Annotated in this window: 100 protein-coding genes, 1 tRNA gene and 1 pseudogene (1 of these 102 running past the window's edge); 38 read left to right on the top strand and 64 right to left on the bottom strand. The window is 48.0% G+C overall.

Annotation, left to right across the window (positions count from 1 at the left end; translation table 11 throughout):
• The 9 genes from JWG88_RS16540 to serA form a co-directional block, all read right to left on the bottom strand.
• Positions 1-763: the 5' portion of an RluA family pseudouridine synthase gene (locus tag JWG88_RS16540; protein WP_205234909.1), read on the bottom strand. It extends 206 nt beyond the left edge of the window; only the first 763 of its 969 coding nucleotides appear in the window; its start codon is at positions 761-763; the stop codon falls past the left edge of the window.
• Between the two features lie 56 nt (positions 764-819).
• Positions 820-1,299 carry a CarD family transcriptional regulator gene (locus tag JWG88_RS16535; RefSeq protein ID WP_337833136.1) on the bottom strand — a complete coding sequence of 160 codons (480 nt, stop codon included), beginning with the start codon at positions 1,297-1,299 and terminating at the stop codon, positions 820-822.
• Positions 1,300-1,714: 415 nt separating this feature from the next.
• The gene (gene pth, locus JWG88_RS16530) at positions 1,715-2,308 is read right to left on the bottom strand and encodes an aminoacyl-tRNA hydrolase (protein WP_205234908.1); all 594 of its coding nucleotides are present in this window, start codon (positions 2,306-2,308) and stop codon (positions 1,715-1,717) included.
• A 222-nt stretch (positions 2,309-2,530) separates the two neighbouring features.
• Positions 2,531-3,175 carry a 50S ribosomal protein L25 gene (locus JWG88_RS16525; protein ID WP_205234907.1) on the bottom strand — a complete coding sequence of 215 codons (645 nt, stop codon included), beginning with the start codon at positions 3,173-3,175 and terminating at the stop codon, positions 2,531-2,533.
• An 85-nt stretch (positions 3,176-3,260) separates the two neighbouring features.
• The gene (locus JWG88_RS16520) at positions 3,261-4,199 is read right to left on the bottom strand and encodes a ribose-phosphate pyrophosphokinase (protein ID WP_205234906.1); all 939 of its coding nucleotides are present in this window, start codon (positions 4,197-4,199) and stop codon (positions 3,261-3,263) included.
• Between the two features lie 36 nt (positions 4,200-4,235).
• Positions 4,236-4,311: transfer RNA gene (locus tag JWG88_RS16515), tRNA-Gln, on the bottom strand.
• Positions 4,312-4,315: 4 nt separating this feature from the next.
• Positions 4,316-5,203, bottom strand: coding sequence for a 4-(cytidine 5'-diphospho)-2-C-methyl-D-erythritol kinase (ispE, locus tag JWG88_RS16510; protein ID WP_205234905.1), 888 nt, complete (start codon positions 5,201-5,203; stop codon positions 4,316-4,318).
• 61 nt (positions 5,204-5,264) lie between these two features.
• Entirely contained in the window at positions 5,265-5,588 is a 324-nt protein-coding gene (locus tag JWG88_RS16505) for a DUF1844 domain-containing protein (protein ID WP_240194533.1), read from the bottom strand.
• Positions 5,589-5,755: 167 nt separating this feature from the next.
• Entirely contained in the window at positions 5,756-7,354 is a 1,599-nt protein-coding gene (serA, locus tag JWG88_RS16500; RefSeq protein WP_205234904.1) for a phosphoglycerate dehydrogenase, read from the bottom strand.
• A 52-nt stretch (positions 7,355-7,406) separates the two neighbouring features.
• Here serA and JWG88_RS16495 point away from each other — a divergent pair, with 52 nt between their 5' ends.
• The 3 genes from JWG88_RS16495 to JWG88_RS16485 all read left to right on the top strand — a co-directional run bounded on the left by JWG88_RS16495 (position 7,407) and on the right by JWG88_RS16485 (position 11,086).
• On the top strand, positions 7,407-7,571 hold the full coding sequence (locus JWG88_RS16495; RefSeq protein ID WP_205234903.1) for a hypothetical protein: 165 nt from the start codon (positions 7,407-7,409) through the stop codon (positions 7,569-7,571).
• 292 nt (positions 7,572-7,863) lie between these two features.
• Positions 7,864-9,342 carry a glutamate--tRNA ligase gene (gene gltX, locus JWG88_RS16490; RefSeq protein ID WP_205234902.1) on the top strand — a complete coding sequence of 493 codons (1,479 nt, stop codon included), beginning with the start codon at positions 7,864-7,866 and terminating at the stop codon, positions 9,340-9,342.
• A 58-nt stretch (positions 9,343-9,400) separates the two neighbouring features.
• Positions 9,401-11,086, top strand: a complete 1,686-nt coding sequence (locus JWG88_RS16485) for a glutamine--tRNA ligase/YqeY domain fusion protein (protein ID WP_205234901.1) — start codon at positions 9,401-9,403, stop codon at positions 11,084-11,086.
• Between the two features lie 500 nt (positions 11,087-11,586).
• Here the strand turns inward: JWG88_RS16485 and JWG88_RS21675 are convergent, their stop codons facing one another.
• Positions 11,587-11,892, bottom strand: coding sequence for a hypothetical protein (locus tag JWG88_RS21675; protein ID WP_240194532.1), 306 nt, complete (start codon positions 11,890-11,892; stop codon positions 11,587-11,589).
• On the opposite strand from JWG88_RS21675, the gene JWG88_RS22210 reads away from it, so the two are divergent.
• The 4 genes from JWG88_RS22210 to feoB all read left to right on the top strand — a co-directional run bounded on the left by JWG88_RS22210 (position 11,828) and on the right by feoB (position 14,761).
• A complete protein-coding gene (locus JWG88_RS22210) occupies positions 11,828-11,983 on the top strand; it encodes a FeoA domain-containing protein (RefSeq protein ID WP_353740692.1) in 156 nt (51 codons plus the stop codon). The two genes, JWG88_RS21675 and JWG88_RS22210, sit on opposite strands and share 65 nt — an antisense overlap.
• 79 nt (positions 11,984-12,062) lie before the next feature.
• Entirely contained in the window at positions 12,063-12,224 is a 162-nt protein-coding gene (locus JWG88_RS22205) for a FeoB-associated Cys-rich membrane protein (protein WP_205234899.1), read from the top strand.
• A 17-nt stretch (positions 12,225-12,241) separates the two neighbouring features.
• Positions 12,242-12,478, top strand: a complete 237-nt coding sequence (locus tag JWG88_RS16470) for a FeoA family protein (RefSeq protein WP_205234898.1) — start codon at positions 12,242-12,244, stop codon at positions 12,476-12,478.
• A 105-nt stretch (positions 12,479-12,583) separates the two neighbouring features.
• The gene (gene feoB, locus JWG88_RS16465; protein ID WP_240194530.1) at positions 12,584-14,761 is read left to right on the top strand and encodes a ferrous iron transport protein B; all 2,178 of its coding nucleotides are present in this window, start codon (positions 12,584-12,586) and stop codon (positions 14,759-14,761) included.
• Between the two features lie 504 nt (positions 14,762-15,265).
• Here feoB and JWG88_RS16460 read toward each other — a convergent pair.
• From JWG88_RS16460 to argJ, 7 genes are all read right to left on the bottom strand, one after another.
• On the bottom strand, positions 15,266-16,771 hold the full coding sequence (locus JWG88_RS16460; protein ID WP_205234897.1) for a gamma-glutamyltransferase family protein: 1,506 nt from the start codon (positions 16,769-16,771) through the stop codon (positions 15,266-15,268).
• On the bottom strand, positions 16,768-17,973 hold the full coding sequence (locus JWG88_RS16455) for a M20 metallopeptidase family protein (RefSeq protein WP_205234896.1): 1,206 nt from the start codon (positions 17,971-17,973) through the stop codon (positions 16,768-16,770). Before JWG88_RS16455 ends, JWG88_RS16460 begins: the two co-directional genes overlap by 4 nt.
• Before the next feature lie 21 nt (positions 17,974-17,994).
• Positions 17,995-18,381, bottom strand: a complete 387-nt coding sequence (locus JWG88_RS16450) for a DUF4177 domain-containing protein (RefSeq protein WP_205234895.1) — start codon at positions 18,379-18,381, stop codon at positions 17,995-17,997.
• A 266-nt stretch (positions 18,382-18,647) separates the two neighbouring features.
• Positions 18,648-20,354: an MORN repeat-containing protein gene (locus JWG88_RS16445; protein ID WP_205234894.1), complete on the bottom strand. Its 1,707-nt coding sequence runs from the start codon at positions 20,352-20,354 to the stop codon at positions 18,648-18,650.
• A gap of 275 nt (positions 20,355-20,629) precedes the next feature.
• A complete protein-coding gene (locus tag JWG88_RS16440) occupies positions 20,630-21,892 on the bottom strand; it encodes a valine--pyruvate transaminase (protein WP_205234893.1) in 1,263 nt (420 codons plus the stop codon).
• A gap of 131 nt (positions 21,893-22,023) precedes the next feature.
• The gene (locus tag JWG88_RS16435) at positions 22,024-22,989 is read right to left on the bottom strand and encodes a hypothetical protein (protein WP_205234892.1); all 966 of its coding nucleotides are present in this window, start codon (positions 22,987-22,989) and stop codon (positions 22,024-22,026) included.
• Between the two features lie 994 nt (positions 22,990-23,983).
• Positions 23,984-25,168, bottom strand: coding sequence for a bifunctional glutamate N-acetyltransferase/amino-acid acetyltransferase ArgJ (gene argJ / locus JWG88_RS16430; protein WP_205234891.1), 1,185 nt, complete (start codon positions 25,166-25,168; stop codon positions 23,984-23,986).
• Positions 25,169-25,662: 494 nt separating this feature from the next.
• On the opposite strand from argJ, the gene cls reads away from it, so the two are divergent.
• Entirely contained in the window at positions 25,663-27,165 is a 1,503-nt protein-coding gene (cls, locus tag JWG88_RS16425) for a cardiolipin synthase (RefSeq protein WP_205234890.1), read from the top strand.
• Positions 27,166-27,655: 490 nt separating this feature from the next.
• On the opposite strand, the gene secA is transcribed toward cls, so the two are convergent.
• The 7 genes from secA to JWG88_RS16390 all read right to left on the bottom strand — a co-directional run bounded on the left by secA (position 27,656) and on the right by JWG88_RS16390 (position 35,524).
• Positions 27,656-30,208 carry a preprotein translocase subunit SecA gene (gene secA, locus JWG88_RS16420; RefSeq protein WP_205234889.1) on the bottom strand — a complete coding sequence of 851 codons (2,553 nt, stop codon included), beginning with the start codon at positions 30,206-30,208 and terminating at the stop codon, positions 27,656-27,658.
• A 430-nt stretch (positions 30,209-30,638) separates the two neighbouring features.
• Positions 30,639-31,097 carry an N-acetyltransferase gene (locus JWG88_RS16415; protein WP_205234888.1) on the bottom strand — a complete coding sequence of 153 codons (459 nt, stop codon included), beginning with the start codon at positions 31,095-31,097 and terminating at the stop codon, positions 30,639-30,641.
• Between the two features lie 105 nt (positions 31,098-31,202).
• A complete protein-coding gene (locus JWG88_RS16410) occupies positions 31,203-31,427 on the bottom strand; it encodes a hypothetical protein (protein ID WP_205234887.1) in 225 nt (74 codons plus the stop codon).
• Between the two features lie 10 nt (positions 31,428-31,437).
• Positions 31,438-33,096 carry an arginine--tRNA ligase gene (argS, locus tag JWG88_RS16405; protein WP_205234886.1) on the bottom strand — a complete coding sequence of 553 codons (1,659 nt, stop codon included), beginning with the start codon at positions 33,094-33,096 and terminating at the stop codon, positions 31,438-31,440.
• A 311-nt stretch (positions 33,097-33,407) separates the two neighbouring features.
• Complete coding sequence (gene alr / locus JWG88_RS16400; RefSeq protein ID WP_205234885.1) at positions 33,408-34,511, bottom strand: alanine racemase; 1,104 nt, start codon at positions 34,509-34,511, stop codon at positions 33,408-33,410.
• A gap of 50 nt (positions 34,512-34,561) precedes the next feature.
• Entirely contained in the window at positions 34,562-34,987 is a 426-nt protein-coding gene (locus tag JWG88_RS16395) for a hypothetical protein (protein WP_205234884.1), read from the bottom strand.
• 351 nt (positions 34,988-35,338) lie between these two features.
• Positions 35,339-35,524: a ferredoxin family protein gene (locus JWG88_RS16390; protein WP_205234883.1), complete on the bottom strand. Its 186-nt coding sequence runs from the start codon at positions 35,522-35,524 to the stop codon at positions 35,339-35,341.
• A gap of 469 nt (positions 35,525-35,993) precedes the next feature.
• Between JWG88_RS16390 and JWG88_RS16385 the strand changes: the two genes are divergently transcribed.
• Complete coding sequence (locus JWG88_RS16385) at positions 35,994-36,341, top strand: hypothetical protein (RefSeq protein ID WP_205234882.1); 348 nt, start codon at positions 35,994-35,996, stop codon at positions 36,339-36,341.
• Between the two features lie 57 nt (positions 36,342-36,398).
• On the opposite strand, the gene JWG88_RS16380 is transcribed toward JWG88_RS16385, so the two are convergent.
• From JWG88_RS16380 to JWG88_RS16350, 8 genes and pseudogenes are all read right to left on the bottom strand, one after another.
• Positions 36,399-37,778, bottom strand: coding sequence for a cobyrinic acid a,c-diamide synthase CobB (locus tag JWG88_RS16380; RefSeq protein WP_205234881.1), 1,380 nt, complete (start codon positions 37,776-37,778; stop codon positions 36,399-36,401).
• Between the two features lie 319 nt (positions 37,779-38,097).
• Complete coding sequence (locus JWG88_RS16375) at positions 38,098-38,763, bottom strand: lysophospholipid acyltransferase family protein (protein WP_205234880.1); 666 nt, start codon at positions 38,761-38,763, stop codon at positions 38,098-38,100.
• Positions 38,760-40,775 (bottom strand): excinuclease ABC subunit UvrB, encoded by a 2,016-nt coding sequence (uvrB, locus tag JWG88_RS16370; RefSeq protein ID WP_205234879.1) that lies wholly within the window; start codon positions 40,773-40,775, stop codon positions 38,760-38,762. Before uvrB ends, JWG88_RS16375 begins: the two co-directional genes overlap by 4 nt.
• A gap of 266 nt (positions 40,776-41,041) precedes the next feature.
• The gene (locus JWG88_RS16365; protein WP_205234878.1) at positions 41,042-43,186 is read right to left on the bottom strand and encodes a PAS domain S-box protein; all 2,145 of its coding nucleotides are present in this window, start codon (positions 43,184-43,186) and stop codon (positions 41,042-41,044) included.
• A gap of 138 nt (positions 43,187-43,324) precedes the next feature.
• On the bottom strand, positions 43,325-44,098 hold the full coding sequence (locus JWG88_RS16360; protein WP_205234877.1) for a substrate-binding periplasmic protein: 774 nt from the start codon (positions 44,096-44,098) through the stop codon (positions 43,325-43,327).
• A 32-nt stretch (positions 44,099-44,130) separates the two neighbouring features.
• Positions 44,131-44,574 carry an RNase H family protein gene (locus tag JWG88_RS22200; RefSeq protein WP_353740691.1) on the bottom strand — a complete coding sequence of 148 codons (444 nt, stop codon included), beginning with the start codon at positions 44,572-44,574 and terminating at the stop codon, positions 44,131-44,133.
• 54 nt (positions 44,575-44,628) lie between these two features.
• A pseudogene (rnhA, locus tag JWG88_RS22195) lies at positions 44,629-45,054 on the bottom strand (ribonuclease HI); the annotation flags it as partial.
• A 28-nt stretch (positions 45,055-45,082) separates the two neighbouring features.
• Entirely contained in the window at positions 45,083-45,286 is a 204-nt protein-coding gene (locus tag JWG88_RS16350; RefSeq protein ID WP_240194526.1) for a ferredoxin, read from the bottom strand.
• A 202-nt stretch (positions 45,287-45,488) separates the two neighbouring features.
• Between JWG88_RS16350 and JWG88_RS16345 the strand changes: the two genes are divergently transcribed.
• The 6 genes from JWG88_RS16345 to JWG88_RS16320 all read left to right on the top strand — a co-directional run bounded on the left by JWG88_RS16345 (position 45,489) and on the right by JWG88_RS16320 (position 51,967).
• Positions 45,489-46,679, top strand: coding sequence for an FprA family A-type flavoprotein (locus JWG88_RS16345; RefSeq protein ID WP_205234875.1), 1,191 nt, complete (start codon positions 45,489-45,491; stop codon positions 46,677-46,679).
• 74 nt (positions 46,680-46,753) lie between these two features.
• The gene (locus tag JWG88_RS16340) at positions 46,754-47,230 is read left to right on the top strand and encodes a hypothetical protein (protein ID WP_205234874.1); all 477 of its coding nucleotides are present in this window, start codon (positions 46,754-46,756) and stop codon (positions 47,228-47,230) included.
• Positions 47,231-47,309: 79 nt separating this feature from the next.
• Entirely contained in the window at positions 47,310-48,092 is a 783-nt protein-coding gene (locus JWG88_RS16335; RefSeq protein ID WP_205234873.1) for a class I SAM-dependent methyltransferase, read from the top strand.
• A gap of 191 nt (positions 48,093-48,283) precedes the next feature.
• Positions 48,284-49,921, top strand: a complete 1,638-nt coding sequence (gene hcp / locus JWG88_RS16330; RefSeq protein ID WP_205234872.1) for a hydroxylamine reductase — start codon at positions 48,284-48,286, stop codon at positions 49,919-49,921.
• Positions 49,922-50,258: 337 nt separating this feature from the next.
• Positions 50,259-50,891: a nitrite/sulfite reductase domain-containing protein gene (locus JWG88_RS16325; RefSeq protein ID WP_205234871.1), complete on the top strand. Its 633-nt coding sequence runs from the start codon at positions 50,259-50,261 to the stop codon at positions 50,889-50,891.
• Positions 50,892-51,205: 314 nt separating this feature from the next.
• A complete protein-coding gene (locus tag JWG88_RS16320; protein WP_205234870.1) occupies positions 51,206-51,967 on the top strand; it encodes an ATP-binding protein in 762 nt (253 codons plus the stop codon).
• A gap of 104 nt (positions 51,968-52,071) precedes the next feature.
• Here JWG88_RS16320 and JWG88_RS16315 read toward each other — a convergent pair whose 3' ends face one another.
• From JWG88_RS16315 to JWG88_RS16305, 3 genes are all read right to left on the bottom strand, one after another.
• Positions 52,072-54,153: a S8 family peptidase gene (locus JWG88_RS16315; RefSeq protein ID WP_205234869.1), complete on the bottom strand. Its 2,082-nt coding sequence runs from the start codon at positions 54,151-54,153 to the stop codon at positions 52,072-52,074.
• Between the two features lie 363 nt (positions 54,154-54,516).
• Complete coding sequence (locus JWG88_RS16310; RefSeq protein ID WP_205234868.1) at positions 54,517-55,173, bottom strand: YkgJ family cysteine cluster protein; 657 nt, start codon at positions 55,171-55,173, stop codon at positions 54,517-54,519.
• Positions 55,174-55,216: 43 nt separating this feature from the next.
• Positions 55,217-55,690, bottom strand: a complete 474-nt coding sequence (locus JWG88_RS16305) for a CreA family protein (protein WP_205235069.1) — start codon at positions 55,688-55,690, stop codon at positions 55,217-55,219.
• An 862-nt stretch (positions 55,691-56,552) separates the two neighbouring features.
• Here JWG88_RS16305 and JWG88_RS16300 point away from each other — a divergent pair.
• The 6 genes from JWG88_RS16300 (at position 56,553) to JWG88_RS16275 (ending at position 60,133) form a co-directional block, all read left to right on the top strand.
• Entirely contained in the window at positions 56,553-56,804 is a 252-nt protein-coding gene (locus tag JWG88_RS16300) for a YbbN family protein (protein ID WP_205234867.1), read from the top strand.
• Positions 56,805-56,820: 16 nt separating this feature from the next.
• Positions 56,821-57,663, top strand: coding sequence for a calcium:cation antiporter family protein (locus JWG88_RS16295; RefSeq protein ID WP_205234866.1), 843 nt, complete (start codon positions 56,821-56,823; stop codon positions 57,661-57,663).
• A 118-nt stretch (positions 57,664-57,781) separates the two neighbouring features.
• Positions 57,782-57,970, top strand: a complete 189-nt coding sequence (locus tag JWG88_RS16290; protein WP_205234865.1) for a hypothetical protein — start codon at positions 57,782-57,784, stop codon at positions 57,968-57,970.
• Positions 57,971-58,255: 285 nt separating this feature from the next.
• Positions 58,256-58,990 (top strand): hypothetical protein, encoded by a 735-nt coding sequence (locus tag JWG88_RS16285; RefSeq protein WP_205234864.1) that lies wholly within the window; start codon positions 58,256-58,258, stop codon positions 58,988-58,990.
• Between the two features lie 2 nt (positions 58,991-58,992).
• Positions 58,993-59,604: a methyl-accepting chemotaxis protein gene (locus JWG88_RS16280; protein ID WP_205234863.1), complete on the top strand. Its 612-nt coding sequence runs from the start codon at positions 58,993-58,995 to the stop codon at positions 59,602-59,604.
• Complete coding sequence (locus JWG88_RS16275) at positions 59,594-60,133, top strand: gluzincin family metallopeptidase (RefSeq protein ID WP_205234862.1); 540 nt, start codon at positions 59,594-59,596, stop codon at positions 60,131-60,133. Before JWG88_RS16280 ends, JWG88_RS16275 begins: the two co-directional genes overlap by 11 nt.
• A gap of 395 nt (positions 60,134-60,528) precedes the next feature.
• On the opposite strand, the gene JWG88_RS16270 is transcribed toward JWG88_RS16275, so the two are convergent.
• The 5 genes from JWG88_RS16270 to JWG88_RS16250 all read right to left on the bottom strand — a co-directional run bounded on the left by JWG88_RS16270 (position 60,529) and on the right by JWG88_RS16250 (position 68,463).
• A complete protein-coding gene (locus tag JWG88_RS16270; RefSeq protein WP_205234861.1) occupies positions 60,529-62,880 on the bottom strand; it encodes an O-antigen ligase family protein in 2,352 nt (783 codons plus the stop codon).
• A gap of 170 nt (positions 62,881-63,050) precedes the next feature.
• Positions 63,051-65,270, bottom strand: a complete 2,220-nt coding sequence (locus tag JWG88_RS16265; protein WP_205234860.1) for a GumC family protein — start codon at positions 65,268-65,270, stop codon at positions 63,051-63,053.
• Between the two features lie 133 nt (positions 65,271-65,403).
• Positions 65,404-66,195, bottom strand: coding sequence for a polysaccharide biosynthesis/export family protein (locus JWG88_RS16260; RefSeq protein WP_205234859.1), 792 nt, complete (start codon positions 66,193-66,195; stop codon positions 65,404-65,406).
• Positions 66,196-66,295: 100 nt separating this feature from the next.
• The gene (locus JWG88_RS16255; protein ID WP_205234858.1) at positions 66,296-67,684 is read right to left on the bottom strand and encodes an outer membrane beta-barrel protein; all 1,389 of its coding nucleotides are present in this window, start codon (positions 67,682-67,684) and stop codon (positions 66,296-66,298) included.
• Between the two features lie 350 nt (positions 67,685-68,034).
• On the bottom strand, positions 68,035-68,463 hold the full coding sequence (locus JWG88_RS16250; RefSeq protein WP_205234857.1) for a hypothetical protein: 429 nt from the start codon (positions 68,461-68,463) through the stop codon (positions 68,035-68,037).
• 497 nt (positions 68,464-68,960) lie between these two features.
• Here JWG88_RS16250 and JWG88_RS16245 point away from each other — a divergent pair, with 497 nt between their 5' ends.
• Positions 68,961-69,614 carry a YdcF family protein gene (locus tag JWG88_RS16245; protein WP_205234856.1) on the top strand — a complete coding sequence of 218 codons (654 nt, stop codon included), beginning with the start codon at positions 68,961-68,963 and terminating at the stop codon, positions 69,612-69,614.
• A gap of 48 nt (positions 69,615-69,662) precedes the next feature.
• On the opposite strand, the gene JWG88_RS16240 is transcribed toward JWG88_RS16245, so the two are convergent.
• Both JWG88_RS16240 and JWG88_RS16235 read right to left on the bottom strand, forming a co-directional pair.
• Positions 69,663-71,153, bottom strand: a complete 1,491-nt coding sequence (locus tag JWG88_RS16240; RefSeq protein ID WP_205234855.1) for a PilZ domain-containing protein — start codon at positions 71,151-71,153, stop codon at positions 69,663-69,665.
• Positions 71,154-71,254: 101 nt separating this feature from the next.
• Positions 71,255-71,548: a hypothetical protein gene (locus tag JWG88_RS16235; protein WP_205234854.1), complete on the bottom strand. Its 294-nt coding sequence runs from the start codon at positions 71,546-71,548 to the stop codon at positions 71,255-71,257.
• A 184-nt stretch (positions 71,549-71,732) separates the two neighbouring features.
• Between JWG88_RS16235 and JWG88_RS16230 the strand changes: the two genes are divergently transcribed.
• From JWG88_RS16230 to JWG88_RS22185, 5 genes are all read left to right on the top strand, one after another.
• Positions 71,733-74,993 carry a winged helix-turn-helix domain-containing protein gene (locus tag JWG88_RS16230; RefSeq protein WP_205234853.1) on the top strand — a complete coding sequence of 1,087 codons (3,261 nt, stop codon included), beginning with the start codon at positions 71,733-71,735 and terminating at the stop codon, positions 74,991-74,993.
• A gap of 175 nt (positions 74,994-75,168) precedes the next feature.
• Positions 75,169-75,705: an REP-associated tyrosine transposase gene (locus JWG88_RS16225; protein WP_205234852.1), complete on the top strand. Its 537-nt coding sequence runs from the start codon at positions 75,169-75,171 to the stop codon at positions 75,703-75,705.
• Positions 75,706-76,786: 1,081 nt separating this feature from the next.
• Positions 76,787-77,023 (top strand): nucleotidyltransferase family protein, encoded by a 237-nt coding sequence (locus tag JWG88_RS22190; RefSeq protein WP_205235068.1) that lies wholly within the window; start codon positions 76,787-76,789, stop codon positions 77,021-77,023.
• A complete protein-coding gene (locus JWG88_RS16215; RefSeq protein WP_205234851.1) occupies positions 77,013-77,156 on the top strand; it encodes a HEPN domain-containing protein in 144 nt (47 codons plus the stop codon). Before JWG88_RS22190 ends, JWG88_RS16215 begins: the two co-directional genes overlap by 11 nt.
• Complete coding sequence (locus tag JWG88_RS22185) at positions 77,153-77,404, top strand: HEPN domain-containing protein (protein ID WP_205234850.1); 252 nt, start codon at positions 77,153-77,155, stop codon at positions 77,402-77,404. The genes JWG88_RS16215 and JWG88_RS22185 overlap by 4 nt, the downstream gene beginning before the upstream one ends.
• Before the next feature lie 5 nt (positions 77,405-77,409).
• Here the strand turns inward: JWG88_RS22185 and JWG88_RS16205 are convergent, their stop codons facing one another.
• Entirely contained in the window at positions 77,410-78,279 is an 870-nt protein-coding gene (locus tag JWG88_RS16205; RefSeq protein ID WP_205234849.1) for a glycerophosphodiester phosphodiesterase, read from the bottom strand.
• Between the two features lie 631 nt (positions 78,280-78,910).
• Here JWG88_RS16205 and JWG88_RS16200 point away from each other — a divergent pair.
• Both JWG88_RS16200 and JWG88_RS16195 read left to right on the top strand, forming a co-directional pair.
• Positions 78,911-79,195 (top strand): nucleotidyltransferase family protein, encoded by a 285-nt coding sequence (locus tag JWG88_RS16200; protein ID WP_205234848.1) that lies wholly within the window; start codon positions 78,911-78,913, stop codon positions 79,193-79,195.
• Between the two features lie 415 nt (positions 79,196-79,610).
• Entirely contained in the window at positions 79,611-80,780 is a 1,170-nt protein-coding gene (locus tag JWG88_RS16195; RefSeq protein ID WP_205234847.1) for a nucleotidyltransferase domain-containing protein, read from the top strand.
• Between the two features lie 169 nt (positions 80,781-80,949).
• Here the strand turns inward: JWG88_RS16195 and JWG88_RS16190 are convergent, their stop codons facing one another.
• The 10 genes from JWG88_RS16190 to JWG88_RS16145 all read right to left on the bottom strand — a co-directional run bounded on the left by JWG88_RS16190 (position 80,950) and on the right by JWG88_RS16145 (position 92,167).
• Positions 80,950-82,110: a glycosyltransferase family 4 protein gene (locus tag JWG88_RS16190; protein ID WP_205234846.1), complete on the bottom strand. Its 1,161-nt coding sequence runs from the start codon at positions 82,108-82,110 to the stop codon at positions 80,950-80,952.
• Positions 82,107-82,619, bottom strand: a complete 513-nt coding sequence (locus JWG88_RS16185; RefSeq protein WP_205234845.1) for a YdcF family protein — start codon at positions 82,617-82,619, stop codon at positions 82,107-82,109. The genes JWG88_RS16190 and JWG88_RS16185 overlap by 4 nt, the downstream gene beginning before the upstream one ends.
• A 131-nt stretch (positions 82,620-82,750) precedes the next feature.
• Complete coding sequence (locus tag JWG88_RS16180; RefSeq protein ID WP_205234844.1) at positions 82,751-83,776, bottom strand: EpsG family protein; 1,026 nt, start codon at positions 83,774-83,776, stop codon at positions 82,751-82,753.
• 20 nt (positions 83,777-83,796) lie between these two features.
• Positions 83,797-84,768: a glycosyltransferase gene (locus JWG88_RS16175; protein ID WP_205234843.1), complete on the bottom strand. Its 972-nt coding sequence runs from the start codon at positions 84,766-84,768 to the stop codon at positions 83,797-83,799.
• 376 nt (positions 84,769-85,144) lie between these two features.
• Positions 85,145-86,371, bottom strand: coding sequence for a glycosyltransferase (locus JWG88_RS16170; RefSeq protein ID WP_205234842.1), 1,227 nt, complete (start codon positions 86,369-86,371; stop codon positions 85,145-85,147).
• Between the two features lie 113 nt (positions 86,372-86,484).
• Entirely contained in the window at positions 86,485-87,369 is an 885-nt protein-coding gene (locus JWG88_RS16165) for a class I SAM-dependent methyltransferase (protein ID WP_205234841.1), read from the bottom strand.
• Positions 87,366-88,475, bottom strand: coding sequence for a glycosyltransferase (locus JWG88_RS16160; RefSeq protein ID WP_306793118.1), 1,110 nt, complete (start codon positions 88,473-88,475; stop codon positions 87,366-87,368). The genes JWG88_RS16165 and JWG88_RS16160 overlap by 4 nt, the downstream gene beginning before the upstream one ends.
• Entirely contained in the window at positions 88,475-89,041 is a 567-nt protein-coding gene (locus tag JWG88_RS16155; protein WP_205234839.1) for an acyltransferase, read from the bottom strand. Before JWG88_RS16155 ends, JWG88_RS16160 begins: the two co-directional genes overlap by 1 nt.
• Positions 89,042-89,367: 326 nt before the next feature.
• Entirely contained in the window at positions 89,368-90,717 is a 1,350-nt protein-coding gene (locus JWG88_RS16150) for an oligosaccharide flippase family protein (protein WP_205234838.1), read from the bottom strand.
• Between the two features lie 163 nt (positions 90,718-90,880).
• Positions 90,881-92,167 (bottom strand): nucleotide sugar dehydrogenase, encoded by a 1,287-nt coding sequence (locus JWG88_RS16145; protein WP_205234837.1) that lies wholly within the window; start codon positions 92,165-92,167, stop codon positions 90,881-90,883.
• Positions 92,168-92,741: 574 nt separating this feature from the next.
• Between JWG88_RS16145 and JWG88_RS16140 the strand changes: the two genes are divergently transcribed.
• The 5 genes from JWG88_RS16140 to JWG88_RS16120 are packed head-to-tail and all read left to right on the top strand — an operon-like array spanning position 92,742 to position 95,672.
• The gene (locus JWG88_RS16140; protein ID WP_205234836.1) at positions 92,742-93,038 is read left to right on the top strand and encodes a PqqD family protein; all 297 of its coding nucleotides are present in this window, start codon (positions 92,742-92,744) and stop codon (positions 93,036-93,038) included.
• 8 nt (positions 93,039-93,046) lie between these two features.
• Positions 93,047-94,177 carry a radical SAM protein gene (locus JWG88_RS16135; RefSeq protein ID WP_205234835.1) on the top strand — a complete coding sequence of 377 codons (1,131 nt, stop codon included), beginning with the start codon at positions 93,047-93,049 and terminating at the stop codon, positions 94,175-94,177.
• The gene (locus JWG88_RS16130) at positions 94,174-94,359 is read left to right on the top strand and encodes a hypothetical protein (RefSeq protein WP_205234834.1); all 186 of its coding nucleotides are present in this window, start codon (positions 94,174-94,176) and stop codon (positions 94,357-94,359) included. Before JWG88_RS16135 ends, JWG88_RS16130 begins: the two co-directional genes overlap by 4 nt.
• Positions 94,360-95,202, top strand: a complete 843-nt coding sequence (locus tag JWG88_RS16125; protein ID WP_205234833.1) for a hypothetical protein — start codon at positions 94,360-94,362, stop codon at positions 95,200-95,202.
• A complete protein-coding gene (locus JWG88_RS16120; RefSeq protein WP_337833138.1) occupies positions 95,154-95,672 on the top strand; it encodes a signal peptidase I in 519 nt (172 codons plus the stop codon). The genes JWG88_RS16125 and JWG88_RS16120 overlap by 49 nt, the downstream gene beginning before the upstream one ends.
• A 577-nt stretch (positions 95,673-96,249) precedes the next feature.
• Here the strand turns inward: JWG88_RS16120 and JWG88_RS16115 are convergent.
• The gene (locus JWG88_RS16115; RefSeq protein ID WP_205234831.1) at positions 96,250-98,076 is read right to left on the bottom strand and encodes an ABC transporter ATP-binding protein; all 1,827 of its coding nucleotides are present in this window, start codon (positions 98,074-98,076) and stop codon (positions 96,250-96,252) included.
• Between the two features lie 426 nt (positions 98,077-98,502).
• On the opposite strand from JWG88_RS16115, the gene JWG88_RS16110 reads away from it, so the two are divergent.
• Together JWG88_RS16110 and JWG88_RS16105 are read left to right on the top strand one after the other, a co-directional pair.
• Positions 98,503-98,976, top strand: a complete 474-nt coding sequence (locus JWG88_RS16110) for a hypothetical protein (protein ID WP_205234830.1) — start codon at positions 98,503-98,505, stop codon at positions 98,974-98,976.
• A gap of 245 nt (positions 98,977-99,221) precedes the next feature.
• On the top strand, positions 99,222-101,135 hold the full coding sequence (locus JWG88_RS16105; RefSeq protein WP_205234829.1) for a PPC domain-containing protein: 1,914 nt from the start codon (positions 99,222-99,224) through the stop codon (positions 101,133-101,135).
• A 602-nt stretch (positions 101,136-101,737) separates the two neighbouring features.
• On the opposite strand, the gene JWG88_RS16100 is transcribed toward JWG88_RS16105, so the two are convergent.
• From JWG88_RS16100 to JWG88_RS16075, 6 genes are all read right to left on the bottom strand, one after another.
• Positions 101,738-102,172 carry a DUF6917 domain-containing protein gene (locus tag JWG88_RS16100; RefSeq protein ID WP_205234828.1) on the bottom strand — a complete coding sequence of 145 codons (435 nt, stop codon included), beginning with the start codon at positions 102,170-102,172 and terminating at the stop codon, positions 101,738-101,740.
• Between the two features lie 91 nt (positions 102,173-102,263).
• Positions 102,264-103,976, bottom strand: coding sequence for a thiamine pyrophosphate-binding protein (locus tag JWG88_RS16095; RefSeq protein ID WP_205234827.1), 1,713 nt, complete (start codon positions 103,974-103,976; stop codon positions 102,264-102,266).
• A gap of 159 nt (positions 103,977-104,135) precedes the next feature.
• Positions 104,136-105,116: a tripartite tricarboxylate transporter substrate binding protein gene (locus tag JWG88_RS16090; protein ID WP_205234826.1), complete on the bottom strand. Its 981-nt coding sequence runs from the start codon at positions 105,114-105,116 to the stop codon at positions 104,136-104,138.
• 64 nt (positions 105,117-105,180) lie between these two features.
• Complete coding sequence (locus JWG88_RS16085; RefSeq protein WP_205234825.1) at positions 105,181-106,677, bottom strand: tripartite tricarboxylate transporter permease; 1,497 nt, start codon at positions 106,675-106,677, stop codon at positions 105,181-105,183.
• Between the two features lie 17 nt (positions 106,678-106,694).
• On the bottom strand, positions 106,695-107,138 hold the full coding sequence (locus JWG88_RS16080; protein WP_205234824.1) for a tripartite tricarboxylate transporter TctB family protein: 444 nt from the start codon (positions 107,136-107,138) through the stop codon (positions 106,695-106,697).
• Between the two features lie 2 nt (positions 107,139-107,140).
• The gene (locus JWG88_RS16075) at positions 107,141-107,827 is read right to left on the bottom strand and encodes a GntR family transcriptional regulator (protein ID WP_205234823.1); all 687 of its coding nucleotides are present in this window, start codon (positions 107,825-107,827) and stop codon (positions 107,141-107,143) included.
• Positions 107,828-108,186: 359 nt separating this feature from the next.
• On the opposite strand from JWG88_RS16075, the gene JWG88_RS16070 reads away from it, so the two are divergent.
• The gene (locus JWG88_RS16070; protein WP_205234822.1) at positions 108,187-108,594 is read left to right on the top strand and encodes a TA system antitoxin ParD family protein; all 408 of its coding nucleotides are present in this window, start codon (positions 108,187-108,189) and stop codon (positions 108,592-108,594) included.
• The gene (locus tag JWG88_RS16065; RefSeq protein ID WP_205234821.1) at positions 108,594-109,172 is read left to right on the top strand and encodes an ATPase; all 579 of its coding nucleotides are present in this window, start codon (positions 108,594-108,596) and stop codon (positions 109,170-109,172) included. Before JWG88_RS16070 ends, JWG88_RS16065 begins: the two co-directional genes overlap by 1 nt.
• A 117-nt stretch (positions 109,173-109,289) precedes the next feature.
• Here the strand turns inward: JWG88_RS16065 and JWG88_RS16060 are convergent, their stop codons facing one another.
• From JWG88_RS16060 to gmd, 4 genes are all read right to left on the bottom strand, one after another.
• On the bottom strand, positions 109,290-110,321 hold the full coding sequence (locus JWG88_RS16060) for an NAD-dependent epimerase/dehydratase family protein (protein WP_205234820.1): 1,032 nt from the start codon (positions 110,319-110,321) through the stop codon (positions 109,290-109,292).
• A gap of 70 nt (positions 110,322-110,391) precedes the next feature.
• Positions 110,392-111,906, bottom strand: coding sequence for a S8 family peptidase (locus JWG88_RS16055; protein WP_205234819.1), 1,515 nt, complete (start codon positions 111,904-111,906; stop codon positions 110,392-110,394).
• A 202-nt stretch (positions 111,907-112,108) separates the two neighbouring features.
• On the bottom strand, positions 112,109-113,164 hold the full coding sequence (locus JWG88_RS16050; RefSeq protein ID WP_205234818.1) for a GDP-L-fucose synthase family protein: 1,056 nt from the start codon (positions 113,162-113,164) through the stop codon (positions 112,109-112,111).
• Positions 113,165-113,174: 10 nt separating this feature from the next.
• The gene (gmd, locus tag JWG88_RS16045; RefSeq protein WP_205234817.1) at positions 113,175-114,293 is read right to left on the bottom strand and encodes a GDP-mannose 4,6-dehydratase; all 1,119 of its coding nucleotides are present in this window, start codon (positions 114,291-114,293) and stop codon (positions 113,175-113,177) included.
• Between the last annotated feature and the right edge of the window lie 1,050 nt (positions 114,294-115,343).

Genomic DNA, 115,343 nt, shown 5'->3' with positions numbered 1-115,343 from the left:
GTACACGAATCTGATGAGTGCGGCCTGTCTCGATAACCAGTTCCAGAAGGGAGTATCTGCCCCCGAAATTCTGCTTCAACCACCAGTTGGTTGCCGCAAATTTGCCGTTGCGTTCCCGAATGGCCATTTTCTTCCGGTTAACCACATGTCTACCGATTGGTGCAACAATTCGGCCTTTTTCATCGCGGGGTACTCCTACGACTATGGCCTGATATTTTTTAGTGATCAGACGTGATTTGAAAATATCGACAAGCTTCCGGTGTACTTCATTGTTCTTGGCTGCCACCATTACACCGGATGTATCTTTATCCAGCCGGTGGACGATGCCGGGCCGCACAGGATCTCCAACCTCGGCAAGAGCCCTGCAGTGATACAGCAATCCATTGACCAAAGTATTGTCCGGATTACCGTTGGCGGGATGCACAACCAGCTGCGGCGGCTTTGAGATAAGAAGAATATGCTCATCCTCGAAAAGAATATCAAATTCTATTTTTTGAGGTATTACCGAGAATTCTTCCGATTCTTTAATGCAGCCGCTGACTATGTCTCCGGACTGTAACTTGCGGCTGGCTTTGGCAGGTTTGTCGTTGAGCTGGATATCTCCTTTCTTGACAGCCTCTGTCACTTGTGTTCGGGAAAGAGCCGGGAGTTGAAGAACGAGAAAATGGTCAAGCCGCAGCCCGGCATTATCGGGGCTTAGAGTATAGTGTACTGCAAATCCGGTGCCGGGCCGATCGGGAGAGTGGGCTGTTTCTTTTTCCATCAAACATGCATTACATTACTGTGGGAAAATATTGCCGCTAAACAGCACAGGAAGAATTATGCGAAAATTGTTTCGATTTCATTACTGATATTAAGCTCATCGACCTTCTTGGCCAATGATAGCTCTTTAACAAGCAGCCCCTTGGCTGTATCTAGCATTTTTCTCTCACCATACGACAAATCTTTGTCAACACTGAGAAGGAAGAGATCACGGAGTACAGCGGCAACCTCGTGTATCGAGCCGGTTTTGATCTTTTCCATATAATCGCGATACCGACGATTCCAGGTCTGCGAACCGATTTCAATACCACGATCCTTTAATATATCGAGAACCGTATCAACTTCATTTTTTGAGACAATAGCTCGCAGGCCGACATTTTCACTGCTCACCGTCGGGATCATAATCGTCATATTGTTATCGAGGATCTGCAACACGTAAAACTTATGATCAACGCCTCCGACATTCTGAGTTTCAATAGCCTTAATTACGCCAACACCATGGGCTGGATAAACAGCCATATCACCTTTAGCAAACACTACAATCTCCTCATCTTCATAACCTGCGAACCATACCACAAAAGGTATTCAAACATAGTATACCTCTCGATGACCGGAAGAGTCATAAGTGAACCTTCCTGGGCAGGCGCCAACTATTACAGGCCTGGGTTCTTCGGTTAATAAATTAGTTTTTACTTTTTTGGACAACATAGAGAGTATAACATATTCGTTCGAAAAAAGCCCTTGATTTTAGAAAAAATCAGAGGGATTATTCGTCTAAGTATCAGAATCGGGGAAAATTTTGTTGCCCGGAATCCTTGAGAGACAGCCCGATTTTCCTCTGTTCGAAACCGCGCATATTTTGAATTTCACTCAAGTTTCAGACAGAATGTGCAAGTCTCGGATAGTCACTCGCGGCTGCCGTTTTGAGGTGGAAAGTGTATCAGGAAGGATACTACTTGAAGCTGTTGAGGAAATTCATGGCCTGGTTGGCATCCCCTTCTATAAATTTTTGCAGACCGACAACAACTTCACTCATTCTTTCTGCTATAAGCTGGGACTCTTCTTGGTGAAATGAGGTGAGAACATATCTTTCGACCGGCATCTGAGGAGGTGTCGACCCACTTCCGGGACGACCGATGCCGATTTTGAGGCGATAAAAATCAGGGCTGCCGATACTGTCGACTATGGAACGGATGCCATTATGACCTCCGGCTCCTCCTCCACGCACGAGTTTCAGGCGGCCGGTTTTCATATCGAGATCGTCATGGATAACGATCATTGAAGAAAGAGGAATTTTGAAAAAATCGACAAATCGAACTACGGCTTTTCCACTGAGATTCATATAGGTCTGGGGTTTAACCAGATGCAAAGTGACACCCCATAATGAAACTTTCGCCGCAAGGGCATTCCATTTCCCACTGAAAACAGCAGAGCCATCCTTCCCGGCTACTGCATCAATGACATCAAAACCGATATTGTGACGAGTTCCGGAGTATTGTGCACCAGGATTTCCAAGACCGACAAGAAGAAAGCTATCAGGTGGCATTTCAGCGGTTCACTCCAAAAACGTGTATAAAACTAAAACGAATGATCAATCAATTCTAAAGGTACCACACCTCCAAGACTCCTATCCTGCTCTACCGGCTCGGGAGAGGGAAAGTGCCCATATCACAAAAAGATAATCCGGTGGGAATGTGCTCCCACCGGATCTTACTTACTCTCTTGGATCTATGATATCCGAGGCTATGCAAGACAGCCGTAGAACGGATTACTCTTCAGTGCTTTCTTCCGCAGCAGCTACAGCCTCACCCTCACCCTCACCCTCTTCAGCCTCTTCCTCGCCCTCCGCTGTGCCTTTCTGGAGAGAGACGACGCTGACACAAACGGATTCAGGATCAGTCACAAGAGTGCAGTTTTCGGGAATGTCTATGGTATCAACTTTGATGGAATCGCCTATATTCAGATCCGCGATATTCACTACAAATTCATCGGGTACATCCAGGGGAGCCGCTTCAATCGCCAAGGTGTCATTGATAACATTGAGGATACCACCGAGATCTGTACCTTTGGCAACTCCGGTGTATCTGATGGCAACCTCGAACACCCGTGGCTTACTCACATCGATTTCGATGAAATCGGCGTGTAGCAGAGTATCTTTAATAGGATCCGTCTGAATATCCTGAACAAGAACATGCTTGGTGGAACCATCGTCCAGATTCAGGGAAATAATAGCATTTTTCCGGTAAATACTGAGCAGCTTGTTGAAAAACGGCCGTGTCTCAAGCTTGAGAAGAAGAGCCTCGGCACCGGCCCCATAAACAACAGCAGGGGTCATCCCCTTCATGCGCATCTGCCGCATTGCTCCTTTTCCTGTTTCCTTGCGGACGGAGGCGGTCATTTCTACCTTTAACATTATCTTTCTCCTTCGCTCAATGGTTTGCCCGGTCTAGCGAGCAACATGGCGTTTTACTTGGTTGTGTAATCGATATATCGCCCAGCTACACGAAAAGTGAACTGACTGAATCTTCATTATGTATTCTATTAATAGCATCCGCGAGCAGATTTGATACCGGAAGCACTTTGATTTTCTTACACTCTCGCGCTTCATCTCGCAATGGTATGGAGTTGGTGACTACGAGAGTTTTTATCACCGAATTGGTGATTCTTTCAACAGCCGGGCCGGACAATACCGGATGAGAACAGCAGGCATGAACTTCCTTGGCGCCTTCGGCCAGAAGAGTTTCCGCTCCACTGCACAAAGTACCGGCGGTATCTACCATATCATCGAGCAGAATGGCCGTTTTCCCTTTGACATTGCCGATAACGTGCATCGCCTCACATTCATTTGGTCTCTCACGCCTTTTGTCAATGATGGCGAGCCCGCAGTTAAGTCTCTTGGCAAAGGCTCTTGTCCTTTCAACACCACCAGCATCCGGGGAAACCATTACCGGGTCCTTGAATTCTTTGGAAATATGCCCGAGCAAGATCGGTGCGGCGTAGAGATGATCAACAGGAATATTGAAAAACCCCTGTATTTGTCCGGCATGCAAGTCCATGCAGAGTACTCTGCGCACGCCTACAGCCATGAGCATTTCAGCAACGACTTTGGCTGAAATAGGCACCCTTGGGGCAACTTTTCTGTCTTGTCTCGCATAGCCGTAATAAGGCATTACCGCAGTAATGCGGCGCGCGGAGGCTCGTCGCAGAGCGTCAACCATAATAACCAGCTCCATCAGGTTATCATTCACCGGGGTACAGGTCGGCTGCACTACAAAGACATCAGCTCCGCGTACATTTTCCTTCACTTCGACAAAGATCTCACCGTCGCTGAATTTCTTCACGTCCGCCTGGGATAGTGGAAGATCCAGATGCGCGGCAATCTCGACAGCCATTTTCTGATTGGCGTTTCCAGAGAATATCTTGATAATATTAGGCATGTTTCTCAATCAGTTGTCGGAAATTTGGTAAAGCAATGGCTGGGGTGGTAGGACTCGAACCTACGAATGCCGGGATCAAAACCCGGTGCCTTGGCCACTTGGCTACACCCCAACTCTTATCCCGCTCTATAAACTTTATCTCCGAATTTTTGTCGCAGTCGATGCACGATATCTCCAATCGTCTTCTCCGGGAGTTTCGACTTTTCCGGAAATATCCCGAAAACCGTCGGCCCGCTGCCGGACATCAACACGTGGTAAGCACCCGCTCTTTTCAGCTCTTCCTTGATGTCGGCGATGACCGGATATAAGGTGACGGCAACCGCTTCCAGATCGTTCTCAAGTGCTGAGACATGCAGGTTTTCCTGGCTCAGCTTTTGAGAACCCGTCAATGTAGAATTTTTAACTGCCCTTGTCAATGCATATTTTTCAAAAATCGTCGCTGTTGAAACACTGAACCCGGGGTTCACCAGTATATAGGTGCAGTCCTCAGGCGCAGGTACAGGCAGCATTTTTTCTCCGACACCAGTGGCCAGGACACTTTGGGCCTCTATCACAAAAAAAGGGACATCCGCACCGAGAGAGGCCGCCAGAGCAATCATGGCGGTGTCGTCAAATTCGTTTCCAAAAAAGGTGTTCAGGCCACGCAGCAAAGTACCGGCATCACTGCTGCCGCCGCCCAGTCCCGCGGCAACGGGTATGTGTTTTTCCAGATGAATAGTCGCTCCCCTGCCCCGGGCATTGCGACTGGTTTTAAAAAAAAGATCCGCAGCACGCCAGGCCAGGTTGGTTTCGTCGTCCGGAATTTCAGGATGAGAACAGGTGACCACCACCCCCGGGGAACCGTTTATGGATACATCCATCGTGTCATACAGTCCAACCTTCTGCATCCACGTTTCCAGTTCATGGTATCCGTCGCTTCTTCTGGAGATGACCCGGAGGATCAGATTAATTTTGGCAGGCGCCTGAAGATGCAGTTCGAGGTTGTCCTGAATATTGCTGTTCACTGGTTGTCCTGATCAGAAAGAAGCCACCATGTTTCTGCGCTGTCGATATCTTCGGGATGCTTTAATTTTTTGCCAGTTGCACAAAGCGTATCTTCAGGTCGTAAAGGATATCCTTGAGCATCTCCTCCTCGTCCCTGGCCAAATTCCCTTTGGTTTTCTGCTGTATCAAGGTAAGGGTATCGATACCGTGCCGAGCCAAATCAAGATCAACGGTCTTTTTCCCGGTAGCCGGGTCCTCAAGCAATCCCAAATGAAACAGCACTGAGGTATTGAGCGACATCACAAAAGCCGAAAAGGTCACCTCGGGCATCACGCATCTACCTTCTTTATCCGGAACTTTCCCTTCTTGACATGCACAATCTTCTTTTTTCTGGTCTACCATCATACCATACCTCTTTTCTCTATAGGGCTGGTATGGCAAACACTGCCTTCCAGCCCTGTTCGAATGTCATTTCATATACTTACCCGCAATGATATTGACATTCACTTGAGTACCTCTGTCAACAGCCGGTCACAGTGAAAAATAAGTGCTCCATACTTATTGTCAAGAAATCATGAAGTATATTCGGCCAGCTCCAATACCACCGCATCGGTTATATTATCAAGACTGCAGACTTTTGCGAGAAGTTCTTTGGATACAAGCGAATCAGTGGCGAGTACAATAATGTTCTGTCGACTGGTCTCCTCCCTTCCCACCGTCATCCTCGAGATATTGACGCCTCCCATGCCGAGAGCAGTCCCCAATGCTCCGATTACTCCGGGCACATCGTTATTGTAGACCAGCAGCATGGGACCGGCAGGCAGAGCTTCAAGGCGAAAAGTATTGAGACGCACCAATCGTGGCTCATTCTTCCCAAAAACAGTACCCACTAAAACATTTTCACCATCACTGGTGCGCACTCTGGAAGTCATCACATTGATAAAATCATCGGAATGCTCCGATTTGGCCTCGACCACTTTAATGCCCCTGTCCTTGGCGATAATCGGAGCATTGACATAATTGACCGCATCCTTGAGGATAGGAGTGAATAAACCCTTGAGAAAAGCAATGGTTATGGGGCTGGTGTTAAGTTCGGCCAGCTCGCCGCTGTACTCCACGGTGATTTCTTCGATGCCGCCTTTTGTCATCTGCATATGAAAACTGCCAAGCATCTCTCCAAGAGCTATATAAGGCCCTACCTGGGTGAGCACATCGTCACTGACGGAGGGGACATTGACCGCATTGGTAACCACACCTTTAAGGAGATAGTCGGCGATCTGCTGGGCGATCAAAACGGCTACATTTTCCTGTGCTTCACTGGTCGAGGCACCGAGGTGCGGCGTACATATAAAATTATCAAGCTCCAGCAACGGACAGTTATCCCTGGTAGTCGGCTCGACGGCGAAAACATCGAGAGCGGCCCCGCCGATTTCACCGTCACGCAAAGCATGGTAGAGCGCCTCTTCGTCACAGACTCCGCCACGGGCACAGTCTATAAACATGGCGTCATTCTTCATGTTTTTGAAAAATTCAGTAGATATCAGCGCCTTGGTTTCTTTGGTCATAGGTACATGGACGGTGATATAATCGGAACGTTTGGCCAATTCTTCAAGACCGACCAGTTCAACTCCAATTTTTTCAGCCGTTTCTTTGGGCATATGCGGGTCATAGGCTATAGTCTTCATTTTCAGTCCCTGTGCCCTGGAAGCGGCAATGCCGCCGATGCGGCCGATTCCGACAATGCCCAATGTCTTCCCGGTAACTTCGCGCCCCATAAACCTTTTCTTCTCCCACTTCCCCTCTTTCATCGAAGCAGTGGCCTGAGGAATATTGCGCGAAAGAGCCATCATCATGGATATGGCATGCTCCGCGGTGGTAATGGCGTTACCATTGGGTGCATTCATAATGACTATCCCCTTCTGGCTTGCCGCGGGAATATCGACATTGTCCAGTCCGATACCGGCTCTTCCCACTACCTTGAGATTCGTGGCCGACTCGAGAATGTCAAGAGTCACTTTCGTCGCACTCCTGATCACCAGGCCGTCATATTGACCAATGATCTTTTTCAATTCTTCAGGGGCCAGGCCGGTGTTGACATCAACTTCCAAACCGGCCTCTCTCAGAATTTCTGCGCCAACGGGGGATAAATTGTCACTTATCAGTACTTTCATCTCTGCTCCTTAAAATTTCGTAATCGTATTCCCCCGGCAGGTTGTACATCGGGTGAACCGACAGATTCCGGATCACGGCAGCCACATTATTTTCGGCAGCAACGTTGATAAGATAGAGTATATTATTGAAGAAACCGAATATAACGTCATTGCCCCTCAAGGACAACAAAAATTCCAAATCTCCTGCAATACCGGACTTTCTCCTCGTAAAATGTAATATTTCTAAATGATCGGCGGATTCGCAGAGACAGGCAAAATCAGGTATACTTGAACGAAAAGGCGGAAGATGGAGCCTTTAAGGATAAGCGTTGAAATTAACGAAAGAAGAAGATATATAAAAGGTTTTCTTCCTTAATTACAAATAGCAAAAAAAAAATCTATTACTGACTCTGCACTGCAAATTACACCACCGTCATTTGAAAACATCTCTTTTTATCTTCCATGATAGTGTTACAATAGCAGATCCAACTGCAATATTAACGACTTCGTTCAGCATATAAGGAGCAACAATGAGTGAAACCAGACTGCGTTTTCCACCAAGCCCAACCGGGTATCTCCATATCGGTGGTGCAAGGACAGCACTTTACAACTGGTTGTATGCAAAAAAAACCGGCGGCAAATTGATTCTCAGAATAGAAGACACCGACGTGGAACGCTCCACCAGTGACTCTATTGAAGGTATACTTGAAGGTCTTACCTGGCTTGGAATCGACTGGGATGAAGGGCCCTATTTTCAGAGCGAATTCAGCGAGGACCACGAGAGAGCCGCAGCCGAACTCATCGCCAAAGACAGGGCCTACAAATGCTACTGCACCAAAGAGGACCTCGAGGCCAGAAGAGAAGCTGCCCTTGCCGCCAAGGGAAGCCTGGCCTATGACGGCACCTGCCGTCGCCTGAGCAAGGCCGAAATTGCCGAAAAAGAGGCAGCCTCAACCCCTTATATCATACGTTTCAAGGTACCCGAGCGGCAAGGCATACTCAGCTATGACGATAAGGTTCTCGGGAAAATAGACTGCAACTACACCGAAATCGATGATTTCGTCATTGTTCGTTCCAACGGCAAACCCCTCTATCTTCTCTGCAATGTGGTGGATGATATCCGCGACAGGATTACCCATGTCATCAGAGGGCAGGATCATATGACCAACACCATCAGGCAGGTGCTGTTATATGAAGCCCTCGAGGCCCCACTGCCGGTTTTTGCCCATATACCCTTGACTATGGACACCAAAAGGGCCAAAATTTCTAAAAGAAGCCATGGTGAAATTGTTGCCGTGCAGTTTTACAAGGAACACGGCTTCCTCCCCTGGGCCTTCAATAATTACCTTGTCCTTCTTGGCTGGTCTCCCGGAGACGACCAGGAAATCTTCTCACGGGAAGAACTGATCGAACGATTTTCCCTGGAGAGGATCAATAAATCGCATTCGATTTTCAACTATCGCAAAAACGACCCTAAATTCTTTACAGATCCCAAGGCAATATCCATAAATGAACATTATCTGCGGTCCATGGACATTGAAGAGCTGGGAGAATATGTCAGAGAAGAGTTGAAAAAAGAAGGTCTCTGGAAAGAGGACTATGCTGCGGAAGAAAAAGAGTGGTTTCTGAGTACGCTTGATCTTATCCGTTCCAGGTTTCACACACTCAAGGATTTTGCCCAGACCGGCCGGGCATATTTTGCCGAGGACTACACCATTTGCGATAAAGCACGCAAAAAGAACCTGGCCAAATATCCGGAACTGCAGCAGTGGCTTCCCGAGCTTGCTGAGCGTTATGCCGCCCTTGAGCCCTTCACTCTCGAGGAAACCGAGCGGGTCGCCCGGGAAATGGCCGCAGAACTTGAGATAAAGCCAGGCATCATCATAAACGGTATGCGCACCGTCCTTACCGGTCAGCTTGCCGGTCCGTCGATGTTTGACATAGTCATGGCGATCGGCAGAGACAGGGTAGTGCAGAGACTGCGCAATGCGGTAAACTTATTTGATTAACCTCGAAGACTTCGATGACTTTTAACCAGATTTATCCCCTATCGAATACGGAATTATTATGGAACATAACGATATAACAAAAGGAAAACCACTGGATTTCATCCGTCAGATTGTGGCCGATGACCTGCAGAGTGGTAAACATATACAACCGGTAACCCGCTTTCCTCCGGAGCCCAATGGTTTTCTGCATATCGGCCATGCAAAATCCATATGCCTCAATTTCGGTATTGCCGAGGAATATAAAAGCCGCTGCCATCTTCGCTTTGATGATACCAACCCATCAAAAGAAGAAGATCTCTATGTCGAAGCTATCAAGGAAGATGTGGCCTGGCTGGGATACGACTGGCAGGACAATCTCTTCTTCGCCTCGGACTATTTTGATGATCTCTATCAATATGCCCTGCAGTTGATCAGAGCCGGCAAGGCATATGTATGCGAGCTTTCGGCTGAGCAGATCCGCCTATATCGCGGCACCCTCAAAGAGCCGGGGCGCAACAGCCCCTATCGCAATCGCGGCATCGATGAAAACCTCGAACTATTTGAAAAAATGAAAAACGGCGATTTTGCCGAAGGCAGCCATGTGCTCAGAGCCAAGATCGATATGGCCTCGCCTAACCTCAACCTGCGTGATCCGGTCATCTACAGGATCATGAAGGTTTCCCACCACAGGACCGGAGATACCTGGTGTATATATCCCATGTATGACTACACCCACAGTATCTCCGATTCCATCGAAAAGATTACCCACTCCTTATGCACTTTGGAATTTGAAGACCACAGGCCTCTTTATGACTGGGTACTCAACACCTTGCAGACCCAATGCCACCCCCGCCAGATCGAGTTCGCCAGACTCAATTTGAGCTACACGGTGATGAGTAAGCGCAAGCTGCTGAAACTGGTCGAGGAAAAATTCGTGGACGGCTGGGATGATCCGCGAATGTTGACCATCACCGGATTACGCAGAAGAGGATATACGCCTGCCTCCATCCGCAGTTTCTGCCATACCATCGGGGTCGGTAAAAAGGAAAGCTGGATAGATATGGGCGTGCTGGAAAATGCTATCCGGGAGGATCTCAACGATACGGCACCGCGCGTTATGGGTGTGCTCGATCCTCTTAAAGTGATTATCGACAATTATCCAGAGGGACAGGAAGAAGAGGTGGAGGCCAAAAATCATCCGCAAAAACCGGAGATGGGAGGAAGAACACTGCCGTTCAGTCGGGAACTATTTATTGAACGTTCCGATTTTCTGGAGGATCCTCCGCGGAAATATTTCCGTCTCGGCCCTGATCGCGAAGTCCGTCTTCGCTATGGCTACTACATCAAATTCGCTTCCATAGAAAAAGATGAAGAGACAGGAGAAATTACGGCAATACACTGCACCTACGATCCGCTGACCAAAGGAGGGTCCTCACCCGACGGCCGCAAGGTGAAAGGCACTATCCACTGGGTATCGGCACACCATTGTATTGACTGCAGGGTTAGACTATACGACAGGCTGTTTTCCGTGGAAAATCCGGATGCGGATAAGGAAACCACCTTTCTCGACCACCTTAACCCCGATTCGGTTGTCGAACTTGAAAACTGTAAAGTGGAGCCGGGCCTTAACCAACAGGAATCCGGCATGCGTTTCCAATTCGAGCGACAGGGATATTTCTGTCTGGACCATAAGGATTCACGCCCTGGAAAACCTGTCTTCAACCGCATTGTTACCTTACGCGACTCCTGGACGAAAAAGCAATAGCAGCAACAATTCCGCTCCAGATGTGCGCAGGTAAGCGCAGATCCCGAGCAGCCAGGAAAACTACTGCAAAAGCGTGGGCTTCCTTGCATCAGCACCAACCTGCCGGCTTGCCCCGATCGAATTTTGAAAGGGTTAGGTTGGCGGTGAGCGCAGCGAACCCCAACAATCTAAAGCTTCTTTGCAATATCAAAAGATAATTGCTTTTTTTTAGGGCGTTCTTTTCACAGGGTAGAGGAAAAGTACGCTGAATCCGGAAAAGCTTTCTTTTCGAACGCTCAGGCATTTCCGGCAAGAGTCAGGCCTCTGAAACTCTTGCCGGAAGTGCCAAAGCCTCCCTCCCCTCTATTTTTTTCTGATACCCCCTGAAAATTTTGCATCTCCAGCCTTGAGCTGGGAATTAGGGGCAATCTCTTTACTAAAACCTGTATTTATTTCGTTTCACTGTCCAATTGCTATCGCATAAAGAAACCTCTGGAAAAATTTAAATTAAACATACCTAATTATTTTTCATCTCCTTTATTTTTGGATTGACTTGCAGTATTGTTTGGTGTACCTAATTGCTTAAACAGTACTACGGAGAAGGACATGAAAAGGAAAAATTGTGCTGGAAAAGGTTGGAACAATAGTTCCGTTCTGAAAAATTTTTTCTGCAGAGAGAAAGTAGACGGTAAGATCTCTCCACTTTCAGAAAACTCCAGGTGCGGAAGAAAAAAAATATGCAAAATCACCGGTGACAGGAAAATGTGCGCAAGAATGGCCTCTCTGGGAATGTATCCGGGAGAGGAAATTAATGTGATCTGCGCCACAAAAGGCTCTCGATGTATTTTACGCACAGCGGGGGGAACGATAAGCCTTGATCCCTTAACCAGTGAAAACATTCTTGTTGAAGCGGTCTAAGAGCAAAGCTAAATTATGGGTTGGCTTTTTTTTTGCCTTACATATTAGACAAGACTAACTTATTAACAGGTGCCAAATTATGTGGGAAAATGCAGTTGTTGCAGCAGTAATCATTATCTGCGCAGTCGCCGTTGGCAGACGGTTTCTCAGACAATTTAAAAACAGCGTAAACAAGGACGGTTCATCCACTTGCGGGGGGGATTGCTCGGGCTGCTCCTCTCGAAAGGGATTAAAAAAATAAGAAAAAGGAAATGTACGATGGAGAAAATAGCATTACGCCACATGAAAAAAGGGCAGTCCGGTATTATCGCTTCAATCAAAGCCAACGGTGAGCTGGGCCGAAGACTAATGGAGATGGGCCTGGTTCCCGGAACGAAAATTAAGATACAAGGAAGAGCACCGCTGAAGGATCCGGTTGCCATTCAAGTCATGAATTCCACGCTTACCCTGAGAAATAATGAGGCCGACCTTATCTTGATCACCCCCCTCACTTGAATTGCACAATAGTGTATCATCTATAATATACCGTAAATTTAAAAGGCTACAGGTGCGCCCATCGCCCTGCGAGACACTCAAGACATTCAGATAAAGGATTTATTCATGCCATCACCCTTAGATATCCCTGACATGAAAAACAAACTGGCCATGGCCCTGGCGGGCAATCCTAACGCCGGCAAAACAACCCTTTTCAACTATCTTACCGGTGCACGGCAGCATGTCGGCAACTATCCCGGGATTACAGTGGATCTTAAAGAAGGCTATAGGAATTACAAAGACAAAGAGTTGGGCATTACCGATCTGCCCGGCACCTATTCACTGACCGCCTATTCAATGGAGGAGATCGTTGCCCGAGATCATCTTACTCAGAAAAGTCCCGATGTCGTCATCAACATTGTCGACGCTTCAAACCTCAACCGCAACCTGTACCTGACCTGTCAATTCATCGAACTCGGCATTCCCATGGTGATCGCCCTGAATATGATGGATGTCGCCAAAGATCGAGGCATGATGATCCAGCCTGAGAAACTGGAAGAACTTCTCGGCATACCCGTGGTGGGGATTGTCGCCCGAACGGGACAGGGCGTCGATCAACTTCTCGACGCTGCGGTAGAGGTCGCCAGAACTCATGATCGTGAAAACCACGCCTCGATATCATACGGCGAGGATCTCGATGAGAAAATATTGCAGCTCACCGATATTATAGAGAGAAATAATTTTTTAACTTCGACTTACCCTCCGCTTTTTACCGCCATCAAATATCTTGAAAACGATGAACAGATAACCGGGAAAGGCAGAGAAGCAGACTCTGACGTTGCCGGAGAACTGGAAAATATCGTTGAAGAGGTAAGCAAACATACCCGCAAGACCCTGGACGTTTATCCTGAAGCGATTATCGCCGACCACCGGTTCGGATTCATTAAATCGGTGCTGCGCCAGGGCGTCATTACCCACACGTTCGATGAAGACAGGCTCTATACCTCGGACAAGATAGACAAGGTGTTGACCAACAGACTTCTGGGCCCCCTGATTATGCTCGGTGTTCTTTTCGGAGTATATCAGTTTACCTTTGCCTGGAGCGAACTGCCCGTGACCTGGCTGGAGAACCTCTTCGGCTGGCTGGGCAGCCTGATAAACTCCACTATGCCCGATGGTCTGTTGAAATCCATGATTGTCTCGGGGGTAATTGACGGGGTCGGCGGAGTGCTCGGGTTCGTGCCGCTGATCATGTTCATGTTTTTTAGTATCGCTATTCTGGAAGACACCGGCTACCTCGCCCGGGTAGCCTACATGATGGATAGGGTTTTCAGGACATTCGGGCTGCACGGTTCATCGGTAATGCCGTTTATCGTCTCCGGGGGAATCGCCGGGGGCTGTGCCGTTCCCGGGGTAATGGCCACCAGGACGCTGCGCTCACCAAAGGAGAGGATGGCCACACTGCTCACCGTCCCCTTCATGAACTGCGGAGCAAAACTTCCGGTACTAGCCCTTCTGATTGGCGCATTTTTCAGCGAAAACAAGGCCAGATATATGTTTATCTTCACCTTGATAGCCTGGGTAGTCGCTCTTCTTGCCGCTAAATTCTTTCGAGCGACGGTGCTCAGAGGCGCCCCAACACCTTTCGTCATGGAACTCCCGCCTTATCGATTCCCCACGGTGCGCGGCCTGCTCATCCATACCTGGGAGAGAACATGGCAGTACATCAAAAAAGCGGGAACAATCATCCTGGGAATTTCTATTCTGCTCTGGGCGCTGATGACCTTCCCCGGAATACCGGAAGAGAGAGAAGCATATTACGAACAACAGCGACAGCAGCTCAGCACTGTTGATGATCACGAAAAGCTTGCCGGCCTGGCTGTTCTTGAAAAGGAGGAGACGCTGCGCCATTCCTTTGCAGGCAAGCTCGGCAGCACCCTTGAACCTATTTCATCCTTTGCAGGATTTGACTGGAAAATCAATATTGCCCTGGTAGGAGGATTTGCGGCAAAAGAGGTAATTGTCTCCACCCTGGGCACCGCCTACTCCATGGGGGACATCGATGTGGAAGAAGCGGAGCCGCTCGGCCAAAAATTGAAGGAAGATAAGAGCTGGAACAAAATGGTTGCCATTTCCGCCCTGCTCTTCATCATGTTTTACGCACCATGTTTTGTCACTGTAGTTTGTATTGCCAGAGAATCCTCCTGGAAATGGGCGTTTTTTTCCATGGCCTTCAACACGGTATTCGCCTTTACTTTGGCTGTCATTGTTTTCCAGCTTGGGACGCTGGCAGGGATAAGCTGACCCAGCGGCAATTTGATCGGTAAATAAACGATACGCCCTTTGGAAAGAATATCCAGAGGGCGTATCGTTGAGGAGGAGAAAGAAGAGGTACTGCACTTTCCTGATGCAAATTCTATTCCACTTCCAGTTTCACAAAATTTACATAATATTTCAATAAGCTACCAGCGCTCGAAATGTGAGTATATCTCATGGACCGGATTGAGCGGTTCAAAATTCCACTTTTACGGAATCAACCCGGTCACAGTTGTACCTGGGAGTGTGTCGGAGAATTGCAGTTTTTCCTCAGATTAAGGCGTTTTTAGGAAATCAAGCACAGCCATATACTTATTATCGGAGTCTACGCTTACCAGCGAGCATTGATTTTCTGAAAACAACGCCAAGATGGGCCAGTAAGCGAAGACTCCGAGAAGTGCTTTCTCCGACAGGCTCCCAGCCCGGGTATTTCACGAGTAGTCTGGCAGGCATATGGCCGAGCCACCAGCGAAGGCTGTGATACCTCAGGGGCTAAACCTCAATGACATACCCGCCCCGGCGGGGATCTCCGGCGCCTTCACATCCTGGAATAACAGCGTGCACTCCGCCAAAGTAGACATCGAGAACATTCCAGATATTCAGCCGGGTATCGAGCGATTCCAGAGCCTCCCGGGCAAACCCGGGTTCTATCTGCAGACACTCTTCATCGAGATACATCCGCGGCGCGGAAACAGCCTGTTCAAGTCCCCGGCCAAAGTCCACGACCTGATCCAGGACCTGAGTGATAGCCGTACGTATGCGTTTCGAACCACCGCTGCCGATCACCAGTTTGACCTGATCTCCGCTGACCAGTAAAGACGGGGACATCATCGAACAAACTCTCTGTCCCGGCGGTGAAGCATGAAATCCCTGGGGGTGCAGGTCGTCCTCTCCCATCATATTGTTCAGCATAATCCCGGTTCCCGGAACAAAGAAGCCGGAGCCTTCACCATTGGAACAAGTCATCGCGGCACAGTTGCCTTTTCTGTCGGATATGCTGATATGTGTTGTCCCTCCGGAAAACAGCCGCAGATTCTTCCGACTTTCCGGAAATCCGGAATCAACATACGATTGTAAAGCTTCAGGACTGGTTATGCCGGCCCTGCGCAGTCGCTCGACCTCCTGCATGATTAAAAATGTGTGGCGCAGGTGCTCACCGCTACCCCATTCATAATCAGGTTTATCACAGGCGGAGTAAAGCGAAAGTGACAGGGCTATCAGCGTTCCTCCCATTGAAGGTAGAGGAGCTGTATACAGTTGAAAATCCCGATAGCCGACATTGATGGGCTTGCGCTCCACAACTGCATAATTGGCCAGATCTTCTCTGGTCAACAGGCTGTTTTTTTTCTGCATTTCGGCGATCAGAGCGGAGGCAATATCACCCCTGTAAAAACTCTCGCCGCCATCTTCAACAAGAAGCAGTAAAAAATCGGCAAGTTCATGGTTTACCAGGCGATCTCCCTGCCTGATATAGTTTCCCGTGCCACAGAGAGCTCTGCCGGTCGGAGTTTGCGTCCAGATGGGCTTGAGCAGGCGCAAAAAATCGGCTTGAAAACTGTTTACCGTATGTCCTCGGGCATATTCAACAGCCGGACTTATGACATCCTTTAAATCCATGCGGCCGAGCCGCTTGTGCAGGTGAAGCAGCCCCTTGACGATTCCGGGAACCGCCACGGAATCCAGGCCGATGTTGAATTGTTGTGGCGCTCCGCTGAACTGCACGGTTACCGGAAAAAAGTGCGGACGGCCGTTCCTGCTACTGCCAAGGCCGGGAGTATCGACAAAAAAATCAAAGAAAAGGTTCTGCCCCTTTCCGACGCTATGGCCTAGAAGGAAGCCGCCCCCGCCCAGGCTGTTCAAGGCGGGCTCGACAACCGTCGAGGCAAATCCTGCAGCCGCCACGGCATCGAAAGCGTTGCCGCCTTCCCGTAAAATCGCCGCAGCTGCCTCACTGACGAGTTGATGACCTGAAGCTGCTATGGCCTTGTCATACATCATGATCTCGTAAAGTCAGTACCATACTTGCAGCTCAGCCAGTGCCAGGCTGCATTGGCATACCACGACGCACCGATAGCCAGCACATCCTCGTCAAAATCAAATGAGCCGTTGTGAGCTACCCCGGCTTTTTTCCTGCCGGAGGCTCCGAAACGAACCATACACCCTGGAATTTTCTGCTGATAACAGGCAAAATCCTCGGCGCCGAGACTGGCATCGCCTTGGCTGACGGCAGCCAGCACACCCTCTGTTCGGGAGGCGGCAACCCTGGCGATCTCGACAGACCTTGAATCATTCACAACCGCGGGAATACCGTCATTGAAGTCCAGAGAGACCTCAACCTGATACATACGGCCTATTGACTCGGTGACGCGAAGCAGACCTTCCATGGCGACCTCGCGGGTCCGGCAATGTGTCGACCTGATTGTCCCTTTAAGGAGAGCATCCCCCGCTATGATATTCTGGGCGCAGCCCGCCTGAAGGCAGCCAATGGTGATTACCGCCGCCTTATTTGGATCAACACCCCGGGAAATCAAGGTTTGTACGGCAAGGACAAGATTTGCCGCGGCAACGACTGGGTCTACGGCCTCATGCGGTCGGGCAGCATGTCCGCTTCTTCCGCGCAGCCGAATTATGAAGGAATCGGCCCAGGCGCAAATAATACCTTCATCGGCGGTGATGGTGCCGAGTGGATGATGTGTATCGATGTGACCTGAAAAAATTGCTTCGACATCCTCAAGTATTCCGGCTTCAATGCAGCGCTGCGCGCCATTGCCGTTTTCCTCAGCAGGTTGAAAAAGAAGTTTGACCGGTCCCGGCAGTTTCTTTTCGGCGAGCAGAACGGCAGCACCCAGAAGCATCGCCACATGGCCGTCATGACCGCAGGCGTGCATGACCCCATGATTCTCCGAGGCAAAAGGGAGATTGGTTTCCTCGATAACGGGCAAGGCATCCATATCCGCCCGTAAAGCCACGCTCTGCCGCCTCTCTGGAGGGCCCGGAAGATAAGCTGCCACACCGGTTCCGGCAATACCGCCCTCGCTTACAATACCATGCTCCCGGAGCTTGTCCTGAATATATTTTGCAGTTTCGAACTCCTCGAAGCTCAATTCCGGATGGGCATGAATGTGCCTGCGGATGTCCAGAATCCATTCTCTCAACTTCGGGCTGACCGGGAACAGGACAGAATTAGTACTATTAAACATTTAAATCCTTATTCCTGATAGTTATTCGATACGGATTGAGTGCAGCCCATTATCATCGTCCTTCTTTGAGACATCCTCGTCCTTCCGTTCTGTTTCTTCAAGTAAATCCTCTTCAAATACATCTTCCGTAATGATATCTTTTTCAGTAATTATCTCATCTACATCACTTTCAAATGGGTCATCCTCCCGGATTGCCCTGCCCAGCCGCACAGGTTCCTCCACAGGATCAAGCGGTTGTTTAAAAATCGCAATCAGTCCGTCCTGGGTTTCAGTAATAGAGACAAGTTCCCAACCGGACTGGCCATATTCGTTTAAAGATTGCTCAACCTCGGCTTCGTCCAGAAAGGAACTGCCGAGAAATCCCGCCTTTTTCAAATCGTAATGGACTGTTTTATAGCACCACCGCATCTACTTCACCTCTCTCACGGTTTTCACTCACGCTTTTGGCTTTCATTTTCCTGATTACACCTAATCCTCAGTTCAAGGACGGGGCTGCTTTGTCCACTGATCTCTATAGCCCGGACGGCTGCAGAGAAGCCCCATGGACGTGTTTATGGCGTCCCGATGAAAAGAGCAGCCCCAGCCTAAGCCAGTGAAATGCCGAATTTCGGGGGGTAATCAGATTCATTTTTCTCCAGAGTCCATTTCGGCAACTTTGATATTTTGCGAGATTATCATTGCGCAGAAAGCAACTCATCATTTTTAAAGATTCCCTCATATACGGCGCCGTTGGCCAGGGTCAACTTCCCATGACCATTTCTTCTTCCTTCGACAAACTCTCCGGCGTAAACACTTCCGTCAGAAGACTTGAGCACTCCGAAACCATGGGGAAGATCATTGTTGAAATCACCGTCATAGGTGGAGCCGTCGCTGTAGATCAGCTTTCCGTTGCCGCTGAAGCTGCCCATGTTGAACTCTCCGTTGTACCTGCTGCCGTCGTGGAAAACATAATTACCTTCTCCATGGAACTGGTCATCCCGAAATGCTCCGGAATACCGACTGGAATCAGGATAGTTGAAAAATCCCTCACCTTCTTTCACTCCCATGACGAATTCACCCTCGTACTTTCGGCCATCCTGGTAAAAATATTTTCCCCTGCCGTGCGGCTCTCCTTCCTCAAACTCGCCGGTATAGCTGTCACCATTACTGAAAACTATCTCCCCCATCCCCCTGATCACGCCATCCTCAACGGCTCCTCTATATTTCGCTCCATTGGAAAAAGTGTAGACAGCCGTTCCCGAATAGGGAACTGACGGTGCATCCGGAGAGATCAGCAGGCCGTCGGCAACGACAAGATCCATCGGCGGCACCTCTGATTCGCTGGCAACATCAGCCACCTCCTGGGTGATGGTCTCCTGAGAAGAAAAGGTCTGGCCGGCAGCCTCCGCAAGAGGTTCACCATTCTCGAAATAGCCGGTATACACAACCTCTCCCTTCGGGTTGGTCAAAACCCCAAGACCTTCAATCCTGTCATCACGAAAATCTCCCTCGTAAATATCGCCATTTTCGAAAACATACCGACCTTTGCCATGACGCATATCGTCTTTGAAATCACCTTGATATCGCGAACCATCACTGTAATCCATCTCTCCCTTGCCGCTTTTTACACCATCGGCAAATTCTCCACGGTAGCGGCTGCTGTCGGGATATTCCATCTTGCCGCTGCCCTGAAATTTTCCTTTGCTGAATCCTCCTGTATATTTGCGGCCATCGCTGGAAACCAGCGTGCCTTCACCGTCATATAGATCGTTTTCGAAGAAGCCTTCATAGGTGTCACCAGTGGCGGAGCTGTATTCTCCCTGGCCATGGCGCAGACTGTTGTGAAACTCACCCTTATAGCGGCTGCCGTCGGGATAAATTTGTTCTCCCTTGCCGCCCGGTCTGCCGTTACGAAACTCACCCTCAAACCAGGTGCCGTCCTTATAGGTCAGTTTGCCTCGCCCCTGAATAATGGAGTTTCTGAAATCGCCTTTGTATTCCCTGCCGTCGGGGAAGGAAAAAATGCCCTTGCCGTTGTACCGCCCATATGAGAATTCACCAACATACCGGGTACCGTCATTGTAGCTGAGAGTCCCTTTTCCATGGATGACATTCTCCCTGAACTCTCCCTGGTACCGTCTGCCATCCGCCCCCGTGAGAACACCCTCACCCTCCATTTTACCATTTTTCATCTCGCCTTCATAGACAGCGCCGTCAGGAAAATGCAATGTACCACTACCGTTTATAATACCATTTTTAAAGGTGCCGGTATATTTTCTGCCATCCTCATGGAGAAGGGTGCCGCTGCCGTTTATGCAGTCCCCCTCAAGACACTGTTCCGCATATGCCGGGAAGGAATAACCAATGATCAAAGCAAACAGGATGCCGCTGTATTTTTTCATGATCTTAAAATCTCCAATGAGAAAGCTTTGATGGCGTCGCGATAAGCACCTGCACGGGCATAACTCCGACTTCGAGAAATACCTATTTTTTAATTAATCGTAACTATTCAGGTTGATCTCCAACCACCTGTCTGTAACTGTTCAGCAGTGTGCCATATGTCCATAAGTACGGCGGTCAGCTATACATTGGGTATGCTGGACGTCCTGATCGTGGACAGGTAAGCGTAGACTCCGGATGGTGTGCTGCTGAATAGTTACAATTTATCTTTGGAACATCAGCCCGCCATGTATGCCTTTTTGACCTCTTCACCGATTATTTCGATACCTCTCCGCACCAGGGCATCATCCTGAGAGTAATTGACCCGGATGCATTCATTTTTATGAGACCAGTCATCATTTTCCAGGCCTGGAAAGAAATAATGGCCGCTTATGATCAGTACTCCTCTTTTCTTCAAGCGCTGGTAAAGTTCTTTTGAGGAAATCGGCAGGTTCTCAAACCAGAGCCAGAGGAAGATTGCACCTTCCGGCTTATGGATTTTGTAAGGGGTTCCAGCCAATTCCTGGTCGAATTTCCTTACGGCTGCCAGCGCCTTTTCCTGATAAAATGGACGGATAACCGTGTTGCTGAGTTCAAGGATTTCCGAGGTATCAACCAGCTGCTGAGTGAGAAAGGCCCCAAAACCTGTCGGCGCCAGCGATATCACCGCGTTCATTCCCGAAATGACCTGGATAACCTCTTCACTGGCGATGATTATACCCGTGCGTACTGCCGGCAAGCCGAGCTTGGACAGGGAAAGACAGAGAATGATATTTTCATTCCATCGAGGTGTTGCCTGGGAGAAAACTATACCGGGAAACGGAACTCCATAGGCGCTGTCGATTATGAGGGGAACTCCCGCATCTCTGGCCAGCTGATCGAGCCCGTCTATTTCCTGGTCTGTAACAACATTTCCGGTAGGATTGGTCGGCCGGGACACACAGACCGCCCCTGTTTCCTCGCCTATGGTGATTTCACTGAAATCGACCCTGTATTTGAAGAGATGTTCTTCCAGACGATCAATTTTAGGACGAGTTGCCACGAAAAAGTCCGAACTCAAACCAATGTCGGCATAGCCGATATACTCGGGAGCCAGCGGCAGTCGTATCTTTTTTTTGCGGCCACCGTCGAACTCACCGGCAAACATATTGAGGAGCAGGAAAAAACCGGACTGGCTGCCGTTGGTAAGACAGATATTCTCTGCGCCGATCCGCCAGCCGTATTCCCGGCGGAGCAGGGCGGCAAGGCTGGTCAGGAAATCACCTTCCCCCTGCGGGGCACAGTACATCCCCAAAAGTTTCCTGCACAGCTCATCGTCGGCGGCAATATCCTGCAGCCGCCGCTGCATCTTTTCCTGAAAGGCTGGAATATGGCCGGGATTACCGCCGCCCATCATGATCAGGTCGTCTGCACCGTTTGCCGTCGCCTCGCCCATATCCTTCATCAATGAAAGAATGCCGGCATCCTGATTGAATTTATTTCCGAATTTTGAATAATCCATCTAACCTTATGTTCAATTTAAAAGTGATTTATAAAAATATGCACTGCTGTAGATCGACCTTTCTCGAAGCCCGAGTTTATACCCGTGCGGGTGCTTGTCGCGACCGGCAAAAGTGATAACACTCATATGTGTTAAAACGTTTCTGCTGTCCCCCTCGCGCCTCTTCCGGTGAGCAGAGCCAGGAAGTAGATGACAACCAACGAGAAAAGTACCCTGCCGAAAAGAATGCCGCCCCAGTGGGCTCCGAGCGCCGCCATCAGCAAAGTGTCCTCAACCAGGGCATGACTCAGGCCCATCAAGGCAAGGGAAAAAAAGACTTCTCTTTTCGACATGCCACCACTGTTTGTTTCTCTGATAATAAGTGCTCCGCCGTAACTGATCCCCATCACCATACCCACCACCGTCACCGGAGCAGCTTTTTTACTCATGCCGAACAGCGGCAATACCGGCTCGAGCATTCTTTCAAAAAGAGACAAGATGCCGATGCCGCGCAATATTTTCATGATAATGATGATAGAGAAAATCACCAGAACAATAAGGGCGAAATTCTCCAGCTGCGACAGCCCCCATGCCCAGAGACTTTCATCTTTTTGTTCAGCCTTGAAGAGCATCACGGCAGGTTCCTGCCATACCTGAAAAACGGTGCAGATGGTACTCAGAAGAAAACCATAGACAAAGGCCCCGATCAATCGCAACAGGGCAATAGGTGTGAAAGGCGCGCCGGCTTTTTTGGTTATGGTCAATTCCAGCGGCAGAGAGTGGGCTATGAGCATGGCCGAGCATACCACAGTTACCTGGGCGACTGTGAGATTCAGCTCCGGTGCCAGGGTTGCAAAAACAACTATTGCGCCATAGAGATTGGTCAACAGCGCGGTCGCCCACACCAGCCCCATGGAACCCGGCAAACCTATCAGCCCCATGACCGGCTCAAGAAAACTGCTTAACAGCAGTATCATCCCTAATTCTTCTAGAACCTTGGTTAGTATAACAACAGGAATGGTTATTTTCAGCAGTTCCCAGCTGGTGTGGCCGGTTTCCTTAAGCAGGTTTCTGATTGACGGGACTGCCTTATTTTTTAGCACATGCAGTGGTGACACTTCTCTCCTTTTAGTACCTTACTTCTAAAACACAATCAGAAAAAATAAGAAAACAAATACTGTATTTAATATCCGTGAATTGTCATCTATATCCAAGGTACTTATCCCCTTTGGGGGGTTAGTACCTATTTCTAAAACACAATCAGAAAAAACAAGAAAACAAATACTGTATTTAATATCCGTGAATTGCCATCTATATCCAAGGTACTTATCCCCTTTGGGGGGTTAGTACCTTACACCTGAAACACAATCAGAAAAAATAAGAAAACAAATACTGTATTTAATATCCGTGAATTGCCATCTATATATCCAAGGTACTTATCCCCTTTTGGGGGTTGTTATTTTACACCTCAAAAATTATCAGAAAAACAAGAAAACAAACAACGGATTTAATATCCGCGAATTGCCCTCTATATCCAAGGTACTTATCCCCTTTCGGGTGTTGGTATTTTATACCTGAACCCGGAATTGATCCGCCTCCAGTTGTTTTAAATAGTTATGGATTCCGAATCAAGTCCGGAATGACAGATACCGGAATATTTGGGTTTTTACGAGCTTTTCAGTTTTTTCTTTTCACCGTAAATAGCCTGCAGTGCTCCCCGGAAGAGGCAAAAACAACCCTGCCTGGCAGCTGCCGCGACTTAAACCTCATCCCTCTACAGCCATATGGACGTACAGGATCGTGAGTGATGTATAAATACAAGCATTTATAGCAACTCGGTATCTTCTCTCTCATGGCGGCAGATTATTGCTCAAAGGCTTCCGTGCCCATCTTCTTCGTATCTTGACAAACTACATGATTGCACCGGATTTTGCACGGATCCAAGCCCCTTAATCTGCACGGTGGCACCCCCACCGGATGTGGAAATAGTACTTTTGTATATCCACCCGGATATTTCAATATACCGCATTACCCCTAACGCTCCGCTCAAGCCAGGGCCAAAAGATGCTGAGTTTCCGGATAATCAGAAAAGGTTATGATGAAATATTCGGGCTAGGTCCTGTAATCTGCATTTATCCGCACATAATCCAACGAAAAATCGCAAGTATAGATTTCCTCACAGACACTGCCGTCCTTCATATCGACTGTGACACGGATATCTCTTTTCTTCAGTACACGGTCGGCCTCCGCTTCAGCATCCCCGCCCACTGCCAGCCCGTTTTTGACGATCAATACATCGTCGAAATAAATATCCACCGCTTCTGGATTGAATCTGACTCCGGAGCGTCCCATTGCCGCAAAAATTCTGCCCCAGTTTGCGTCTTCACCAAAGAATGCCGTCTTCACCAGATTGGAGTTGGCAATTGTGCGCCCCACCCGAACGGCGTCTTCCGTCTCTTTTGCCCCGCATATCCTGATAGTGATCGCCTTGGTCGCTCCTTCACCGTCGGCCACGATCATCAACGCCAGTTCCTTGAGAATTTCCGACAGACCTGCTATGAATTTCCGGTGTTCCGGGCTGTCGATTTCCTCAATCCAGGGATTATCGGCTTTGCCGTTGGCCATGATCAGCACCATATCATTGGTGCTGGTATCTCCATCCACCGTGATGCGATTAAAGCTGGTATCCACGGCTTTCCGCAGAGCATCATTCAGTTCGACATATCCTATCTGCGCATCGGTCAGGACAAAGGCTAGCATGGTAGCCATGTTCGGCATAATCATCCCGGAGCCTTTGGCCATGGCCATGAAATTGATCTGTTTGCCGCCGATCTCTACGGTGCGGTACACCGTCTTCTTCATGGTGTCGGTAGTCATGATCGCTTCGGCCACTTTTTCAAAGTTATCGGGGCCGAGTCCTGCTATCAGCTCCGGCATCGCTCTTCTGAAAACATCGGTATTCAGTTGGACGCCTATGACTCCTGTTGAGGATACCTGTACCATTTCTTCTTTTATATGCAGATGCTCCGCAACCATTCTGCTCGTCTCAACCGAGGCCTGCATCCCCTGCTTTCCCGTGCAGGCATTAGCGCAGCCGCTGTTGACCAGAATTGCCTGCGCCCGTCCCTGTTTCAGTCTTTCCATGTCCAGGACAAGCGGGGCGGCAATAACCTGATTTGTAGTAAATACACCGGCTGTCACTGCCGGCTCCTCCGCATAGATCAGACCAATATCCAGTCTATCTTTATACTTCACACCGGCAGCCACCGCAGAAGTCGAAAATCCCTCAATTTTCATATTTCCATCCTGATTTAGTACCTTACAGGTTATTTTCTTATTTTTTGTTAAGAATAATCTGCCGAAAGGTTCTTATACCCCTCAAGAGGGTACTGTAAAGAGTCCAGCTCCGCTGGGTTTGATTTTCCGGGCTCCTAGCAAGACAGCTTTTGCCGGGAAAATATTACGACACTTTTCAACCACAACAATGTACCATTTCCACCGCGTAGTTATCCAGTGATAAATCCAAGGATGTCAAACTTGCTGGACACGCGATAAGCCCAGCATTCCAGGATTGTCTTCCGGTCGCCATGTCCGACCCATACTTTGTCTGATAACATATCAGCATATCAAAATAATTTGCTATGTCATCGAAAAAGAACTACTATTAACGGGATATCGTCCCAGTTGAGCATCGGAAGTTTTTTCAGGACTATCATGATAATCCGAGCTTTTCAAATATAAGGCAGGGAAGGTATCTTCATACCACCATAATCAACCCTATTTCTTATACCATGGATTCAGAACCGCATTGGAGCTATCACATCGTCTCAACGATTCTTTTTATAGCTGATTTCACCATCCGTATAGGTCTTTCCACTCGCGCTATTCTCAAGAAACGCCCCTATGGCGTTACCATTGCCTGGCTCATTATCATTCTTCTGCTTCCCTTTATCGGAGCAATAATCTACATTCTTTTCGGCGAAAACAGGATCCCTGAAAAACGTGTTGAACGGGTACAAAAATCCCTGAAACATTACCAGGCCTGGCTGCATTCCCTAAGCAGTCGTTCGCCCGTGGACTGGAGCACCATCAATCCTCAATGCAGGCCCCTGAACAACCAGGCCTACAGGCTGATCGGCATTCCCGCCATGAACCATAACGACCTGCACATTATTACCTCGCCGGAGGAGATAATGCGCTCCATTCTCACCGATATCGAAAAGGCCCAGTCGAGCTGTCACCTGCAATTCTACATCTGGGAGGATGGCGGGATGGTGGATGAAATCGTGCAGGCTCTCATCCGCGCCGTACAGCGGGGCGTCACCTGCAGAATTCTGGTGGATTCCATCGGCAGCAGGGATTTCCTGCGGGGGAAGAGCGTTACGCGTCTGCGCGAAGCCGGTGTTAAGGTTGCCGAATCGTTGCCGGCGGGAATCTTCAAGGCCTTTTTTGCCCGCATCGATATTCGCAACCACCGGAAAAATGTCATCATCGACGGTAAGATCGCCTATACTGGCAGCCAGAATATGGTGGATCCAAAAATTTTCAAGCAGGACGAAGGAGTTGGCCAATGGATCGATATGATGGTGCGTATCCGGGGCCCTGTGGTCGAGAGCCTGGCCGGTACTTTTATCAACGACTGGTTTTTGGAAACGGATCTGGACGAGAGCAGAATCAGATCGCTTCAGGAGGACATCGAGTATATCCGCAAGACAGCGGATATCTATCCGGGAGAGAAAGCCGGGAGCTACCCCGTTCAGCTGGTGCCTTCCGGTCCCGGGCTGGCCGCGGATGCTATTCATAAACTGCTTCTGACCACCCTCTACTCGGCCCGCAGGGAAATCATTCTTACTACACCCTACTTTGTTCCCGATGACACCTTGCTTACCGCGTTTAAATCCGCAGCTGAGAGAGGAGTCAATGTCCGGCTGATCCTTCCCAAGAAAAACGATTCCAAGCTGGTGCAATTTGCCAGCCAGGCCCATTACGAGGAGCTGATGAAGGCGGGAGTCAATATTTTCCTCTTTACCGGTGGTCTGCTGCATTCAAAAACAATTACGGTCGACGGTGACTTTTCTCTCTTCGGCTCCGTCAATCTGGATATGCGCAGCTTCTGGCTCAACTTCGAGATAACCCTGCTTATCTACAGCAGCGAATTCACGGACAAGATGCGGACCTTGCAGAAGGATTATGAGCTGCAGTCCCAGCATCTGCAACTCCATGACCTGGCTTCCCGGCCGTTGACCATGAAATTCAAGGAAAACGTGGCGCTGCTTATCGGACCTTTATTGTAACTGAGGCTCTTCCGGATGTGTTTTTGCTTTTATAAAGAACGCCTAAAAAGCAAATTACCTTTTTGATGTTGCAAAGAAGCATAAAATTGTTGGGGTTCGCTGCGCTCACCGCCAACCTGCCCTTTCAAAATTCGATTGCGGCAATTCTATAAGGTTGGTGCTGGCGAAAGAAAGCCCAACGCTTTTGCTCACAGCCATCCTGATAATTGCGCCCCTGAACGAAATTATGCTTCACTCTGAAGAACCATAAATGATGGGACATATAGAAGCTCGATCTATAACGATATAAATCAAGCTTGAGTCCATCTAATTTTAAATTCCTGATCACCCCTGATCCTCAACTCAAGGTCGGGACTGCTCCTTTCACGGGTCTCTGCAGCCAGGACGGCTGCAGCGAAGCCACCATGGACGGGTTTATGGCGTCCCGATGGAAAAAGCAGTCCCGGCCTGGGCCAGAAGATGCTGAGTTTCCGGCGCAATCAGATTTAAACTAGTTAAGCTGGCGGCCGTGGCACTTCTTGTACTTCTTGCCGGAGCCGCACGGACAGGGCGAGTTTCGTCCAATCTTATCCCCCTCCCGCTTGATAGTCTTGTCCGGTTTGGAGTCATCTCCGGCCGCACCTCTGTTGAGCCGCACTTCCTGTTCCTGTTTTCGGCGCCGCTCTTCCTCGTATTTTTCGACATCCTCTTCCTGCACCACCCGCACCCGCATCAGGGTTGAAACCGTCTGAATCTTGACCGTTTCAATCATGGTATGGAAGAGTTGAAAACCTTCCCTCTTATATTCATTCAGAGGATTCTTCTGGCCGTAACCCCGCAGGCCGATGCCCTCCTTGAGATGATCCATGGACAGGAGATGATCCTTCCAGTGGTTATCAACCATTTGCAGGAGAATGACGCGTTCCAGATGGCGCTGTGCCTCTTCCCCGTTTCTCTCGAGCTGGGCTGCATAGGCCGCATCTACCAGAGCGGTTATTTTATCCCTGAATGAGGCGACATCCAGGTCCTTCTTATCCTCATCCGACCAGTCGGGCTGGATATGAAAGTATTCCATCATCCGCTTCTCGAAATCCTCCCAATGCCAATCCTCGGATTCAAGCTTTTCCTGGGAAAACTCATTGACCACGTCGTCAATCAAATCGGCCTTCATATCTTCGAGCACCTCGGTGACAGTATCGCTACTAAGCACTTCACGGCGCTGCTGATAGATAACCTCCCTCTGCTTATTCATGACATCATCATATTCAAGAAGATGCTTACGAATATCAAAGTTGTGGCCCTCCACCTTTTTCTGGGCGTTTTCAATGGCCTTGGAGATCATGGAATGCTCGATCGGCTCATCCTCCTCCATGCCGAGCTTCTCCATGATTCCGGAGATCTTTCCTGAGCCGAAAATCCGCAGCAGGTCATCCTCGAGGGAGAGAAAAAAACGGGAAGAACCGGGATCTCCCTGCCGGCCGGAACGACCGCGCAGCTGATTGTCAATCCGTCGCGATTCATGCCGGGATGTTCCCAGAATATGAAGCCCGCCTACATCGGTCACGCCTTCGCCCAATTTGATGTCGGTTCCGCGGCCGGCCATGTTGGTGGCGATGGTGACTTTTCCTTTCTGACCGGCATTGGCGATAATCTCTGCCTCGCGCTCATGCTGCTTGGCGTTGAGGACCTCGTGCGGTATGCCGTCTTTCTTGAGCATATTCGAGATTTTTTCGGAGACATCGATTGAGATTGTACCGACCAGAACCGGCTGCCCCGCCTTATGTTTCTCTTTTATCTCTTTGATAATGGCCCGGTATTTGGCCTTCTCGTTTTTGTAGATGACATCGGCGTAATCAATGCGGATCATCGGCATGTTGGTCGGCATGATCACGACATCGAGGTCATATATCTTTTTGAACTCGGGTGCTTCGGTATCCGCGGTACCGGTCATACCGGCCAGTTTGTCATACATCCTGAAATAGTTCTGGAAGGTGATGGAGGCATAGGTCTGGTTTTCCCGCTCTATCTTCACCTTTTCCTTGGCTTCCAGGGCCTGATGGAGACCATCGCTGTATCTCCTGCCCTCCATGGTACGTCCGGTAAATTCATCGACAATGACAACCTGGCCGTCCTTGACGATATAGTCGACATCCTTTTTAAAAACCACATGGGCCTTGAGAGCCTGATTGAGATGATGCAGTTGCTCAATGGAGCTTGGATCATAGAGATTATCGACTTCGAGCAGTTTCTCTCCCAGAGTGACACCCTCTTCGGTCAGGGAGACCTGACGCGATTTTTCATCTACGGTATAGTGTTCGTCCGGATTGAATCTTTTTATGATCTTGTCAACGACATTATACATTTCCGTGGAGCTGTCGGCAGGACCGGAAATAATCAGAGGTGTTCGTGCCTCATCGATCAGGATTGAGTCGACCTCATCGACAATGGCGAAATTGAAGTCCCGCTGACAGAAATCCTTAATCTGGAACTTCATATTGTCGCGCAGATAGTCAAAACCGAACTCGTTGTTGGTGCCGTAGGTGACGTCGGCCAAATAGGCTTCACGACGTTGCGCATCATCCATGGCATGCACGATTTTCCCCACCTCCAGCCCGAGAAAGCGGTAAACCTGCCCCATCCAGTCGGCGTCACGACTAGCCAGATAATCGTTGACCGTGACCACATGTACCCCTTTGCCGCTCAGAGCATTGAGGTAAACGGCAAGAGTCGAGGTCAGGGTTTTTCCCTCACCTGTCTTCATCTCCGCAATTCTGCCCTGATGAAGAATCATACCACCGATCAACTGGACATCGTAATGGCGTTCGCCCAGTACTCTTCTGGCAGCTTCGCGCATGGTGGCAAAGGCTTCGGGCAGCAGATCATCAAGGGTTTCCCCGCCTGCGTATCTTTCCTTGAATTCGACGGTTCGCGCTGCCAGGGCCTCATCATCGAGAGACTGCACCGATCCCTCCAGTTCGTTGATTCTATTGACCAGAGGCTGCAGTTTTTTCAATTCCCGTTCATTTTTACTGCCGAATACCTTTGTTAACGCTTTTCCTATCATATCTAAATTATCTTTAAGTATATTTTTTGTAACTATTCAGGTTGATCCGTATTATTTGGCCAACCACCTGTCTGTAAATGTTTAGTACCTTACTCCTTAAATTCTGTCACTCAGTTCAATACCCCCTTGAGGGGTGTAAAAAACAAGAAAAGGAGAAATGTATTTGAAATCGAGAAGCTGGATATGCCTCCAAGGTACTTACTTGCCGTTTACCGGCGTTAGTACCTTACTCCCCAAAAACCGACACATAAAACAAGAAAATGGAAACTGTCTTAAAAGCCGTCAGCTTACACAATACTTCCAAGGTACTTATACCCCTCAAGGGGGTACTTTAAAGAGTCCAGCTCAGTTGGGTTAGAGGTAATCATGCTGACGGGCATAAACTCCGACTCCGGGTGCGCCATATGTCAATAAGCAGGGCGGTCAGCTGTCAGTCTTCCCGGTTGAATATCAATGCTTCCTCGTCGCAATCAGGAAACATATGACAGTGAATACAATCACTCCAGATCTTATGAGGCAGTTCCCGCTTATCAATATCCACAAAACCCTGCTTGCGAAAAAACCCCGGTTGATAGGTCAGGGTAAAGATACTTGATATGCCGAACATCTCGGCTTCCATCAGACACTGCTGTACGAGTTTGGCGCCCAGTCCCCTGCCCCGGTAATCTTCCTGTATGGCCAGGGAGCGTATCTCGGCAAGGTTTTCCCAGGTTATATGCAGTGCACACACCCCTAGTATCCTGTCTTCCTTATCTACATAGACGACAAAGTCGCGCAAGCGATCGTAGAGCGAACTCATCGAACAGGCGAGCAGCAGTCCCTTTTTGGCATAATAATTAAGAAGTGTATGGATTTCCTTTACATCTTCCATTCTTGCATATCGTATCATCTGTTTCTATCACAATCTCTCTTCGGCACATGGGCCGTAAAACTTTCGGCAGGCGGCGCCGGCAGCTCCAGCGCTATCAGGAATTCGCCGTGCCCGGCTCCGCTCTTATTGCGGTCGATGTTTCTTCTGATCGGTCAAATCGGTTATCTGCTGCAGACCATCCCGGACTGCCGGATCGACAGACGAGGGTATCAGCAGAGACTGCCCCGTCCAGACACCGAGCAGAAACATCCATAAAAAAATGCAGAAGCAGACAATACCGATTCCGCCGACTGCTGCCCGTGTAAGCTCAAACTTGTATTTTTTTACCTGCTTTCTCTTTACGGCCATTGGCCAAATCCTACATCTGTTCGGGTGCCGATAAACCGATAAACCGCAAACCGTTGCCGAAAACTATCTGTAATGCCCTCACCAGGGTAAGCCTCGCCCGGCTGAGGTCATTATCCTCCGAAATTACTTTATGTTTGTTATAATAGCTATGAAACTGTCCGGCAAGCTCAATGAGATAAAAAATCACCCGATGAGGGGCCAACTCCAGCGCCGCATTTTCAATCATTGCCGGAAAAGCGGCCATACTCTTGAGGAGCACCAGTTCTTCGGGCTCGACCAGAAGCGATACATCCATATCTTCACGGTCTGGCATGATCACATTTTTCTCTTCCGCCTGGCGCAGGATGGAAGAGAGCCGGGCATGGCCGTACTGCACATAGTAAACCGGATTCTCCTGACTCTGCTGGGTTGCCAGACCCAGGTCAAATTCGAGCTGGCTGTCCGCCTTGCGCATCATAAAAAAGAATCTGGCCACATCCTCCCCAACCAGATCTAGTAACTCATCAACGGTGACAAAGGTGGCCTTCCGAGTAGACATTTTCACCTGTTTGCCGTCGCGGGTCAGTGTTACAAATTGATGAAGCAGCACCTGTACCTTCGATTCGTCATACCCCAGGGCCTTCACCCCAGCCAGGACATCAGGGACTGTGGCAATATGGTCGGCGCCGAAGATATCGATCAGCCAATCGAAATTTCTCCTGAATTTTTCCCTGTGATAGGCGATGTCCGGCAGTCTGTAGGTCGGTTCGCCGCTGGACTTGATAATCACTCTGTCCTGTTCGTGGCCGAATTCGGTGGTCTTAAACCAGGTTGCGCCATCATGTTCGTAAAGAAGTCCCTTCTCCCGCAACTCCTTAACCACCGAGTCGATATGTCCTTCACTATAGAGCGACTGCTCGTTGTAATAATTATCAAAGATAATTCCCATCCTTTTCAGGGTGGTTGAAATATTCTCGAAAATCAGCTGTTCCGCCTTCTCCTTAAAGGGGACGATATCCTCGCAGTCCTTCAGCGTATCACCTTTCTCCTTAATCAGCGCGGTGGCGATCTCTTTTATATATTCGCCCTGATAACCATCTTCGGGAAAAGTGAAATCAAGGCCCAGTTCCTCACGATAGCGGGCCTTGGTGGATTCTCCCAGAACGCGCATCTGCCGGCCGGCGTCATTATAGTAATATTCACGAAAGACGTCATGTCCGGTTTTTTCCAAAAGCCTGGCTATCGAGTCTCCCAAAATGGCCTGCCGGCCATGACCAATGCTTAAGGGTCCGGTGGGATTGGCGCTGACAAACTCAACCATGACCCGTTTTCCCTCACCCACCCGGGAACGGCCATAGGTCTCAGCCGAATCGATGACTGTGAAAACTACCTGATGCCATTTTTGCCGACGGACAAAGATATTGACGAAACCGGGTCCCGCGATTTCAACATGATCGACGAAATCGGTGTCCTCTTCAAGATAGGTTTGAATATCGGCGGCCAGAGCCCGTGGATTCTTTTTCTCAATACCCGCCAGAACCATGGCCATATTGGTGGAAAAATCCCCCTGCCCTTCGCGTTTGGGGACCTCAACCGTATACTTCCCGGCTCCGTCGGTTCCCCACTTTTTAGCAGCGACACCCTTTTCAAAACATCCGTCCAGTATTTCTTTAAGCTTTGATTTAATCATTGGAATCCATATACACTCTTTCGTAAAAAATCGCCGAAATTGCCTAGGAGGTTGTCCGATAATAGGCATTTTCGTTCAGATCAAGGCATTTTCAGGAAATCAAGCACAGCCATATAACTGATATTGCGAGCATTGATTTTCTGAAAATAACGCCGAGACGGGCGAAAAGGGCATTCTCAGATGGCCTCCTAGATGGTCTCGTGAAAAATTCGATATACCAGGCGTAGTATCTGAAACGGCGATTTGACAGTACGTTGGTACGGCAAATCGCCGTTTCAGATCTACAACGACGTTGTGAGTTTTTTACGAGTTCATCTTTCGTTATTATTGCCTATCATACATAGTACTTCATAACTGATGGTGTCTATCCGTGCGGCAATCTCATCGGCAGTGATTCGCTCTTTTCCCATGCTTCCCAGAACAACAACCTCATCGCCTGCTGCGACGCCATCTATATCGGTGACATCTGCCATACAGAGGTTCATGCATACGCGCCCCCTGATCTTTGCTCTTTTGCCACGGATGAGGACTTCCCCGCAATTCGACAGCCGTCGGGAAAAACCATCTTCATATCCCACCGGAAGAACGGCCAGCACTGTCGGTCTCTCGGTTATATAGGTGTGCCCGTAACTTACACCGCTTCCCGCCGGAACGGTCTTGACCTGCAATACCCGCGTGGTAAACGACATCACCGGCTGCAGCCCTTCCTTCTCAACATTTTTCCGCCCTTCGGGATAATAGCCGTACAGCGAGATACCGCAGCGAACCATATCGCACCTGCTTTCGGGAAAATACAAGGTGCCTCCTGAATTGGCGATATGGTACATCAGGGAACTTTCACCTGAACCAATATCTTGAAATTCTGCAAACCTTGCCAGAGACTCGGAGGTGCTGCTTGATTCCCTGTCATCGGCGCAGGAAAAGTGGCTGGCAAGACCGCCTAACTGCAGCCCCGGCAACCGTTTTACATTATCAAGAAGATCCTGCAACCCCTCGAGATAAACACCAAGCCTGTTCATGCCGGTATCAACCTTGAGATGAACCGAGAGATTTTTACCGCTCTTCACTGCAGCCCGGGACAATGCTTCAAGGGAGGGAACATCATAGGCTAACGGAGTTATATCGAACTCGCAGAAACACCCGGCATCCTTATGGTCAAAACCTATCATCGAATATATTGCCGATGTAATTCCGCTTTGCCGAAGCAAAACCGCTTCCCGTAGTTCGGCAACACCGAATATCCTGCAGCCGTTTGCTTCAAGCACTCTGCTGCATTCCACCATTCCGTGACCATAAGCATCGGCTTTCACCATTGCCAGGAAAGAAGATTCTTTTGCATTTTTCCGCAGGAGAACATAATTATGACGTAAAGCATCATAATCAATGTGAACCCGATTAAATGAAGAAGGAATCATTTTTCAATCACCTTTTCAATCACTTTTGGTAAATTCCTGAAGCATTAATATTATTTTTCCACCAGCGTCCGCCATCCGACTCTACTGGAGAAGAACAGCGCCCAACCAACGGCGACATATATTGAACCGATAATCACCAGTGGTATCGAGGAATGCCGCAGGATGTAGCCAAATAGCATCATGGCCAAGACCACCAGCCATGTCTTCCAGGAATAGACGGCACCAAGACAGGACCCATCAGCAAGCCGCAGTATTCGGTCTATACTCTTTCTGGCCGATTTATCAAGTATAAATAATGATTTGATGCTGCCAATCAGGATTGCGGGTACTATATAGAATCCGCTCTGTTCCTCAACCAGCCAGAGACTGCCGCGAACCACAAGAACTGTTCCGATAACGGACCAGAGCAGGGAGGCTGAAATCAAATGTATTTTTTTTGATGCGCCGGGCTTGAGGCGCAATAGCAATTTATGCAAAATATACAACTCACGGATTCAAAAACATGGTTCGTTTTCTTTTTTTGGGGCCCTTCCAGGGGTACGAACCGAACGAAGGAGAGCAGGAATCTCGAAGTCGGAATTTATGCCCGTAAGGGTGCTTACCGCGACGCCGTCAAATCTGGTGATCTCATCAAAAATCATTAAAGTTGCTATTCAATATAACCACAAGCAAAATAACCACAAAGCCACTAAACGCGATAAGCCCATCTCCATGTGGAGATGGGCTTATCTGACTGCTGATTGCCGAACTGTCAGTACCCCGGCGCTTCTTTCCTACATTTGCTCAGGAATACCGAATTCCCCAAGGAAATTACAGTTCTACCGAAGCTAAATTTCAGTTACTGTAATCGCTTCGTCGCCGCATACTTCAACACAGGTTTCGCAACCGAGACATTCTTCGGCTTCTACGGGCTCGGACTTGCCGTCTTCCATCTCGAAAACCTGAGCCGGGCATGCTGCTACACATTCTTCACAACCAGTACATTTGTCTTTATCGACTACTACTTCAAACATAATACACCTCCAAAAATGGGTTAATATAAGTATTCTATAAAGTCTTTAAAACGATTTTCCCTCGTAATAGATTTTACGCGTAATGTTCTATTAATGAAGGCACATATTTTTGTCAAGGAAATTCTTGTACGCTCATTTTTCCCTGATTTGCTCTTTTTGAAATTCTTGTTTTTCCGGAAACTTAGCCGATTTGATTCAATATCGGCAGACAACTTTTATTTATTGATAATGTGTATCATCTATGCTTATAGTGTTACTGATTGCCAAAACCGGACTGAAAGGCTAAGGTGGAGAATTTGCTAAAATTGCCACTCAGCCCAGTGCCGCTCTGGGTGCAAAAAAAGTAAACAGAATGTAAATCCTAAGTCCGTGAAATAGTGCCAAACCGCTTATCCGGCTTCGCCGGAGAGGGCGCAAGGCAGTTAAAGTATGGATCAATTTCCAAAAAAACACCAGAGATAATCCAGAGATGACAAAAAAGACGCAAAAGAAGAAGAAAAAAGAACTGCTCGCCGAAAAAAAAGAGCTTGCCATGATTGAAGGCATTCTCGAAGGCAGTCCCGACGGTATCGGAATAGTTGTCGTCCGGCTGGACTGTGGCTGCCGGAAAATGGCAGCGGTAGACAAAGCCGGAGAACCTGCTTCCGGGATCATCATTTATCGGGATGGCGCCGAATCCATTTGTGATAAATGCAAAGAAGACAACGGCGCCTTCATGCGGGTGATAGAATCCTTCATCCACTGGTCTGAAGAACCGGATGAAGAGCAGAAACGAATAATCGAAATCAAGGTGCTCGGCTCACAGCCCCAGCACTGACAGAAAGCCCCATAATGCCCCCGGGATTCTCCGGGGGCGGCCTTATTCCACTCTCCTTCAGGCAGAGCGCTGTCTTTCCCGACAGAATCCGACAAATTTCCCTGCCCACTCGGGGGTTCCGCAGGCATGAATGTGGGTGTATAACGCCAGCACATTGTTATAGCGCAAGCCATCCCGGCCACCGGCAAACCCCTTGCCCCTCTTCATTTTAAAGGCAAGTTCGGACTCCTGCCCCTGCCACTCCAGGACCGTTGAATAGCGAAACTCATGGCCCTTCACCACCATACCTTCGCTAAAATAGGGAACTTTGTTATCCACTTCGAAAATCGTATAGCCATGGGCCTGAGGTTTGGTAGACATGCCGAAACGCACTGGAAACACACCCGCAAGCGGGTATTCGTTCTCCTCCAGCAGAATTGAACGACCGAGATAAATCAGGCCGCCGCACTCGGCATAGATTGGCAGACCCTGCTGCGCGGCCTTCCTGACCGATTGGCGAAACAGCTGGTTTGCCGCAAGCTCCCTGGCGCTCGTTTCGGGAAAGCCTCCGCCTATATAAAGACCGTCAAGAGGTGGAAGACTGCTATCCACCAGGGCATTGACCGCAACAAGTTCAGCACCTTCCTCCTCGAGAGCCGAGAGGTTCTCGGCATAATAGAACTGGAAAGCCGCATCCTGAATAACACCTATTTTCACGGTGCGCCGGCTCTTGTTTTTCTCCGATTTTCTGCAATCGACGGTGGAAAGATCAATCTCGCCCATAATCTCGCGGACAGCGGACATATTCAGGGATTCAGCGCAGACATCGGCCAGAAAGGAGAGAGCATCATCGCTGCCGGAATATTCCTGATGGGGAACCATGCCCAAATGACGCATGGGAAATATATCCCTCTTCATTCTGGGGATGACTCCGAGAACGGGAATGCCGGTAACACCGACCACTGCCTCGGTGATTATGTCCTTCTGCCTTGCCGTAGCTACATGATTAAGAATGACGCCCCGGATATCAAGACGTTCATCAAGCATCTTGCAGCCCAGCACCAGGGCGGCCACGGTTCTGGTGGTCTTGGTGCAGTTGACTACCAGGATCACCGGAAGCTTCAGGGAAATTGCCAGTTCGGCGGTGGAATATCCTCCACTGGAGTTGACACCGTCATACACCCCCCTGTTGCCTTCGACTACCACCATTTCAGCCCCACAGCTATGCTTGATAAAGGAAGAGTGTATGGCTTCTTCCGTCATCAAATAGGGGTCCAGGTTATAACAGTCCCTGCCGGCGGCAAGGGCCATCCATCCGGCATCGATGTAGTCCGGCCCTTTTTTGAAAGGAACCACGTTGACCCCCTCCCGGGCCAGCAGGGCGGTCAACCCCACGGAAACCACACTTTTGCCCGAACCTCCCGCGAGTCCTGCGATTACAACTCCTTTTGTCTGCATAAGTATATAATTGATTTATAGTATCTGATAGCTAAGCCAGCTGAAGGGTATAAACCTTCACACAGATTTTTTCTTCAAAAAAGAAACAACCTGAAGGTATTAATCACCCTATACGGCTGGTTCATAAAAGTTTATTTGTTTTTTTTCTTCTAAATAATAAAACTCAGCTAATTTCATGCTGCCAGCCTTGGAGTTTTTCACAAAAGCCCATTTTTACCGTCATTCCGCACCTGATCCGGAATCCATTTTTGTTGGTATCACCGGCTTCCGGATCAAATCCGAACGCGAGACGGAGAAAAAAAAATAATGATACAGATCTTTAGTGTTCCGTTTTGCCGTATACCTGCCAGGCATGCTCGTACAGTTCATTCAGGCTATTTTCCAGCCTTACCCGGTAATCCTCTAAGTCATCTGCTTTTACATTCTCGGGAACAGGCAGGGGGTTGCCGAAAAATATATTAATGGTGCTGAACGGCTTCGGCAGTATAAGCCTGTCCCAGGAGTTGAAGGTAAAATACCTCGAGACCGAATAGAGCATCGGCAAAACCGTGCCTCCTGATCTGGCAGCAATATAAATGGCGCCCGACTGGGCAATTCTTGCCGGTCCCTGGCTGCCGTCGGCTACTATGCCGCTGTTTTTGCCCTTGCGCATCTCCCTGATCAACTCTTTTGCCGCTCTCACGCCTTTTCTGTTGCTTGAGCCGCGAACCGCGGAAAAACCGAGATGCTCCGTCATTTTTGCCAGCACCTCGCCGTCTTTGCTGGCGCTGATCATCAGCACAGCCGGAAACTCTTTGGCCAAGGCAAAGATGCCGAGGGCGCAATAGTGCCAGCATGTTCCCACGATCGGCTTCCCCCCGTCCAGCAAATCTCTCAGTTTCTCCCGGTTATGGAAACGCTTACGGCATGTAGAGTACCAGAGCCTGAAAAACCAGGAGCCGACAACCGGTACAACCAGCAGCGCTGCTTTACGTCCAATGGTCATCGCAGTTCAATCTCCAGGTAACGCAATGTTTTTATACGGTCCCGCAGCTCAGCCGCCTCTTCAAAGGCAAGTTCCTTTGCAGCCTTCCCCATACGCACTTCGAGCTCCCTGATATGTTTATTCAACTCTTCCACCGACTGAAAAACCGGCTGCTCCTCTGCCAACTCCAGGCCACGGGCATCCTCACTGCTGACATACCCCGATTCATGAAGATATTTATGAATGGTGTCCTTCACCTCCGACTTGATGGTGATGGGCGTGACATTGTTCTCGCGATTGTATGCCGCCTGGATCGTACGCCGCCGTTCGGTCTCTTCTATGGTGTACTGCATCGATTTTGTCACTGTATCGGCATACATGATCACCATACCCTCGGAATTCCGCGCGGCTCTGCCGCAGGTCTGAATAAGCGAGCGGACCGAGCGCAAGAATCCCTCCTTGTCGGCATCGAGTATGGCAACCAGCGATACTTCCGGAATATCAAGCCCCTCCCGCAGGAGGTTAATGCCAATGAGGACGTTGTATTCACCATTGCGGAGATCACGAATAAGCTCGACCCTGTCCAGCGTTTTGATATCCGAGTGCAGATAACGCACCTTGACTCCGAGCTTTTCATAGTAGTCGGTGAGATCCTCCGCCATTCTCTTGGTGAGTGTGGTGACCAATACCGCTTCTCCCTTTACCTCTCTTTGACGGATTTCGTCAAGAAGATCGTCGACCTGAGAGACGGCCGGACGTACTTCTATACGAGGATCCATCAAGCCGGTGGGCCTGATCACCTGCTCCGCAACTCTGCCCTGTGCCTCTTCCATCTCATAATCAGCCGGGGTTGCGGAGACAAAAATCACCTGGTTGATGCGTTCCTTAAATTCATCAAACCGCAATGGCCGGTTATCCAGGGCCGAGGGCAGGCGGAAGCCGTACTCGACCAGAGTTTTCTTGCGCGAACGATCGCCGTTGTACATGCCGTTAAGCTGAGGGACTCCGATATGGGACTCATCGACGAAGAGGAGAAAATCCTCGGGAAAATAGTCGAGGAGGTTTGGCGGTGGCGCCCCGGGGGCCTTCCCGGTGAGATGCCTGCTGTAATTCTCAATGCCGTTGCAGTAGCCGAGCTCCTGGATCATTTCAAGATCAAACATGGTGCGCTGTTCCAGGCGCTGGGCCTCCACCAGCCGGTTCTCCCGGTGCAGGGTTTCCAGACGTTCCTTAAGTTCTGCATTAATGGTGGTAATGGCGGTATTGAGCCGGTCTTTGGTGGTGACGAAATGGCTGCCGGGGAAAACCGTATATTCCTGCAACCTCTCCAGCACCACACCGCGCAGCGGATCGATAATCGAAAGCGAATCGACGGTGTCCCCGAAAAACTCCAGGCGGATGGCCCGATCCTCTTCATGAACCGGAAAGATATCGATAACATCACCGCGCACCCGGAAGGTTCCGCGATGGAAGGAGATATCATTGCGCTCGTAGAGCATATAAATCAAGCGCCGTGTCACCTGCTCCATGGGATACTCATGGTCGGCCTCGAGAAAGAGGTGCATGTTCTTGTACTCTTCCGGCGAACCGAGTCCGTAGATGCAGGAGACCGAGGCAACGATCAGGACATCGCGGCGCGTCAGCAGCGACCTGGTGGCGGAGTGGCGCAGCTTATCGATGACATCGTTGATGGCGGAGTCTTTCTCAATATAGGTATCGGACTGAGGAACATAGGCTTCCGGCTGATAGTAATCATAGTAGGAGACAAAATACTCTACGGCGTTTTCCGGAAAGAGTTCCTTGAATTCGGAAAAAAGCTGGGCCGCCAGGGTCTTGTTGGGAGCGATAATCAAGGTCGGCCGTTGAACCTTTTCGACGATCTTGGCCATGGTAAAGGTCTTGCCGGAACCGGTCACTCCAAGCAATACCTGGCTTTTTTCTCCCTGCAGTACGCCCCTGGCCAGTTGTTCTATAGCGGTGGGCTGATCGCCCGATTCCACAAACGGTGCTACTATTTTAAATCTGTCTTCCACGAATAAACTCACACATCAGATAATTCTCAAAAATATCCATTCCACGGTATAAAGAATTTGCCGCGTTTCATAGCCCGTTTCAGGATGTACTTCATACACTATAATACGCCTTCACCATAGAACCAGATAACGGAAATAGCCAGCGGAAATCTCCATTCGACGGCCTTTTTGGGTAAGATTTTCCAGAAGCGGAAGAGCTCGATATGGTTTATCAGACTGAAGCGTATTTTGACTCAGGCGGTGTGCCTAATTTTAGTCGATATGGATCAATTCCTCAAAGGCAGCTGGGGGAAACGGACGGTAAAGACAGATCCTTCGTCTTTCTGGGAAGAGAAGGTGATCTCTCCGCCATGACCGGCAACAATACCGTAGGACACGGGAAGGCCCAGGCCGGTCCCCTGAACATCGGGCTTGGTGGAGTAAAATGGTTCAAAAATAAGATCTTTTTCAACCCCGCCGATTCCGACACCGGAATCCTTTACATGTATATAAATCTCACCATTGGCGATACCAGTAGAAACCTCAAGTGTTCCTCCGCCGTCCGCCATGGAATCGACAGCGTTTATAATTAGATTAAGAAAGGCCTGAGTGATCTGATTCTTACTGAGAAACAACAAAGGCAGGTCTGCGTGATATTTTTTCTTCAGAACAATATTGTTCCGTTCAAAATGTTTCTTGTAGAAGAAGAGAACGTTTTCGAGAATCGCATGAATATCTTGAAGCTCTTTTTTATCTGAATTGGTGCTCTGGAAGCGCTGAAAATTGCGAATCAGGATCTTCATTCTTTCACATTCGGTATAAGCAAGATCCAGGAGCTCTTTATCGCCCTTCTCCATAGGAATGCGCTCGCCGATATCCTTGATCACAGAGCGAACCCCAAGCAGCGGATTGCCGAACTCATGAGCAAACGAGGCCGACAACCTGCTCACCGCCTCCATCTTCTGAGCATGATTCAACTGATTCTGCAGTTCTACTTTCTGGGTTATATCCAGCCAGAGCGCAATGGTATTGATCATCTTGCCTCTGCCGTTGAAGACGGGAAATATCTGGGTATCAAAGGTGTAATCCATACCGTCTTTAGCACGCATAAGATACAGACCCTGCCATTTCTCACCGGTTTGCAGAGTTTCCCTGATATCCCGATGAATATTTCCGGTCTGTTTATGCCGGCCGAAATTGGAGGCCTTCCTGCCGACCACCTCTTTCAGGGAATATCCCGTCAACCGTTCAAAGCCGGGATTGACATATTCTATATTCTCCATGGCATCGGAAATAATAACCAGCAGGGGTGACTGCCTCACCGCCTGACTCAACAGGTTCTTCTCCTTGAGCATCTCCCTCTGTGGGCTGATGTCGTTGAAAAAGATTACGGCCCCCGATGATACATTACCAGAGACAATGGGATAGGTTCTCACAGCTGCATAAAAAGAGGGTCCACCGCTTATCTGCATATACCCGTCATCAACACTTAGAGACCTGCCGGTCCGCAGCGGCTTGAGAAAGATTTCCCTGGTATCGACTATTTCCTCATCTGCTTCCGCGAAAAAGCTGATGATACTTTCAACTTTCTGACCGATGATCTGCTGGGGTCTTTCATATCCGATCATGTTCAGGCAAGTAGAGTTGGCAAAAGTGATCCGTCCCTCGGAGGTAATGCCGAAGATACCTTCTTCGGTTGCATCGAAGAACAGACGAAGGCGCTGCTCGCTCTTTTCCAGAGCATGAAAGGCATTATACCCCCTGCGCTGCATGACGTTGAGCATATTGACGACCTGCGAGAGCTCATCACCCAGCCCCCTTATAGCTCTATTCAGATCCAGCGGTGTAATCCTGCGCCGGAAATCCATACCGACGACATGAGAGGCAAGCTTTTCCAGATGCCGGGCGACGGCGTATCGAAAATATAAAAGAATGCAGCCTGCAAGGATAAATATTTTAAGGCTGTTGGTCAGAATAACCACAAAAGCTGTCTTCGTTAATCTTTGATAAAGATTATCGAGCCCGGCGACTATCTCCAGGGTTCCAAGAGAATATTCAGTATTCCTGTGCAGATAGGAAAGTTCATAGCTCAGACTGAGGGTATCGTTGACCGTCTTTTGGCCGCTGGACCATAGCGGCTTTTCTTCGTTGTTGACAGCGGCATAGATGATGTCGCGCCCCTTGGTTATACCGTCGAGATGTGCCTGGATCTGTCTGGCATCCATGATCCAGACTGACTGGGAGAGGCTGTTAAGCTGCATGGAAGTGATCGAGTCAAAATATTCCTCTATGCTGACCAGTTCCTGCCTGTACTGGATATAGAGTTGAATCGCAGTATTCAGCAGGGTTATAATTACACTGAATACGATGACCCACAAAACGAGCTTATGGGCAATCCTGCTGTTTATCTTTTCAATCAGCTTCCTTATCATGAATGATCTCGTAAAAAGTTACCGCGAAGCTCTTAGATGGCTGGGTAAAAATTCGATACAAGGTGCAACGGGAGATCCTTTCTCGATATACCAGGTGCAGTATCGGAAACGACCTTGGTCGAGCTTCCGACAATTCTATCAATGAATATATTTATCGATGATTTCCTCAACAACACCGGATTGCTGAACTCTGGCATTTGCCTCCTGTAATTCTTGTATAATTTCATCGCTGACATGTATGTTGGCACCAATAAAATAGCCGCTGGAGGGAATGAACAGGGCTGGTTCCACATGGTCCAGGGAATAGCCTTTCTTTTTTAAAGATTCATACATGGTGTATTCATTTCCGGTAACAAGATCACATCTGCCTTTTAAAAAGAGGTTCATCTGCACTTCTTTATTGGGAGAGGTAATCAGTTCCCTGCCCTCCCGGAAACCTCGATCTTGAAACATGATTGTCAGGGAGTGGCCCAGGATAACAGCGGTGGTATATTTCTTGGCGTCTTCCATGGTGTGAAGCGTTATGTCATCTCTGCTTTTCAGCTTATACAGATAGACATCCTTGGGAAGAATGGGTCCTATCCACTTAAAAAGCCGCTCTCTTTTTTCCGTTCGGTTTATCGTGTAAATGAAACTCCCGGGAGTATTCAACACCTTTTGATACGCCCTCTTCCATGGATATATCTCAATGCGCGGTTCCATTCCCGCTTCCTCGAAAATGATCCGGACCACCTCTGTGGCAACCCCCTTAATTTCATCATTTTCCTCAAAATGGACCGGTGCCAGAGGTTCGGTAAACACAGGTACTCTTTCGGCATGGGACGTTGACGCGATCACTAAAACAACAGCTATAACAATAGCCGTCAGTCCCCTTCCCTTAGCTATTCCTGTTCTTTCATGAAAGATTCTCATCTGCCTCCAGGGATCTGGTTAGTGTCTTACTCCTACTCCCTTTTATCAGTTAACACCTCCGATTGCAATTGCTCAAATTCCCGTGCAATTTCTTTTGCGGCCAGCAGATGACACGGAGGCTCCTCCGATGAGACGGCGGCAACATGGATTTCAAACACTTCTTTCAGATTGGCAAGCTCCCGCCACTGCTTACCGTTGCTGATATCCGCGCCTTCCCTGGTGCGCCATCCCCTCTTTCGCCACCCTTCAACCCAGGTTTCCAGGCCGTCGCGCAGATAGCCGGAGCGCGTGTAAATGTTGATCGGCAAGACTCTCTTCATTGCCCTGATTCCTTCCAGCACTGCAACCAGATAGAGCCTGTTCGCCGTGGTATTCTCAGCCCATCCACCCAGCACTTTGTAGTGATGACGATAATTCAGAATGATCGCCCAGGAGCCTGAGCCGCTGCTGTTTTTCCAGGTGACCCCCGGGTAGATGTGTACGGTATCCGGACCGACAGGCGGTTGGACGGGATTCCGGCTCTTTCTTGCGGCAACGGCAAGTTCATCGGCTCGCTTATTCCAGGTGTCCTTTCCATGACCTTTAACCCAGGTGAACCGCACCTGATGATATTCCAGCTGACCTGCAAACTGCTCCCAGAGGTCCCTGTTTTTAACAAAAACACCCTCTGAGGTTCTCCAGCCGTTGTGCCTCCAGTGTTCGAGCCATTCTGTGATGCCCCGCTGCAGGTATCTGGAATCAGTAACAACTTCAACCTTGCAGACTTCTTCCAGAGACTGCAGGGCCTTGAGGGAAGCCAGCAGTTCCATACGGTTGTTGGTCGACTGCTCCTCAGCCCCCTGCAGCTCGACGATCTTATCGCCCTTATCAAACAGCATAACAGCCGCCCACCCTCCCGGTCCAGGATTAGGACTGCATGAACCGTCGGTATATATCTGTATTGTTGGTAAACTCATATATGTACCAGGCAGTGACGATCAATTTTCAATCCTCCCATTCAATACAATCGACAGGGCAAATCTTGATCGCCTCATCAACCTCCTCTTCAGAATACTCCTCCGCCTCTATAACCTCGACATAGCCGAAAATCTCGTTATAGCGGAAAACTTCAGGGGCAACTTCCAAACACCCCCCGCAAAGGGTGCATCTGCCAATATCGACCACAGGACGCTTTCTTGTCATCTTCATTTTTTCATTGTGATGATTACTCTTTCGTTGCCACCCTGGAAAGCAACATCAAGAGAATACTTGACATTATACTGCGCAAACCATATTCATAATTAGTTACAGAACACTGTATAGTGTTTTTTATGGCAGTTTTTCAAATGAAAGTCACTAAATTTGCTTTGGCTTATATGATATACTTATATGAAATTTTTGGAGGTGTAAATTGAAGGCAGTAAAAATTATAGATAATATCTACTGGATTGGCGCCGTGGACTGGGATGTTCGTGATTTTCATGGGTATTCAACCAATCGCGGCACCACTTACAATGCTTTTCTTATCATCGATGAGAAAATTACTCTGATCGATACCGTAAAAAGTTCCCTCAAGGCGGAATTCCTCGAACGCCTCAGATCCATAATCGATCCGGCAAAAATCGATTATATCGTCGTCAATCATGTAGAGATGGACCATTCGGGCATTCTGCCGGAAATGGTGGAGCTTATCAAGCCCGAGAAGATCATCTGCTCGAAAATGGGACACAAGGCGTTGGTGGAGCATTTTCATCAGACCGACTGGCCCTATGAGATTGCCGAACCCGGCAGGGACCTCTCCCTCGGTGAAAAAACTCTCTCCTTTATTGAAACCCGCATGCTGCATTGGCCGGATTCCATGTTTACCTATGTGAAGGAAGACAAGCTTCTCTTCTCCAGCGATGCCTTCGGCCAGCATCTCGCCACCAGCGAACGGTTCGACGACCAGGTCGACCAGGCGATTCTAGTGGAAGAGCTGACTAAATATTATGCCAATATCCTTACTCTCTATTCTCCAAAGGTCAAAAAACTGCTGGAAACCGTCAAGGAGATCGGTCTGGAAATCAAGATGATTGCCCCCGACCATGGCGTCATCTGGCGTTCCAATCCGGGACTGCCGCTACAGTACTATGAGAAGTGGTCTGACAATATCGGCGACGGCAGTGCCCTGGTCATCTACGATACTATGTGGCATTCCACCGAGAAAATGGCGAAACAGATTTCCGCCGGCCTGGAGGAGGAAAACATCTCGGTAAAACTGCTCAATCTGCGCTACAATCATCGTAGCGATGTTATGCGCGAGGTTCTTAATGCCGACGGCATCATTCTGGGCTGCCCCACCCTCAACAACGGTCTGCTGCCCCGCATGGCCGGTTTCCTCATGTACATGAGCGGATTGCGGCCCGCCAATAAGGTCGGGGCGGCATTCGGCTCTTTCGGCTGGTCCGGAGAATCGATCAAACTGCTCCACAAGGCCATGGAAGACCTGAAATTCGACCTGGTCGATCCGGGTTTTCGTGTCAAATATATTCCGGAAACGGAAGATCTGGAAAAATGCGTGGAATTGGGCAGAGCAGTGGGCAGAAAGATCAAAGAAAGATAATTATCATATTTCCCCCGCAGCTAGGAGTGACTCCATGCTGCGGATAATTCAACAGCATCGGAATATTGTATACTATGCAGCCTTTATCAAGCCATCTCGTTCTGGTCTCCGCACCATCCCTGGAAAAGGCCTGTGCTCAGGTGAAGGACTTTTTCGATAGTACTCCGCTGGTACGCTACGACAGAATCGAGATCCATAAAGAAAAATGCCACTCAGGGCAGGATGAAGGATTTGCAGCGGCACTTCAACAGGGACTCGACGCCAACACCAGAACCCTGAAGAAATTCATCGACGATTTTGAAAAGACGGGGTTTCGAACCATCAAAGATTTTACCAGGGTAGAGTGCGGCTATCCCAGCAAAGTTCTCCACATTATCACCCATTTTCTCGACGGCTTCTTGGGGATCGATACCCATTTTTACAATAAGACCGAAGACAGCCACGGACTCTCCGACAGCACCCGGGACGCCATTGCTACCTCTCCTGAGCATTATTGGCTCATCCAGCTGGACGGGTACTCTGAAACCCCGGAAAAGGTATCGCTGGTATAGGTATGATAACCGATATCCCGGCCGGTCATGGATCTGTCTTTGAAGGTCGTCTAATTTAAACGATATCTTACTGCTTGTTATGGAATACGCCGACGAACCGCGCCTTGTCTTCTCCCCTCTTTCGGAAAAAGAATATTGTCGGTTTTACGCTCTCGAAATGGACACTTTTTCCGATGATGCCGAATTCTACATGGCCCGGCTGCGCCCTGATGATGCCGTCCTGGAACTGGGCTGCGGCAGTGGCAGGTTAAGCCGCCTTGTCGCGCCCTGGTGCAAAAGTGTCACAGCCATAGACATCTCGGAGGAGATGATCCGGCGCGCCGGGCTCGAGCCGGCGGAAAACATCTCCTATCATCGGATGGACATGACGGATTTCTCATTTACCTGCCGCTTCAATGCAATCATCATCCCCTATAATACGCTCAACCTTCTGGGAAGCAAATCCACCGTCGAGCGCTGTTTACGCCTCTGCCGGGAACATCTCACCGAGTCCGGAAAGTTGCTGCTTCACCTCTATCATCCGGATAAACAGGTGCTCGAGGCTGATGGGGGAAGGTTCTTTCAGTTTGCCATCTTCGAACTTAAAGATGGAGATAAGATCATTAAGGAAACACTGAAGCACTACCTGCGCCCCACCGAAACCCTCGTATTCGAAGAAAGGTATCGGGTTAGGCCCCGCTCAATAACCGAAGGGAAACGCGATTTACGTCATACCTTCTCTCTCTATGCGCCGGAGCCGGATAAATGGAAGGCGTTGCTCCACAATGCTGGTTTCTCAGTTTCGGAATGCTGCGGCAGCTACGGCGGCGCTCCTTTTTACGCTGCCGACTCCACCCTCCTGATCGAGGCATTTGCTGCATAATATCGGCGGTGAATCTAAAAAAAAATAACCTTTTGACCTAGATCAAAGATTTACTCGGTTTTAATGGCTATAGTCCAAGCATACTTTGAAAAACAAATACCGTTTCAAAGCAGTTTTCACAGTTCTGAAAATTTGAATAGAAGGTGTGCCCGAACCGGACACCAACACAGAAAACTCCAAGGAGGAAAATTATGTTTTGTAATCAATGTGAACAGACTGCAAAGGGAATTGGATGCGACAAGATCGGTGTGTGCGGCAAGCAACCTGATGTGGCAGTGCTTCAGGATCTCTTGACATACGCCATACAGGGACTCTCCCTGGTCGCTCACGAGGGCCGGAAGGTTGGTGTAAAAGACAACAAGATCGACCATTTTACCGCGGAAGCTATTTTTTCCTGTCTGACCAATGTTGATTTTGATCCCGCCCGGTTTGAGGCATTAATCGATAAAACCGTCGAACTGCGCGATGGCCTGAAAGAAAAGGTTAAGGCGGCAGGCGGCAATGTATCCTTTGACTCGGATGCAGCCACCTTTACTCCCGCCGGCAGTTTCGATGGAAAGATCAAGCAGGGAGAAGACCTGGACTTTATCAACAGCCTGGACGACAACGAAGATCTCCGTTCACTCAAGGAGATTTCCCTCTACGGCCTTCGCGGTCTGGCGGCCTACACGGACCATGCAGCAATTCTGGGACAGCAGGATGACCTGGTCTATGATTACATGCACGAGACCATGGCCAAACTCACCAGAAAAGACCTGGGACTCGAAGAACTCGTCGGCACCGCTCTCAAATGCGGTGAGGTCAACATCAAGGCAATGGAGCTTCTCGATGCCGGCAACACCGGCACCTACGGCCATCCCACCCCGACGGAAGTACCCCTGGGCCATAAAGCAGGCAAAGCCATCCTCATCTCCGGTCATGACCTGCGTGATCTCGAACTTCTTCTCAAGCAGACCGAAGGAAAAGGCATCAATATTTATACCCACGGTGAAATGCTCCCCTGCCATGGTTATCCCGAGTTGAAAAAGTATGATCATTTTTACGGTCATTTCGGCAGTGCCTGGCAGAACCAGCACAAGGAGTTTCCGGAATTTCCAGGGGCCATTCTCTTTACCACCAACTGTATCCAGAAACCCAGAGACAACTATGCCGCAAATGTCTTCACCACGGGTCTGGTAGGCTGGCCGGGTCTGGTGCACATCGGTGCCGACAAGGATTTTACTCCGGTCATCAATCGCGCCCTGGAACTTCCCGGGTTTACCAGCGATGAAGACAAGGGCAGTGTTCTGGCGGGATTCGGCAGAAATGCCGTTCTGGGTGTTGCCGACAAGGTAATCGAGGCAGTCAAGTCCAAGGACATCAGGCACTTCTTTCTGGTCGGCGGCTGCGACGGCGCCAAGCCCGGACGCAACTACTACACGGAGTTTGTAGAAAAGGTTCCTCAGGACTGTGTGGTACTCACCCTGGCCTGCGGCAAATTCCGTTTCTTTGACAAGAAACTCGGCGATATCGGCGGCATTCCAAGGTTACTCGATGTCGGTCAGTGCAATGATTCCTACTCTGCGATTCAGATCGCCGCCGCACTTGCCAATGCCTTTGACTGTACCGTCAATGATCTGCCGCTTTCCATGGTTCTTTCCTGGTACGAGCAGAAGGCCGTGGTAATTCTGTTGAGTCTGCTTCATCTCGGGATCAAGGATATTCGTCTCGGACCTTCCCTGCCGGCGTTTATCACCCCGAATGTCCTCAATGTACTGGTTGAAAACTTTAATATCATGCCTATTGCAGAAACCCCGCAAGAGGATCTCGATGCCATACTTGCAGCATAACAACAAGCTGTAACAACAGGAAATAAACCTCCTGTCCCGGCAGGATGCGCTCTCCCTCGCATCCTGCCTTTTTATTTACTACTGTCGGCATTGCTGACTGATCCGGAACCCGGCAATGCAGTAAGGTGATTCCGTTTTTTTCCATTGACGGAAAATAGGCTGCTGGATTCTTGGCATTTGCCAGCATGGATTCCGGATCAGGGTCCGGAATCCACTCAGAGTAAATCAGAAGAGAGATACTTCTGGCTTAATTTGATGTTCCCATTTAGTTCAAATTTAGAGATTCTTCAGCGGCTTAATCCATTCATCCAGGTAAAGTTGCAAAAAAGGTAGCTCCATGCCCCGCAAAAATTTCTCCATCATCAATGTCCCCAATATGTCCCTTATGGCCGGGGAGGAGTTGGAGAAGATATATGAACTCCTCCGGAAACACCAGGCCACACTTACAACGATAACTCCAGGGCAGCGCCTTGCCGTATACGGAATGTCTGCAGAGAAGCTCAAAGCCCTTCAGGACGAACTCTCGTCAAATTTTCCGGTTGATGAGGGTATTAAGGTTACTTCGCTGCAAAGCTGTCCGGGTCTTGAACAATGCCGTTACGCTGTGGCAGATTCACTGATCCTTGGCAGAAAAATAGATCGACTCACCTTCGATCGTCCCTTTCCCCATAAAGTAAAAATCGGTATTGCCGCCTGCAAAATGTGCTGCACCAAACCCTATTTAAGAGATGTCGGCATCCTTGCCGGAAAAAAGGGCTGGAGCGTTCTTTTCGGCGGTAACGCCGGCGGCAGACCCCGCATCGGCGATCTGCTGGCCTCGGAGCTTCAGGAAGACGAAGTTGTGGCCCTGGTGAAAAAAGCCCTCGATTTTTACATCGAAAACGCCGCTAAAAAACAGCGTACGGCACGATTTATCGAGCAGATCGGCATTGAAGAATTCAGAAAGGTCGTACTAGATTCCCAAAAATGATCATTACAAAAGCGTTGGGCTTCCTTCGTCAGCGCCAACCTACAGGATGGCCGCGGACGGATTTTGCATGAGTAGTTTAGCGGTGAACGCAGGCCCCCTCCCCAACACAACCAAAAATATAAAACCCCTACCCACTCTGCCGTCATTCCGGTCAGGATCCATCAGAGAATAACGGTTACGAAGAACATAAAAATTCGTATAAAATCTCCACCCTCTTGACCCATGTCAATTACTCTCCCTTGTAAAGTGCTATAATGGAACCATAATAAATAGAGATTTTCAGATGTAAAATCATAAAGCATATGAGGCAAAAAATGAAAAATGTAAGAAAAATAATCCAGATTGACGAAGAACTTTGTGATGGTTGCGGACAGTGTGTTCCCGATTGCGCTGAAGGTTCTCTTGTAATAGTTGACGGTAAGGCAAAGCTCGTGGAAGATAAGCTCTGCGACGGCTTAGGCGCTTGTCTCGGAGCCTGCCCTCAGGGTGCCTTGAAAATTATCGAACGTGAAGCGGAAGAATTCGACGAAGAGGCCGTTGAAGAATACCTTGCCGCAAAAGAGAAGGAAGAGAAGCAGGCTGTCAAAGCACCGGCTCCTTCAATGGGTGGAGGCTGCCCTTCCGCCAGACTGCAAAACTTTGCACCGCAGACGTCCTGTCAGGCAGCGAATGTTCCGGTAGCAAATGCCAATACAGCATCGGCTTTGACCCACTGGCCCATTCAGATTCGCCTGATTCCGCCCACCGCGCCATTTTTGAAAAATGCCGATGTCCTTATAGCAGCTGACTGTACCGCAGTGGCAGTTCCCGGTTTTCAGGAGAAGTATCTGCAGAACAAAGTCGTGATGATGGGATGTCCGAAATTTGACGATGCACAAGGCTATATCGATAAATTCGCCGATATCATCACCACTGCCGGCCTCAACTCCATCACCATCCTGATCGTTGAGGTGCCTTGCTGCTCCAGTATGAATGTCATCGTCAAAAAGGCGATGGAGAAAGCGGGAAAAACCGTCCCGGTCGAACAGATCACCGTCTCCACCAGGGGCGGGGAACTGGAACGTAAAACCTGGTAATTACCCTCCCTGCCTCGACAAGTATCCGGATACCGAACATTTTTTTGGTATCCGGATACGTTATCCAGCAAAGAAATCACCCTGATCCTAAAAAATTACGAGGCCTACTCAGATGTATTTGATCTTCCTATTGCCGGTAAGAACAAAGTCCAGGGGAATGATTTATCTGCAACTGAAAACGAGAGGTTTCCACTTTCCGGATAACGGGTCGAACCTCCCGCTCCTTCAGCGATGATATACCAGTAGTTGGTTCCGGGACTTTCCATCTCTCCGGCAGCATAAGGAATGACGGCCTCGAGATTGTCACCGTTTACAGAAGCTGAGATGGTAAAAGGAACATCGGCATTAGTGCCGTAATGTATTGTCCCCCCTGTAGAATCCGGAGCGACAACCCGGAGTAATTGTCCCGTCGTTCCAGGAGGAACACTGGATCCATTCGCCGGAAAAGGGTTTGAGACTGCCGGTCCAATATCAGCAACGAAAGCATCCCACCAGAGGGTGTAAGGATTACCCGCATCATCGCCATGTACCCTCAAGTAATATATTCCAGCGCCTGCTGGTACTGTATAATCTATAAATTCATCATCTGACACAGTCGCCGAACTGATCAGAACATTTCCTGCAGAACTGACAAGTTGAAGGTTTACATCTCCGTCTGCATGGCTAAATCTCAGATCGATTTGTATTCTTTCAAATCCCGGCTCAACACCAATTTCATACCAGTCATCATCCTCCTGAAATCCATAACCATCAATGGTGTTCAACCAGTTTTGCCTTCTGAATGACAGATCATACGCTGTTTCCCGGGTATCGTTTTCTTCGTACCTATCAGCCGCCGCTGCATGGAGATCAATCCTCGGTATGGTAATACCGGCACGAGTCACCATCGCACCGGTGCTTTTCAGCAGGATTTCCATCTCATCAACGGTCCAGAAACTGTTCCTGTCTTTCATGACGGCAAAGGCACCGGCTACATGTGGAGCAGCCATTGAAGTTCCACTCCAGGATGCGTATGATGTGTCCGAAGTTGCGGTAGAAGAGTTGATAGAATATCCCGGTGCCATTAAATCAACCATATAGGCATGATTTGAAAAGGAGGCGGCCGAGTCCGAATTATTGAGCGTGGCTCCCACAGTAATCGCGGAGGAGATACAACCCGGTGCACCAACAGACCCGTCAAAAGCATCGTTTCCGGAAGAGATGACAGTTAAAATCCCAGCCGAACGCAGGTTATCAATAAGAGGCTTTCTTGTATCTGTATCACAGTAGCCGGAATATGCTCCACCGCCGAGGCTCATATTTACGGCAGCAATATTTAAAGTATTCCGCAACAGGTAAACTCTTTCCAACCCCAGCATCTGATCAGAAGAATATGAAAGTATACAAGGTGTTAAGCCAACGCCGCACTGGGCCTCACTGTCGAATCTGGAAAATATCTGAATGGCGATGATATCAGTCCCCGGTGCGACTCCTGTTCCCGGAATTCCCCCTGTTCCTGCCGCTATTCCGGCGACATGGGTGCCATGGGAGCAGCTGCTACCGATAAGACAGTTTACCCCTGCTCCGGGTCCTTCTTGAGACTCTAAACCATTAGGGCACACACTCGTCGAAGAATAAAATTCAAATGTTGTACTGTAGCAAGCCTCTGAAACGATTTTCCCGGCATCCAAAAATGTATGTGTATTTCGAACTCCCGAGTCCAAAACAGCGACGACCATTCCTGTGCCGTCAGAACCTTCCGAATGAACTGCATCAGCATTAATGAAGGGAATACTCTGTTCAAGAGTTGGAGGTACAGGTATGTCTTCCTGGATACTTATGATTTCAAGATCATTGAGCAAATCTGCCAACCCCGAAGCATCAACCGTCATAGCAATATAAGGGACCGACTTGAATTTTTTGACTTTGGATATGCTGCGACCTGAATATCGTTCCAGCAGATCTCCCTGAGCTTGAGAAATTCTGGCATGCTGATCTTCTCTCTCTTGGCGCAAAGATAATTGTCCTTCCGGGTAGTAGGGAATATTCAGTCTCATTATCACCGGAATTTTTCCGGTTACCTGTGCTTTTTCCACCAATTTCATGCCGCCGGCTTTATTATTGATTTCCGCTACGGAGAGCGTTGCACAACCCAATATCAATAGAATAGTAATCAGGCAATCACTCATCAGGTAAATCACTTTCATTATCATCCCCCGAGATAAGAATTTTGATTCAGCCATCTTCGTCGACACCCTATAGCCTATCTCATTTATTCAGCTATTTCCAGGGACAATTTTCTTTATGGAGTATTCAGGATGGATTTACTGAGGCAGGAGGAATTCGATCAAAATGTGCATGAAAAGTTATTTTTTTCAGTTATTTCAAGACGTTTAAGTTTGTAGGAAATTGGAAGTTATCGAATGATTTCACAGAACCTCAACTCGCCCTGAGCGCGTATATGCCACTACAATTACACACTATTTAAGGTTAGGCATCGTCTGGTGTATTATACTCTACAAACGGGAGATTAAATGAGTGAAGTTTTTATGGCTGTAAACGTAAAACATTCAGACCGGCCAGCGCAGCCTCAGCACCCCTTCTTTCTCAAACACTCTCACTCCGATCTGCTGCAGCAGCTGAAAAAGAGGTCTTCCGAAATAAAAAAGCTCTTCGGCCAGGGTGATGTCGTACTGCTGTACGGCCGTTGTGCGAACGCGGATATCTTCGTTGATCAGTGATTCCAATGATTCAATATCGGGATACTCTTTCCCTGCTATCGCCCTTTGCAATTCCTCCATATTGGGGCATGGGCAGTCGGTCTCATGTTTTTTCACCAAGGCATAAATGGGCTCATCCTCTCCGATAATATCGAATCTGCTCAGGGTATTTTTCTCGACCAGCTCTTCTATTGCCGTGGTATTCCAGCACTGCAGCTCACTGCAGGCCAGCGGCCTGTCCCCATAGATCATACAGCCTGTTGTTCCATCAAAATAATAGCACTGCCAGGTTTTTCCGGTTCCGCTGATTTTCACCAGCTCACATTGGGCGGTTTGCGGGGTACGGTCGTGCGGTTTGACAACCAGTTCACCTTTGCGGATGGTAATCAGCCGTTTTCTCATCAGAATACCGTTGCCGACAAGTTCAGCATCTTCAAAATGGAGGGCGGGTCCGCCATTGTTGCAGCAGGTTCCGCATCTCCTGCATTCCGTCTGTTCAGTACTCAATTCTGTTTGTTTGCTTCTCATAGTGATAATACAGGAAGAAATATCAGGGCTCTGGCCAGGCCATTATCGGTATGGTGGAAATCGAATTTTTTGGTGAGCCCTCGATTATCCTGTTCGAGTAGCTCAAATAGATCAAAGTATTTCGCTTTTTATCATAAAAACGCACAACCTGCAAAGTCTTGAACAGGATCGAGGTTGATTTTCGGAAAACCCGTTCACCCTCTTCTCTGCCTTCTTTCACATCCTCGGGCAGCTGGATCGGACCAATCTGCCTGCAGGAGATCGAGGCATCCGAGGTATCTTCGGCAACTCCCAGCGAGCCGGATATTCCACCGGTTTTTGCTCTGCTGAGATAACAGGTTGCCCCCGGAATATCGGGATCGTCAAAAGCTTCGATAACAATTTTATCGTTGGCGCCAAGTACCTTGAACTTTGTTCGTACCGAACCTATCTCCTCGGCCTGTGGTATCGATACCCAACCCGATACCAGACAGAAACAGAATATGGCGGAAAGCAGTTTTCTCTTCACTTTCACTTCTCCTCTATGCTCAATAGCTTTTTAAAAATGTTGGGCTGTAACGTCACACATAATGCCCCTGGCAGCGGCAGTACCAAAGCTAAACCGAAACATCATAAAAAAACAACGAATTGCCATAACCTGTAGGTTGGCGGTGAGCGCAGCGAACCCCAACAAACCCAGCCTTTCAAAAATGTTGGGCTTCCTTTCACTCAGCGCCAACCTACTGTAACGTCACGCATAATTCTCCCGGCAGCGGCAGTACCAAAGCTAAACCGAAACATCACAAAAAAACATCGAATGACCACAACCTGTAGGTTGGCGGTGAGCGCAGCGAGCCCCAACAAACCCAGCCTTTCAAAAATGTTGGGCTTCCTTTCACTCAGCGCCAACCTACTGTAACGTCGCGCATAATTCTCCCGGAAGCGGCAGTACCAAAGCTAAACCGAAACATCATAAAAAAACAGCGAATTACCACAACCTGTAGGTTGGCGGTGAGCGCAGCGAACCCCAACAAACCCAGCCTTTCAAAAATGTTGGGCTTCCTTTCACTCAGCGCCAACCTACAATACATCACGCATAGTTCCCCTGGCAGCCGCAGTACCAAGCTAAAACGAAGCATCATAAAAAACACCGCATTACCACAACCTGTAGGTTGGCGGTGAGAGCAGCGAACCCCAACAAAACAAAATTCCCAATAACAGATAATCGGTAAACGGACTCTTGAAAAGAGTCTATCAAATCTTAAAAGTAAATGATCGAACAAATATAAATTTGCGAAGCATGGAGGTTATGGTATCCTCTCACGCCATATTGCACCATCAAATTCTGCCAACAAAAAAGTCTCCAAAGAGATTCAGAAATGCACATCATCCTGTACCGTTCAATCCTCTGCCCCCGCTGCTTCATGGCCGGCAGATATCTAAGAGAAATTGCAGCGGAGGATACCTCGATAGTTATTGAAGAGGTTGATGTCATGCAGCATCCTCAAAGAACCTGGAAGGAAGGCATCCGCTGTATTCCAGCTTTGCGCATCCGGGATACGACCCTATCGGGTATCTATCTAAACAAAGAACAGATCAGACGTTTTATCCAAAAAAATCAAGTAAACTGAAAAACAATTTACTCTCATGAAAGACTTTATTCTCGAATCGGTCGGCAAGCTGGACCTCGCCGTATGGCTGCTGGTCGTCCTCTTTTTCTGCGGGTCCGCCCTGATGTTCGAGGGAAATGTCCAGATGGCTTTCATCGGCTCCGGCGGAATAATCTTCGAGATGCTGCTTATCGGCATCTCGATTGAAATTATTATCGAGATGCTCAAATCCACCAAAGGCATCGGCACCCTTACCGGATTTATAACCAACGGACCTGAAGCCGTTTGTCTCATTGTCGGCCTTCTGGTCGGGGACATCATTTTTGCCTCTTCCACGCCGCTGGGCTCCAACTTCATGAATCCCATTCTTCTCTTTTTCGCGGCTATCGCCAGCGGGAGCTTTGCCATACTACTACGAACGCACCGTGCCTACACAATCATCACGGTGCTGCTGACCGCTTCCCTGGCCGTTATTTTCTTCGTCCTTCAGCAGCAGCACTATATTTTCTGGGTTGTTGCCGCCCTCATTGTTTCGACTGTGCTATTTTTTCTCAGGCCGGCAGAGCCGCTGCCGGGTGAAGCAGAGCAGGCCATCATCGAGTCAAATTTTTGGCTCATTCCCGCAATTGCCACCCTCACCATCGCCGGATATTTCCTCGACCCGGTAGTTTCCTTTGCGGCCGAACACTCCCATGCGCCAAAAGGAGTAATCGGCTTTGTGGTTCTGGCGACGCTGACGAGCTGGCCGGAGTTTAAATCCTCGCTTTCCCTGCTCAGGCGCGCCAAGCCGGCTGCGGCAATTCTCAACATTACCGTTTCAAATATTACCAATATCTGGCTTGCCGGTGGCGGTATAATCTTTTTTCTTGTCAGCCGATAAACGATTGCCCAGGGCCTTCTCTGATACCCTGCTCCTCTCTACCCTTTCTCGCATTTTTTTTGGCACTTATATTGCACCATTAATATAAATCGTAAATCTTTAAGCTACGAGGTGCCCCATGGAAATCAATGCATCCGGATTTTCCGCAAAAGAACTTGCTCCCCACCGGGGAAACGTGGATCAGGAATTAACGCAAAGAGCCCAGGAAAAAGACGACGCCATCCAGCAGACACGAAGGCCTCTTGAGCCCAGACCCGTCGAACAGCCTGGCGCTGATAAACTTCGTCGAATTGATATTTACGTTTAGTGTTTAAGAATCAATGCCGGACAGCTCCTGATTTTGTGTTTTGCCGTATGGTAATACCGATGTCTTTTAAATGCCGTTTCTGTAATCCGAATTACATTATCCCCTTCTTCTTTGTCGCCGCTCCCTGATTTCTTCAGAGTGCGGCTTTTTTTCTGGTATAAACAACTTGCAAATCCATAGATTTCAATGGATAATCAGCGGGCACTGATAGATTTTGTTGTAACTATATAGCAATAAGCTAAAAATCAGCAGATATCATAAAACTCTGACAACGAAACGCCAACCATGAAATACCTACTCATCATTCTTGCCATTATCGGCTTTGCCACACTTGCCACTTTTGTCGCTATCTGGCCGGAACAGCAGGTAGACACCGGCGATACTGTTGTCACCATAAATGGGCAACCTCTCACCAGGCAGGATATTCTGGACTATAAGGATAAGGATATGCGGCATGGGGAGGATGAGGACGTAATCAATGAAATCATCACCAAAAAACTCCTCATCGAAGAGGCACAGCGTCTCAACATTGACAAGGAGGCCGGTTTTCGCAGTGCCCTGAAGACCTTTTACGAACATTCCCTCATCAAAATCCTGACGGAGCGCACCAGTCAGGATATCAGTGTCGAAATCACCGAGCAGGAGATAGACAGTTTTTTACATTCTTTTGGTAAAACCTTCACATTTTATACCCTGAAGACAACCGGAAAGGTATCGCCTCAAATCATCAAAGCCCAGGGAAATGAATATATTACCCCTTTCGACGACCTCAGCGGAGAGCTTCAGCAGATACTTGCCGTTATGCAGCCCGGCGAAACAGCCACCACATTTATTACCGGCAACGATGAAATGGCAGTATATCTGGAGGATGTAAAAGGAGACGGCAAATCGAGTCAAAATATCGACAGAGAGCATATACGGCAGCAGCTTCTTCAGACCAAGATTGAGAAACACCTTAATACCTGGATAGAAGATCTTCGGAGCCAGGCGTCAATAACTTATCACACCACTCAGGAATAACTATGGCTCGGAAATACAAGAGGCGGATTAAAAACTTTTTTATCAAAGAGAGCTTCCAGGGCAAAATCATTCTGGCGTTTTTCCTGGCGGTGACCATAGGCTGCCTGTTCTTCATTACTATATTCGGCTTTTTTTCAGCTGATACGATGACTATTTCCTACGAGAACAGCGATCTGAAATTCGGCCAGACCCCGATGATGCTCCTGCAAAACGCCATTGCGGCCAACTGGATTTTTCTGATTATCTGCGGCACTCTTTTGGTGACTATCGCTATAATCGGCAGCCATCGCATCGCCGGCCCACTCTACCGTTTTGAAAAGACGCTGGACAGTATGATGGCCAAGGATCTCGGTGATACCATCCACCTGCGGGGCAAAGATGAAGGCAAGGATCTGGCGGAGAAGATCAACCTCTTCAACAAAGCTCTTTCCGAGGATATCAAGGTGCTTAATCGCCGCTGCAGTGCGGTAAACGATCTTATCAGCCAGTATAATTCACTGAGCAGCTCAAAACTGTCACTCGATGAGATGAATTCCATCTGCAATGCCATCAAAAGCAACAACGACAAAATAAAACAGATTGTCGCTGCATATCAGCTCGCTGATGACCGGTAAGTTCCTTCGTATACTGGCGTTTTCTCTTTTTTTTGTCGTAGTATCAGCGACGAATGCGCACAGCCTGGAGAGAAAAAGCCGCTTTGCCACCCTGCGCTATATCAACAAGGAGGAGCTGCGGGATTTTAATGAGGAACTCTATATCGGGCGCTCGTTGGGCAGAATGCTGCGCAAGCGAAACACCGTCACCATCGAAGATGAAGTGATGGCAAAGGTGGATATTATTATAGAAAAGGCGCAGGTTGTCCTGGATATGTTTCCGGATAATATGCATATAACCGTTGTCATCCTGCCCGGTGCGCGCGATGTGGCCAAGGTATATGAGCAGCACTACGGCAGGAAAGCAAATCATATTGCCTACTATTCTCTTTCTGAGAAAACTATTTATATGTCCATCAGGGATACCAGCCTGGAAGTCTTTTCACACGAGGTCGGCCACGCCGTGGTGGACCACTTTTTTCAAGTTCGTCCTCCTTACAACATTCATGAGCTTATGGCTCAGTTTACCGCTAAACATATCGAGGATTGAATGGTTTTATTTCCGGCTTGAGTTTTCATCCGTTGCCGGTAAATAGGCGACTGGCGAGGCTTTCCTTATAGGAAAGGTGGAGGAGAGGATGGTTCATCAAACTGAAGCGTACTTTTGTCCGGGCGCACATTCATCAGCAAAAAAGTTGGGCTTCCTTGCACTCAGCACCAACCTACAGTAACGTCACGCATATCATTCCTGGCAGGACCAGTACCAGACTGAACCTGAATATCTTAAAAACCAACCAAATCCCCACAACCCGCAGGTTGGCGGTGAGCGCAGCGAACCCCAACAATTTAAAGCGTCCTTGTCTCTTTGCAACGTCATAGGCAAATTGCTTTTTCAGGACATTATATTCAATTAGTAGAGCAAACGTTCGTTAAATCCGGAAGAACCTATTTATCTAAATTTTCAAGCCTTCTCAAAACTCCTTCATTCCCCGGATCAAAAATCAGCGCCTGTTCATACTCCTCTCTGGCCCGGTAAATAATTCCCTCTTTTTTGTAATAATCCCCCAGGGAAATATGAAAACCGGTATTTTCTGGAAATTGAGCAACTGCCTGGCGCAGCACCTCCACCGCTTCATCCTCTCTCTTCTGCTTTCTGTAAAAATTATACAATTGTGAATACCACCCGCTTTGTATCACTTCCTCATTTTCGATAAAATCGAGGGCCCGCCTGCGAAAAAATTCACTCTGCTCAAAATCACCCATATTCTCAGCGAACCCGGCATACTTAATCCATGGATTTACCCGTGGCGGCAAAATTCCTGCAATCTCTTCCCGGCTGAAATGGCTGTCCAGGAGCAATATGGCTTTATCGAAGATACTTTGATCATTTACCAGTCCTTCACGCAGCACGCCGGCGGCCCGCTCCTTATCCCCACGCCAGAGAAGCCACTCGGCAAAAACGAGCATCATCTCATCTTTTTTCAGGCTTCTTTTGTAACTCAGTTCCATCAGCATATCAGCGGGCACAGAACTATTTTCAGGTAAAGCCAAGGCTATTTTCTGCAGGAACTCGCCCCGAAGTGGATTCTTCAAGCCGGCAAACAGATAATACTGCAGCGCCTTCTCCCTTTCCCCCAGGAATTTCTGGATATCGCCAAGCACCATAGAATAGGTGCCTTCAAGGGGATCCAGGCTGCTCATATTCCCAACCTTGTCATCTAAATCATTCAATATACCCTGTGAAAGCTGCCTGCTGAGGTAAACACCTTCAACTTCGGTATACATTCGCCCGGCCAGAAAACTGCGCAAAGGAAAGATCAAAGTTGCCGAAAGCAGCAGGACCGAACAGACCAAAACCGCAGCGCTTGCCTTACGTCCCATCGTACCCAGAAGAGTGGCGGAACGCTGATATTGAAACGTTGTATTAGCGCTGGAAACCAGTAAACCGCAGAGAAAGAAAAAATACAGCCCATCCGCACCATTGTGCATATTGAAATCGGTGATGGCATGCAACAGCATCGAGCAAATACCAACCAGGGATCCAATACCGATTAGAATGGAGAATTTATCCCGCCTCTTTCTGATCATCCCCCAGCCGTGTCGCATGACGGCCACAACAAACCAGCCTGCCAAAACAAAAGAGATAATGCCGCCGTCGGTAATCAACTCAAGATAATCATTATGAGCATGATCAAATACAGAAGATCCCGGTATCGTTCTGAAGACAGGAAAAATGTCAACAAATGTACCGAAACCCGCACCGGTCAACCAGAAGACCTTGATAATTTCCAGCGTGTCCCGCCAGGTCGGAAGGCGGTCGAAGATAGGCTGACCTTCAGGAGTAAATGAGTCATTGATTCGATCGGCAAATTCATTCACCCCGAAATTCAGAAAGAAAAGGAGGATTCCCACGATAAAAATCAGTAATGCCGGCCACGAACGGACTCCCTTTTTCCGGGAAAGAAAGTTGTAAAATAGCAGGAAGGAGAGAATGGTGGCAATAATACCGCCACGGCTCAAGCTTAACATGATCGAAAAAAGAACAACAACGATTCCGAAGCCAAGGATAAGCTGCCAATTACTGCCGGGAGAAGCAAAAAAGTCCACGATCCGCGCCCGCAATGGTTCCTTTTCATTCACTACCGGCCTGTAATAAAGAAACAGCCCAAGGAGCAAGGGCAGCAGCATGGCCATAAAGCCGGCGAATTGGCTGCGATTGATCCATGGCCCCATAAAACGGGCATCGGGACCGGATCTGAACCAGTAAATAAGATCAGGTGAGGTGTACCGCTGGATAATTGCAAGAAAAGCAATAAATATTGCCAGACCGGCAACCGCCTTTACCGTCTTCTGCAAAGTTTTACCGTCGGCCAGCAACTGAACGGTAATAATGAACAACAGACCGTAACTGCCAATGCGCAACATCTCGAAAAGAGTCGCCTTCCGGTTGACGGATAGAGGCAGCCAATCGGCACCACCTGCTACCTGATAAACGGGCTGATAAACATCAACAGAGCCAGGAGAAAGAAAACCAACCAGCCAGAGGGGCAAGGGAACGAGTTGAAAAAACATCCAGAAGACCAGCAGAAACAGCGGCAGGATGCCAGGCACCCTGACGGACTCTATTCTTCCCCTGTACTGATACCAGAGAGTAAGCAGGGCCAGAAGGCCGATTGCACATTCAACGATGGTTAATGACCACAATTCAACCGTTGCAAAGGCCAGAGGGGCAAAAAAAAGAATAAAAAGAAAAAGGAAAAAGAGAGCCGGCGGGGTCTTCTGTTCTTGAATACTCAACGCTATACCTGCTGATAAAATAGAACTCGTTTATTTAAGTGGAATTGTTTCGAGGTCGAATCCACCATCCCGGACACCGACCCGGCACCGGAAGGAGCACAGGGGAGAGTCCCGGTCAAGCCGTGCATGCAAGGATCCGGCAGGACCAAAGAAAGGCAGAGGAGTGACTATCAGTTTTTGGCATAGTAGGTATTATATCCGGAATAATATCCGCTTCCGGCATCCGACTTACTCATCCCGTTTAAGATAAAGCCCAGGAAATTCGCGTTGACATCGGACAACTTCCGCATGCCGCTATAAAGCATATCGTTGGTGGTTTTCCTCGCCCTGACAACGACAATGGTGCCGTCAACTATCCTGCTTATCGCCAGACTGTCGGTCACCAACTGGATCGGCGGAGAATCGATGATGATAAAATCAAAGGTTTCCTCCATTTTCTTGACGAGCAGCATCATTTTTCTGGAATTAAGCAGCTCGGCGGGATTAGGGGGAACAGGACCGGATGGAATGAGTTTTATGTCTTCTCCGGGAACATCATGCAGAATGCTGCCGGGCTTATTACCGGAAAGATAATTGCTCAGCCCTGCTGTATTATCCACACCAAAAATTTCGTGCATTCGCGGTCTGCGCAAATCACAATCGATGATCAGCACCTTTTTATCATCCTGGCTCAAAATACGGGCAGTGTTAATTGACGTTGAAGTCTTCCCTTCCTGCGCGCCCATGCTGGTGATAAGAATGGTTTTAGGAGGTCTTTCCGCGGAAGAGAGCAACAGATTGGAGCGCACCAGCCGATAGCTTTCCGCCAGAGGAGATAAGGGCTGCCGAAGAATGTAAGATTCTATGTTCTCCCCTTTGCCTTTGAGCTGGGTGACCGTGCCAAGCACTGTCGAGTCGAATTTTGCAAGAAGATCTTTTTCGGACTTAACGGTATTATCCAGATATTCCAGGAAAAATGCCAGACCGCCCCCAAGAGCCAAGCCAAGTATCAGCCCCAGAGCAAGAGCTCTCTTTTTATTGGGAAATGACGGAGCCTGTGGCAACTCGGCGTTTCTGGCCACCCAGATGTTGACGCTCTGTGCCTGTTCGGTTACCCCCGTTCTTTTGATACTCGAGGTAAGCGTATCATAGAGAACCCGATTGGTATCCACCTCCCGCTGCATAATGGAGAGTTGAACAAACTTTTCATTGACGGTGAGCAGTTCCGATTTGGTCGAGCCCAGCAGTTCCCTCAGGTTTTTCTCCCGGGACTCGGCAAGTTCATAAGAGTTTTTCGTGGAAGCGATTATACGGTCAACCTCAAATTTCATCTCATTGTTGAGAATTTCCAACTCGTCTTTGGCGTTAATCATCACCGGGTGCTTGGGCCCGTATTTTTTGGAAAGCTCCTCGATGTTCTGCCTGGCTCGGAATATTTTCTCCCGAATTGCCTGAATCACAGTATTCGTGGAAAAGATCGGGATACGCTCCAAGGCTGCCATATCGTTTCTGGCATTGGTTATCTGCGTATAGATATTTTCAAGATCCCTGCGCTCCGTTTGCGCATTGGTAAATTCCGAGTTAATCTGCGAAAGCTTCTCGGGAATAACGGCTAGCCTGTTCTCCACGGTTACCAGATCATTCTCACGCTTATATTTCTGCAAGGCATTCTCGGCATCTTCCAGCTTTTTGCGTTCTTCCTCAGCCTTTTCCGTCATCCACTGCAGTTCATAACTTGTGGAGCTGACCTTGATATCGAGAGTGACGTCCTTGTAGGCCTGTACCACGGCGTTGGCTACAAGTTTGGCGATTGACGGGTTTTCATGGCTGTAGGTGATATTGACGATTTTTGATTCGGGCATGGGCGAGACCTCCAGCCCTCCCCGGATCATTTTGGCGATTATATCCGCATCGGTATACACTTCCCTGTCAAAGCCCGCAGCATTACCGTCTTCACCTGCCGCCTCTTTTACCTGCCCTATAGGAAGAATGGATTTGATGGTTTCCTTGAGGCTCGATTTCATCTCGGCAAAAAACGATTTCTTCCGAGGCTTTTCAGGGAAAAAATACTGCCTGTATTTTTTATCAAGCTGCAGATTTTCCACAACTCTTCTGGCTACATTTTCACTTCTGATAATCTCGGTCTGAGTCGAGAGGAAATAAGGATCATACCCCGAATATTGATAATCAAGTTTGCCCGAGCCCAGGTTCTTCTCAACAAGCACATTCGAAGATGCGGTATATACAGGGGTGGTAGTGTAGACCTTCAGTACCTGCCAGAAAAATACTATGAAAGCAACCGTGACGATTATCGGCAGTCGTTTTCTGACAATACTTAAATAGTCACGGATATTTATTTCCTGCTCGGCCGGTTCTTCCTGATATATATCCAACGAACGATCGTCTCTCATAGCCAACTTCAGTATGTTTTAAAAAAATTAGCTGATTAGCCCTTAATCCTCAACTCAAGGTCGGGACTGGGGCGGCTGCAGCAAAGCCCCCATGGACGGGTTTATGGCGGCCCGAAAAGAGCAGGGTAAGGCACTAAAAAAAGCTTTCCGGCACCACAATCACATCATCCTGCAGCAGCCTGGTATCAAGCGGCACATCCTTATACAGTTTCTTTTCGTTATCGACGATCCGAATTATTCGTACACCGCCTTTGGAGGCCTTGCCGGTAAAGCCACCCGACAATGCAATAATTTTAAGAACGGTGGTGTCGTCTCCGCAGGAATATGTTCCCGGTTTGCTCACCTCACCGGTGACGAAACACATACCTCCTTTGGAGATGTTGACGGTGTCGCCATCAAAAATCTGGACATTCTGGCTGATATCGCCTTTTTCAATAAGCGCCTCCAGATCGACTACAATAATGTCATCACCGTCCAGGCTGTTGCGCTTTATCGTTGCCGTGTCGCCGGCATCCTTATCGAGGCCGCCTGCCTTGGAAATAATCTCAAGAAAACTGATGGCACCGCTCAACTCGATCAGACCGGGATTGCGCACCTTACCCAGCACAACCACCTTTTTGCTTCTATAGTCCTCAATAAAAACGTTTACCTGTGGATTGACGAGATAACCGTCGGCAAGCAGCCGGGTAATTTTCTGGGAAATCTCCGGGACTGTAAGATCAGTTACTTCAACAAGACCAAGCAGCGGGATAACGATCTTTCCATCGCTGTTGACCATGACCTTAGTGGTGAGATCATCGTTATCATAGACGGTGATCTGAAGAACATCACCGGGACCGACCTGATACTCTTTTGCTGCAGAAAAGCTGCTGTTGAGCAGCAGGGCAAATACAATCAAAACTGAGTAAAAAACTGGCAACCGCAATTCAACACCTCTTCCACCCTTATTACAGCCACAAACTCCCCTGTGAGGAAATGAAGATTTTCATCAGGGGAGTAATCTAATCTAAACTCCAGCCAAGATACTATAAAGCCAGATTCAAACCAACCATAAAGGTGTTTGTGGTATACTCAAAAATCTCCTGACTTGAATCCACCTCTTCGTATTCGTAAGCTACTTCGGCTCTCAGCCATTCTTTAAAGAGATACTGCAGGGCCGGCCGTATCAGCAGGGTCTGATCCTCCCGATCTTCCGCGATCAGCTGGCTGTAGTCTGCGTCCTCATAACGCAGATCAACGCTGCCGCTGATTTTCTCGGTAAATTTCTGATCATACCCCAGGCTTGCTCCCCAGACTGTCCTGTCCGAGGCGACAAGGCTGTCGGTTTCCTCATTCATGCGATAGAGCGCCAGATTCAGGGATGTTTTTTCAGAATAGCGATATGTCGCCTGCACATCCAGGGCAAGGCCGTCATAACCTTCCCTGCCTGCTTCATCAAATTCTCTATCCTGATAACCGGCCTTAAAAAGCAAAGCAAGTTTCTCGGTGGTATTCCAGCGCACACCTCCATAATAAAAATCCTGAACACTATCATTAATTGAAGCTATGTCATACTCGACATCAACATATTTATACTGCAGGAAGAAAGATGTTTTTATACTGTAGTTATAATAACTATATACTTCGATGCTATTATCAACCCTGTTCTGGAAAGCATCGATAGCCTCATCATACTCCAGGTAAAAATTGGAATAGTCTACCTCGAACCTTAGCTTTTCGGTCATTTCCCAATCGGCGGTAGCTATAAAGAGGTTTGAGTCGAATCTCGGTCTGTCCTCTTCCCGACCCAGCGTCTCAACACCAAAGGTATCCTCCGCCCTGGTAAATCGTTCTATAGCTTGAAGTGAAAGACCACCCCGCATATTATAACGGAACAAGCCTTCAGCTACCAAGTCTGTATCATTCAGATCGGAATCCGCGGTGTAATATTTGAAATCGGCACCAATCAAGGCATACGAAATGAATCTGTCAGGTGAGAGTCTGTCGTTTAACTGGTTCGATAAACCGCCCGGCGAGGTGTTATGGGGTGTTATGGCAATTGGAATGATCTTCTTTCGCGGCAGCGCAAACCATATACCCGGAGAAATCCTGGTCAGGAAACTATCCTCTTCATCGGTATTGGTGTTGTAGACATTGTCAGAGTATTCTTCATAGATATTGATATAGGGGTGGAAATATCCTCCCCGAATACCGAAAATACTCCTCTCATCCCCTACTTCGCTGTCTTCAGGCAACAAGGAGGGCTGATCCTGCCGCTGCCCCATCGGCATATCGATGCCTTCTTCAGTGACTACATCGGCCGTCGCGGCGACCACAATTAAATTATCTATATTCACCTCGCTAGCGTAGCCGGAAACCGGTTGGGCCGCCACAAAGCCTCCCAAAAGAGCGCAACACCACCATTTATTGTCCATCCCCCCCCCCTCACAAAATTTCCTATAATCCCGGAACTAACAAATTCTCAAAAAAAAAATGGACTCCGGATCCGTCATCCCGGACCTTGATCCTGGACTGAAATGACGTAACCATTCTATTTCTTATGTTTTAAAAGGTTGGCAAAGCATGTAAAAAAACAGGTCAATCTGAAACAGATTGACCTGTCTCCACTACTCCCCTCTAATCATGCTTGCTTAAAGTAGTACTTTTTAATTTTCTGATTACCAATGAAACTGCCAGCTGGATCGAATTGTAACCTGGCTAAATTCAATGAAATCTTCATACGGATAATTTTTTCAAAATAAACAAGAAAGCAATCCGTAAGGCACTAAAATGCAGATGGGCTGACGTTATCGCCATCACCGCCGGGATTAATGCTGACAAAGCTTGTCCCGGTGCTGACCGGTGTAAAGGGCTGGGCATCAGCTACTCGATCACTACACTCGGCGACACTCTTCCTGTAGCCGGCAGCGACCATTAATTCAGAGATGTTGTATTCAGCTGCTGCTTCCACTATATCCTGCCCCTGAGCTCCGGCACAATAGAGCGCCTTGATCAGGTTTGAAGGATTGAGACCTTCAAACTGCAGCCCGTTTTCCACAATCATAGTCGGGGCGGCACCTTCTCCCATGGCAACCTCAACAGCCTTATCGATACCTTCATTTAAATATGTATTTTTAAAATCGACCAGCCATTCGGCGAATGCCGCCGAAGAAGTTACCAGCAAAAATGCCAGAGCTATAGCTATCTTCCTCATTATCTCTCCTCCACAAATCTTTCTTTCATCTCCGGGAATACCCGGTGTATTATCAGGATAGGAACCACATATCCAGTTCCGCGTTTCTTCTTCTGAAGCGACAGGAACTGACTTCTCATTTTCCGCGATTACGGAAAACGGAAACCTTATTGATACCTAACACAACAATTAACGTACGGTCTGTTTTAATGCAAGGTATTTTTTTTGTTATAGATAACTTTTTATTCTGGAATCATAAGGTCTTCCGGCCACCATTCCAATTCGATTTCGTTATTGTAACTCGGATCATCTGTTACCATTACCGAATCATTCAGTGAGGATGGTCTCGTAAAAGCCATCAAAGGTGCCGAGACGGACTTTGCGAAAAGCGCAGACTTCAAATAGTCATTGCCATAACTCTTTCCAGTAGATACATTAACTGCATCTTCTCGACAACGAAGCACTCTCGGATCATCCATTCTTTTTTAAATTCTCAAGATAGTCTCGGGCATCTTCATATGACCTTTCTTAAAAATCTCTTCCTTTTCACGGCAATCCTTGCCGGCATACTAATGCTCGTAGCTCTGCTCCAGATCAGCGCCATTCTGGTTGTGGAAAGCAAAGATCCGGATCTGGAAAGAGCAGACCTTATTGTTGTTTTTCCGGGAGGCCAAGAACGAGTCACAGCCGCCCTTGCCCTTGCTGAAAGCGGCTATGGCGCAAATCTCTCGGTAATTAACAAAACAGCCGCTAATCTTCAGAAATCAGTGGACAAACAAAAAATCACTGCCGAAATTCAGCTGATTACCGGCGACGAAAGCCGCTCAACCTTTGAAGATATCGTCAAAACCAGTGGTATCATCCGGCAAAACCAGTTTAAATCCCTTATCCTGGTAACCTCCTCTTATCATATTCCCCGCTCCATGTTTCTTCTGGAAACATTTCTTAAAACTTCGGGTATGAGGGTCAAAGTTCAGTATTATCCGGTCAATCCCAACAAGAACCACAATCGCACCAGGAAATTGAAAACATATTACAATGAATTGGTGAAGTTATGGGGAAGCTCCGTGGAAATGGCTTGCTATGGTCTGACCCAAAAACTTCCTGCCGATATCAAGGGATTCAACAGGGTTATTGATTTTTTGCGCACATACCTCCTGTTCAAAATCTAACCAGACCAGCCAACGACAGAAGATAAAGTTTACCTGTAGGATTCTCTTCTACTTGCCGGAAATAACTGCTGGAATAAAAGGCTGTTTTCTACCATCCAGGCTGGTCAGGAAGTTGGCAATAGCCTGTTCCTGATTCAGGTGAAGGCCATCAAACCTGAAGCCATGGTAATAGACGCTATCCTTTTCCGAAACCCAGATATGCTCTGCAGTCAGTGCGAGTTCTTCCACTTCGTCCTCGAAAGGAAGATATATCTTGAGATTCATATCTTTATGGAGAGTTTCCAAGCCCTTCACATGGGCCATGCAGCCACTGACCGAAAAATCCAGGACCTTGCCTTCCAAATATATTTCATCATGAGGTCCCTTGCACCTCACCCTCAGGTAAACGTTATACCTCTTCGCCTTCCGAAATATTTTAAAGTTATCGAACCCGCCCAGTAGAATTTTTAAAAAACTATACGCTTCACCGTTTTTCGGTTTTCGTTTCTTGAATTTTCTACTGTAGCGAAGCAAAACCGGAATATAGAAAGATGCGATGGTATAAATGACTAAATAAGTCCCGAATATGGCAAATAAACAATACTCGGGAATATTACGGAAAGGCAAAAGCAAGCTTGTCGCACCGAAAAGAAAACTTAAACCAAGGATGGTCCTGACTGCCCGGACCCGTCCCATACCATAGCGCATGAAGATATGATGCAGGTGATATTTATCCGGCATAAATGGACTCGAGCCGTTAATAGCCCTTTTACACATTATCACCAGAGTATCGGTGATCGGTACTGCGAGTATCATTAATGCCGCCACCGGAGGCATGACACTACTCGCCCCCTGGGTCAGGGCAAGCGCCATGAAACCAAGGGAGAACCCCAGGCAAAGACTGCCGGCATCTCCCATAAAAAGTATGGATGGATGCCAGTTGAACTTGAGAAATCCCAAAACGGCGCCGGCAAGGGCAAAATTGAGCAGCATCAGCGGAATATTGCCGCCGATCGAGGCATGAAGCGCAAAAAAGAGAAAGCCGTTGAAGGAGATTCCACCGGCCAGTCCATCGAGGCCGTCGATGAGATTTATGGAGTTGATCACGCCGACGATACAAAAGGCGGTAACGATCCAGATAGCAATATCACCGCCTGGAACATATATATTGCCAATCCCCAGAATATCGCCGAAACTGCTCAAGCTCACCTTGCTGAAATAGATGAGTAAAACAGTCGCTCCTATCTGCGCAAGAAATTTCTGCTTATGCCCAACCTCGAGGAAGTCATCGAGGAATCCAATAAGAAGCAAAACCGATAACCCAAGAAAATATCCCCGTAATCCGGCTATGGGAATAAAGGCAAGGCTGCTGAAGGTTGCCGCTATCATCATGCCTATACCGCCCACCAATGGCCGGGGTGTCGCATGCACCTTTCTGCTGTTGGGCTGATCGAGCAGCCCGATCCGCTTGGCAATATGAGCAAGTTTCGGCAAAACAAACAAAGCCCCGAACAACGAGCATAGAAAAACCGTAATTATCCGTAGTTCGTCGCTAATCATTACACTCCCCCCCCCGAAGCAAAATCTATATCACTGTTCTATCCCCATAGCGGAACATAGCAATACCACATTTCACTAACGAATGATATAGGTAGAAATACCTATTTTTTCAATTTTCTTTGATGGATATGATTAGCACTTATTATTTCCAAATTTATAGGATTACGGTCTGCCGGATCCTGACCGCAAAGGGTCTTATCAACAAAGGCCTTCCTGATTTCCTTGGATTCGTTGGGATAATGTTCAATCAGACAGCTGTGGCAAATGCCATGACTGATGCTTCCCCCTTTACCTGACATCTCCGCGACACGCTGATAAAAGTACTCACGTAGAAATTTTTGACAGTAGACGCATCTGACCTCCACTCTACTTTCCTTGTCTTTTCCCAATTTCATTTTCAACCTCTTCTCTCTAATCCCCAATTTCAGTGCCGTAGCAACTGGAAACGCATACACAGGGACCCAAACTACAGCATCTATCTTAAAAAAATCTTAACTGTTGCGCCAAGGTCTGCTACATTGCAACTTTTGAATACAAGAAAAGGTTTGGCAGCTGCAACTCTTCTCACGAAACGGAAACATGAACACATTATCTGCACAATCGGCACAACGTCAGGACCACAAACTCACCGCCCCAGCTCATCAACCTGGAAGACTCATCGAGAGGACGATGTTGATGCAGGAACTCAAGCACCTGCAGGCCCAGAGGAAACGGGCAATCCTCATCGAGGCTCCCGCCGGATCCGGTAAATCGGTATTTGCTCAGCAATATGTCGCCCACGGTGATATGCCCTCGGGCTGGTGTCAAATCGGTCTGGAGGATCATGATCCCGTCGCTTTTCTGCAGGTGCTGGTTTTGCTTCTGCAGAAGAATCTGCCCGGTTTCCATTCAGGCGTTGTGGCCAAGGCCCTTGCGGAAGGCAGCATCCATTACCGGGAGGCCGTTAATTTCGGGGCACTTCTGGCGCAAGAGATTCATCAGAGCGATACCCCCGCTTTCCAATTGGTAATCGACGATCTGCACCTCCTGGAGGGTGCCGGCGACAGTACCGCCCTGCTGCTCGCCATCATGCGAAACTCTCCCGACTGGATGCAATGGATTCTCGTCTCCCGTCACTCCGTAAAAAATATTCTTAACGTCAACCTGCTGGATATCCCGACCCTGATCATTGACAATGACAATCTTGATTTCTCCATGGAAGAAACCGCCCGCCTGTTTCAGAAGACATTCGGGATAATGCTGCCTTTTGAAGAGATCGAGCAGATTCAGCAACAGACGGAAGGATGGATTACCGGCCTGACTCTCTGGGCGATGCAGTCGGATAAAACGCAGGTGCAGGGAGTTAAGAGAGGCAGCTCCTTTCAACTCTCCAGAATGCGGCATCATCTCAGCGAATATTTTCAGGAGGCCGTTCTCTCCTCTTTCTCTCAGGATCAGGCCGAGAAGATATTGCTGATGGCCCTGCTCGAAGATCTTCCCAGAGCCCTGCTTGAGCGTCTTTTCAGCCCCGAGGGTGCTACAAGCCTGATTACGGCAATGACACAGAAGAACCGCTTTCTCCGTTACCTCGATGGTGAAGCTGCCATATTCAGCTTCCATCATCTTTTTCGTGAAAGCCTTCTCCCCCTGTGCGAAAGCCGGATGACGGTCCAGCAGCGCCGGGAGATACTGCAGCAGGCCTCCCTTCATCACCTGGAAACAGGAGATCCGCTGCGGGCATTGCGCTATAGCGCCAGGATCAGCGATTTCTCCTTTTGCGAATCCATACTGCGCGACTTCGGTCTGCAACTGCTGCATCGCAACCAGGTAAAGACACTGCAGCTGATCCTCGACAGCATTCCTCCTCAATATATCGATGATCACCCCTGGCTGAGCTTTTATTACGGCACCTGCAAACAAGACTCCGAACCCGCGCGAGCGCTCTCTTTTCTCCGTAACGCCAAGAAGCTCTTCGCAAAGACAGAGGATGATATCGGGCTGCTGGTCGCCAACAGCCAGCTCATCGAATACCACGCCATCATCGACGGCCAGTTCAATGCCATGCAAAAATATGTCGACGAGCTTGAAGCCGTTTTTGCGCACAGGCAGCACGACCTCCCCATCAGCCTGCAACTGCGCATCTCATACTCACTGGCCGTGGGTTTCTGTTTTCTGCAGATGAAAATGGATAAGGTTCGCCATTACGACACCTGGGTTTTGCATACCAGCGAAAAGCACGGTCTCGAAAACATGACCGCTATGGCACGCCTGATCCGGGCCTATCGCTGTGGTTTTGTCGGGAATTGGGAGGGCTACCTGGAAGAGCTGGAGGCATCGCTTCATTTTGTTGCCAATCCGCGGGTGAACGGCTTGACAAGGCTGTTCCTCTATCTGCTGCAGGTGAACCTCCTTGAAATGACAGGTGATTTTATAAACTACAGAGAACAGAGAAAAGAGCTCGTCTATGCCGGAGAGCAGGATGCCCTGGTGCAGAGTATTATCGGGCCTCTGCTCGCTGTGCTCAATGCAGACATGGCGCTTGCCGAAGGCGATATGAACGGAGTGGAAAGATACATCGAACAGGGCCTGCAAAACAGCTACGCCGGTGCCAAGCCGCACATGCGCAGCCAGTTCCTCTACTATCAGGCAATGGCTGATGCCGTCAAGGGCCGGCGGGCCGAAGCCCTGGCGGCAATCTCGGAATCTCTGCAGCTTCGCCAGCAGACAGGCGCCGTCTCCTTCGTCATCCTTTCTCATCTTTTTGCCGGCGCCGTTTATTCCCGGCTCGGCATAGCCGACGAAGCCCTGCAGCAATTCAGCAAAGCCCTTGAGCTTTCCTGTGATCTCGACGATGAATTCAGCAGAGCCGCCATCTATGCCCACCGCGCCATGCTGCAGTTCCGCGAGCATGGGGAGGAGCAGGCACTTGATGATATCCACAGTTGCCTGGAACTGATGAGAAAAAACAAATACAAACACTTTTTCTCCTTCATGCCGGAGATCATGCGCCCGCTCCTTCAGCTGGCCATACACCACAACATCGAAACTCAACATGCCACCTGGATCCTGGCCGAGACCCTGCATAGCGGCATCAACAAAGAGGGCCAAATACTTCCTTTCCTGGAAATCCGGCTCCTCGATGACTGGTGCATCGTCTCGGTTAATGGAGCGCTGATGCGCCTTCACGATCTCAGCCGAAACGAGAAGATACTGTTCCTCGCCCTCATTGAGTCGCCGGGAAACTGCCTCGACAGAAATGCTATCTCGGAGCGTCTCTGGCCGGAGAAGACGGAAAAGAAGCAACGCTCCAGTCTCGACGTCTTGATTTCCCACCTTCGCAGAAAGCTGAGCGCACTGGCAGAACCTTTCAGCAGCAAGGAATATCTCCAGGTTGAGCAGGGTATCATCAAATTGCAGCACTGCCTGATCGATGCCTTCAGGTTCCTCGAGTTTACCCGCTTGGCGCAGCAGCATCATGAAAAGGGGAAAATCTGGCAGGCCTCCAATAATTTTCATCTGGCCTTCAGGCTCTGGGGCGATATGGGTTGTGAAGGAATCCGGCTGGCCGAAAGTTCGTACCTGGCCGATAAGGTGGAGAACGAATACATCAAGTGCGCTAAAATCTGGGCAGGCCTGCTGCGGTTAAAGGGGAAGCAGGAGAAAGCATTGGAGCTGCTGGACAGCGCCTTTCGGCAGAGAAGTCATGACCTGGAACTTGCCCGGCAGCTCTATAACCTGCACGTCGAGAGCAACAACCGGATTGAGGCACAAAAAGTCATTCAGATCTACCAGCAGGCCTGCCTGGATAGCGGTATTGTCTCCGATGCGACCGATGCGGCTGCAGGTGTCTTCTGGCAATGAGTCTGCCGAAGCACCAGACTAAACCGAACATCATAAAAAACCACCAAATTACCATAACCTGTAGGTTGGCGGTGAGCGCAGCGAACCCCAACAAACAGCCTTTCAAAATTACCCCTCTTTTGGTATACTTGGACTTCCTCACCTTAACCGCCAACATTCCAAGACAGGAAATAGCATGCAATACCGTAGAGCCCGCGTGCAAGGCGGCACATATTTCTTTACGGTTAATCTCGCCGACCGCCAAAGCCAGTTGCTGGTTGATAAAATCGACACTTTACGCAATGTCATTTCACACGTAATCGATCGCCACCCTTTCACAATCGATGCCATGGTGGTCTTGCCTGAACATCTTCATGCCTTATGGACGCTGCCGGAGAATGATGTTGATTACGCTACACGCTGGATGTTGATAAAAACAGGATTTTCAAGGCATATTAACAAAGGGGAGCCCCGCACTCTGAGCAGAAAAAGCAAAAAAGAACGCGGGATCTGGCAACGCCGTTATTGGGAGCACCTCATCCAGGATCAACAGGATTATAACAACCACATAGAATACATCCATTACAATCCGGTAAAGCACGGATATGTACGATGCGCCTCAGCCTGGCAATATTCCAGCATCCACCGCTATATCAAGGATGGTATTATAGAAAAGAACTGGGGCATCGGCATCGATCCGGCCGACGAAAAGAATTTCGGAGAAAGGAAATAAAAACGTTGGGCTTCCCTTCGCTCAGCGCCAACCTACTGTATCGCCACGCCAAGTGCTCCTGACACCCTCACCACCAGACTGAACAGAAACATCAAAAAAACAATCAACTACCATAACCTGTAGGTTGGCGGTGAGCGCAGCGAACCCCAACAAAACCCAGCCTTCAAAAACGTTGGGCTTCCCTTTACTCAGCGCCAACCTACTGTATCGTCACATAGAGTGCTCCTGGCACCCCCACCACCAGACTGAACAGAAACATCAAAAACACAATCAACTACCATAACCTGTAGGTTGGCGGTGAGCGCAGCGAACCCCAACAAAACCCAGCCTTTCAAAAACGTTGGGCTTCCCTTCGCTCAGCGCCAACCTACTGTATTGCCACGCCAAGTGCTCCTGACACCCTCACCACCAGACTGAACAGAAACATCAAAAAAAACAATCAACTACCATAACCTGTAGGTTGGCGGTGAGCGCAGCGAACCCCAACAAAACCCAGCCTTCAAAAACGTTGGGCTTCCCTTTACTCAGCGCCAACCTACTGTATCGCCACGCCAAGTGCTCCTGACACCCTCACCACCAGACTGAACCGAAACATCAAAAAAACAACCAACTCCCATAACCTGTAGGTTGGCGGTGAGCGCAGCGAACCCCAACAGAACCCAGCCTTTCAAAAACGTTGGGCTTCCCTTCGCTCAGCGCCAACCTACTGTATCGCCACGCCAAGTGCTCCTGGCACCCTCACCACCAGACTGAACAGAAACATCAAAAACACAATCAACTACCATAACCTGTAGGTTGGCGGTGAGCGCAGCGAACCCCAACAAACCCAGGCTTTTTAATTATCAGGATCTTTGCCTCAGGTGTAAGCGTCTTAATTTAACAATAAAAATTGCTTAGGTAACTTTTATTGATTAGGATAATAGTAAGAAAGCGGAGGCAGATAAAGTTTGGTCTCCGAAACTGCAGTACAGTAAAATTTTAGGTGTCCACCCATTTCGACATGTGGAGATTTCGATGACAAGTGAAAGCAAGGAAGACTTGAAACATTACATTATCGATAGTTTAAAAGCCGAAACGGAAAATTCAGCGAATTGTCCTGTTCGGGTCTTTCACCAGCTCAGATAATCCCAATGACATCGATATCGCCATTTTCCAGGATAGCGATGATGACTACCTCAGACTTGCAGTGAAGTATCGCCGCCTGACTCGCCATATTGCCAGACAAATACCTCTGGACATTATTCCGCTTAAAATTGGATGCTTCTCAAGCCCCTTTCTTGAGGAAATTGAACGCGGAGAAACCGTTTATGAGAGATGATGCAAAACAATGGCTTATGTTTGCCGAAGAGAACCTAAAATTTGCAAAAATCCTGCATACCAATCAGCTTTTCAATCCTTGCCTTCAAAACATCCAGCAAGCCGTTGAAAAAAAGCTCTCAAATCCATATTGATTGAAAAATCCCTTAAACTCCGCAGGACACATAGCATATCAGAACTCCGGAATATTCTTCTTGCCAATACCATAGACCTCGACCTCAAGGAAGAAGAGTGTGAATATCTCGATTCCATATATTTACCCTCTAAATATCCACTTGGAGCCGCACTTCCTGGTTTTGCACCGGATGAGAATATCTGTCAGACAGGAATTGCAATAGCGGAGGCGATCTTACTCAATGTTAAATCCTTATTGGCAAAGTAAACCAATCACACCTGCCGACTTCCTAAATCAGGCCACTGCAACAGTGAAAAAAGCCCATACTGGAGGAACTGGTAAAATGCGGTGACCGAGGATTCACCCCAAAGCCGGTCCGAGAAATCCTTGTGAACGATATACATCGTGTCATCAAAATCCCAAAAGACGATGGTCTTGCCCTTCGGCTTGAAGGCAAGGAGATCATCGATATTGCGCAGATTGGCCGTATGCAGCATGATATAATCGGCCTTGGCGGTGTTGAGTTCCCTGTAGAGATTTTTTGTCAGTCCGTCCAGATGCAGATAGGTCGATGCTGTCAGCCAATAGACCTGGCCGGTCGGCACATTGGGATATTTTTGTTTGACATATTGAATGACCTCGCTCGAAATGGAGCTTATCATGATGTCGTTTTCCCGCTTAAGGACTCGGATATCCTTCATGATCTCATCCACCAGCTGCCGGTCTTCCTCAAGATCCCCCTGCGATTTTATTTCGATGTTGAGTTTCTTCTTCAACAAAACAATGACGCTGTCGAAGGTCGTTATATTGCCCTCGGTTATTTCGAGCAGTTCAGCAAAGGTCGTTTCACCAATCTCCCGCGGATTGCCAAAGAGGCGCAACAGTCTTTTATCGTGATAGACGACAATTTTTCGGTCCTTTGAATATTGGACATCAAATTCAATGAAGGCATATCTGCTGTCCCTGTCAGCAGCCTGCAGCGCCGCCAGGGTATTTTCCCGAAAATCTACCGAGGCGCCACGATGTGCACCGGCCGTGCACCTGTATCCATAGTAATCGGAGGGTGAAATTTCCTGCCGTTCGAGAATTTTCTCCAGGTTGACAATACTGGACGGCATCGTGCAGCCGACAACTAAGGTCATCAGAGCAGGCAAAGCAAAGCAGAAATACCTATACCCACGGCGCAGGCGACCACCTGCGCAGGATAGGCTACTAACACTTTTATCTGTTGAAGAAGATTCAGAAAAGGTCTGCATATGTTTTCAAAAAAAAGTGAAAGCTCTCCTAAAGAGGTTGTAAAACACACTTCAGTTGATCGGAAAATTAACAAGATGAATGTAGAGGCAGATCCCTGCGCGCCTCTGATTCTTGTTCAAAACTTGTAATCACTTTTTTTAAGTAAGCACGAAGAGATATCCTATTACAGCCTTTCAGAAAACGTTGGCCTCCCTGTCACTCATCACCAATCTTTACCGCCTCGTACATCATTCCCGGCACCATCAGTACCAGGCTAAACCTACCCATCTTAAAAACCACCCAATTCCCACAACCTGTAGGTTGGCGGTAAGCGCAGCGAACCCCAACAAAACCCGTTCTTCATTTATCAGGATCTTTGCTTCTGAAAATTTTAAAATCACCAATATTAAAGGCGTTAATCATTCTAATTTCAGAATAAAAATTGCTTAGGTAACTCTAATGAATTAGGATAATAATAAGAGCCATAAATAGTGATCAGATAAAAGCAGACATCTGGACCACGACAGGAGACAAATTATGGATAGACTGATGGAACAACACCGTGAAGAGATCAGGCGGCTTGCCCTGTTACGCGGAGCCTGTCGGGTAAGGGTATTTGGTTCGCGGGCTCGCGGCGATGCCGGTCCTGAGAGTGACGTTGATATCCTGGTTGATCTTGAAAAAGGCCGCTCAGCACTAGCACTCGGGGGGCTGCTAATGGACCTTCAGGACCTCCTGGGTAAGAAAGAGGAGGTGGTGACGCCGGCTGCCTTGCATCCGAAAATTCGCGACCGAATTCTTGGGCAGGCAATTGATATATGACGCTCTCCGAACGTGATCAGGTGCATGTTGAGCAGCCCTACCACCACTCCAAATCCTATCCCAAAAACTCCCAGCCTACCGTCGCGAAAAATGAAATTGAAAGAATAAGCGATGGCCTGTTTTGCCTACCACTTTATGAATTTACAGAAAGAATGTTTAACAAATTTTAAAATTTTGCTTCGGAGGTTGAAAGTTGGATAGAAAGGAAAGAAATTCAAAGATGTATTTTTTTCAAAAAAGTCTTATACCATATTTCGCCATTGGGCCTTGCTTTAACTGCTATTTTATAGAAGTGTATAGATTTTTAAGAGCGTTTATCTCGAAAGTGCCATATTTTCTAACTTCAAATCCAATGCAGTACTAGTAATACAGGAAATGACATATAATCATATGATATGATGAGTCTAATAAAGAAATGCGTAATGAAGATGCTCTAATATTGCACCTAACTTGCAAAGCTTTAGATCTGCCAGCCTATCAGTCCTTAAAAATTTCTGAAAATGAAGACTTTGATTGGGAATATTTTGCTAAAGCCTCAGTGATTCATGGAGTTTTTCTTTTAATATATCCGATTTTGAAGCTTACCAGACTGATCACCATTCCTGAGAATCAAAAGGTAGTATTAAAAACACTGGCCAGAAATTACACTATCAAATCTATAAGGCTGTCCGCGGAACTTGTAAAAATATGCACATTGCTTAAAGGAAAAGGAATACCGGCTGTTCCTTTTAAAGGACCAACTCTTTCCCACGCAGTTTATGACAAGCAGGATGTGCGCATATTTTCAGACCTGGATGTTCTTTTAAAAGCCAATGATGTTGAGAATGCGTTAGTCTGCTTGCAGGAGCAAGGATATGCTCCTCTGATCAATCTCGACCAGGAACAACTGACCAGATATAAGTCATTTGAAAATGACATTCAGTTGTCAAATTTAAATGGCGTTGTTGTCGAGATTCACTGGGAAGCAACAGGGCGATATTTAGAGAAAGCATTTGACTTTGAATATTTTGGATCAAGAGTTCATAATATGGATTTTTTTGAGACAAAAATTCAGCAGTTAGCACGTGAAGATCTGCTTATTTATCTCTGTGTACATGGGACTAGACATGCCTGGGAACGTCTGGAATGGCTTTGTAGTGTTGCATGTATTTTGAGAAATCCTGATATCGTGGATTTCACAGAAATATTTTCCAGAGTAAAAAGTCTGGGATGCCGCAGAATAGTTCTCCAGGCATTCATCCTAGCACAAGAAGTTTTTGCAATTGATTTGCCTAAAATTCTTCAGGAAAGAATAATGCGTGAACAAAAAACCTTGGATATAGTGGGTAAAAACAAAAAAGACCTATCCCCTGTTTACAATGATGGATTAAATACCATCCAAAAAAGTGGGCATAGATTCAAATTGTTCCAGTTTCTTCTTCGAGATCATTGGACTGGTTCTGTAAAGTATTTGTTTCGGCAGGTATTTCGGCCCAGAGTTACAGATTTTCAGTTAATATGCCTTCCAGCTAAACTATTTCCACTATATTATCTCATCCGCCCGTATAGACTAGTATTGAAAGGCTTAATAAATTTAAAGCGTTAGTTGCAGTCCAGCCAATCTTTTTTAAGATTACAAGTTACTATATTTTTTCAAGCCAATTTTAGATGTTGTGTGAAATATAACTCAGACAAATGATAGAGCTCCCGTAGGGAATGAAGGAGATAGTATTTTAAAATCACAGATCAACAAAGGTTAATGAAATTAACACACATTAGCTGCCTTTAGTATCCCCTCTCTCGGCCATAAGCTCATGGTAAACCGCTAACGTTTTTTTAATGACGATTTTTTCATCAAATTCGTTGAGAACGATCTGTCTACCGGCTGCACCCATTTTATGGCGCTGCTGAGGTGAAAGGATCAGTTCTTTTAAAGCCTGGGCCAGGGGCTGCGAACCCTTTGGCGGTACCAGAAGACCATTGACTCCGTTTACAACCAGCCCCCGGCAGCCGGCTATGTCGGTGGCGACGATCGGTTTACCCATAGCTGCAGCTTCAATAAGGATGCGAGGTGTGCCTTCGCGGTAGGAAGGCAGGGTGACGATATCACTTTTAGCGATCAGTGCCGGCATATTGTCAATGTGACCGAGGTAAATAATAGCTTTCTCGTTTTGCAGGGCTTCCAGGTCTGCCTTGGTGAGGGAGGAAGGATTGCCGGGATATAGCTCACCCGCGATCAAGAATTCGGCCTGCAGTCCCTGGCCTTGAAGCAGGCGGGCAGCCTCAACTAGCTCAAAAATACCTTTTTCACGAAGTAGCCGCGAGGCGAAGAGGATGCGTACCGGTCTCTCGGCCCCAGAGGCGCAAAAAGCGGGTTTAAAACGACCGCAGTTGACGCCGGAGCCACGAATCAGCCGCGTCAAGTAACTCTCCGACATGCCATATTTGACGAATGCGGCCTGGTCTTCTTCGTTCTGGAATATTACGCGGCCAGAAGGGTTGTTGAGGGCGAGACGATAAAGTACTTTAACTACAGGGCGAAGAAGACGGGCCTTGATGCCGGTATCGGTAAAGATGTGCCCCATACCGGTCACGGCGTTGGCTCTGTTGGTGATACCGGCAAATTTGGCTGCCAGGCTGCCGTAGAGTACGCATTTGATGGTGAAATGGTGCAACAGATCGGGCTTTTCTCTGCGGTATAGCAGGATCAGACGCAGCAGAACGCCGAACTCGCGCAGTGGATTGGTACTTTGGGTCGAGAAAGGAAAAGGGATCCATCGAAAACCGATCTGCTCAAGCTTCGGGCCGTAGTCACCCGGTGGGGACATCAGAATCACTTCCCATCCTTCGGAACGCAGCTTGTATGCCAGCGAAAGACGGAAGTTGTAAAGGTACCAGTCCGTGTTGGCAAAGAGGAGAATTTTTCGATTATTCATTGCAGACTTCCGGCAGGCAGCAAGGGGTCCATAATGGCAAAAACGACCTTGCCAAACTCCATCCATACCGTCTCCAGCGTCCGGCGATGCCGCCACCAGCTTTCGTTTGGTTTGAACAGATTGCCATAATCTCCATTGCTGACAGTAGTTACCTGAATTCCACTCTCTTTAAACACCTGTTCAAACAGAATATGAGCCCGGCGTGTATGGTATGGAGAGGTGACAACAAGGATATTATCGATGCTGTTCTCCCGGCAGAAAAACAAGGATAATTTGGCGTCAGTCCTTGTATTGACAGAACCCTCTAGGAACGTGACGTTTTTCTCATCAAAAGCACCGTTTGCGCTGTAGTTCCTTATAATATGACGCCAGTCACGCCTACTGGTGTCGACAAGAACCAACTGTTCAACCAGCCCCTTGTCATAGATATTTATTGCTTTACGCAGGCGACTGCCGTCACCACCACCGAGGACTATGACGACATCAGCAGCAACCGGTTGACTGTCCATTACGAGATATGGCCCAATGGCGAAAAGCGACCCGAATAGAACCAAAAAAGCGGTGATGATTCCGCAACCAAAAACCAAGAATGTGAAAAGTGAGAATTTCAACTATCTGCCCCATCTGTGTGAATGTCTAACTACAGATTAAAGAAAGGAGGAAATCTGTACGGCAGCCAACTGCCGGCATGGCTGGCAAAGTTTAACCAGACCCACAGGACCAAGGCATATCCCCCAACCACTCCCCAGCGCAATAAGGGCCTGTGATTTCGTCCTCTTATCATTGTTTCCACACGGGAAAAAACAAACATCTGAATTGGCATGAAGTAAAGGGCAATGCGGTCCACCGCAGTTGAAGCGAATGGGACCAGAGGGATACCGGCCAGAGAGAAAATGGCGATCCAGGTCCAAAGTTTCTTTTCATAATCATTTTTAGCCATCCATTTACGGTTGAATAAAAACAAAAATGCGGGAATTGCATTCATAGCTATCCGGATACCGCCACCCTCAGACACGCGCCCCCGTTCCACATAGTGATGCCATAAATGTTCCTGGGATTCTGCAAGTAACAGCCATGCCATGATGATACTGACAATCCCAACCCACGTCCACGTCCAAAGTCGGCTTTTCGTGCTGGCCAGGGCAGCCAGCGGTAGAAGAATCACCGCTGATTTATGGAACAGAGCACCAAAAATAATCAACAGAACAAACGACCAATGACGTCCTTTCATGAGGCACACAAGAGCCAGCAATTCAAAGCCCAAGGCGACACTTTGCCGCGTGTAGCCCATTGCCACAACCACTATCATATAGGGGATGGCTACTAAAAGAGCCAGCAAAGGACGAGGTTGCTGCCTGGCAAAGATAATCACTCCTGCCATAACAATCGCGCCGCAAACCAGGTTGACCAGGTAAATTTGACCATCTACTTGAGCAGTCAGCCAGTTCAGGGCTGCATAACCGGGGTCTTTCTGCATCCAAATGCTTTCAAAGGGTGCTCCTACCATGCGCCTGTAATGAAAAATATAGCTGAACCAATCGCCACCGACTTCAAAGCGAAAGCCAATCAGAAATGCAAATGTTATCCCCGTTAATAGCCAGAGCCAGCTTCTCATATTTCGCGCTGCAGGCGGGACCAACATCGCCAGAACTGGCATGGCATACATGAACAAGTAAACTTCCACTGTTAACCTGCCACCGCTTTAAGGATTTGCACCCACCGCTGGGCTTGTACCTGCAGGGCGTATTCTTCTTCAACCATAGCCCGCCCCTTGCGGCCCATGCTCCGGCGTAACTTGGAATCAAAAAGCAACTGTATCAATGCCCATTCCCACTCCTGGAGCGTAGAGGCAAGAAAGCCATTTTCGCCATGTTGTATTATTTTGCTGTTAACACCAACCGGGGAGGCCACCACCGGCAAACCGCAGGCCATATACTGGATCAACTTGTAGCCGCACTTGCCACGTTCCCATGGACCGTCCGGTAAGGGCATGATACCGATATCGAACCCGGCTACGACTTCAGCCTCCGTCGCCTCTTGCCATTGAATTATTTCAGCATGAATGATATTCAACTCCTCCAGAAACTTCTGCTGAACACCAACCAGGACCAACCGGCCACCCACTTCCGAGCACACGCGCTGAAGCACCGATCCTATATCGCGAATATATTCTTGCGTGGTAGGAGAACCAATCCATCCGATCACAGGTACCTGACGATCTCGCATTCGACCGGGCGAATAACGTGACGTGTCCACTACAGTCGGCACGATCTCTATACGCCGTGCTCCGGCTTTCTTCGCACGATTTCCCAGATAGGTGTTCCCACAGACAACCATGGCCGCTTTTGCCATTACCCTGTCGATCTTACGACCAAGTAACTGCCGCACCATAAATCTTTTCGACAGGTCATAGTTGTGAAATATGGCATCATCGTAATCCACAACGTAAGGGATGCATGATGGCATGAGAAAATTTTCGATCCAGAACGGGATATAAGGAAGAGCTTCCTTTTCAAGAATAATAAGATCCACCTTTTTCAATTTGCAAAGGGCCTGGGCGCGCTCATGGTAGTACTTGAAAATAGCACGGTGCGAACTTTTTTTCCCGGCGTAGAGATTGCGCAAATAGGCGTCATCGAACAGCGGCAATACTTGCACATCTAATCCTGAATTCTGAAGATAAGAGACATATTGCAGGGTTCTCAGTCTGCTACTGGCACCCAAACGGGAATATTTGGAAAAAATGGCAATTTTCAAAACAAATAATTCATCTACTTATTGCTTGCATTGTTCAAGCTGCTTATATATCTTGTTATATTTTCCAGCGCCGCTATCGGCTGAGAAAAAATCTTTTGCAGCCTCACGGCATTTCTCAGGGGAGTGCGTGTTTCTACATAAGTTAATAATTGGTCAACCACACGGCAAAGCTCCGCTGTTGATCCGCCATGCGTTTTCATCCCTACATCTTAGCGTTCAATCAAGTCAGCCACGTCACAGGTTTCAGCTTTGACGTTAAGACATTATTCATGATGCCTCAGCCTCCAACAACAAAGGGATCGAGCCGGCGATAGATGGCTGCGTATCTTTTCGCGCCCTGGTCAGCCGAGAAGTAGTCTTCTGCGGCATGGCGGCAGGCACCGGATGCCACAATTTCGTCATATCGTCCCAGCAATGCCCTGGCCGCAGCATCCAGCTGTGCGACGTCATAAGCATTATCCACCACGACACCCACCCTGTAACGCTCGATCAACCGGGCCAAATCTCCAATCCCGACATTGCCGACAACCTGCACGCCTGCAGCAAGGGATTCGCCCAAGCGGGTCGGCGCGCTCCCTATTTTAGGTGCGAAAAACATCACACCAACGTCCATTTTCGACAGCAGCGCCGGCATCTCGCCCGGTGACGCCGACACGATATCGATGTCATCGGGGTGGACGCCAGCAGACCGGGCTGCGGCCAACACCTGTTTACGGTCGTCTCGGGTGACAATGCTCGCCCGGGCATCGGGCCGGTGCTGCTTCACTACCCGGAAGAATGTAAAGTATGCATCCAGATAGAACCAGCCGCTGAGCAACGTCCCCATGGTACCTACGATGAACGGGCGTCGTTCCGCCAAAGGACGCACAGCGGCGCCAACCTGAGCGGGGGTAAAACGTCCAACGTCAACGCAGGTGGTGATCACCTCGAAGCGGTCCCGGTGAAGTTCCGGGTACTCATCTAGCAGGTGTTCAACCGCCGCTTCCGTCAGGCTGACCACACTCGCTGCATTACGCAGCAAGCGACGCTCAACCCACTTGAGTCCCCGGTATGTCAGTGATTTTTCATCCAGCCTGCCGGCAGTGACCATCTCTTCCGGCCAAAGAGCCCGCATGTCAAAAACAAACGGTTTCCCGGTCACCTTGCCGCAGAGCCACGCGGCAAGGCCCGGAATGTAACTACGACAATGAACCAGCCTAACCTTACCGCGCCGGGAGTGGCGTAGTGTCTGCCAAAACAGCACTAACAAATCCCAGGCCGTAGCCAACATACGAGGGCGGTGATGGTAGGTCTGTGGCTTCCAGGCGATACCAAGATCGACGCACTCCGCTTTCAGATTCCGAACGGCCTTTTCGTCGGCTAGGTCAGCCGGCTTTTCGAAGCTCACCAATGTAAAGATGTAATCATCGGACAATCGGGACAAGTAGCTGAGTACCTGGGAACGACCCAGGGGTTCGAGCATGCCTGTATAGGAAAGATATAACACACTCTGACGTTCAGACACTGACTTCTCCAGCTTCTCGACCACATACTGACTCAAAACTCATAATTATTTTTACACATACTTTATACTCTCAGTTAGAATGGCACTCGCGAAGGTTAAACCAAGCCATGAGGTCAAGTGTGTCGCACAAATACACCACGAAACCGATTACCAAAGGTTGCACCTTGGAGGCTCTTGCCGCCTAGTACTTTGGCTAGTTTTGCAATAGATTGTTTGATCAAACCTCCGCTCGCATATGGCCAACCGGTCTCATAAATTTGCCAGTACTTCAAGTTAAGGTTTGGTTCAACATAAAAAAAGAAGGCCATTTGCTGACTTGCAGCAGTTCGAAAAAGGTGGGTAGGCTCATGGCCGGCGATAAAAGATGGCCGCACTATTCGTTTGATTGCGCCAAAGATACGGGCAACCCAGTAAACCGGACTAGGGTTGATCTCCAGCGGCCCTTCGACAAATAGCACGCCACCAGGTTTTAGGTTGCCTAATAATTCCTCAAGAGTGCCGGACGGGTCGGGCAGGTGTTCAAGCACGTCACCAAAATGAATTGCATCAAACATTGGTTTTTCTGGGCGTATCAGGAAGTCGTCAACAGACACAGCCTCGCAGCCAGCTTTTTGACCAGCAAAATCGGCGGCATCCTTGTCAAACTCCACCCCGAAAGGATTAAACCCCTCTTCGCTCAACGCATGTAAGAAAGCGCCAACACCACAACCATAGTCCAGCACGGATGCGCCCACTGGCAGGTATTGCTTGAGCAGTTGCGCTGACGCCGTGTATTCACCGCCGTCTTTTCCCTCATAGTGGCAGTCGTGGTACTCAGCTTTTGCGTACATCCGAGCGAAAGTCGCATCATCAGGTATCGGGTCAACAAATACACTGTTGCAGGATACGCAGTGCAAGTAGCAAAACAATCTCCCGTTGTAACGGGTGGCGTAGGGGAATGCATGGTCCTTCGAGTTTTTTGCACCGCAAATCGGGCAAGCCCGCACTGTCACATTCATACCTTGACTCCACATTCCCGAAAATAATCCAAGTATTCCTCAGCGATCTTCTCTACTGAGAAATCCTTGGCCCGATTGATCAAAGCCTGGCGGTCGTGTTTTTCATTCAGGCTAGATAGCATGGCTTCAGCCAAGGCATCGGCATTACCCACAGGCACAAGTTTTCCGTAACGGCCGCTTTCGAGTATCTCTGCTGGCCCACTGGGACAATCGGTACTCACCACAGGCAGACCACACTCAAGCGCCTCGATAATCACGTTTGACAACCCTTCCCAACTGGAGGACAAAACGAACAAATCTGCACTTCGGAACCATGGATAGGGGTCTATCGCAAAACCAGGTAAAGACACGCGATCTTGCATATCCAGACCATCAATTAGCTTTGCAAGCACTGGACGAAGCTCGCCCTCTCCTAAAATTGTGAGTTTTGCATTCAAACTTGGCGGAATTTTGACAAAAGCACGGATGAGCAACTCATGGTTTTTTTGCGTCTTTAACGATCCAACAGTCAAAATGTGGTGCGAAAAACCAGCCCCCCATAATCTTGTGCGGACTTCTGGTGGTTCGCGTTTAGATGAAATACCTGTAGCGGCAGGATTGTAAATCACCTTCACCCGATCCTTTGAGAAATTACCCAGGCGGCGAATATCATCTGCCACGCCTCTTGACACCGCCATCACACCCGTCGCAAATGGGTAGGTAATCCGCATCAGGGCCTTAAGAGGGCATAGTGAGATTTTAAGTTCTCGTCGGCACGAGACGCTAAGCTGATTGTGATCCATAAGGAATATCTTTCCAGGCCGTCCGGCCGCCAGCCAAGAAATCACTGCCGCAGAGGTTAGAGGCCACATCCCAGCCCAAATAACATCGGGTTTGTTTCGCTTCAGATATTTGACTAACGGGAATGCCACACCTCTGATACGTCGGGCTTCAAAGCCAACTACCTGGATGGCTGGCGACACCAGGGACAATAACTCACCTTCCTTCCGCATAAGGACAAATTCGATGGTGTGGCCACGTGCAGCCCAGTGATTCGCCAGATACACGGCCAAACGTTCTGCCCCCCCTCCTCGTAAATCTGGGAGTATAATAGCTAGTTTCTTCATTAAACGCGCAAATATTTTTTAACAGTAGCAGGTGTGCCTACAGCGAGACAATTATGAGGGATGTCCCCCCTAACTAGAGAATGTGCGCCAATGACTGTCCCGTCACCTATGTTTGAACCAGCTAAGACTGTTACTTTAGCTCCCAGCCAAACGTTAGACCCAATATGTATCGATGCCTTATCAAATCCTTGATCTGCCAATGGTTTACCTGAATTCGAAAATCGGTGATTCTGATCTCGAACCACCACCATTTCAGCAAGTAGTGAATCTGAACCAATTTTAATCGAACGACATGCAACGATGATACTATTTTCCCCAAAAAAACAATTTGATGCCTTGACATAGCCACCATGATCTGCCTTGATTGTTACCCCATTTGAAATACAACAATTTTTAAGAATCAATTTCGAATCATCTGTGCAGACGATAGTTACTCTACGGCCAATCCTAGTCCCAGTAAGGTCACAATTCTGGTATTTAAGACTATAATATTTTATAAGAATCTTAGTTCTAAAAATATCTATCGCACTAGAAATTGTTCTTAATAATTTAGCGATCAATATCATTTATTATCCAATGGTCAGATTATTTTCCGTTCTTCGGATTCAAGCGTACTTTTTTTCGAGAGACGCTTTCAAATTTAACTGAAATATTAAGACAACAGATCATATACAAAAAGCTAGAATGGACTCTGCGATCCACGACTCTTGCTTTTTTTTTACCACCCGCCACAAGCGGACGGCATCTAAAGGCATTAGAAATCTTAGCAAACCATTAATACTAACTTTGAGCGCCTCAAGCGGCCGAGTAATAACTCAGGCTAAGCATAATTTAACCAAAGCAGAGTTTACTCTCTGTCTTAATTTGGGGTATTTACATTTTTATTCTTGGTTTATTTGTAACGAGCATCTAGCCTAATGAATGCAATTAGTGATGTATCTAAATGCAAAAGATGCCGCACATCCCACCATGTAAGCACACTAAACGAAATAAATGCAATCGAGTTGGCCAATGCTGCTCCTACGGCGCCCCACAACATTATACATAACGGTGCCCCCACCCCCAAAATCAATAAGGACAATCCAAAGGCCCGCGTTACCCGCTTCTCGTGATTTGTCATATTTAACAAGGTTACGCTAGCTCCAAATGCAGAACCAATCATACTACCAGCGCTAAGTATGAGCAAAGGGGTATTGGACAAAAGAAACTCAGCGCCAAAAACTGAAGCAAGGAGTTGCTCACCAACCAGAAGAAAAGGTAGGGTAACCACAAAAACTCCTAAAACCATTGCTAAAGAAACCCATTTTAACATGAGTTGCAATCTCTGATAGTCCTTAGCAGCATATAAACGTGAGAAAAAGGTGGCAGAAACTGTATGGATTAGACTGACTGGAACAATTAAAAGCATTGCCGTGGAACTTGCCACTCGAAAAACTCCCACCATAGCAGTTGTGGAGATTACCCCTAAAAGCAAAATAGACAAATTACCCTGCAACAACCGTAAGCCTTCTGCCAATGCCATCGGTATGGCACTCTTCCACCACAGCTTTGCCCGAATTTCTGGTAAAGTATCTTTACAAGCTGCTGGCAAAACAACCCGAAGTAAAGCTCCCGCTACTGTAAATGAAATTACTGCTGCAATGGAGTGTGCAACCATTGCATTAACTGGATTAAGTCCTCGAGTTAAAATAATTGGTACAAAAAGCAACATCAAAGAAAACATTGCTGGACGGATGATAATGTCAGGAAATTGCCCTTTCACAATATGGCGCAAGCCACGTAGTGCGGCTCCACGCAGATTCCCCAATGCGACAAGCGGCATTAACAATAATCCAGCAATTAATGCATATTGCAACTCACTATCTATTTGGTCCTTAAAGATGAGCAAAGCTGTTAAGATCACGATTGATGTGACAAATGACAACATTAGTACTGTGCGGTTTGACCAACGTAATACACCACGTATTATTGGCCAATCATTTTTTACTTCAGCAGCTGCGACCTCCCGTGTCAATAATGCTGGTAGGCCGAATTGCATGGGAATTGCTCCTATAGAAAGAATAGACAAAGCTAACCCATAAACACCATAACCATCTGCACCTAAGGTACGCGCAAGTTGTATACCAACCAAAAATGCACAGAGCATTCCAACGATGCGAATCCCCACACTACCAACCATGGCTCGCACGATATCTGGGCCCAACCCCGTGGATGTAAGGTATATTCGGATTCGATGAATCATAATATACTTCTCTCACTAGAATAGCTTGGGGCAAGTCTTTGCATGACTCTTGTGAGTATTATGTTTAATTCTAACCGTCTGATCGCAGTTCTAAAACTTTCGATGGCTGGCCAAAAGGTAAAATGCCAAGGTTCTGTATTTCCCTGTAAACCGCCATCATAGTTCACAATCGCCAAAAATTGCACTCTTGTTTTTTAATCTCTTCCAGATCAAGCATTGATTTCACATCGATAATGCAGCCGTTGGGTTTTAGGGTCCTGACAAAATCTTTTATATTCAACTCCGTATACTGCCTGTGGGGAACTGCAATAATAAGTGCTCCCAGATCATGGAAGTCCTGGAAATCTGCAAGCTCGATATTTGCATATGTAAATGCCTGTTGTGAAGATACCAGTGGATCGTGCGCCATAGTCTGCACGCCATAAGAATTGAGCTCATCTATAATATCAATAACTTTCGAATTGCGTAGATCAGGACAGTTTTCTTTAAACGTGAGGCCTAAAATCCCCACCTTGGTGTTTTTGACCTCTACTCCCCCGTTAAGCATCATCTTCACTGTTTTCTCAGCGATGAATTTGCCCATATTATCGTTTATTCTGCGGCCGGAGAGGATAACCTGGGGATTGTAGCCGACGGATTCGGCCTTCCAGGTGAGATAGTACGGATCAACACCTATGCAGTGGCCGCCGACCAGGCCGGGTTTGAAGGGTAGGAAGTTCCATTTTGAGCCTGCGGCATCGAGAACGTTTTTAGTATCAATGCCCAATTTGTCAAAGATAATGGCGAGTTCATTGACCAAAGCGATATTGAGATCGCGCTGAGTGTTTTCGATAACTTTTGCGGCTTCCGCTTCTTTGATTGAAGCTGCTTCAAAGACACCGGCCTTAACTATGGAGCTGTAGAGTCGGGATACTTTCTTCAGCGTTTCCTGGGTGTCGCCGGAGACCACCTTGGTAATGGTGGTCAGGGTATGTTCTTTGTCACCGGGGTTAATGCGTTCCGGAGAATAACCGACGAAAAAGTCCTGCTTCCATTTTCGTCCTGACATTTCTTCCAGAATCGGGACACAGATATCTTCGGTGGCACCTGGAAAAACGGTGGACTCATAGATGACGGTTGCGCCTTTTTTAAGGTTTGCTCCGGCGATTTTTGAGGCACTGATTAGTGGGGTGAGATCCGGCTGATTGGCGGCATCGATTGGGGTTGGGACTGCAATGATTATGAAATCCGCTGCCTGCAGATCTTGAGCCTCTGCGGTATAGGTGATGTATCGAGCGGCCTTGAATCCCTCGGCATCCACTTCGTTGTTGTGGTCGATGCCCTGCCTGTAGTTCTCTATGGCCTCGGCTTTGATATCGAAGCCGATGGTTTTGTATTTTTGGGCGAAGATTACCGCAAGGGGGAGTCCTACATAGCCCAGGCCTACGATACCTATAGTTGATTTTAACATTAGTGCGGATCTTAAAGATCTAGTTTGTTTTTTTACAAATAGAGAAGCAGATTAATTCCATCGTTATTATGTGGAACAACCGGTATCTCTTTATTAAGGAAAACATTGGTAAGAATAAAGAAGGAAGATGGATCATGAAATGAAACATCCTTCATTAAGTTCTGAAGAAGTATCAGGTGACGTTACTGATACTGCGTAAAAGTACTTCTTATTCACTAACCAATCCCTGAGTCTGGGGCATTAAACACTATCCTTATTATGGAGTAAATAGAAAAATTGGGTTTTTGTATTAAATCTTAGGGGTTAGTTATTAAGGGGTTGGTTGTGCGATTTTTTTTGACGGTGGGGGTTGGATTTGGATTTGTTGTGGTTGACGTGGTTGAATTTTAATTGCTGATTATCTAATTATCGGGAAATCTTATGACGGTGGAGCAGTAAAGTGACGTAGTTCTGTTTTTTCTCTTGATTTTTATCCAATTATATATTCTACATAGGAAAGATTATTATTAGAATCTAATTACTTGTAAAAGTATTTTCTTTTATAACAAAACTGGACATAATTTATTGACTGAATATGAAAAATATTGACGTACCCTTTAAGCGGAAAGATTCGATAGTAGAGAGACAAGTTGCTGGAGAAACATTTTTAGTTCCGATTAATCAAACTGGTGCCGATTTACAAAAAGTGTATGTATTAAATGAGACAGCATCGGTACTGTGGAGTAAGTTGGAGAATTTTATAACATTAAGAGAACTTGCTGCCGCTCTTCATGAGGAATATAACTCCCCCGAACAAAAAATTTATCAAGATATTGGTCCCTTAGTAAAAGAATTTTTCGATAGAGATTTCCTTGATCTGATTGATAATTGAGTCTGATTATGAGTGTATGTCATATTAGTGAAATTAGTCTTGGTAAGCTGGTGAATCGTATTGCTAAAAATACCGAGAAATTCACACCAGGTATGACCATCGAAATAACCAGACGATGTAATTTTTCCTGTAAACATTGCTATTGTTGTCTTCACGAGAACACCTTAATCCAAAAGCAAGAATTAACGCTTAATGATTGGGATCGCATTCTTGATGAATGTGCTGAAATGGGTGTCATTTCTGTTACTTTCACAGGAGGAGAACCTCTACTATATAAAAATTTTCGGGAGCTCTGGGTTGTAGCGAAAAAGAAAGGGTACTTAACCAGCTTATTCACCAATGCATCCTTAATTGATGAGGATCTGGCGGATTTCTTCGCAGAATGGACCCCGACATTAATTTCAACTACCCTTTATGGTGCATGTGAAGATACTTATAAGCGAGTGACTGGAAACGATGGAATGTTTCATAAAGTTAAGACCGCGCTTGAGCTGCTGAAGCAAAGAAAGATACACCTACAGGTCAAAGGTACATTTTCGCGCCTTAACAAAGATGAATTTCATGCGATAAAAGATATTTCTTTACAATATTGCGATCTTTTTTGTTGGGGAACTGACTTAGTTGGCTGCTACGAACAAGGTGGCATGTATCCGGAGTCTGTAATTCTTTCACCAAAAGAAATTGTTAAACTTGAATTAGAAGATCCAACTCGCTGGGCTGAGATGATGGCAAGGGCTGAACATTGGCAACCTATGAGTAAGTCTGAAGAGAAGCCTTTTAGGTGCGGAATAGGAAAAGGATTATTTCACATTGATCCTTATGGTGGGCTACACCCTTGCCTCCAATTTGATAGCATAAAATACGACCTTTGTTCAGGGTCTGTCAACGATGGTTGGTATAATGCGATTCCTAAGATGCTGGACTCCTTTGACTGGAAGCCTGGTCCTTGTCAGTCTTGCGACCTGGCGGATATTTGTATGAATTGTGTTGCTAAGGCCGTACTGGAGGGATCTCCTCCAACAGGACCATCAGAGTTTTACTGTACATTGGGCTGGGAGCGCGCCAAGGCACTGGGGTTATTAGATAGATTATCCGAACTGCCCGAGATAATGAAACAAAAAACAAATGAGGAATTATGATGGAGAAAAAAATGAGCAAGAAGAAATGGATAGCACCTCATATGGAAGTTGTGACATTAGAACATGACAAGGATGTTCTGGCTCTTTGCTCAACGCCCTCTGATTCAAGGCAAAGTACATCCTCCGCTGATAATTATGGGTGTACTGATCCCGAGGGAACACGTAACTGCCCAGCAAAATAATTGGACTCTATTACAATTGAGGTTGCTGGCTTAAGACTCAGTCTTTGTTTTGACGGAAAAGTTCCTTTATTATCGGACACTTTCAACCATTTTCTATGCAACGAGGATTCGGCGAAAGAGAAAGCACGAATTAAACTGCTGTATAGTGCAACTCTTCCAAATATCGAAGAAATAGGTTTAATAAAAGATAGCAAATCAGTTACTAATGTGTTGCCGGTTTCTGGCGGTTTCTTGTTCAGTCGTCGGGAAGGACAGCTTTTAGCTGCACAAGGGTTCTCTTATTGCCATGCCTGGAAAATACACGGCAATTTATATCCTTTCCCTGAGCCTTTCGAGGGGTCTCCTTGGGTTCTATTCGTTCTCTGGGGATGGTTATCGCTAAACGGAGGAGCGTTGCTTCATGGTTCACTTTCATTTATAGATGGTCATACAGTCCTCTTTTTAGGTAATAGCGGAACGGGAAAAACTACCCTTAGCCGAATAGTCGCTGAATCTGGTTTCAGTTGTCTTACCGAAGAAAATCCTTTTGTGAAAATACATGAAAGCACCCCCTGGGCATATGCAACACCATGGCCAGGCGCATTTGGGAGAAAAGCTCCATTGTCTGGTCCAATTAAGGCAATTTTTTTTCTTCGACATTCTTCAAAAAACGAATTGCAAAAATGTACTCCGCAAGGGGCAGCTGCAAGACTTTTAAAAAATGTGAGATTTTTTAACTGGCTGCCAATAACAATTCCTCCTGCCATTGACCTTATTAATGAGATTATCCGAATAGTTCCTATTTACGATTTTGGATTCGTTCCAGAAAAATCAGCAATAAATACAATCAGGGGTGTGCTCTGAAACTGCAAAGTGTTGAATTTGAAATCTTAATAAAAACCTTTTTTGCTGAAGGCCATGGAGTCACAGTACGATCGAAGGGTGCAAGTATGGCTCCTACAGTTGTGGAGGGAGCGATGGTTCGTATTTTACCAATTACTCCTGATGCGGTTCGATTAGGGGATGTCGTTTTATTTAAAAAGGAAGGAATCGGAACTATATTTCACAGGGTAGCACTGAAATTTCGAAGAAACAACAGACAATACATTCAAACCTGGGGGGATAACGTCCCTCACCCTGACTCTTGCTTTCCTCGATCCGAAATACTGGGGAAAGTTGTTGCATACCAGATCAATGATATCTGGTATTCTTTGGGTAATCCTAGGTACTTCTATTTGAAATTTTTCCTGAAACGTTATGGAATTTATTATTTTTGGCGTTCTCTTTTGAGAGCTTTAGGGTTATTACGAAAACTGTTGTTAATCACTATTTGACAAGCAAGACAATCAAGCAGTGGATCGCTTATATCGCCACTCAAAACTAATAGCTGAAGTAATTAATTGCCCAAATAAATCTTTAGCTGGCTGCACTGCTGCCAGTAACCTATCACACCAGCACCTTTTCAAAAGGTATGGTTATTACCTCTTCGATCATCTCGGTTTGCAAATCTATATGCTCCTCCATCGTTCGCAGTTTGCTTCCCTTTGGATACCGAAAATGGCGACCCTTAGTTGAACAGAAAAACCGGTCTAGTCAGGATAGAATAGATAGCTCTTGCCTTTATCAACGGGAGCAGTTGAGTCAGGTCCTGAAATATAAGTAATTATTACTGTATTAACTTGAACCGTCATTCTTGTTCAGGCGGTGTAACGGAGTTTGAGGAATATAATAACTCATTGGAATGGCTGCGAGCAAAACGTTGGGCTTCCTTCGTCAGCGCCAACCTACTGGTAGGCTTGCGGGCTGGATTCAACTGGCGTATTACTCTGTATCCGGATAGCTGGTGGCTTTGAGAGGATCTAAACTTTTATCCTTATAGAGGGGAGTATAACGTAGAAGGGAGTTTCCAGTTTAATTTGGCGAATCCAGCCAGGCTGCCTGTTTGGTGTACATATCGGCATAAATTCCCTTGAGGGCGATAAGCTCTTTATGAGTGCCTGTTTCCGCTATTTTGCCGCCATCGAGGACAATGATTCTATCTGCCATGCGGACCGTGGAAAAACGGTGGCTGATGAGCAAGGCGGAATGACCGGTAATCAGTTCCCTGAATTTCATGTAGAGATGGTATTCGGTATTAACATCGAGTGAACTTGTGGGTTCATCGAGGATGATCAGTTGGGAGTCCCGGAGGAAGGCACGGGCCAGGACTATCTTCTGCCATTCTCCTATGCTGAGTTCTTCGCCGGTCTGAAACCAGCGTCCCAGATTGGTGTCATATCCATCAGGCAGTTTTTTGATGAAGGAATCGGCATTGGCCTTTACGGCCGCCTCCTGAATTTTGGCGGAATCTTCGGGAATGGTGGTGTCTCCCAGCCGGATATTCTCTTTGACTGTTAGAAAATACTGGGCATAGTCCTGGAAGACAACGCTGATCTGCCTGCGCAGCTCCTTGATTTTAAATCGGGGAAGATCAAAACCCTCCATCTTTATTGAACCCTGCTGCGGATCATAGAGACGGCACAAAAGTTTGACCAGTGTGCTTTTCCCCGCCCCGTTAGCGCCCACCAGGGCCACCACCTCCCCTGCCCCGATGGTAAAAGAGATATCCTTGAGTACTGCCTCCCGTTCGCCCGGATAGCGAAAGGATACGTGATCAAATGATATTCCCCGGGCAAATTTTGCCGGGACATTTACCGGGTTTTCGGGATCGGTGATCTCGTTTTTGATATCGAGGAACTCAAAGAAATAGGCCACGAACATATTGTCTTCATATAATGCCGCTATATTGGCAAGCAGCCCTTTGAGATAGCCGATACCTCTCTGAAAAGCCTGATAGAACATCACCATATCACCGACGGTGATCACGCCCTTAATGGCGCGAATGGCGATCAGCATCAAACATCCCATAAAGATGACGGAAGAAAAAAGCTGGACGAAAAACTGAGCTATGCTCTTTTTTCGGCTGAGCTCCAGTTTTTCTCGACGCAGCAGAGCGCGGAGAGAGTTGAAGGAGTTGCTGAAGAAATCGCCGAGATCGAACAGTCGGATTTCCTTGGCGAATGAATTATACGATAAAATACTGCTGAAATAGCCGGCGCGCCGTTCTTCTTCCGTGCGTTTTTTCTGCCATTCGAAGTGCTTGCGGGAGTGGATTATCTGAACGAATAAACCGGGCATGGTCGAGACGATCAACAATACGCCTACTCCCCAATGGAACATGAACAGCAGGCCCACCATGGCGATGAGGGAAACTCCGTTCTGCAGCGTCTGGGTAAGTCCGTTCACTATCTTTGTGGGGCGGTACGGCCCTTCCCGCTGGGCCCGATGGAGGGTGTCGTAGTACTCGGGGTTTTCGTAATAGGCCAGATCGATGGCAATGGATTTTTGGTGGAGTGTGGTGGCAACGTAGTCGGTGACCACGGCACCTTGCGCCTCAGAGACATAACCGTTGAGCAGGCCGAGGGCGGACTGGAAAATGGCGACAAGAGCAGCGACGACAATAAGGAAGACGACTTGCTGGTAACTTGCTGAAGCATCGCCTGTTTTCACTGCCAGGGTGATGGCGTCGATGATCAGCTTCATGATATAGAGGGTCAGAAGCGGAATGATGCCTTGGATAACGGTGAGGAAAACAGAGAGAATGGTCCAGCCGGGGCTGGCCTTCCAGACCAGCAGAAAGGCGCGGTCGATGCGCAGGGCGTTTTTGATTCTTTTGGAAATGGAGGCAGGTTTGTGCATATCAGTTATATGCCTGCTATTAAATTTATCGAGCACTTAAATTTCGAACAAATAACGTAGGCTTCGAAATTGTTTCTTTACCGACATAAAAAAACACATTGCCCGGATGGAATGACGGTGTTGCATCATCTGCAGCGGATAGTACTAATGGACGACAAAAGAAATCAAGCTATTAATGCAAGATCGTGGAATTGGACTCGATCATTGGTGGAATTGGTTTCGAGTTGAAAGAGCCTAAGAATGATGTTTAAACTGAATCTGTTGTGTAACATGTTTTAACCGTCAAAAATACTTGAAAGGACAGCTTAAATAGGATAGGTTGTTCAAATTTAATTGGATGGGTAATTGTGGAAAAGTCAGGAATGGCTATAATGCGATCCCCTATCATCTAATATAAGCTAATCTTTGGTTTCTCAGGGGAGAGCCATGCCTATTCCATTCAATATCGCAGGGTGCGTACTAGCCGTCCTGTTCTGCCTGCAGCCGCTATCCCTTTGCCATGCTGGAGGGGGCAATAGCGCAGACGGCGGCGGGGTAACGACCCGAGCCCTGTGGCACGTCACCGGTTTCATCCATGGGCCTGATGCAAAGATGACCAACGACGAGATTCTTTCCTACCAGGGGCGGCCACTGAATATCGACGATACCTCCCTAACCTTCGGCGGCACCACCTGTTCTCCCATTACTATCACCAGATCCCAGGCCGATACGGCTTCATACTTTTCCAAAAAACTGTTCATCCATCAAGACGATGTGGAATACACGTCGCCGACTGTCGGCGTCATCAAGACCAATTGCGATATTGAAGGATTCGAGGAATTCGTCCGACTCAACGACAGACGGCTTCTGGTCTCTGTGCAGGGGGTTGTCTTTATCCTGGAGCCGAATGTCAATTATTAGATAGGTCGGAAGGAGAGTATCTCTGCAGTGTGATGGGGTCGTTGCCGAAACCACAAAAGAATATCGTATGAGCTGCTGCGGTGCGATACACAGTCCGATAAGTCATGGTGCTGAAGGTGAAGCCGGTCTGGAGAAAGCCGGATCTATCCGGAAGTGAAACTTTAATAGCATGTCTGTCGTTTTGCAGTCGTTGCAGTATTTAAAATAGTGTTTTTTTAATGTGTCATTAAGGGGAGAAGATGAACATGATTATCAGAAAACCGATTGCCCGACTATGCCTTGCCGTCGTGCTGCTCTTTGGCCTTTCAACAACTTCTGCTATTGCCGAAGACGCGATGCTGAAGGGTTTGCCCGATCCACTCCAGCCACAGCTCTCAGAGGATGGGCTGACCGTCGTTGACGCCGTGCCGTTGAGGGCGGTCATCAACGATCCCAATCCCGCCACCCTTCGCAGGGTGCCGCTGCCACCTGAATACTCGATTGACCCAAGCGCAGCGACTTCTTCCTTCACTATCAACTATATCGCCGCCGGCGGTACGGATAAATGGGAAGAGCCATGTTCAACGTTTCCGGCCAGTGCCAGAACCGTTTTTACCGCCGCCGCCAATGTCTGGGCTAATATCCTCCAATCGAGCGTTCCCATTACCATTAAGGCCTGCTGGGCCGACATGGACAGCAGTTCTATTCTCGGTTACTCCGGCGGCGGCAGTCTGCACCGCGATTTTTCAGGGGCCCCCAGGGCGGGTACCTTTTACTCAGCCTCGCTGGCAAATGCACTTCATGGGGCCGATCTAAGTACCGCCAACGAGGATATGCATATCACCTACAACAGCAATTTTAACTGGTATTACGGCACCGACGGCAATCCTGGCTCGTCTCAGCATGATCTCTTCACAGTGGTACTTCATGAGATTGCCCATGGGCTGAACTTCTCGGGGGGGATGTATGTTTCAGGCTCCACAGGGTACTGGTACAATTATCCTTATCCCAATATCTATGACACCTTCATGCGGGATAACAGCGGTAATCCCCTGACAACATCATACAGTGACGGCACCACTGCCCTCGGCACGGCATTGCTGTCGAACGGGCTCTATTTTCATGGCGCCAATGCCATGGCCGCCAACGGTAATACCAGGGTCAAGATCTATGCCCCTGCCACCTGGGCCTCCGGTTCAAGTTACTCTCATCTCGATTATAATACCTTCAGTTCCACCGTACACAGGTTGATGGTCTACGCCATCAGCGCCGGTACCGCGACGCATGACCCCGGCACCATCACCAAAGGACTGCTCAAGGATCTCGGCTGGGTGCAGGGCAGCGGCAGTTCCTGCACCAATCTGATCAATGGCCGGGGAACCTCTGTCAATGTAGCCGTCAGCCAGGAAAAATGTTACCAGGTTTCCGTGCCGACATCGGCGACCAAACTCGAGGTGATATTGGATAATCTCACCGCCGATCTCGATCTCTATACCCGCTATGGAGCCCCGGCGACAACATCCACCTTCACCTGCAGGCCATACAAGGGTTCGACCACCACCGAAATCTGTACCCACACCAATCCCACGGCAGGGAACTGGTATATCATGGTTCACGGTTACCAGGAAGGGGCAGGAAGATTGACAGCAACTACAACTAAACCAGCTGCCACCACAGGCTTCCCATGGCCCCTATTCTATCCCGCCATCAATGGCACCAAATCCCTTGCCGCACCGCTATGGGGTGCCGGCAATGAGGTCTGCTGCAGCGGTGGCTGGGCCTCCTTTAATATCTCCTCCAGTGGTGTCACCAAACACTCGGTAACGCAGAGCTGTTCGGCCAGCAGTTCGTCATGGGAGGGCTGGCAGAAGACCACCGTCGGCAAGAAGTCCTTTACCTGGAGCATAACCACCTATAACTGCGGCAGTCTCAGCGGGTCCTTCAGTTTTACCCTGCAGGCCGGCAAGATGTATCGTTTCTATTCAAAATGGAACGGCTCGAGTGCCGAAATTTGGGTCATGATCTACACAAATAACGCCCGCAGCGCGTCAGCGGCGGATCGGCAACTGGCTGGCACACTAGAAAAGGGTGAATTTACCATGATCGGCGAAGAGCTGGTTGCCGTTATACCCTCCAACGGAAACACTCTCTTCAGCGACGGACAATGCAGGGTCGAATAGACTGCCGGCAGGATTATGGAGATGAGCATTTGGCAGAGAGGAAAAATGCTCATCTCCCGGTGGTATATTAGAAAATGCGGAAGCATGGAAGGAGGCTGCCATGTTCGATTAGCCCCATTGAAATCAAAACAGAACTTCTGTTGGAATCGCTTTATATTTGTCGTTGGTGCATTCTCATCCTGACATTTACAGGGACATCTCTCTTTTTCAGTGATTGGTTCAGTATCAAAACGACCGGCATCGGTGGTGGTTGCCAACAGAGGCTCCTGGAGCTCGCTAACCCCTTCTCCAACAGAATCGCAGTCGCCATAGTTGCCCTGTTCCAGCCGCCGAATTCTGGCGAGAATGAGCTGCCTGTTAGTACTGTCCTTGATGCCGTTTAACCAATCTAAAAAAGGCTCTTTCTTTTCCTTCTCAAAGCCAATAACTTCTTTTGGGGTGTGCTAGTTCAGTCATGCATCATTTCAATGGTGGCGGGGATCAGGTATCAGGTTTATTGATTATATTGGAACCTCACTTCGCGACGACAGCGCAAGAAGGAATATTAGACCTCTTGGCTCAACACCAGGGAGGTCTAAGTTTTCAAGGACCCGAAAATTTCTTTAATTGAATGACAGGGGCAGCAGAAAAAAGCTTTGTCCTAAGTATAGATTATTTTCGGCACCGGTTTTGGCCTCTGCCGCGTAGATCACAATATTCATGTGATTTGGCATATGAGTTTCATCATAGCCGACAATTTGTCCTATAGTTTCGGTACCACAGAAGAGATGATCGCCAACGCTGAGAATCCCTTCCTGAGTGATAACTGCAAAAGCCAGATAAGCGACTCTATTTATCCTGGCACCAGGTTTTGCATCTGCGTCATCTGTCAAAACGAATTCATGAATCTCGCCCTTTTTTACGACACGTGTAAGCGGCTCAATCAGAGTCATATCTCTGTCATGCCGTCGTGCATCTAAAATTGCAATCGTTTCAGCTTCGACCATACATCTTTGTGAAAAAGGATTCACTAATACAGATGACGGATCTTTACTCATAATTTCTCTCTCTTTGCATACAGAGGCATGGCCCCCGGATCTCTCGGCAAAAGCTTGGATGTACCCCTCTCCTTTTTTGCCACAATCGACGCTAATATATATTGGGAATGTTTTTCTTCCTGGCTCCCTTGATCCACTTTGGAACAAAAGGAGCAATAATGTCTTCTGAGACAACCGGCATCTCAATAAACGATGGTCCATCATGATCAAGGGCGTTCTTCAGTATCCTTTCAATATCTTTTTGATTCTCCAGTCTTTGGCAGTGCAGCCCGAAAGCCTCGGCTACCTTGAGATAATTGGTTTTTTTGCTGAAATCCGTGCAAAAGGGCATGCTGTCGTTGATCAGCACGGTTTCTCCCTTAATCCAGCCAAAATTATCATTGCGGTAGAGGACAATGGTGACGTTTTTATTTGTTCTGACGAATGTCTCGAGCTCACCGCAGTTGAAACCAAAGCTTCCGTCGCCGGTCAGGGCGATAACAGGTGCGCTTTCATCGGCATAGGCGGCACCAAGAGCCGCAGGGATGGCATATCCCAGAGCCCCCAGGGAATAATTGCTTAAATAGCGCCTTCCGGATTTTTTCATCTGAAAAAGCGGTGTGGTATATATACTGCAAACTCCGGCCTCCGTGGCGATGATGCCATTATCCGGGAGAATTGCATCAAGCACCTGGACAAAGTGTGGCGGGAAGATGCCTTGATTGATATCGGGAACCGGTGCCTCGAAGAGCTTTTTTCTGGCCTGCTCCCGCTCTTCAACGAATCCCTGCAGAGGACCTTTTTGGGCAAGATTATTATTTGCTATCAAGGTCAACATAAATTCGACGGAGGCCCGCGCATCGCCACACATGCCGACAGAGGTTTTGTACATATTGCCAATGTTTTCCGGCGCCATGTCAAGATGCAGAATGGTTTTATCGTCGCTGAGTTTAGGAAGACTCCAGGCATCGGTGCCGGTGGAGTCTGTGTTTGATCCGATATAGAAGATGGTATCGGCTCTTTCGATAAAACCATTTGTATAGGCAGTACCCCCTCTGGCCCCTACCACTCCGAGGGATAGCGGATGAACTTCCGACACCGCCCCTTTTCCCGTTGTCGTTGTAGCAACGGGTATGTGCAATGCTTCGGCCAATTGCTCTATAACCAGGCTTGCCCCGGAACTTAAGGCTCCCTGCCCACAGATAATGAGCGCATTTTCCGCCTGAAGCAGTTTTTCCAGGGCTTTTTCCAGACTCGCAGGGTCGGCGATGTTGCGGAAAGAAGGATAGGTTGCACATTCCGGCTGGCCGTAGAGATCGGCTACATCAGCTGTCGCACTGAGGCAATTCCACATCATGCGCAGGTGGACAGGTCCGGGGCGTCCTGAAGTAGCTACCCGAAAGGCCCTGCGCATCAGGAAGGGGATTTCTTCCGGACGATCGAGGATAAAGCTTTCTTTGCATATAGTTGAATAAAAATCGGTTTGATCGATTCCAGTCAACATGGAGCGCTTGTTGTCGTTGGGATAAACATCGGAGGTAAAAAATATCAAAGGAATACTGCCGGCAAATGCTTCTGCAATACCTGGTGCCGGATGTGCAACGCCAGGGCTGGGAGACTCGACAACGCCGGGTTTTCCGGTAATCTTAGCGTATGCTTCTGCCATGAACGCTGAATTTTTTTCATCTCTGGTAAGTATATGTTTTATTTCCGGATAGTCATGCCAGTGATCATAAAGATCTATAGTGGTTTCTCCAGGTAAGCCAAAGACATGTTTGACTTCATAAAGCTTCAACATTTCTAAAATTATTTGTGCACCGTTCATTGGCATCTCCTCAAATACAAATTCTGCCGGATTAACACATCACCGTAAGACAAGGCAGGATGTATATCCTTGCCTTGTCTTGCCTTGCGAAACAATCATAGCCGGATAGGCCTGGATCGGATGCCGGTGAAGCAGTTGCTCTGCTATATCAATCAGTGGTTATTTTGTGATGACTCCATCTGCAACGAGCTGATCGAGCTGGGTAAAGACTTTTTTCTGCAATGATTCTACATAATTTCTGGTTCCTTCACTGTCAACAAAGGACCAGCCTCCACCGTTTTTCTCGAGCCATTTTTTCCATTCCGTGCTATTGGCGGTTTTTTCGGCGGCCTCTGTAAGTTTTGCGGTAATTTGTGGATCAACACCGCGAGGCACCGCAATTGAGCGCAGAGATCCCCATACTGCATCGTAACCTTTTTCCTTGAGCGTTGGGGTATCTGGATATTCAGCAAGGCGATCATCAGACATGACGGCTATGATCCTGGCTTTGTCTGCTTTTATCAGCGGGAAAATGCCCCCAAGGCTCATGCAGGCGAGATCTGTTTCTCTTTTTAGCAGAGCCTCGCGCTGTTCGCCGGACCCTCCGGCAAAGGCGATATGATCAAACTTAACGCCTGCCTGTTGTTCCAGATCAACCATGGGTAAATGCCACACCCCGCCAAAACCGACGTTGGAAACTTTAACCTGACCGGGAGCTTTTTTCGCTTCATTGATCAGATCTTCGACCGTTTTATATTTGGAATCGATATGCGCCGCAATGACTGTAGGATGTATGGTTACCGTGGCAATAAACTCCAGCTTATCCAGAGAGTAATTTTCCAGAAGACCGAAATAGGGTACCGTAACAATACTGTCATAGGTCAAGCTTCCGATGGTATAACCGTCTGCCGGAGAACTCATCAACTCGTTGACGCCAAGACCGCTTTTGGCCCCGTCGATATTGACGGTATAGATTTTCCGGCCCAATTCCTTTTCCATGTTTTTCATGAAACTGCGCATCACGGTATCGGTGCCCCCACCGGCTCCCCAGGGCATGATATGCTTGATGTCTTTTTCCGGATAATCTCCGGCGAAAACCGCGGGGCTGCTTACGGCCATGAAAAGAGTACAAATGGAAATAAACGATGATCTGAAATTCATGCTAACCTCCCTGTTTTTTGGCTTTTAAATAGGCGACGACAGCATTATCTGCATTGCCTGTTTGTCACTTCTTTTTTAAGGTCTCGGGCAGACGAATGCCCAGAAAGTAAATCATTGCCACACTCAATATCAAAAAGAACAGACTGAAGGAGGATCGGAAAAATATTGTTACATCCCCTCCGGAAAGAGCCATACTGGTCCTGAAGCTTTTTTCAAAATACGGCCCCAGAATGAAACCTAAAAGAAAAGGGACGGCAGGATAATCCCTGGCACTGAGCAGAAATATGACAAAACCTATTATTACGGCATGAACTAACTGGACAATTGAATAGGTGGCAGCATACAAGCCGACCATTGCGGTAAAGGCGATGAAAGGATAGAGGAACTGTCTGTTGACCAGCGGTATCTTTATATAGTACCTGCCAAAAATAAACAGGGAAATGAATATCAGTGCCGGAGTAATGAGAAAGGCCAGTAACATCGGCCCCATGGTATCAGCTTGCTCCACCATCAACATTGGGCCGGGTATGAGGCCATGAAGAGTAAACACTCCGAGAATTAAAGCAGTTACAGCATCTCCGGGAATGCCGAAGGTCAGCAGCGGGATTATTGCCCCGGGGCACATGGCATTATTGGCGGTCTCGGCCGCAGATATACCTTCCAGGCTACCTTTGCCATATTGATCTTTTTTACGCGAAAATGCTTTTGCCACAGCATATGATATCAGGGAGGCCATGGCCGCGCCGGCTCCGGGAAGGATTCCCGTAAGAAAGCCTATTATCGAACTGCGCAGATAACACCACAAGCCAATTTCTTTAATGTCTTTATATTTCGGTTTAAAATTATAACTGTCTTTAGTCAGTTTCAGCCTACTGAGAACCTCTTTAGCACGAAGAGGCGTGGTGGCCAGCTGAGTGAATATCTCGGAGATGGCGAATGTTCCGACAACAACCGTCAATAACTGGACACCTTCACGGATGTTTTCTATACCAAAACTCATTCTCGGACGGGCCTCGAATGTATCGATGCCGATGGCCGCAACCATTAAACCCAACAGGGTGGAGATTATCCCTTTGCCCAGGTCATTGGAATTGATGAGCATAGAGACAACGATTGCCATGAGAATCAGAGAAAATTTATCCGGTGTTTTAAAATGGAGGGAAAGATCGGCAATATATTGAATAAAAAAGATTGTGAATAATGCACCGACCATACCACCTACCATAGAGGAAAATGCTCCGTGCGAGAGCGCCCGGCCGGCTTTACCCTGCTGGGTCAGTTTATATCCTTCGGTAACTGTGATGGCGGCAGCAGGAGCGCCGGGGATATTAATCAGGATGCCGGTCACCCCGCCGCCGTAAATACCTCCGACAAAAATACCGACACAGGTTACCAGGGCATTAATGACTTCCATGCCGAAAGTGATCGGCAGAAGAAGGGATATCGCCAATGTTGAGGTAAGTCCGGGGACTGCTCCAAAGAAGAAACCGATGAAATATCCGACGAGTAAATAGAGGATGAGCCACGAGTCGAAATACATGGGGAGGTATTCAAAAGCCATCTCAACTCCATACAAAGTTAGGGAAGGTTGAAATCAAAAGCCAGTTCAAAAAGAGCATAATCAAGCAAAGTTACTGCTACAGCAGCAGCTAATGGGTATAGAATTAAAACGTACTTCTTCTGCTCATCCTTGTAGCTCTCTAATAATTGCCAGCCAAGAAGCATCGAAAAAGAGAGAATGAACACAACCGCAGTGCCAAAATAGCCAACTTTTTCGAGCATGACGATGAGGCCGCCGAACAAAACGATGAATATAAGCTGAAATTTATTGACTTTAAGCTTCGGCAGCGTAGCTTTTTTCTTCTCTCTGAAAATTTGAACAACCAGGACAACCAGCATGCAAAAAGAGATAAAAACAGGATAAAATCCCGGACCGATATTTCTTAAAGTACCCATGGGAAGGTTTATTGCCTGAAAGAGATATCCTACCGTGAACACCAACAGCATGATAACGACCGGCATGTTCAACTCTCCTTTTCCGGCAGATCACCGGTAAAGATGCGGGCATAAGCCTCTCTTGTACTGAGTACGATATCTTCCATACGCTTGTTAATATGCTTCTGCATGACTTCAGCGGCTTCCCTTCCTTTCCGTTCTAAAAGAAATTCAACGATTTTCTCATGTTCATGCTGGGTTTTGGGCGCTCTGTCTGTCATGTCGATCCAGCGAACAAAATAAATTCGATCGTTTATGTTGTGCAGAAGTTCGACAATCTGCTGATTATTGCTCATGTCGGCTATATACATATGAAAATCCCGGTCTCTTTTATGTAATACCTCTGTTGAAGCTGTTTTAGGTAATTTAGAGCCCTCCTTCCACAATTCATAGAGACCATTTAATTCTTCGTCACTGGCACGTTTTGCCGCAAGTTCGACAGCCTTCATCTCAACGCATTCGCGGAGCTCGTAAAGGTCGAAAATTTCATTCTTTTCAATTTTTCTGGAATAGAACCCCTTACTCGGCCTTTTAATCAGCAATTTCCGTGTCGCCAGTTCCTGCAGAGCCTGACGCACTGGTGTTCTGCTGACTCCCAGTGATTCAGCTACGCTGACTTCACTGATTTTGCTGCCTGGGGGAAACTGAAAAGAGATGACCATGTCATGCAGAATTTTATAGATCTCGTTTACAGAAGTATTTTTTATTGTATCCATGGCTGTATTGTGTGCTGTTTATTTTGCTGTATTATATGTTGTATACAATCTTCCTATCAGAAAAATATTTTCTCGTCAAGAATTTAAAAATTGTTCTTTTTTTCATATGTATATTTGCCTTTTCCTTGATCACTTAACTGTGTCGGATAGCAAAACGTTGGGCTTCCTTAATCAGCGCCAACCTACGGGTTTACCGCGCGTGGATTTTTCCGGGGGTATGCTTTGCGTCCTGAGCTTGTTGTCTCTGGCAGAAAAGCTTGACCTTCGTAGTGTATTCGGTTGACTTGGTGGGATATCGGGTTTACTGTTGAGGCATACAGGGGCGTTTTGTGGCATATTGCATCAAAAGGGAGGGATTTATGGCTACCGTTTCATTGAGAATCGATGCGAACCTGGCTAAACAGGCAGAGCGTGAAGCGAGGGTGGAAAACAGATCGAAGGCCAAGCAGCTTGAATACTGGGCAAAATTAGGCAAGGCAATATCGTCGAAGCTGCACATTGCCGATGCTATTGCTGTTACCCAGGGATTGAAAGAAATCAGGCTGGAATATAGCAAACCGCTGCAAGCAGATGGTATAGATTCGGATGTTATTTTCAATGATCTTGAAGACGATCGAAAGAAAAATATTCTTGCTCGGAAGGTAACTTCCGCCAGGGTTTATTATGAGGCAAGTTTAACCAGGGAAGGCTTCCTCGATAAAGTTGATTCACTGACAGGGAAAAGAGAGACCGGACAGTTTGAAAATGGTGAATTCAGGCCTCTTTGATGAATACCTCGAAACTGTGGATCCTGGCCGGGGGCAATGGTGCGGGAAAGTCCACTTTTTATAATCTGTATCTGGCCAAACACGGCATCAAATTTGTAAATGCAGATTTAATAGCCAAGGAGATAAGTTCAGAAGGCGCAGAAGATGTAAGCTATCAAGCGGCTACAATAGCCGCAAAAATCAGGGAAGATCTGATTGCCAAGGGAGTATCATTCTGTTTTGAGACCGTTTTCTCACATGAATCGAAAATAGACTTTATTGCCCAGGCAAAAGCTCATGGGTACAAGGTCATATTGATCTATATTCATTTAACTACCCCGGCGCTCAACGAAGCCCGAGTTCAACAGCGGGTGGCGGAGGGAGGTCACAGTGTGCCACCGGACAAGATACATTCCCGCATCCCCAGGACAATGAAACATATCAGGACTGCCCTTACTCTGGTAGATGAAGCCTGGTTGTTGAACAATTCATTACGAGATGATCCGTTTCGGCAAACAGTTGTATATAAATCCGGAGAATTTAAGGAACTGGTCTCTCCTTTGCCGGAGTGGGTGAAGGTGATATTGCCGGAGTCTTGACTACTGCCCACTTAGTGTGTGAAATAAACAGCCTGAAAGGAGCCGTTATATCTTGCTTGTGAGATCCGGAATCCACTCTCATAGCATCAAGATCCTGCCCGAGCCAACGGGTCTGGCTCAACCAAGGTTTTTCATATACCATTCAGCAGCCCTGTCCAGCCCTCTTATCACCGAAAACTGCGGCTCATAACCGATCAATGCTCTGGCCTTGGCGATATCGGCAAGAGAATGGCGCACATCTCCTGCCCGAAAATCGCGATACTGGGGTTCGGCATTTTGAGCTGCCGGATTGCTGGCCGCAACGCGTCCCTTGATATGGGAGTAGAGTTGGTTGAGGGTCGTTCTCTCCCCAAAGGCAATGTTATAGACTTGATTGGTTGCCGCCTCATCCCGGACTGTGGCTGCCAGCAGATTGGCCTGGACGCAGTTGTCGATATAGCAGAAATCACGACTTGTTTCACCGTCTCCGTTGATAAAGACCGTTTCATTGTTGATCAACCCGACAAACCATTTGGGGATGACTGCGGCATAGGCCCCGTTGGGATCCTGACGTCTGCCGAATATGTTAAAGTAGCGCAAACCGATGGCTTTGAAGTTGTAGGTTTTAGCAAAGACCTCGGCGTAGAGCTCGTTGACCACCTTGGTTACGGCATAGGGAGATAGCGGCTTGCCAATGGTGTCTTCCACCTTGGGCAGATCGGGATGATCGCCGTAGGTGGAGCTTGAGGCAGCATAGACGAATCTTTTGACCCTGGCGTCTCTTGCGGCAACCAGCATATTGAGGTGGCCGCTGATATTGTTGAGGTTGGTGGTGATGGGATCTTCAATGGATCTGGGGACGGAGCCGAGGGCGGCCTGGTGGAGGACGTAATCAACGCCGTTACAGGCGTCTTTGCAGGTTTCCAGGTTGCTGATGTCTCCTTTTATGAAGGTGAAGTTTTGCCACTGTGCCTGGCTGACCAGGGATTGCACCTCATCGAGATTGTGCTGGAAGCCGGTAGAGAAGTTGTCGAGGCCTATTACTCTCTGGTTGAGTTTGAGGAGAGTTTCGAGAAGGTTTGATCCTATGAAACCGGCTACACCGGTGATGAGCCAGGTGTAGGGGGTGGTTGTTAGTTTGGTTTGGAGATTCTGATAGATGGCGGGCATTTTATCTCTTATTTATACAGAAAGTTGTGTTTTAGCGGATGAGCCGGAACAATTAAACTACCTACATTTCCTATCGTTCATTAGGCTTCAGCAGCAATAGCTGGAATGGCAGTACCATCCTGACGGGTGATTGCTGTATTGCCAAATCCACATTGATTCTCGGGATGGCAGTTGCTCCCGGACACAATCCCCTCAAGCTTTTGCCGGTTTTTTTCAGTGTCTGTTCAATAGTTGTCACTCCGGCAGCGGGAAAAGCTCCACGAAACAGAGCGAAGGCTCCGGTAACGTGAGGTGTCGCCATTGAGGTTCCACTCCACACGGCATAGCTTGAATTGTTCACTGCCGTGGCTGACAGAATAGCGCTTCCCGGGGCAAAGAACTCCTGCAGGGTTGGGTGGTAGTTGTTGTATAATGCTTCAATGTCGTTTTTATCCGAGGCGCCGACTGACACCGCAGAGGAGATACAGGCCGGTGAGCTGACTCCACCGCAGAAACCATCATTTCCGGTGGCGATGACGGTGGCGATTTTTGCAGACCGTAGTAGATCTATCATTGTTTTTCTATGATCGTCATCACAAGGCAGATCAGTTCCTCCACCTCCGATACTCATATTCACGGCCCCGACGGTGTAATTGTTGCGAAGGGAATAAACAAACTCGAGACCTGAGATTTGGTCGCTCGAGGAGGTAAGGTGACATGGCGCTGTTGCTCCCAGTTCAGTGCAGATGGGGCCGTTAAATTGGGTGAAAACCTGTACAGCGATGATATCAGCGTCGGGTGCGACGCCTCTGTAGGCTTCTCCTGGGGAATACCCTGCATTGTTTCCTGCTGCAATTCCGGCGACATGAGTGCCGTGACTACCGGCTCTGGGTGCAGCCGCGCCCTGTCCGGTTTGTGCTGTCCCGCCATTGGGGCATACTGGTGTGGCAAGATAAAAAGGGTCGGGATAGTAACTGCTATAGCAGGCCTCGACAAAGTTCTTCCCAACAAACATTTCATGTGAAGAACGGACACCGGTATCCAATATCGCTACATAAGTGCCTTTACCGGTATAGCCCATCGACCAGGCATCGGTGGCACCGATCAGAGGAGTGCTTTGATTCAATTGCGGTGAAGAAATTTCCGATGAGGTTGCAGGCGTTATTGGAGGAAGTTTGGTCAACTCGTCTTCATAAATTTTTTCGACTCTGGGGTTGGCCGCGAGAGCCTGCAAGGCCTTTTGGTTGACGGATAAAGCCATCGCGGGGAGGAATTGGAAGCTTCTTTTAAATTTATAACTGTTGGCCGGCAGCATGGTATGAATGTTTTCCGCTGTATTTTTTATGCTGGAAGTTAACAGAGCGTCGGGGTTGGGGTGTGCTTTATCTCTTGCCGGGTTGTCGGGCCTGTAATTGGCCGAGGCATTTGCCAGATCGTTATATTTATCGACTCTCATGGTTACTATAACCGGCACCTTACCGCCTTTCTTAATCAGCGCCTGAAGACGGGATCCATTGACTATTTTAGCATCACTGGCAATTGCGGGGGCACATATGAAAACGAGCACAAGGCAGATAGAGATGAGCAGGGCAAATCGCTTCTTCATTGGACACTTCCTTTGGTAGGGATTGTTAAAGTGGTTCTTTAAGGATCGGGCGGTAAAATGTTGGGAATGAATATACGAGAGCTTGTGGAAATTTAAAAGGAAAAACAGGGAATCACCCCATCATTCCGGGAACCCAATATTCCCCAGACCGTCATTCCGTTCCCGGATCTAATCCGGGATTGGGGAAAAGAAAGATTTGGAGCTACCGTTTCAAGTATGACGCGTATGTTTTCTCCAATCCCTGTTGAAGATCGAATTCCGGCTTCCACCCTGATTTATTGATTTTATCCGTATCCAGCAGTTTTTGGGGAGTGCCGTCGGGCTGGTTGGCATTGTATAGCGTTTCTCCGCTGAAGCCTGTAATTTCGGCTATCAATTCCGCGGTATCCCGAATGGTAATATCACTGCCGGTACCGATGTTGAGGAAAGACGGAATATCGTCTAAGAAATATTCCTCACCGATTTCCATAACATGAAGGCAGGCCGCGGCCATGTCGTCGACATGAAGAAACTCACGACGTGGAGAACCAGTTCCCCAGAGGATGACCTTTGGCTCATGTTGCGGGTCAAGTGTTTCTTTTTCAGAGGAATATCCTATGGCTTTACAGATATCAGCCGGGATGGGTCCATACTGCTGCTCGTCTTCGATGATTCCGGCGATATTGCCTTGTGCGGCCAGGCAAGCAAGATGATACTTGCGCAGCATGGCAGGGATGACATGACTGTTTTCCAGATGGTAGTTATCTCCCGGACCATAAAGATTGGTGGGCATAACCGAAAAATAGCTTGTTCCATACTGGCGGTTATAGGCCTCGCACATCTTTATTCCCGCTATTTTGGCAACCGCATATGGTTCGTTGGTTGGTTCTAGCGGGCCGGTCAGCAGGTACTCTTCCTTCATCGGCTGCGGGCAGAATTTAGGATAGATACAGGAGCTGCCCAGAAACAGCAGGTTTTTAACACCGGCCCGATAGGCTTCATGGATTACGTTATTTTGAATCGACAGGTTGATGTAAATGAAATCAGCAGGATAGGTGCTGTTGGCATGAATCCCCCCTACTTTCGCGGCTGCTAAAAAGATTCTGTCTATTTTCTCGGACTCGAAGAACTCCCGGACCTCTACCTGCCGGGTAAGATCGAGTTCGGCATGAGTACGGGTAACTATATTTTTAAAGCCCCGATTTTCCAACTGCCGGACAATGGCCGAGCCCACCATGCCGCGATGCCCGGCCACGAATATTGTTTCCTTGGGATTCATGGTGTCTTAGCTATTCATTGTGATTGAGAATTTTAAAACCCTGATTTTTGCAGAGTTCGTCTCTTCGTGCCTCCTCCAGATCGGAGCGCATCATTTCGGCGACCAGCTCTTCGAAGGATGTTTTCGGCTGCCAGCCAAGCTTCTCTTTGGCTTTGCTCGGATCGCCCAGAAGAGACTCAACCTCCGTCGGCCGGTAATAGCGTGGATCTACGCGGACTATTACATCACCTGCCTTTATACCTTCTCCAAGGGCTCCGGCCCGTATGCTGTCGACAATCCCTACTTCTTCGACACCTTCGCCCTGCCATTGCAGGACAACGCCCAGCTCTGCCGCCGCGGCGATGATGAAATCCCGTACCGAGTGCTGCTTTCCTGTTGCTATAACATAATCTTCAGGCTTTTCCTGCTGCAGCATCAGCCACTGCATCTCCACATAGTCGCGGGCATGGCCCCAGTCCCTTTTGGCATTGAGGTTGCCCAGATAAACACAATCCTGCAGACCCAGAATCATCCGAGCCAGAGCCCGGGTAATCTTTCTGGTAACAAAGGTTTCTCCCCGCAGCGGTGATTCATGGTTGAAGAGGATACCGTTGCAGGCGAAGATATTGTAGGCTTCACGGTAGTTAACCACAATCCAGTAAGCATACATTTTGGCGACGGCATAGGGAGAGCGGGGATAAAACGGTGTCTTTTCGGTCTGCGGAACTTCCTGCACCTTGCCGAACAGTTCGGAGGTGGAGGCCTGGTAGAATTTTGTTTTTTCCGTCAGCCCGAGGATGCGTATTGCCTCCAGGACCCTCAAGGTTCCCAGAGCATCGGAATTGGCGGTGTATTCGGGTTCCTCGAAGGAGACGGCGACGTGTGACTGGGCTGCGAGATTGTAAATCTCGGTCGGCTTTACCTTTTCTATAATATGGATGAGGCTGGAGGAGTCGGTCAGATCACCATGGTGGAGAACGAAATTACGCCGTCCTTCATGGGGGTCCTGATAGAGATGATCGATACGATCGGTGTTGAAAAGAGATGTTCTTCTTTTTATGCCGTGGACCTCATAGCCTTTTTTGAGGAGAAATTCGGCGAGATATGCTCCGTCCTGCCCTGTTATGCCTGTTATTAATGCTTTTTTCATAATTTTTATAATCTTTGTGATTTAAAGTTCGGGATGAGGATAGGATGACACCTTTGAACGCTTTATTTTTAAAAAAAGTTCACACGAGGATGGGTGTGTTTTCGCTGATCCCCTGGGACAGAGGCATTAGACACTATCTCTGAAACGGAGTAAATAAAAAAAAATCAGAAAATCCAAGGTTAAGAGAAGCAGATTAAGGCATAGCCCTAGCTTTGAACCTGCAGGTTGGCGGTGAGCTCAGCGAACCCCAAGGAAACCAGCTTCTCAAAAACGTTGGGCTTCTCTTCGTTCAGCGCCAACCTACCGGATCGTCTCGTGTTGTGCCCTTGGCAGATTCGGTACCAGGCTGGACCTGAACATCATAAAAACCAACCAGATTGCCACCGCCTGTAGGTTGGCGGTGAGCGGTGCGAACCCCAACGAAACCGTCTTCTCAAAAAACGTTGGGCTTCTCTTCGTTCAGCACCAACCTACCGGATCGTCTCGTGTTGTGCCCTTGGCAGATTCGGTACCAGGCTGGACTTGAACATCATAAAAACCAACCAGATTGCCACCGCCTGTAGGTTGGCGGTGAGCGGTGCGAACCCCAACGAAACCGTCTTCTCAAAAACGTTGGGCTTCTCTTCGTTCAGCACCAACCTACCGGATCGTCTCGTGTTGTGCCCTTGGCAGATTCGGTACCAGGCTGGACTTGAACATCATAAAAACCAACCAGATTGCCACCGCCTGTAGGTTGGCGGTGAGCGGTGCGAACCCCAACGAAACCGTCTTCTCAAAAACGTTGGGCTTCTCTTCGTTCAGCACCAACCTACCGGATCGTCTCGTGTTGTGCCCTTGGCAGATTCGGTACCAGGCTGGACTTGAACATCATAAAAACCAACCAGATTGCCACCGCCTGTAGGTTGGCGGTGAGCGGTGCGAACTGAAGTGGTAAAGAAATAATGGACACTTTCTTAAGTTTGGATTTTTATTCGACAAGGAGGTGTCATTATGACCGAAAGAAGAAGAAAATATACACAAGAATTCAAAGTAGAAGCTGTGAAACTTGTT

Source organism: Desulfopila inferna, assembly GCF_016919005.1.
GTDB classification, from domain to species: domain Bacteria; phylum Desulfobacterota; class Desulfobulbia; order Desulfobulbales; family Desulfocapsaceae; genus Desulfopila_A; species Desulfopila_A inferna.
This window is presented reverse-complemented; position numbering and strand designations above follow the sequence as displayed.

Coding starts and splice junctions, on each gene's coding strand:
- JWG88_RS16150 (WP_205234838.1), bottom strand. CDS start 90,717: ATGATTCATCGAATCCGAATATACCTTACATCCACGGGGTTGGGCCCA.
- JWG88_RS16285 (WP_205234864.1), top strand. CDS start 58,256: ATGAAATACCTACTCATCATTCTTGCCATTATCGGCTTTGCCACACTT.
- JWG88_RS16320 (WP_205234870.1), top strand. CDS start 51,206: ATGAAAAATGTAAGAAAAATAATCCAGATTGACGAAGAACTTTGTGAT.
- JWG88_RS16215 (WP_205234851.1), top strand. CDS start 77,013: ATGAGAGATGATGCAAAACAATGGCTTATGTTTGCCGAAGAGAACCTA.
- JWG88_RS16295 (WP_205234866.1), top strand. CDS start 56,821: ATGAAAGACTTTATTCTCGAATCGGTCGGCAAGCTGGACCTCGCCGTA.
- JWG88_RS16180 (WP_205234844.1), bottom strand. CDS start 83,776: ATGTATGCCATGCCAGTTCTGGCGATGTTGGTCCCGCCTGCAGCGCGA.
- JWG88_RS16065 (WP_205234821.1), top strand. CDS start 108,594: ATGAATACCTCGAAACTGTGGATCCTGGCCGGGGGCAATGGTGCGGGA.
- JWG88_RS16230 (WP_205234853.1), top strand. CDS start 71,733: ATGAACACATTATCTGCACAATCGGCACAACGTCAGGACCACAAACTC.
- JWG88_RS16325 (WP_205234871.1), top strand. CDS start 50,259: ATGCCCCGCAAAAATTTCTCCATCATCAATGTCCCCAATATGTCCCTT.
- JWG88_RS16415 (WP_205234888.1), bottom strand. CDS start 31,097: ATGATACGATATGCAAGAATGGAAGATGTAAAGGAAATCCATACACTT.
- JWG88_RS16280 (WP_205234863.1), top strand. CDS start 58,993: ATGGCTCGGAAATACAAGAGGCGGATTAAAAACTTTTTTATCAAAGAG.
- alr (WP_205234885.1), bottom strand. CDS start 34,511: ATGATTCCTTCTTCATTTAATCGGGTTCACATTGATTATGATGCTTTA.
- JWG88_RS16140 (WP_205234836.1), top strand. CDS start 92,742: ATGAAAAATATTGACGTACCCTTTAAGCGGAAAGATTCGATAGTAGAG.
- JWG88_RS16290 (WP_205234865.1), top strand. CDS start 57,782: ATGGAAATCAATGCATCCGGATTTTCCGCAAAAGAACTTGCTCCCCAC.
- JWG88_RS16315 (WP_205234869.1), bottom strand. CDS start 54,153: ATGAAAGTGATTTACCTGATGAGTGATTGCCTGATTACTATTCTATTG.
- JWG88_RS16085 (WP_205234825.1), bottom strand. CDS start 106,677: ATGGCTTTTGAATACCTCCCCATGTATTTCGACTCGTGGCTCATCCTC.
- JWG88_RS16470 (WP_205234898.1), top strand. CDS start 12,242: ATGGAGAAAATAGCATTACGCCACATGAAAAAAGGGCAGTCCGGTATT.
- hcp (WP_205234872.1), top strand. CDS start 48,284: ATGTTTTGTAATCAATGTGAACAGACTGCAAAGGGAATTGGATGCGAC.
- JWG88_RS16520 (WP_205234906.1), bottom strand. CDS start 4,199: ATGCCTAATATTATCAAGATATTCTCTGGAAACGCCAATCAGAAAATG.
- JWG88_RS16240 (WP_205234855.1), bottom strand. CDS start 71,153: ATGATTAGCGACGAACTACGGATAATTACGGTTTTTCTATGCTCGTTG.
- JWG88_RS16145 (WP_205234837.1), bottom strand. CDS start 92,167: ATGTTAAAATCAACTATAGGTATCGTAGGCCTGGGCTATGTAGGACTC.
- JWG88_RS16185 (WP_205234845.1), bottom strand. CDS start 82,619: ATGGACAGTCAACCGGTTGCTGCTGATGTCGTCATAGTCCTCGGTGGT.
- JWG88_RS16070 (WP_205234822.1), top strand. CDS start 108,187: ATGGCTACCGTTTCATTGAGAATCGATGCGAACCTGGCTAAACAGGCA.
- JWG88_RS16525 (WP_205234907.1), bottom strand. CDS start 3,175: ATGTTAAAGGTAGAAATGACCGCCTCCGTCCGCAAGGAAACAGGAAAA.
- serA (WP_205234904.1), bottom strand. CDS start 7,354: ATGAAAGTACTGATAAGTGACAATTTATCCCCCGTTGGCGCAGAAATT.
- JWG88_RS16235 (WP_205234854.1), bottom strand. CDS start 71,548: ATGAAATTGGGAAAAGACAAGGAAAGTAGAGTGGAGGTCAGATGCGTC.
- JWG88_RS16255 (WP_205234858.1), bottom strand. CDS start 67,684: ATGGACAATAAATGGTGGTGTTGCGCTCTTTTGGGAGGCTTTGTGGCG.
- JWG88_RS16095 (WP_205234827.1), bottom strand. CDS start 103,976: ATGAACGGTGCACAAATAATTTTAGAAATGTTGAAGCTTTATGAAGTC.
- cls (WP_205234890.1), top strand. CDS start 25,663: ATGGATTCAGAACCGCATTGGAGCTATCACATCGTCTCAACGATTCTT.
- JWG88_RS22205 (WP_205234899.1), top strand. CDS start 12,063: ATGTGGGAAAATGCAGTTGTTGCAGCAGTAATCATTATCTGCGCAGTC.
- JWG88_RS16190 (WP_205234846.1), bottom strand. CDS start 82,110: ATGAATAATCGAAAAATTCTCCTCTTTGCCAACACGGACTGGTACCTT.
- JWG88_RS16340 (WP_205234874.1), top strand. CDS start 46,754: ATGCAGCCTTTATCAAGCCATCTCGTTCTGGTCTCCGCACCATCCCTG.
- pth (WP_205234908.1), bottom strand. CDS start 2,308: ATGCCACCTGATAGCTTTCTTCTTGTCGGTCTTGGAAATCCTGGTGCA.
- JWG88_RS16055 (WP_205234819.1), bottom strand. CDS start 111,906: ATGAAGAAGCGATTTGCCCTGCTCATCTCTATCTGCCTTGTGCTCGTT.
- JWG88_RS16450 (WP_205234895.1), bottom strand. CDS start 18,381: ATGCGGTGGTGCTATAAAACAGTCCATTACGATTTGAAAAAGGCGGGA.
- JWG88_RS16410 (WP_205234887.1), bottom strand. CDS start 31,427: ATGGCCGTAAAGAGAAAGCAGGTAAAAAAATACAAGTTTGAGCTTACA.
- JWG88_RS16165 (WP_205234841.1), bottom strand. CDS start 87,369: ATGAATGTGACAGTGCGGGCTTGCCCGATTTGCGGTGCAAAAAACTCG.
- JWG88_RS16385 (WP_205234882.1), top strand. CDS start 35,994: ATGACAAAAAAGACGCAAAAGAAGAAGAAAAAAGAACTGCTCGCCGAA.
- JWG88_RS16275 (WP_205234862.1), top strand. CDS start 59,594: ATGACCGGTAAGTTCCTTCGTATACTGGCGTTTTCTCTTTTTTTTGTC.
- JWG88_RS16115 (WP_205234831.1), bottom strand. CDS start 98,076: ATGCACAAACCTGCCTCCATTTCCAAAAGAATCAAAAACGCCCTGCGC.
- JWG88_RS16455 (WP_205234896.1), bottom strand. CDS start 17,973: ATGTTTAATAGTACTAATTCTGTCCTGTTCCCGGTCAGCCCGAAGTTG.
- JWG88_RS16195 (WP_205234847.1), top strand. CDS start 79,611: ATGCGTAATGAAGATGCTCTAATATTGCACCTAACTTGCAAAGCTTTA.
- JWG88_RS16075 (WP_205234823.1), bottom strand. CDS start 107,827: ATGGATACAATAAAAAATACTTCTGTAAACGAGATCTATAAAATTCTG.
- JWG88_RS16225 (WP_205234852.1), top strand. CDS start 75,169: ATGCAATACCGTAGAGCCCGCGTGCAAGGCGGCACATATTTCTTTACG.
- JWG88_RS16200 (WP_205234848.1), top strand. CDS start 78,911: ATGGATAGACTGATGGAACAACACCGTGAAGAGATCAGGCGGCTTGCC.
- JWG88_RS16135 (WP_205234835.1), top strand. CDS start 93,047: ATGAGTGTATGTCATATTAGTGAAATTAGTCTTGGTAAGCTGGTGAAT.
- JWG88_RS16100 (WP_205234828.1), bottom strand. CDS start 102,172: ATGAGTAAAGATCCGTCATCTGTATTAGTGAATCCTTTTTCACAAAGA.
- JWG88_RS16390 (WP_205234883.1), bottom strand. CDS start 35,524: ATGTTTGAAGTAGTAGTCGATAAAGACAAATGTACTGGTTGTGAAGAA.
- JWG88_RS16205 (WP_205234849.1), bottom strand. CDS start 78,279: ATGACCTTAGTTGTCGGCTGCACGATGCCGTCCAGTATTGTCAACCTG.
- JWG88_RS16335 (WP_205234873.1), top strand. CDS start 47,310: ATGGAATACGCCGACGAACCGCGCCTTGTCTTCTCCCCTCTTTCGGAA.
- JWG88_RS16440 (WP_205234893.1), bottom strand. CDS start 21,892: ATGGATTATTCAAAATTCGGAAATAAATTCAATCAGGATGCCGGCATT.
- JWG88_RS16460 (WP_205234897.1), bottom strand. CDS start 16,771: ATGATGTATGACAAGGCCATAGCAGCTTCAGGTCATCAACTCGTCAGT.
- JWG88_RS16110 (WP_205234830.1), top strand. CDS start 98,503: ATGCCTATTCCATTCAATATCGCAGGGTGCGTACTAGCCGTCCTGTTC.
- JWG88_RS16090 (WP_205234826.1), bottom strand. CDS start 105,116: ATGAATTTCAGATCATCGTTTATTTCCATTTGTACTCTTTTCATGGCC.
- JWG88_RS16300 (WP_205234867.1), top strand. CDS start 56,553: ATGCACATCATCCTGTACCGTTCAATCCTCTGCCCCCGCTGCTTCATG.
- JWG88_RS16050 (WP_205234818.1), bottom strand. CDS start 113,164: ATGAATCCCAAGGAAACAATATTCGTGGCCGGGCATCGCGGCATGGTG.
- JWG88_RS16160 (WP_306793118.1), bottom strand. CDS start 88,475: ATGAAGAAACTAGCTATTATACTCCCAGATTTACGAGGAGGGGGGGCA.
- JWG88_RS16380 (WP_205234881.1), bottom strand. CDS start 37,778: ATGCAGACAAAAGGAGTTGTAATCGCAGGACTCGCGGGAGGTTCGGGC.
- JWG88_RS16445 (WP_205234894.1), bottom strand. CDS start 20,354: ATGAAAAAATACAGCGGCATCCTGTTTGCTTTGATCATTGGTTATTCC.
- JWG88_RS16375 (WP_205234880.1), bottom strand. CDS start 38,763: ATGACCATTGGACGTAAAGCAGCGCTGCTGGTTGTACCGGTTGTCGGC.
- secA (WP_205234889.1), bottom strand. CDS start 30,208: ATGATAGGAAAAGCGTTAACAAAGGTATTCGGCAGTAAAAATGAACGG.
- argS (WP_205234886.1), bottom strand. CDS start 33,096: ATGATTAAATCAAAGCTTAAAGAAATACTGGACGGATGTTTTGAAAAG.
- JWG88_RS16130 (WP_205234834.1), top strand. CDS start 94,174: ATGATGGAGAAAAAAATGAGCAAGAAGAAATGGATAGCACCTCATATG.
- JWG88_RS16360 (WP_205234877.1), bottom strand. CDS start 44,098: ATGAGAATCTTTCATGAAAGAACAGGAATAGCTAAGGGAAGGGGACTG.
- gltX (WP_205234902.1), top strand. CDS start 7,864: ATGAGTGAAACCAGACTGCGTTTTCCACCAAGCCCAACCGGGTATCTC.
- JWG88_RS16060 (WP_205234820.1), bottom strand. CDS start 110,321: ATGCCCGCCATCTATCAGAATCTCCAAACCAAACTAACAACCACCCCC.
- JWG88_RS16155 (WP_205234839.1), bottom strand. CDS start 89,041: ATGATATTGATCGCTAAATTATTAAGAACAATTTCTAGTGCGATAGAT.
- JWG88_RS22210 (WP_353740692.1), top strand. CDS start 11,828: ATGTGCGCAAGAATGGCCTCTCTGGGAATGTATCCGGGAGAGGAAATT.
- JWG88_RS16245 (WP_205234856.1), top strand. CDS start 68,961: ATGACCTTTCTTAAAAATCTCTTCCTTTTCACGGCAATCCTTGCCGGC.
- gmd (WP_205234817.1), bottom strand. CDS start 114,293: ATGAAAAAAGCATTAATAACAGGCATAACAGGGCAGGACGGAGCATAT.
- JWG88_RS16485 (WP_205234901.1), top strand. CDS start 9,401: ATGGAACATAACGATATAACAAAAGGAAAACCACTGGATTTCATCCGT.
- JWG88_RS16350 (WP_240194526.1), bottom strand. CDS start 45,286: ATGAAGATGACAAGAAAGCGTCCTGTGGTCGATATTGGCAGATGCACC.
- JWG88_RS16250 (WP_205234857.1), bottom strand. CDS start 68,463: ATGAGGAAGATAGCTATAGCTCTGGCATTTTTGCTGGTAACTTCTTCG.
- JWG88_RS16105 (WP_205234829.1), top strand. CDS start 99,222: ATGATTATCAGAAAACCGATTGCCCGACTATGCCTTGCCGTCGTGCTG.
- JWG88_RS16080 (WP_205234824.1), bottom strand. CDS start 107,138: ATGCCGGTCGTTATCATGCTGTTGGTGTTCACGGTAGGATATCTCTTT.
- feoB (WP_240194530.1), top strand. CDS start 12,584: ATGCCATCACCCTTAGATATCCCTGACATGAAAAACAAACTGGCCATG.
- JWG88_RS16265 (WP_205234860.1), bottom strand. CDS start 65,270: ATGAGAGACGATCGTTCGTTGGATATATATCAGGAAGAACCGGCCGAG.
- JWG88_RS16365 (WP_205234878.1), bottom strand. CDS start 43,186: ATGATAAGGAAGCTGATTGAAAAGATAAACAGCAGGATTGCCCATAAG.
- argJ (WP_205234891.1), bottom strand. CDS start 25,168: ATGAAAATTGAGGGATTTTCGACTTCTGCGGTGGCTGCCGGTGTGAAG.
- JWG88_RS16505 (WP_240194533.1), bottom strand. CDS start 5,588: ATGATGGTAGACCAGAAAAAAGAAGATTGTGCATGTCAAGAAGGGAAA.